The 112,197-nt window shown below is 63.9% G+C and carries 104 protein-coding genes and 2 tRNA genes (2 of these 106 only partly in view); 62 read left to right on the forward strand and 44 right to left on the reverse strand.

Going from position 1 to position 112,197, the window contains the following annotated elements; translation table 11 throughout:
- The 3 genes in view from zwf to eda are tightly spaced (at most 3 nt apart) and all read left to right on the forward strand, a layout consistent with a single transcriptional unit that may run on beyond the window.
- Positions 1 to 650, forward strand: partial view of a glucose-6-phosphate dehydrogenase gene (zwf, locus tag AVO45_RS08140; protein WP_068345770.1) — the end only. The gene continues 793 nt to the left of window position 1, outside the view; the window shows 650 of its 1,443 coding nt (coding positions 794-1,443); its start codon lies beyond the left edge, outside the window; it ends in the stop codon at positions 648 to 650.
- A gap of 1 nt (position 651) precedes the next feature.
- Positions 652 to 2,457: a phosphogluconate dehydratase gene (gene edd / locus AVO45_RS08145; RefSeq protein WP_068345772.1), complete on the forward strand. Its 1,806-nt coding sequence runs from the start codon at positions 652 to 654 to the stop codon at positions 2,455 to 2,457.
- Between the two features lie 3 nt (positions 2,458 to 2,460).
- A complete protein-coding gene (gene eda / locus AVO45_RS08150) occupies positions 2,461 to 3,117 on the forward strand; it encodes a bifunctional 4-hydroxy-2-oxoglutarate aldolase/2-dehydro-3-deoxy-phosphogluconate aldolase (protein WP_068345774.1) in 657 nt (218 codons plus the stop codon).
- A gap of 6 nt (positions 3,118 to 3,123) precedes the next feature.
- Here eda and AVO45_RS08155 read toward each other — a convergent pair whose 3' ends face one another.
- The gene (locus AVO45_RS08155) at positions 3,124 to 4,989 is read right to left on the reverse strand and encodes an ABC transporter ATP-binding protein (protein ID WP_068345776.1); all 1,866 of its coding nucleotides are present in this window, start codon (positions 4,987 to 4,989) and stop codon (positions 3,124 to 3,126) included.
- 170 nt (positions 4,990 to 5,159) lie between these two features.
- Between AVO45_RS08155 and speB the strand changes: the two genes are divergently transcribed.
- Both speB and AVO45_RS08165 read left to right on the forward strand, forming a co-directional pair.
- On the forward strand, positions 5,160 to 6,137 hold the full coding sequence (gene speB / locus AVO45_RS08160; RefSeq protein ID WP_068345778.1) for an agmatinase: 978 nt from the start codon (positions 5,160 to 5,162) through the stop codon (positions 6,135 to 6,137).
- A 51-nt stretch (positions 6,138 to 6,188) separates the two neighbouring features.
- Positions 6,189 to 7,400, forward strand: a complete 1,212-nt coding sequence (locus AVO45_RS08165; protein WP_068345780.1) for a pyridoxal-phosphate-dependent aminotransferase family protein — start codon at positions 6,189 to 6,191, stop codon at positions 7,398 to 7,400.
- Between the two features lie 9 nt (positions 7,401 to 7,409).
- Here the strand turns inward: AVO45_RS08165 and AVO45_RS08170 are convergent, their stop codons facing one another.
- Both AVO45_RS08170 and AVO45_RS08175 read right to left on the reverse strand, forming a co-directional pair.
- The gene (locus AVO45_RS08170; protein WP_068345782.1) at positions 7,410 to 7,589 is read right to left on the reverse strand and encodes a hypothetical protein; all 180 of its coding nucleotides are present in this window, start codon (positions 7,587 to 7,589) and stop codon (positions 7,410 to 7,412) included.
- Positions 7,590 to 7,657: 68 nt separating this feature from the next.
- On the reverse strand, positions 7,658 to 8,764 hold the full coding sequence (locus tag AVO45_RS08175) for a pyridoxal phosphate-dependent aminotransferase (RefSeq protein ID WP_068345784.1): 1,107 nt from the start codon (positions 8,762 to 8,764) through the stop codon (positions 7,658 to 7,660).
- Between the two features lie 162 nt (positions 8,765 to 8,926).
- Between AVO45_RS08175 and AVO45_RS08180 the strand changes: the two genes are divergently transcribed.
- Complete coding sequence (locus AVO45_RS08180; RefSeq protein ID WP_068345786.1) at positions 8,927 to 9,709, forward strand: crotonase/enoyl-CoA hydratase family protein; 783 nt, start codon at positions 8,927 to 8,929, stop codon at positions 9,707 to 9,709.
- An 85-nt stretch (positions 9,710 to 9,794) separates the two neighbouring features.
- Here AVO45_RS08180 and AVO45_RS08185 read toward each other — a convergent pair whose 3' ends face one another.
- Positions 9,795 to 12,884 carry a valine--tRNA ligase gene (locus AVO45_RS08185; RefSeq protein WP_068345788.1) on the reverse strand — a complete coding sequence of 1,030 codons (3,090 nt, stop codon included), beginning with the start codon at positions 12,882 to 12,884 and terminating at the stop codon, positions 9,795 to 9,797.
- 172 nt (positions 12,885 to 13,056) lie between these two features.
- On the opposite strand from AVO45_RS08185, the gene AVO45_RS08190 reads away from it, so the two are divergent.
- Both AVO45_RS08190 and AVO45_RS08195 read left to right on the forward strand, forming a co-directional pair.
- Positions 13,057 to 15,348, forward strand: a complete 2,292-nt coding sequence (locus tag AVO45_RS08190; RefSeq protein ID WP_068345789.1) for a xanthine dehydrogenase family protein molybdopterin-binding subunit — start codon at positions 13,057 to 13,059, stop codon at positions 15,346 to 15,348.
- Positions 15,326 to 16,402, forward strand: coding sequence for a DUF2235 domain-containing protein (locus AVO45_RS08195; RefSeq protein WP_068346670.1), 1,077 nt, complete (start codon positions 15,326 to 15,328; stop codon positions 16,400 to 16,402). Before AVO45_RS08190 ends, AVO45_RS08195 begins: the two co-directional genes overlap by 23 nt.
- Positions 16,403 to 16,406: 4 nt before the next feature.
- Here the strand turns inward: AVO45_RS08195 and AVO45_RS08200 are convergent, their stop codons facing one another.
- On the reverse strand, positions 16,407 to 16,892 hold the full coding sequence (locus AVO45_RS08200; protein ID WP_068345791.1) for a PaaI family thioesterase: 486 nt from the start codon (positions 16,890 to 16,892) through the stop codon (positions 16,407 to 16,409).
- 59 nt (positions 16,893 to 16,951) lie between these two features.
- Positions 16,952 to 17,818 carry a methylenetetrahydrofolate reductase [NAD(P)H] gene (gene metF, locus AVO45_RS08205; RefSeq protein WP_068345793.1) on the reverse strand — a complete coding sequence of 289 codons (867 nt, stop codon included), beginning with the start codon at positions 17,816 to 17,818 and terminating at the stop codon, positions 16,952 to 16,954.
- Positions 17,819 to 17,915: 97 nt separating this feature from the next.
- On the opposite strand from metF, the gene AVO45_RS08210 reads away from it, so the two are divergent.
- Positions 17,916 to 18,821, forward strand: a complete 906-nt coding sequence (locus AVO45_RS08210) for a LysR family transcriptional regulator (RefSeq protein ID WP_068345795.1) — start codon at positions 17,916 to 17,918, stop codon at positions 18,819 to 18,821.
- A 109-nt stretch (positions 18,822 to 18,930) separates the two neighbouring features.
- Positions 18,931 to 19,716 (forward strand): inositol monophosphatase family protein, encoded by a 786-nt coding sequence (locus AVO45_RS08215; RefSeq protein WP_068345797.1) that lies wholly within the window; start codon positions 18,931 to 18,933, stop codon positions 19,714 to 19,716.
- A 109-nt stretch (positions 19,717 to 19,825) separates the two neighbouring features.
- Here the strand turns inward: AVO45_RS08215 and AVO45_RS08220 are convergent, their stop codons facing one another.
- The gene (locus AVO45_RS08220) at positions 19,826 to 20,569 is read right to left on the reverse strand and encodes a rhomboid family intramembrane serine protease (protein ID WP_068345805.1); all 744 of its coding nucleotides are present in this window, start codon (positions 20,567 to 20,569) and stop codon (positions 19,826 to 19,828) included.
- Between the two features lie 41 nt (positions 20,570 to 20,610).
- Positions 20,611 to 24,012 (reverse strand): bifunctional proline dehydrogenase/L-glutamate gamma-semialdehyde dehydrogenase PutA, encoded by a 3,402-nt coding sequence (putA, locus tag AVO45_RS08225; RefSeq protein WP_068345807.1) that lies wholly within the window; start codon positions 24,010 to 24,012, stop codon positions 20,611 to 20,613.
- 103 nt (positions 24,013 to 24,115) lie between these two features.
- On the opposite strand from putA, the gene AVO45_RS08230 reads away from it, so the two are divergent.
- Both AVO45_RS08230 and AVO45_RS08235 read left to right on the forward strand, forming a co-directional pair.
- A complete protein-coding gene (locus tag AVO45_RS08230; RefSeq protein ID WP_068345809.1) occupies positions 24,116 to 24,604 on the forward strand; it encodes an Lrp/AsnC family transcriptional regulator in 489 nt (162 codons plus the stop codon).
- A 30-nt stretch (positions 24,605 to 24,634) separates the two neighbouring features.
- Positions 24,635 to 25,201, forward strand: a complete 567-nt coding sequence (locus AVO45_RS08235) for a tetratricopeptide repeat protein (protein WP_068345811.1) — start codon at positions 24,635 to 24,637, stop codon at positions 25,199 to 25,201.
- A gap of 64 nt (positions 25,202 to 25,265) precedes the next feature.
- Here the strand turns inward: AVO45_RS08235 and AVO45_RS08240 are convergent, their stop codons facing one another.
- Positions 25,266 to 27,155 (reverse strand): PhoX family protein, encoded by a 1,890-nt coding sequence (locus tag AVO45_RS08240; RefSeq protein ID WP_068345813.1) that lies wholly within the window; start codon positions 27,153 to 27,155, stop codon positions 25,266 to 25,268.
- A 195-nt stretch (positions 27,156 to 27,350) separates the two neighbouring features.
- Here AVO45_RS08240 and AVO45_RS20120 point away from each other — a divergent pair, with 195 nt between their 5' ends.
- The 5 genes from AVO45_RS20120 to AVO45_RS08260 all read left to right on the forward strand — a co-directional run bounded on the left by AVO45_RS20120 (position 27,351) and on the right by AVO45_RS08260 (position 31,523).
- Entirely contained in the window at positions 27,351 to 27,479 is a 129-nt protein-coding gene (locus AVO45_RS20120; RefSeq protein WP_276202399.1) for a hypothetical protein, read from the forward strand.
- A 163-nt stretch (positions 27,480 to 27,642) separates the two neighbouring features.
- Complete coding sequence (locus AVO45_RS08245; protein WP_068346675.1) at positions 27,643 to 28,278, forward strand: paraquat-inducible protein A; 636 nt, start codon at positions 27,643 to 27,645, stop codon at positions 28,276 to 28,278.
- Entirely contained in the window at positions 28,245 to 28,880 is a 636-nt protein-coding gene (locus AVO45_RS08250) for a paraquat-inducible protein A (protein WP_082688723.1), read from the forward strand. The genes AVO45_RS08245 and AVO45_RS08250 overlap by 34 nt, the downstream gene beginning before the upstream one ends.
- A complete protein-coding gene (locus AVO45_RS08255) occupies positions 28,877 to 30,961 on the forward strand; it encodes an MlaD family protein (protein ID WP_240482099.1) in 2,085 nt (694 codons plus the stop codon). The genes AVO45_RS08250 and AVO45_RS08255 overlap by 4 nt, the downstream gene beginning before the upstream one ends.
- Before the next feature lies 1 nt (position 30,962).
- Positions 30,963 to 31,523, forward strand: a complete 561-nt coding sequence (locus AVO45_RS08260; RefSeq protein WP_068345816.1) for a PqiC family protein — start codon at positions 30,963 to 30,965, stop codon at positions 31,521 to 31,523.
- Between the two features lie 93 nt (positions 31,524 to 31,616).
- Here AVO45_RS08260 and AVO45_RS08265 read toward each other — a convergent pair whose 3' ends face one another.
- The 4 genes from AVO45_RS08265 to AVO45_RS08280 form a co-directional block, all read right to left on the reverse strand.
- On the reverse strand, positions 31,617 to 32,705 hold the full coding sequence (locus tag AVO45_RS08265) for a YeeE/YedE family protein (RefSeq protein ID WP_068345819.1): 1,089 nt from the start codon (positions 32,703 to 32,705) through the stop codon (positions 31,617 to 31,619).
- A 129-nt stretch (positions 32,706 to 32,834) separates the two neighbouring features.
- The gene (locus AVO45_RS08270; RefSeq protein WP_068345821.1) at positions 32,835 to 33,044 is read right to left on the reverse strand and encodes a DUF6967 family protein; all 210 of its coding nucleotides are present in this window, start codon (positions 33,042 to 33,044) and stop codon (positions 32,835 to 32,837) included.
- Positions 33,034 to 33,234, reverse strand: a complete 201-nt coding sequence (locus AVO45_RS08275; RefSeq protein ID WP_068345823.1) for a hypothetical protein — start codon at positions 33,232 to 33,234, stop codon at positions 33,034 to 33,036. Before AVO45_RS08275 ends, AVO45_RS08270 begins: the two co-directional genes overlap by 11 nt.
- On the reverse strand, positions 33,231 to 34,028 hold the full coding sequence (locus tag AVO45_RS08280; protein WP_157770128.1) for a TauD/TfdA family dioxygenase: 798 nt from the start codon (positions 34,026 to 34,028) through the stop codon (positions 33,231 to 33,233). The genes AVO45_RS08275 and AVO45_RS08280 overlap by 4 nt, the downstream gene beginning before the upstream one ends.
- 387 nt (positions 34,029 to 34,415) lie before the next feature.
- Here AVO45_RS08280 and dsrA point away from each other — a divergent pair, with 387 nt between their 5' ends.
- From dsrA to AVO45_RS08350, 14 genes are all read left to right on the forward strand, one after another.
- On the forward strand, positions 34,416 to 35,723 hold the full coding sequence (dsrA, locus tag AVO45_RS08285; protein ID WP_068345834.1) for a dissimilatory-type sulfite reductase subunit alpha: 1,308 nt from the start codon (positions 34,416 to 34,418) through the stop codon (positions 35,721 to 35,723).
- A gap of 23 nt (positions 35,724 to 35,746) precedes the next feature.
- Positions 35,747 to 36,829 (forward strand): dissimilatory-type sulfite reductase subunit beta, encoded by a 1,083-nt coding sequence (dsrB, locus tag AVO45_RS08290; RefSeq protein WP_068345836.1) that lies wholly within the window; start codon positions 35,747 to 35,749, stop codon positions 36,827 to 36,829.
- A gap of 12 nt (positions 36,830 to 36,841) precedes the next feature.
- Complete coding sequence (gene tusD, locus AVO45_RS08295; protein ID WP_068345838.1) at positions 36,842 to 37,234, forward strand: sulfurtransferase complex subunit TusD; 393 nt, start codon at positions 36,842 to 36,844, stop codon at positions 37,232 to 37,234.
- A gap of 9 nt (positions 37,235 to 37,243) precedes the next feature.
- Positions 37,244 to 37,651, forward strand: coding sequence for a sulfurtransferase complex subunit TusC (gene tusC / locus AVO45_RS08300; RefSeq protein WP_068345840.1), 408 nt, complete (start codon positions 37,244 to 37,246; stop codon positions 37,649 to 37,651).
- 10 nt (positions 37,652 to 37,661) lie between these two features.
- Positions 37,662 to 37,970, forward strand: a complete 309-nt coding sequence (gene tusB, locus AVO45_RS08305) for a sulfurtransferase complex subunit TusB (RefSeq protein ID WP_068345842.1) — start codon at positions 37,662 to 37,664, stop codon at positions 37,968 to 37,970.
- Between the two features lie 36 nt (positions 37,971 to 38,006).
- Positions 38,007 to 38,339, forward strand: a complete 333-nt coding sequence (locus AVO45_RS08310) for a TusE/DsrC/DsvC family sulfur relay protein (RefSeq protein WP_068345844.1) — start codon at positions 38,007 to 38,009, stop codon at positions 38,337 to 38,339.
- 132 nt (positions 38,340 to 38,471) lie between these two features.
- Positions 38,472 to 39,194: a respiratory nitrate reductase subunit gamma gene (locus tag AVO45_RS08315; RefSeq protein WP_205627867.1), complete on the forward strand. Its 723-nt coding sequence runs from the start codon at positions 38,472 to 38,474 to the stop codon at positions 39,192 to 39,194.
- 3 nt (positions 39,195 to 39,197) lie between these two features.
- Positions 39,198 to 40,703, forward strand: a complete 1,506-nt coding sequence (dsrK, locus tag AVO45_RS08320) for a sulfate reduction electron transfer complex DsrMKJOP subunit DsrK (RefSeq protein ID WP_068345846.1) — start codon at positions 39,198 to 39,200, stop codon at positions 40,701 to 40,703.
- 31 nt (positions 40,704 to 40,734) lie between these two features.
- Entirely contained in the window at positions 40,735 to 42,684 is a 1,950-nt protein-coding gene (locus tag AVO45_RS08325; RefSeq protein ID WP_099045720.1) for an NAD(P)-binding protein, read from the forward strand.
- Between the two features lie 2 nt (positions 42,685 to 42,686).
- Entirely contained in the window at positions 42,687 to 43,163 is a 477-nt protein-coding gene (locus AVO45_RS08330) for a hypothetical protein (protein WP_068345850.1), read from the forward strand.
- Complete coding sequence (gene dsrO / locus AVO45_RS08335; protein ID WP_068345851.1) at positions 43,160 to 43,906, forward strand: sulfate reduction electron transfer complex DsrMKJOP subunit DsrO; 747 nt, start codon at positions 43,160 to 43,162, stop codon at positions 43,904 to 43,906. Before AVO45_RS08330 ends, dsrO begins: the two co-directional genes overlap by 4 nt.
- 14 nt (positions 43,907 to 43,920) lie before the next feature.
- A complete protein-coding gene (gene nrfD / locus AVO45_RS08340) occupies positions 43,921 to 45,132 on the forward strand; it encodes an NrfD/PsrC family molybdoenzyme membrane anchor subunit (RefSeq protein WP_068345853.1) in 1,212 nt (403 codons plus the stop codon).
- A gap of 5 nt (positions 45,133 to 45,137) precedes the next feature.
- A complete protein-coding gene (locus tag AVO45_RS08345; RefSeq protein WP_068345855.1) occupies positions 45,138 to 46,148 on the forward strand; it encodes a glycosyl transferase family protein in 1,011 nt (336 codons plus the stop codon).
- Positions 46,145 to 47,524 (forward strand): cobyrinic acid a,c-diamide synthase CobB, encoded by a 1,380-nt coding sequence (locus tag AVO45_RS08350; RefSeq protein ID WP_068346680.1) that lies wholly within the window; start codon positions 46,145 to 46,147, stop codon positions 47,522 to 47,524. The genes AVO45_RS08345 and AVO45_RS08350 overlap by 4 nt, the downstream gene beginning before the upstream one ends.
- A 49-nt stretch (positions 47,525 to 47,573) precedes the next feature.
- Here AVO45_RS08350 and AVO45_RS08355 read toward each other — a convergent pair whose 3' ends face one another.
- The 3 genes from AVO45_RS08355 to apbC all read right to left on the reverse strand — a co-directional run bounded on the left by AVO45_RS08355 (position 47,574) and on the right by apbC (position 49,564).
- Positions 47,574 to 47,798 (reverse strand): sulfurtransferase TusA family protein, encoded by a 225-nt coding sequence (locus tag AVO45_RS08355; RefSeq protein WP_068345856.1) that lies wholly within the window; start codon positions 47,796 to 47,798, stop codon positions 47,574 to 47,576.
- Positions 47,799 to 47,842: 44 nt separating this feature from the next.
- A complete protein-coding gene (gene dsrE2, locus AVO45_RS08360) occupies positions 47,843 to 48,346 on the reverse strand; it encodes a sulfur carrier protein DsrE2 (protein ID WP_068346682.1) in 504 nt (167 codons plus the stop codon).
- Between the two features lie 117 nt (positions 48,347 to 48,463).
- Positions 48,464 to 49,564, reverse strand: a complete 1,101-nt coding sequence (apbC, locus tag AVO45_RS08365; protein ID WP_068345859.1) for an iron-sulfur cluster carrier protein ApbC — start codon at positions 49,562 to 49,564, stop codon at positions 48,464 to 48,466.
- Positions 49,565 to 49,857: 293 nt separating this feature from the next.
- Here apbC and AVO45_RS08370 point away from each other — a divergent pair, with 293 nt between their 5' ends.
- From AVO45_RS08370 to AVO45_RS08380, 3 genes are all read left to right on the forward strand, one after another.
- Positions 49,858 to 50,763, forward strand: coding sequence for a complex I NDUFA9 subunit family protein (locus AVO45_RS08370; RefSeq protein ID WP_068345861.1), 906 nt, complete (start codon positions 49,858 to 49,860; stop codon positions 50,761 to 50,763).
- 115 nt (positions 50,764 to 50,878) lie between these two features.
- A complete protein-coding gene (locus AVO45_RS08375) occupies positions 50,879 to 52,435 on the forward strand; it encodes a trimethylamine methyltransferase family protein (RefSeq protein WP_068345864.1) in 1,557 nt (518 codons plus the stop codon).
- Positions 52,436 to 52,590: 155 nt separating this feature from the next.
- Positions 52,591 to 53,325: an SDR family NAD(P)-dependent oxidoreductase gene (locus tag AVO45_RS08380; protein WP_068345865.1), complete on the forward strand. Its 735-nt coding sequence runs from the start codon at positions 52,591 to 52,593 to the stop codon at positions 53,323 to 53,325.
- 15 nt (positions 53,326 to 53,340) lie between these two features.
- On the opposite strand, the gene AVO45_RS08385 is transcribed toward AVO45_RS08380, so the two are convergent.
- From AVO45_RS08385 to AVO45_RS08400, 4 genes are read right to left on the reverse strand one after another with little or no spacing between them, the layout of a single operon-like run.
- Positions 53,341 to 54,681, reverse strand: a complete 1,341-nt coding sequence (locus AVO45_RS08385) for an NAD(P)/FAD-dependent oxidoreductase (RefSeq protein ID WP_068345867.1) — start codon at positions 54,679 to 54,681, stop codon at positions 53,341 to 53,343.
- Positions 54,678 to 56,174, reverse strand: a complete 1,497-nt coding sequence (locus AVO45_RS08390; protein ID WP_068345869.1) for an aldehyde dehydrogenase — start codon at positions 56,172 to 56,174, stop codon at positions 54,678 to 54,680. The genes AVO45_RS08385 and AVO45_RS08390 overlap by 4 nt, the downstream gene beginning before the upstream one ends.
- Positions 56,175 to 56,179: 5 nt before the next feature.
- A complete protein-coding gene (locus tag AVO45_RS08395; protein WP_068345871.1) occupies positions 56,180 to 57,097 on the reverse strand; it encodes a dihydrodipicolinate synthase family protein in 918 nt (305 codons plus the stop codon).
- A gap of 7 nt (positions 57,098 to 57,104) precedes the next feature.
- Positions 57,105 to 57,815 carry a GntR family transcriptional regulator gene (locus tag AVO45_RS08400; protein ID WP_068345873.1) on the reverse strand — a complete coding sequence of 237 codons (711 nt, stop codon included), beginning with the start codon at positions 57,813 to 57,815 and terminating at the stop codon, positions 57,105 to 57,107.
- Positions 57,816 to 58,140: 325 nt separating this feature from the next.
- Here AVO45_RS08400 and AVO45_RS08405 point away from each other — a divergent pair, with 325 nt between their 5' ends.
- The 3 genes from AVO45_RS08405 to AVO45_RS08415 all read left to right on the forward strand — a co-directional run bounded on the left by AVO45_RS08405 (position 58,141) and on the right by AVO45_RS08415 (position 61,299).
- Entirely contained in the window at positions 58,141 to 59,091 is a 951-nt protein-coding gene (locus tag AVO45_RS08405; protein ID WP_068345875.1) for a GlxA family transcriptional regulator, read from the forward strand.
- 256 nt (positions 59,092 to 59,347) lie between these two features.
- On the forward strand, positions 59,348 to 60,892 hold the full coding sequence (gene adh, locus AVO45_RS08410; protein ID WP_068345876.1) for an aldehyde dehydrogenase: 1,545 nt from the start codon (positions 59,348 to 59,350) through the stop codon (positions 60,890 to 60,892).
- Between the two features lie 77 nt (positions 60,893 to 60,969).
- Positions 60,970 to 61,299 carry a DUF779 domain-containing protein gene (locus tag AVO45_RS08415; RefSeq protein WP_240482100.1) on the forward strand — a complete coding sequence of 110 codons (330 nt, stop codon included), beginning with the start codon at positions 60,970 to 60,972 and terminating at the stop codon, positions 61,297 to 61,299.
- On the opposite strand, the gene AVO45_RS08420 is transcribed toward AVO45_RS08415, so the two are convergent.
- The 4 genes from AVO45_RS08420 to AVO45_RS08435 form a co-directional block, all read right to left on the reverse strand.
- On the reverse strand, positions 61,296 to 63,497 hold the full coding sequence (locus AVO45_RS08420; RefSeq protein ID WP_068345879.1) for a hybrid sensor histidine kinase/response regulator: 2,202 nt from the start codon (positions 63,495 to 63,497) through the stop codon (positions 61,296 to 61,298). The two genes, AVO45_RS08415 and AVO45_RS08420, sit on opposite strands and share 4 nt — an antisense overlap.
- 3 nt (positions 63,498 to 63,500) lie before the next feature.
- Positions 63,501 to 64,670: an FIST N-terminal domain-containing protein gene (locus AVO45_RS08425; protein WP_068345880.1), complete on the reverse strand. Its 1,170-nt coding sequence runs from the start codon at positions 64,668 to 64,670 to the stop codon at positions 63,501 to 63,503.
- Between the two features lie 31 nt (positions 64,671 to 64,701).
- A complete protein-coding gene (locus tag AVO45_RS08430; protein ID WP_068345881.1) occupies positions 64,702 to 65,400 on the reverse strand; it encodes a response regulator in 699 nt (232 codons plus the stop codon).
- A 135-nt stretch (positions 65,401 to 65,535) separates the two neighbouring features.
- Positions 65,536 to 67,302, reverse strand: coding sequence for a PQQ-dependent methanol/ethanol family dehydrogenase (locus AVO45_RS08435; protein WP_068345883.1), 1,767 nt, complete (start codon positions 67,300 to 67,302; stop codon positions 65,536 to 65,538).
- 177 nt (positions 67,303 to 67,479) lie between these two features.
- On the opposite strand from AVO45_RS08435, the gene AVO45_RS08440 reads away from it, so the two are divergent.
- Positions 67,480 to 68,034, forward strand: coding sequence for a hypothetical protein (locus AVO45_RS08440; RefSeq protein WP_068345884.1), 555 nt, complete (start codon positions 67,480 to 67,482; stop codon positions 68,032 to 68,034).
- A gap of 21 nt (positions 68,035 to 68,055) precedes the next feature.
- Here AVO45_RS08440 and AVO45_RS08445 read toward each other — a convergent pair whose 3' ends face one another.
- From AVO45_RS08445 to AVO45_RS08475, 7 genes are all read right to left on the reverse strand, one after another.
- A complete protein-coding gene (locus tag AVO45_RS08445) occupies positions 68,056 to 68,466 on the reverse strand; it encodes a c-type cytochrome (protein WP_068345885.1) in 411 nt (136 codons plus the stop codon).
- A gap of 129 nt (positions 68,467 to 68,595) precedes the next feature.
- Entirely contained in the window at positions 68,596 to 69,135 is a 540-nt protein-coding gene (locus tag AVO45_RS08450; RefSeq protein ID WP_068345887.1) for a tetratricopeptide repeat protein, read from the reverse strand.
- Positions 69,136 to 69,207: 72 nt separating this feature from the next.
- The gene (locus tag AVO45_RS08455; RefSeq protein ID WP_068345889.1) at positions 69,208 to 69,999 is read right to left on the reverse strand and encodes an ABC transporter permease; all 792 of its coding nucleotides are present in this window, start codon (positions 69,997 to 69,999) and stop codon (positions 69,208 to 69,210) included.
- Positions 69,996 to 70,715: an ABC transporter ATP-binding protein gene (locus AVO45_RS08460; RefSeq protein ID WP_068345891.1), complete on the reverse strand. Its 720-nt coding sequence runs from the start codon at positions 70,713 to 70,715 to the stop codon at positions 69,996 to 69,998. Before AVO45_RS08460 ends, AVO45_RS08455 begins: the two co-directional genes overlap by 4 nt.
- The gene (locus AVO45_RS08465) at positions 70,712 to 71,161 is read right to left on the reverse strand and encodes a hypothetical protein (protein ID WP_068345893.1); all 450 of its coding nucleotides are present in this window, start codon (positions 71,159 to 71,161) and stop codon (positions 70,712 to 70,714) included. Before AVO45_RS08465 ends, AVO45_RS08460 begins: the two co-directional genes overlap by 4 nt.
- Before the next feature lie 29 nt (positions 71,162 to 71,190).
- Positions 71,191 to 72,150 carry a YVTN family beta-propeller repeat protein gene (locus AVO45_RS08470; RefSeq protein ID WP_068345896.1) on the reverse strand — a complete coding sequence of 320 codons (960 nt, stop codon included), beginning with the start codon at positions 72,148 to 72,150 and terminating at the stop codon, positions 71,191 to 71,193.
- A gap of 21 nt (positions 72,151 to 72,171) precedes the next feature.
- Complete coding sequence (locus tag AVO45_RS08475) at positions 72,172 to 73,347, reverse strand: ABC transporter substrate-binding protein (RefSeq protein ID WP_068345898.1); 1,176 nt, start codon at positions 73,345 to 73,347, stop codon at positions 72,172 to 72,174.
- A 160-nt stretch (positions 73,348 to 73,507) separates the two neighbouring features.
- Here AVO45_RS08475 and pedF point away from each other — a divergent pair, with 160 nt between their 5' ends.
- Positions 73,508 to 74,185, forward strand: a complete 678-nt coding sequence (pedF, locus tag AVO45_RS08480) for a cytochrome c-550 PedF (RefSeq protein WP_068345900.1) — start codon at positions 73,508 to 73,510, stop codon at positions 74,183 to 74,185.
- Positions 74,186 to 74,203: 18 nt separating this feature from the next.
- Positions 74,204 to 75,106: a substrate-binding periplasmic protein gene (locus AVO45_RS08485; RefSeq protein WP_068345902.1), complete on the forward strand. Its 903-nt coding sequence runs from the start codon at positions 74,204 to 74,206 to the stop codon at positions 75,104 to 75,106.
- 36 nt (positions 75,107 to 75,142) lie between these two features.
- On the opposite strand, the gene AVO45_RS08490 is transcribed toward AVO45_RS08485, so the two are convergent.
- Complete coding sequence (locus tag AVO45_RS08490) at positions 75,143 to 77,218, reverse strand: 4Fe-4S binding protein (RefSeq protein ID WP_068345904.1); 2,076 nt, start codon at positions 77,216 to 77,218, stop codon at positions 75,143 to 75,145.
- 139 nt (positions 77,219 to 77,357) lie between these two features.
- Between AVO45_RS08490 and pqqA the strand changes: the two genes are divergently transcribed.
- The 10 genes from pqqA to AVO45_RS08540 all read left to right on the forward strand — a co-directional run bounded on the left by pqqA (position 77,358) and on the right by AVO45_RS08540 (position 87,307).
- Positions 77,358 to 77,465, forward strand: coding sequence for a pyrroloquinoline quinone precursor peptide PqqA (pqqA, locus tag AVO45_RS08495; RefSeq protein WP_068345907.1), 108 nt, complete (start codon positions 77,358 to 77,360; stop codon positions 77,463 to 77,465).
- Between the two features lie 24 nt (positions 77,466 to 77,489).
- Positions 77,490 to 78,377, forward strand: coding sequence for a pyrroloquinoline quinone biosynthesis protein PqqB (pqqB, locus tag AVO45_RS08500; protein ID WP_068345908.1), 888 nt, complete (start codon positions 77,490 to 77,492; stop codon positions 78,375 to 78,377).
- A complete protein-coding gene (gene pqqC / locus AVO45_RS08505) occupies positions 78,374 to 79,117 on the forward strand; it encodes a pyrroloquinoline-quinone synthase PqqC (protein WP_068345910.1) in 744 nt (247 codons plus the stop codon). Before pqqB ends, pqqC begins: the two co-directional genes overlap by 4 nt.
- A complete protein-coding gene (pqqD, locus tag AVO45_RS08510; protein ID WP_068345912.1) occupies positions 79,114 to 79,401 on the forward strand; it encodes a pyrroloquinoline quinone biosynthesis peptide chaperone PqqD in 288 nt (95 codons plus the stop codon). Before pqqC ends, pqqD begins: the two co-directional genes overlap by 4 nt.
- Positions 79,398 to 80,510: a pyrroloquinoline quinone biosynthesis protein PqqE gene (pqqE, locus tag AVO45_RS08515; RefSeq protein ID WP_082688726.1), complete on the forward strand. Its 1,113-nt coding sequence runs from the start codon at positions 79,398 to 79,400 to the stop codon at positions 80,508 to 80,510. Before pqqD ends, pqqE begins: the two co-directional genes overlap by 4 nt.
- Before the next feature lie 227 nt (positions 80,511 to 80,737).
- Positions 80,738 to 81,535 carry a DeoR/GlpR family DNA-binding transcription regulator gene (locus tag AVO45_RS08520; protein WP_338055965.1) on the forward strand — a complete coding sequence of 266 codons (798 nt, stop codon included), beginning with the start codon at positions 80,738 to 80,740 and terminating at the stop codon, positions 81,533 to 81,535.
- Between the two features lie 144 nt (positions 81,536 to 81,679).
- Positions 81,680 to 83,377, forward strand: a complete 1,698-nt coding sequence (locus AVO45_RS08525) for a Na/Pi cotransporter family protein (protein ID WP_068345916.1) — start codon at positions 81,680 to 81,682, stop codon at positions 83,375 to 83,377.
- 105 nt (positions 83,378 to 83,482) lie between these two features.
- Positions 83,483 to 84,835, forward strand: a complete 1,353-nt coding sequence (locus AVO45_RS08530) for a glutamine synthetase family protein (RefSeq protein ID WP_068345918.1) — start codon at positions 83,483 to 83,485, stop codon at positions 84,833 to 84,835.
- 33 nt (positions 84,836 to 84,868) lie between these two features.
- Positions 84,869 to 86,014, forward strand: coding sequence for an iron-containing alcohol dehydrogenase (locus AVO45_RS08535; protein WP_068345920.1), 1,146 nt, complete (start codon positions 84,869 to 84,871; stop codon positions 86,012 to 86,014).
- A gap of 168 nt (positions 86,015 to 86,182) precedes the next feature.
- Complete coding sequence (locus AVO45_RS08540; RefSeq protein WP_068345922.1) at positions 86,183 to 87,307, forward strand: extracellular solute-binding protein; 1,125 nt, start codon at positions 86,183 to 86,185, stop codon at positions 87,305 to 87,307.
- Positions 87,308 to 87,423: 116 nt separating this feature from the next.
- Here AVO45_RS08540 and AVO45_RS08545 read toward each other — a convergent pair whose 3' ends face one another.
- Entirely contained in the window at positions 87,424 to 88,095 is a 672-nt protein-coding gene (locus tag AVO45_RS08545) for a TetR family transcriptional regulator C-terminal domain-containing protein (RefSeq protein WP_068345924.1), read from the reverse strand.
- Positions 88,096 to 88,222: 127 nt separating this feature from the next.
- Here AVO45_RS08545 and AVO45_RS08550 point away from each other — a divergent pair, with 127 nt between their 5' ends.
- The 3 genes from AVO45_RS08550 to aguB are packed head-to-tail and all read left to right on the forward strand — an operon-like array spanning position 88,223 to position 91,555.
- Positions 88,223 to 89,611: an aminotransferase gene (locus AVO45_RS08550; RefSeq protein ID WP_068345926.1), complete on the forward strand. Its 1,389-nt coding sequence runs from the start codon at positions 88,223 to 88,225 to the stop codon at positions 89,609 to 89,611.
- Positions 89,608 to 90,651 (forward strand): agmatine deiminase family protein, encoded by a 1,044-nt coding sequence (locus tag AVO45_RS08555; RefSeq protein WP_068345934.1) that lies wholly within the window; start codon positions 89,608 to 89,610, stop codon positions 90,649 to 90,651. The genes AVO45_RS08550 and AVO45_RS08555 overlap by 4 nt, the downstream gene beginning before the upstream one ends.
- Positions 90,644 to 91,555: an N-carbamoylputrescine amidase gene (aguB, locus tag AVO45_RS08560; RefSeq protein ID WP_068345935.1), complete on the forward strand. Its 912-nt coding sequence runs from the start codon at positions 90,644 to 90,646 to the stop codon at positions 91,553 to 91,555. The genes AVO45_RS08555 and aguB overlap by 8 nt, the downstream gene beginning before the upstream one ends.
- 39 nt (positions 91,556 to 91,594) lie before the next feature.
- Here aguB and AVO45_RS08565 read toward each other — a convergent pair.
- The 6 genes from AVO45_RS08565 to AVO45_RS08590 form a co-directional block, all read right to left on the reverse strand.
- Positions 91,595 to 91,669: transfer RNA gene (locus AVO45_RS08565), tRNA-Glu, on the reverse strand.
- A 14-nt stretch (positions 91,670 to 91,683) separates the two neighbouring features.
- Positions 91,684 to 91,758, reverse strand: a tRNA-Glu gene (locus AVO45_RS08570).
- Between the two features lie 109 nt (positions 91,759 to 91,867).
- Positions 91,868 to 93,610, reverse strand: a complete 1,743-nt coding sequence (gene recJ, locus AVO45_RS08575) for a single-stranded-DNA-specific exonuclease RecJ (protein WP_068345938.1) — start codon at positions 93,608 to 93,610, stop codon at positions 91,868 to 91,870.
- 111 nt (positions 93,611 to 93,721) lie between these two features.
- Positions 93,722 to 94,687, reverse strand: coding sequence for a class II fructose-bisphosphatase (gene glpX, locus AVO45_RS08580; protein ID WP_068345940.1), 966 nt, complete (start codon positions 94,685 to 94,687; stop codon positions 93,722 to 93,724).
- Positions 94,688 to 94,766: 79 nt separating this feature from the next.
- Positions 94,767 to 96,053, reverse strand: a complete 1,287-nt coding sequence (locus tag AVO45_RS08585; RefSeq protein WP_068345942.1) for a homoserine dehydrogenase — start codon at positions 96,051 to 96,053, stop codon at positions 94,767 to 94,769.
- A 139-nt stretch (positions 96,054 to 96,192) separates the two neighbouring features.
- Positions 96,193 to 96,438: a hypothetical protein gene (locus AVO45_RS08590; protein ID WP_068345944.1), complete on the reverse strand. Its 246-nt coding sequence runs from the start codon at positions 96,436 to 96,438 to the stop codon at positions 96,193 to 96,195.
- Between the two features lie 99 nt (positions 96,439 to 96,537).
- Between AVO45_RS08590 and AVO45_RS08595 the strand changes: the two genes are divergently transcribed.
- Positions 96,538 to 97,125 carry a TetR/AcrR family transcriptional regulator gene (locus AVO45_RS08595; protein WP_068345945.1) on the forward strand — a complete coding sequence of 196 codons (588 nt, stop codon included), beginning with the start codon at positions 96,538 to 96,540 and terminating at the stop codon, positions 97,123 to 97,125.
- 41 nt (positions 97,126 to 97,166) lie between these two features.
- On the opposite strand, the gene AVO45_RS08600 is transcribed toward AVO45_RS08595, so the two are convergent.
- Positions 97,167 to 98,078, reverse strand: a complete 912-nt coding sequence (locus AVO45_RS08600) for a pirin family protein (protein ID WP_068345947.1) — start codon at positions 98,076 to 98,078, stop codon at positions 97,167 to 97,169.
- A gap of 168 nt (positions 98,079 to 98,246) precedes the next feature.
- Here AVO45_RS08600 and AVO45_RS08605 point away from each other — a divergent pair, with 168 nt between their 5' ends.
- Positions 98,247 to 98,717 carry a hypothetical protein gene (locus tag AVO45_RS08605; RefSeq protein ID WP_068345950.1) on the forward strand — a complete coding sequence of 157 codons (471 nt, stop codon included), beginning with the start codon at positions 98,247 to 98,249 and terminating at the stop codon, positions 98,715 to 98,717.
- On the opposite strand, the gene AVO45_RS08610 is transcribed toward AVO45_RS08605, so the two are convergent.
- From AVO45_RS08610 to AVO45_RS08620, 3 genes are read right to left on the reverse strand one after another with little or no spacing between them, the layout of a single operon-like run.
- Positions 98,714 to 99,262 (reverse strand): TadE/TadG family type IV pilus assembly protein, encoded by a 549-nt coding sequence (locus tag AVO45_RS08610; RefSeq protein ID WP_157770129.1) that lies wholly within the window; start codon positions 99,260 to 99,262, stop codon positions 98,714 to 98,716. The genes AVO45_RS08605 and AVO45_RS08610 overlap by 4 nt on opposite strands.
- Positions 99,263 to 99,269: 7 nt before the next feature.
- Positions 99,270 to 99,803, reverse strand: coding sequence for a TadE/TadG family type IV pilus assembly protein (locus AVO45_RS08615; protein ID WP_068345953.1), 534 nt, complete (start codon positions 99,801 to 99,803; stop codon positions 99,270 to 99,272).
- Positions 99,800 to 101,455: a pilus assembly protein TadG-related protein gene (locus AVO45_RS08620; RefSeq protein ID WP_082688747.1), complete on the reverse strand. Its 1,656-nt coding sequence runs from the start codon at positions 101,453 to 101,455 to the stop codon at positions 99,800 to 99,802. The genes AVO45_RS08615 and AVO45_RS08620 overlap by 4 nt, the downstream gene beginning before the upstream one ends.
- A gap of 462 nt (positions 101,456 to 101,917) precedes the next feature.
- Here AVO45_RS08620 and AVO45_RS08625 point away from each other — a divergent pair, with 462 nt between their 5' ends.
- The 7 genes from AVO45_RS08625 (at position 101,918) to rpoD (ending at position 111,423) form a co-directional block, all read left to right on the forward strand.
- Positions 101,918 to 103,171, forward strand: coding sequence for a sarcosine oxidase subunit beta family protein (locus AVO45_RS08625; RefSeq protein ID WP_068345958.1), 1,254 nt, complete (start codon positions 101,918 to 101,920; stop codon positions 103,169 to 103,171).
- A 60-nt stretch (positions 103,172 to 103,231) separates the two neighbouring features.
- Positions 103,232 to 103,495 (forward strand): sarcosine oxidase subunit delta, encoded by a 264-nt coding sequence (locus tag AVO45_RS08630; protein WP_068345961.1) that lies wholly within the window; start codon positions 103,232 to 103,234, stop codon positions 103,493 to 103,495.
- Entirely contained in the window at positions 103,492 to 106,425 is a 2,934-nt protein-coding gene (locus tag AVO45_RS08635; protein ID WP_068345963.1) for a sarcosine oxidase subunit alpha family protein, read from the forward strand. Before AVO45_RS08630 ends, AVO45_RS08635 begins: the two co-directional genes overlap by 4 nt.
- Positions 106,418 to 106,963 carry a sarcosine oxidase subunit gamma gene (locus AVO45_RS08640; RefSeq protein ID WP_068345965.1) on the forward strand — a complete coding sequence of 182 codons (546 nt, stop codon included), beginning with the start codon at positions 106,418 to 106,420 and terminating at the stop codon, positions 106,961 to 106,963. Before AVO45_RS08635 ends, AVO45_RS08640 begins: the two co-directional genes overlap by 8 nt.
- A 38-nt stretch (positions 106,964 to 107,001) precedes the next feature.
- Entirely contained in the window at positions 107,002 to 107,298 is a 297-nt protein-coding gene (locus tag AVO45_RS08645; RefSeq protein ID WP_068345967.1) for a hypothetical protein, read from the forward strand.
- A gap of 79 nt (positions 107,299 to 107,377) precedes the next feature.
- Positions 107,378 to 109,327 (forward strand): DNA primase, encoded by a 1,950-nt coding sequence (dnaG, locus tag AVO45_RS08650; protein WP_068345969.1) that lies wholly within the window; start codon positions 107,378 to 107,380, stop codon positions 109,325 to 109,327.
- A 113-nt stretch (positions 109,328 to 109,440) separates the two neighbouring features.
- On the forward strand, positions 109,441 to 111,423 hold the full coding sequence (gene rpoD / locus AVO45_RS08655) for an RNA polymerase sigma factor RpoD (protein WP_068345972.1): 1,983 nt from the start codon (positions 109,441 to 109,443) through the stop codon (positions 111,421 to 111,423).
- Between the two features lie 185 nt (positions 111,424 to 111,608).
- On the opposite strand, the gene AVO45_RS08660 is transcribed toward rpoD, so the two are convergent.
- Positions 111,609 to 112,197, reverse strand: the 3' portion of a protein-coding gene (locus AVO45_RS08660; protein WP_068345980.1) for a helix-turn-helix domain-containing protein. 431 nt of this gene lie beyond the right edge of the window; 589 of the gene's 1,020 nt are visible here — the last part of the coding sequence; its start codon lies beyond the right edge, outside the window; its stop codon occupies positions 111,609 to 111,611.

Raw genomic sequence — 112,197 nt, forward strand, 5'->3', positions numbered from 1 at the left:
TGATCGAGGCGCTGGAGCCGGTCGAACCCGGCGACATCGCGCGTGGACAATACCGCCCGGAAAAGGGTGGCGACGGCTATCTCGATCACGTCGGCAACCCCGACAGCCGCACCGAAAGCTTCGTGGCTCTCAAGGTGCACGTCGCCAATTGGCGATGGGCGGGGGTGCCTTTCTATCTGCGCACGGGCAAGCGGCTGCGCGCGCGCGAATCCGAGATTGTCGTGGTGTTTCGCGATCCGCCGCATACGATCTTTCCCAATGTCGGCCATCTGCACGGAAATGTTCTGGTGATCCGCCTCCAGCCGGACGAAGGGATCACCCTGAGCACCACAATCAAGGACCCTGGCCCGGGCGGTTTCCGACTGGCCGATGTGGCGCTGGACATGAGTTTTGCCGAGGCTCTGGGCGGTAATGTCCGGGCGCAGGATGCCTATGAGCGACTGGTGATGGATGTAATTCGCGGGGACCAGACCCTGTTCATGCGTGGCGACGAGGTCGAGGCCGCCTGGGCCTGGGTCGATCCGATCGTGCATGCCTGGGAAGATAGCCGCGATCGCCCGTCACCCTATGATCCGGGCAGTTCCGGCCCCGAAGAGGCATTGATGCTGATGCATCGCGACGGCCGCCGCTGGCGCCAGATCGGAGGTTGATATGGTCCATTCCGTCATATCCGAGGTTACCGAGCGGATCATCGAGCGCAGTTCGCCAACACGGAAAGCGCATCTTGAACGCATGGAACAGGCACGTTCCGACGGGCCTGCGCGGGCGCATCTGGCCTGCAGCGGACAGGCCCATGCCTATGCCGCCGCCGGACCGGACCAACCGGCGCTTGCCAAAGGGCATGCCGGCAATCTGGCGATCGTGACCGCTTACAATGACATGCTCTCGGCACATCAGCCGTTCGAACGCTTTCCCGAGCTGATCCGGCAGGCGGCGCGCTCGGCCGGGGGAACGGCCCAGGTGGCGGGCGGGGTTCCGGCGATGTGCGACGGGGTCACGCAAGGGGCGGCGGGGATGGAGCTGTCTCTGTTTTCCCGTGATGTCATCGCGCTGTCGGCGGCGGTGGCGCTCAGCCACAACACTTTTGACGCCGCCGTGTTCCTTGGTGTGTGCGACAAGATCGTTCCGGGCCTCGTCATCGCCGCGCAGAGCTTTGGCCACCTTCCGGCGGTTTTCCTGCCTGCCGGGCCCATGACCAGCGGCCTGTCCAATGAGGAAAAGGCAAAGGTGCGCCAGAAATTCGCCGCCGGCGAAGCCACGCGCGAAGAACTGATGGCTGCCGAGATGGCCGCCTATCACGGCCCCGGCACCTGTACCTTCTACGGCACCGCCAACACCAACCAGATGCTGATGGAGTTCATGGGCCTGCACCTGCCGGGCGCCAGCTTTGTCAATCCGAACACGCCGTTGCGCGATGCATTGACCGAGGAAGGCGCCCGCCGCGCCCTGTCGCTCAGCGCGCTGGGCAACAATTACACGCCCGTCTGCCAGATCCTCGATGAGCGGGCCTTCGTGAACGGGATCGTGGGGCTGATGGCCACCGGCGGTTCCACCAACCTGCTGATCCACCTGCTCGCCATGGCGCGCGCGGGGGGCATCGTGCTGGATTGGCAGGACTTTTCCGACATCTCGGGCGTCGTGCCGCTGATTGCCCGCGTCTATCCGAACGGTCTGGCCGACGTGAACCACTTTCACGCGGCGGGGGGCTTGGGCTTTGCCATCGGCACCCTGCTGGATGAGGGGCTTCTGCACCCCGACACCCTGACCGTGGCGGGGCGCGGGCTGCACCGCTACACGCAGGAACCCAGGCTGATCGACGGCGGACTGGTCTGGCAGGACGGCGCTCGTCGCAGCCTCAATGACAAGATCCTGCGCCCGGCGACCGACCCGTTCCAGCCGACCGGCGGGCTGTCGCGCCTGACCGGATCTTTGGGCACGGCTGTCATGAAGGTGTCCGCCGTCGCGCCCGAGCATCAGGTGGTCGAGGCGCCCGTGCGGGTGTTCGACGATCAGGAAGCGGTCAAGGACGCCTTCAAGGCCGGCGAATTCACCGGCGACGTGGTCGTGGTGGTCCGCTTTCAGGGACCCAAGGCCAACGGGATGCCCGAGTTGCACTCGCTCACGCCGATCCTGTCGGTCTTGCAGGGGCGGGGGCAGAAGGTGGCCCTGGTCACCGATGGCCGCATGTCGGGCGCGTCGGGCAAGGTGCCCGCGGCGATCCATGTCTGCCCCGAGGCGCTCGAGGGCGGCCCGATCGCCCGCCTGCGCGACGGTGATCTGGTCCGGGTCGACGCCGTGGCCGGCAGGCTGGAGATCCTGACCCAAGGCGTATCGGATCGCCCGCCGGTGCGGGCGGACCTGTCAGGCAACCAGTTCGGGGTCGGGCGCGAACTCTTTGCGGCCTTCCGCTCCGCCGTGGGATCGGCGGACACCGGCGCAAGCGTGTTTCGAGGCTGAGCCATGACGTCCAAATCGCTCCGCATCCGAGAAGTCTGCTCGATGGCTCCGATCCTGCCGGTTCTGGTGGTCGAGGACGCGGCAAATGCCAGGCCGCTGGCCGAGGCTCTTGTCGCGGGCGGATTGCCCGCCCTGGAGGTCACCCTGCGCACCCCGGCGGCGCTGGACGTGATCCGGGCGATGGCCGACCTGCCCGGAAGCGTGGTCGGCGCCGGAACGCTGGTGATGCCCGAGGACGTGCGCGCGGCCAAAGACGCCGGGGCGCAGTTCGGCGTGTCGCCCGGCGCGACGGATGCGCTGATCGCGGCCTGCGAGGCCGAGGGGCTACCGCTTCTGCCCGGCGCCGTCACCGCGTCCGAGGCAATGCGTCTGCTGGAAAAGGGCTATGACATCCTCAAGTTCTTTCCGGCCGAGGCCGCTGGCGGGGTTCCCGTGCTCAAGGCCCTCGCCGCACCCCTGCCGCAGATTAGCTTTTGCCCCACTGGCGGCATTTCAAACGCGAATGCGCGGGAATACCTGTCATTGCCCAACGTCATTTGCGCCGGCGGCAGCTGGGTCGCCCCGGTCAAGATGGTGCAAGGGCGGGACTGGGCCGGGATCGAGGCGCTGGCAAGGCAAGCCGCTATGCTTTCGGCCAACTCTGCCTCGTCGGCAGGCTGACCCCTTTCAAGCTCCCCGCCCGAGGAAACTGGACAGCAGTCTCTGCAGCCAGCCCTGAGGCGGTTCCACGCCATTTTTCGCCTTGGGCGTCAGCGCCGCCACCCCTTCGGGGTCCACCGCGGTAAGACCATCCTCGAATTGCAGGCGGTAGAGGTCGGCATACAGCCCGCCTCGGGCAAGCAACTCGTCATGCGTCCCCTCGTCCACGACCCGCCCGCGATCCATGACGACGATCTTGTCGGCATTGCGGATGGTGGACAGGCGGTGCGCGATGACGATGGTGGTGCGCCCTGCGGACAGCCGATCCAGCGCCGCCTGCACGACCCGCTCGGACTGCGCATCGAGCGCCGAGGTGGCCTCGTCCAGCAACAGGATCGGCGTGTTCCGCAACAAGGCCCGCGCGATCACAACCCGCTGCCTCTGCCCCCCGGACAGCGCCGACCCGCGCGGGCCGACCTGCGTGTCCAGACCGTTTTCGAGCTTGGGCAGGAAATCCGACACATGGGCGGCGTCGAGAACCTTCTGCAATTCCTCGTCCGAGACGTCTTGGCGCCCCAGGACGATGTTCTCCCGCAGCGTGTCGTCGAACAAAAGCGCGTCCTGCGACACCACCGAATAGAGGTTGCGCAGATCGTCCAGCGCCATGCGGTTCACGGGGACATCACCGACCTTGATGGTGCCGTCCTGCGGGTCCACCAGACGGGTGAGAAGGTTGAAAATCGTCGATTTCCCCGCACCCGACGCGCCCACGATGGCGGTCGTCCTGCCCGCTTCGGCGGCAAAGTCGAGGCCGCGCAGCACCTGCGCGTCCCCGTAGGCCAGCTTCACGCCCTGCATCCGCACGTCCGGCAGACCGGTCGGCGCAGGAACCGGGTTTTCCGGGGATTTCAGGAGGATCGGGGCGTCGAGCAGTTCCTTGACCCGCTCCATCGAGGCCGCCGCCGCCTGCCAGGTGCCCGAAACCGAGGCAAGCCGGCGCATCGGGTCAAAGGCAAGGCCGATCGCGGTGAAGAAGCTCATGAACTGGCCGACGGATTTTTCGCCCGCGATGATCTCGGACCCGCCATAGAGCAGGACGCCCATGAACCCCAGCCCGGCCATGATGTCGATCAGCCCGGTGATGGAGGCCGTTCCCAGCGCCGCACGGGTTTCCGAGCGCACGAACCCCTTTTGCTGAGAGGTATAGCGGTTGACCTGGTATCTTTCGAGAATGTTGAGCTTGATCGGAACGATGCCGTGAAAGATCTCGTCCAGCCGGGTTGAAAGAACGGCGCCCAGATCACGGGCGCTGGCCGCCTTTTTCCGCACATATCTCTGCGCGGCGGCGATCGGCAACAGGACCAGCGGAATGCCGATCATCATGACGGCCGTCCAGATGGCATCCACGTTGATCGCGACGCCCAGCAGCACCACCAATGAGACCAGATCCTTGCCGGCGCCGGTGATGACCGCCCGCCAGACCAGGTTGATCGCCTGAACGTCGCCATTCACCCGCTGCAGCAGATAGCCCGGCGGGTGGGTCTGGTGAAAGGACGTGTCCTGCCGGATCAACCGGTTCAGCAGGTCGGTCCTGAGTTGCGCCCCGGTTTGCAGGGAAATCCGTGTCAGAAGCGTTTTCTGAACGACGCCCGCCAGACCCCGCACCGTGAAGATCAGGAAGAAGATCGCGCTGACCCAGCCCAACGCGCCTGAATTGCCCTTGACGAAGATCTCGTCGAACATGGGCTGCATCATGTAACTGAGCGCGCCGACCATCGAGCCTTCGAGGAACATGAAGATCAGGGCCACGCCCAGCAACCACATGCGGTTGCGCAGGTAGTGACGCCAGAGCCAGCCAAGCAGTTCGGCTGACGACATGGGTTTGTCGCGCATCGATTTTTCTTTCCTGTCAGGGAATTGCTGCGGGGCTTGGCTCATGGCGGCCACATTTAAGCAGGCCCGCCTTCAGGCGCAAGCGTCGGTATTTTCTTTCGACCGTCTTGATCTTGCCCGTCAAGCGGCCACTGTGGCGACTGACGGCAAGACGACAGAGAGGATGACTCATGGGCAACACTGACGGATTTCAACCGGTTTCGGGCTTTGACCTGCCGCGCTTTGCGGGTGTGCCGACCTTCATGCGCCTGCCGCTGATGGGTCTCTCCGATCCGCGCCTCGCACAGGTCGACGTGGGGTTTCTGGGCCTGCCTTGGGACGCCGGCACGACCAACCGCCCCGGTCCGCGGCACGGTCCGCGCCAGGTGCGCGACCTTTCGACGATGATCCGGGCGCAGCACGGGGTGTCGGGGGTGCGCCCCTTCGATCTGGTCAACTGCGCCGACCTTGGCGATGTGCCGCCCAACCCGGCGGATCTGCAGGACAGCATGAGCCGGATCACCGCAGCCGTTTCGCAGGTGCGTCAGGCCAGAGTGCTGCCGGTCGCGGTCGGCGGGGACCACCTGTGCTCGCTGCCGGTTCTCCGGGCCGTGGCGACCGACGGCCCCGTCGGGCTGGTGCATTTCGACAGTCATACCGACCTGTTCCACTCGTATTTCGGCGGGTCGCTCTACACCCACGGCACCCCGTTCCGGCGGGCCATCGAGGAAGGCCTGCTTGACCCCGCGCGCATGGTCCAGATCGGCATTCGCGGCACGGCATATGACTCCGAGGACAGGGAGTTCGCGGCAGATCAGGGCGTGCGCATCATCACGATCGAGGAGTTTTTCGACCGTGGCGTTGCCGATGTGATGGCCGAGGCCCGCCGCATCGTCGGGCAGGGTCCGACCTATGTCACTTATGACATCGACTTCGTGGATCCCGCCTTTGCCCCCGGAACCGGCACCCCCGAGGTCGGTGGCCCGACCTCGTTCCAGGCCTTGCAGGTGGTGCGCGAACTGCGCGGGGTCAACATCGTCGGCGCTGACCTTGTTGAAGTGTCCCCACCCTTCGACAACGCGGGCGGAACGGCGTTTCTGGCGGCTTCGATCCTGTTCGAGATGCTCTGCGTGATCGCCCCGCGCCTGGCCGCGGCCAAGGCGGATTGACGGAAAGCGCTGCGCGGCTAGTGTGGGTCGACGATTTTTCAGGCGGGTTCCATGAAGAAAGACATCTCACTGGCGCAGGGGCGCGGGTATCTGGCCATTCCGGGCCCTTCGGTCATGCCCGAGGCGGTCCTGCGGGCCATGCACCGCGCCGCCCCCAATATCTATACCGGCGAAATGGTCGATATGGTGCCCGCGCTGATCGAGGACCTGCGCCGCGTCGCGCGGACCCGGCACGATGTGGCGATCTATATCGCCAACGGGCACGGCGCGTGGGAGGCGGCCCTGTCCAACGTGATCGCACCGGGGGAAACCGTTCTGGCGCCTGCTTCGGGGCTGTTCGCGCATGGCTGGGCCGAGATGGCGCGCGGGATCGGGGCCGAGGTCGAGTTGATTGACTTCGGCAAGGCCGCGCCTTGGGACATGGAGCGCATCGCCCAGGCTCTGCGTGCCGATACTGCCCACCGGATCAAGGCGGTTCTGGCGGTGCATGTGGACACCTCAAGCTCTGTGCGCAACGACATCCCAGCACTGCGGACAGTGCTGGACGAGTTGGACCACCCGGCGCTGCTGATGGCCGATTGCATTGCCTCGCTGGGCTGCGACCGGTTCGAGATGGACGACTGGGGCGTGGATGTCATGGTTTCCGCCAGCCAGAAGGGGCTGATGGTCCCGCCCGGGGCGGGGTTCGTCTTTTTCAACGACAAGGCGCAGGCCAAACGGAACGCCATGCCGCGCGTTTCAAAATACTGGGACTGGGTGCCGCGCGCGAACCCCGAAATATTCTACCAGTATTTCGGCGGCACGGCGCCCACGCATCACCTGTATGGCCTGCGAACGGCTCTGGGCATGATCCACGAGGAAGGGATCGAGAATGTCTGGGCGCGGCACGAGCGGCTGGCGCAGGCCATCTGGGCGGCATGTGAGGTCTGGGCCCAGGGCGGGGCGCTGGAATTGAACGTGTCTGATCGGAATGCTCGCAGCCATGCGGTAACGGCATTGCGTCTGTCGGACGGCAAGGCAGCGGCGTTGCGCGAATGGACCGAGGCGAACCTGGGCCTGACACTCGGTATCGGGCTGGGCATGGCCGCCCCAGACGGGAGCGGGCGCGACGACCATTTCCGGTTGGGGCACATGGGGCATCTCAACGGCCACATGGTGATGGGCATGCTGGGCGGGATCGAGGCAGGCCTGTCCGCGCTGGGCGTGCCACGCGGCTCGGGTGCTCTGGAGGCCGCGGCCGCCGTGATTGCCGGCAACGATTGAGGCTTGGTTTCAGCGCGGGCGGCGCGACAGCAGGGTAATGCCGTGATTCAGCGCCAGGGCCAGCGCCAGCGCCGCCAGAAATCCCCAAATCGCCCAGATCATGACGAAGATCCACATCAGGTTCACGCCCAGCATCGTCAGGGCGGGGACGGTGTAGTCCGGTGCTCTGCCGATGTTGTCTCCACGCATGGGGGCCTCCCGTCTCTGCGGGAATATCCTAGCAATTCTGCGCAGGTTGTCAGGTAAATCTGCCGCGATCAGCCGCGCGCCGCCGCCAGGGCCTTTGGCAGAGCGTCGGTAAAGGCAGCCAGATCGTCCTCGGTGCCACAGCTGACGCGGATGCAGCGGTTTTGCGGGGCAGCAAAGGGCATGCGCACGAAAATCCCCTGTTCGACCAGCGACTCGAGCACCGCCTTGGCAAAGGCGCCGTCCTGTCCGCAATCAATCGCGACGAAATTGGTGGCCGAGGGCAACGGGACCAGCCCGTTGTCTTTTGCGATCTCGCCGATCCGGGTCCGTGCCTTGCTGATCCGTGTCTGAACGGTCGCCAGCCAGTCCTGGTCGCGCAGGGCCGCAAGTGCGCCGGCCTGGGCCGCCCGGTTCATGCCGAAATGGTTGCGGACCTTGTTGAAGGCCGCAATCAGCCCCGGCGCACCGATGGCATAGCCGACCCTTGCCCCCGCCATGCCATAGACCTTCGAGAAGGTCCGCATGCGGATCAGTCGGGGGTCATCGGCGCTGACCGGTGCGGCGGTTCCTTCGGGGGCGCATTCCACATAGGCCTCGTCAAGAACCAGCAACGTGCCCTCAGGCAGAGCGTCCATCGCTGCGACGATATCCGCTCCGCTATGCCAGCTTCCCATCGGGTTGTCCGGGTTGGCGAGGTAGACCAGTTTCGCATTCACCTCGGCGGCCTTGGCGAACAGCGCGGCAGGATCTTCGCGGTCGTCCTTGTAGGGCACCTTGTGCAGCTCACCGCCATATCCCGCGACGTGGTAGTTGAAGGTGGGATAGGCGCCTTCCGAGGTCACCACGGTATCGCCGGGGCCGACCATCAGCCGCACCAGATAGCCCAGCAGCCCGTCGATGCCTTCTCCGACAACGATGTTGTCCGGGGTGGTGCCGTGATGCTCGGCCAGCGCATCGCGCAGGTCGTGGTTTTCCGGGTCGCCGTACATCCAGATGTCGCTGCTTGCCCTGGCCATGGCCTCGATCGCTTTCGGCGACGGGCCGAAAACGCTTTCATTGGCGCCCAGCCGCGCGACGAAGGGCGCGCCGCGCTGCCGCTCCTGCGTCTCGGGGCCGACGAAAGGCACGGTGGCGGGCAGGGATCGGGCAAGCGGGGTGTAGCGCGGTTCACTCATGCCGGCAGATAAGCGAAAGTGGCGGCACTCGGCAAGAGCGCCCCTGCGCCGAACGGGCTGCGGATCGTTTCGCCCGGTAGATCGCATATTTGCCCCGACGTAGCTGTGGAAGCCGACGGGCGTTCCGGGCAAACTGGGGGAAACAAAAGCTGGGAGGCCCGCATGGCGCGCGTATCTGTCGAATACAAGGATCATATCGCTCACGTCACTCTGACCCGCGGCGACAAGCTCAATGCGCTGGATGACGCGATGGTCAAGGCGATCATCGCGGCTGGCGAGGAGGTCGCCGCCTCGGACGCCCGCGCGGTTGTCCTGTCGGGCGAGGGCAAAAGCTTCTGCGCCGGGCTCGATCTGGCCAGCTTTGCGAAGATGGGGCAGGTCGATCCGACCGAGTGGCTGCTGTCGCGGTCGCATGGCGACACCAACGAGATGCAGGAACTGGTCATGATCTGGCGCCGCGTGCCGGTGCCTGTGATCTGCGCCGTTCAGGGGGTGGCCTATGGCGGCGGTCTGCAACTGGCGTTGGGGGCGGACGTGCGCATCGCGCATCCCGAGTCGAAATGGTCGGTGATGGAGATGAAATGGGGCATCGTGCCCGATCTGGGCGGGATGGTTCTGCTGCCCAGGCTGGTGCGCTCGGACGTGCTGCGCCTGCTGACCTACACCGCCCGCCCGATCACCGCCCATCAGGCGGCCGAGTGGGGGCTGGTGACGCAGCTGTCGGATGACCCGCTGACCGAAGCGATGGCGTTGGCCGAAGAGATCGCGGGCAAGAGCCCGTCGGCCATTCGCGCGGCCAAGCGCCTGATCGAGGTTGCCGAAACCAAGGACCGTGAAGAGGTGCTGATGGCGGAATCCAGCGAACAGGTGCAATTGATCGGCAAGCCGGACCAGATGGAGGTCATCGCCGCCCAGATGCAGGGCCGCAAGCCGGTGTTCAAGTAATCGCTTTTCAAGGCCCGACGCAAAACCCCGCCGCAGGTGAGTGCGGCGGGGTTGCTTTTTGAGTATTTGAAAAAAGGTGAAGCGGTCAGGCGATCTCGGCCAGGCGGGCGAGCGCCTCGTTGATCCGGGCCTCTTCCTCTTCGCGGGCGGCGAGGTTCGCCCGGGCCTCTTCCACGACCTCTTCGGGGGCCGAGGCCACGAATTTGGGGTTGTTGAGGCGACCGCGCAGGCCGCCCAGTTCCTTGGCGAGCTTGCCCTTGGCCTTTTCCAGGCGTTCCTTCTCGGCGCCGATGTCGATGATGTCGGCCAGCGGCAGCCCGAACGAGGCGCCGGGGGCCGAGATCGAGATCGTGCCCTTGGGCAGGGCATCCACCTTGGTCAGGCTTTCGATCCGCGCCAGCCGCTTGATCAGAGCCTCGTTGCGGTCCCATGCGGCCTGTCCGTGGGCGTCGATCTCGGTCACCAGCATGGGCACGTAAAGCCCTGCGGGCACACGCATTTGCGCGCGCGCCGAGCGGGTGTTCTCGATCACCGAAATCACCCAGTTCATCTCGCGATCCGCGTCGGAATCGATGAGATCCGCCGCCTTGTAGTCCGGCCAGTCGGCGTGGATCAGCATCTTGGGCCGCTCGGCGGTCAGGCCCCACAGCTCTTCGGTGATGAAGGGCATGATCGGGTGCAGCAGGATCAGGCACTGGTCCATCACCCAGCGCATGGTGGCCTGGGTTTCTGCCTTGGCGTCAGCGTCTTCGCCCTGCAGCAGGGGTTTGGAGAGTTCCACGTACCAGTCGCAGACCTTGCCCCAGACGAAGGCGTAAAGCGCGTTCGCCGCATCGTTGAAGCGGTAGCTGTCCAGCGCGGCGTCGACCTCTTCGCGGACGCGGGCGGTTTCGCCGATGATCCAGCGGTTCACCGCGTTTGTTGCGTTTTGTACCTGTGCCAGATCGCCGATCGTCCGTTTTGTACCATCGTAGACACCGTTCATCTCGGCAAAGCGGACCGCGTTCCACAGCTTGGTGCCGAAGTTGCGATAGCCGGTGATGCGTTCCTTGGAGAGTTTCAGCACCCCGCCGATCGCCGCCATCGAGGCGTTGGTGAAGCGCAGCGCGTCGGCGCCGAACTCGTCCACGATCTCCAGCGGGTCGATGACGTTGCCGGTGGTCTTGGACATCTTCTTGCCCTTCTCGTCGCGGACGAGCTGGTGCAGGTAGACGGTGTGGAACGGAACCTCGTTCACCACCGCGAGCTGCATCATCATCATCCGGGCGACCCAGAAGAACAGGATGTCGAAGCCGGTGATCAGGACATCGGTCGGGAAGTATTTCCGAAGCTCTTCGGTCTGCTCGGGCCAGCCCAGCGTGCCGATGGGCCAGAGGCCCGACGAGAACCAGGTGTCCAGCACGTCGGGGTCGCGCCAGACCGGGTAGACCAGTTTCGTCGGATCCTGGTCGATCGCGTATTGCGCCAGGCTCTCGGCGAAGGTGTGGATGGCCTCGTGCTTGTCGGCCACCTCGATCACGGTGGCGTGGCTGAGCGGGCTGGGCAGGTCGGCGTTGTCGTCCACGAAACGCTCGGTCACCTCTTCGAAGGAGGCGGCGCAGTGCAGGACGTGGCCGCGGTGCAGCATGCCGCCTTCGTTCAGCAGGCGGCCCAGTTCGACCAGGTCCAGGGCACCGTCGTTTTCGTCGTCGCGGAATTCCTCGGCCGACAGGTCCAGCCCATACCAGACCGGGATCTGGTGGCCCCACCAGAGCTGGCGCGAGATGCACCACGGTTCGATGTTCTCGAGCCAGTGGAAATAGGTCTTTTCACCGCTTTCGGGGATGATCTTGACCTCGCCCGAGCGCACCGCCTCGAGCGCGGGGCCGACGATCTGTTCGGCATCCACGAACCACTGGTCGGTCAGCATTGGCTCGATCACCACCTTCGAGCGGTCGCCGAAGGGTTGCATGATCGGCTTGTCCTCGACCTGGATCATCAGGCCCTCGGCGTCGATGTCGGCGACGACCTTGCGGCGGCATTCGAAGCGGCTGAGGCCGCGATATTCGTCCGGCACCAGGTTGATGGCATCGACCTGGCCTTCGGTGAAGTCGGTCCTGCCGAACAGGTCCTGCGCCTTGGCGGCTTCCTGGGCATAGGGCGCGCCGTCGTCGCGCATGTGGCCGCGCGTGTCCATCAGGCGGTAGCAGGGAATGTTGTTGCGCTTGGCGACGTCATAGTCGTTGAAGTCATGCGCGCCGGTGATCTTGACCGCGCCCGAGCCGAAATCGGGGTCGGGATATTCGTCGGTGATGATCGGGATCAGGCGGCGGTGCTCTTTCGGGCCGACCGGGATTTCGCAGAGCTTGCCGACGATGAGCGCATAGCGTTCGTCCGACGGATGCACCGCCACCGCGCCGTCGCCCAGCATCGTCTCGGGGCGGGTGGTGGCGATGGAGATGTAGTCGCGCTCTTCCTCGAGGATGACGTTCCCGTCCTCGTCCTTTTCGACATAGGTATAGGTCTCGCCCCCGGCCAGCGGGTATTTGAAGTGCCACATGTGGCCCGACACCTCGATGTTCTCGACTTCGAGGTCCGAGATCGCGGTTTCGAAATGCGGGTCCCAGTTCACCAGCCGCTTGCCGCGGTAGATGTAGCCTTTTTGATACATGTCCACGAAGACCTTGATGACGGCGTCGTGGAAATTGGGGCTGTTCTCGTGCCCGGTGCGCGGGTCACCCGGCGCGCCGGCCATGGTGAAGGCGTTGCGCGACCAGTCGCAGGAGGAGCCGAGCCGCTTGAGCTGCTCGACGATGGTGCCGCCGTATTGGCCCTTCCACTCCCAGACCTTTTCGAGGAAGGCTTCGCGGCCCAGTTCGCGGCGGCCGGGCTGGTCGGTCGCGGCCAGCATCTTTTCCACCTGCAACTGGGTGGCGATACCGGCGTGGTCCTGTCCCGGCTGCCACAGCGTGTCGAAGCCGCGCATCCGGTGCCAGCGGATCAGGATGTCCTGCAGGGTGTTGTTGAAGGCGTGGCCCACATGCAGCGCGCCGGTCACGTTCGGCGGCGGGATCATGATGGTGAAGGTTTCGTCGCGCGACTTGTTCGCGCCTGCCTTGAAGGCGCCGGCCTCTTCCCAGGCCTTGTAGATGCGGGCCTCGGCTTGGGCCGCGTTGAACGTCTTTTCCATCGCCATGGGGCACTTCCTGCGTGATCTGGTTCGGAGTCGATGCCTGCAATAACGAAAGGGCGCGGGAAGGGAAAGGCTTTGCACGACATGGGCGGCCCTTGCGAGGCCCCTGCGTCGCTCTGGACATCGGAAAGCGGTGGGCTAGGCTGAGCTTTCGTGGCAGCAGAGGGGGCGGGAAATGGAGAAGTTCGGCAAGAGCCAGCCGGTCAAGCGGGTCGAGGATGTAAGGTTCCTGACGGGGCAGGGGCATTACATGGACGATGACGTGCCGGGCGATGCCCTGTTCGCCGCGTTCCTGCGCAGCCCGGTTGCCCATGCGCGGATCGTGGCGCTGGACCTGGAGGCCGCGCGAGAGGCGGAGGGGGTGCGGCTGGTGCTGACCCATGACGATCTGCGCGCGGCCGGTGTCGATACGGTCATGAGCGCCACGGTGGTTCCCAACCGAGACGGTTCCAAGGGCGCGGCGCCCGAGCGGCACATGCTGGCGCGCGACCGTGTCCGCTTTGTCGGAGAGCCGGTCGCGGTGGTCATCGCCGACACGATGGAACAGGCGCGGGATGCGCTGGAGCTGATCGATCTGGAGACCGAGGATCTGCCGGCCAAGATGGACGTGGCCCCCGGTGGCGAGACGATCCACCCCGAGGCGCCGGACAACCGCGCCTTTGACTGGGGCGTGGGGGACGAGGAGGCGACGCGGGTCGCCTTCGAGGCGGCGGCGCATGTGGTATCGCTCAGCGTGCATGACAACCGGGTCATCGCCAATTCGCTGGAGCCGCGCGGCTGCCGGGCCGAGTGGCGCGACGGGCGGTTGCATTTCGCCTATGGCGGGCAGGGCGTCTGGGGGATGAAGGCGCAGCTGGCCGAAAAGCTGGGGCTGGAGCCCGACGCCGTCCACGTCACCACGCCCGACGTGGGCGGGGGCTTCGGCATGAAGGCCATGCCGTATCCCGAGTATTTTCCCGTTGCGGTGGCGGCCAGGATCACCGGACGCCCCGTCCATTGGATGTCGGACCGGACCGAGGCGATGCTGACCGACAATCACGGCCGCGACCTGACCTCGGTGGCCGAGCTGGCCTTTGACGCGGAGTGCAGGATCACCGCCTACCGGGTGCGGACGCGCTGCAACCTGGGGGCCTACAACAGCCATTTCGGGCAGGCGATCCAGACCAACCTGTTCAGCCGGGTTCTGACCGGCGTCTACGACATCCAGACGGTCTGGCTGCAGGTCGAGGGGTTCTACACCAACACCACGCAGGTCGATGCCTATCGCGGGGCGGGCCGGCCCGAGGCGATCTATGTGCTGGAGCGGGTCATGGACCGGGCCGCGCGCGAGCTGGGGGTCGATCCGTGGGAGCTGCGGCGGCGCAATTTCATCCGGCCCGAGGCATTCCCCTATCGCAGCGCGACGGGCGAGACCTATGACGTGGGCGCGTTCGACAGGATCTTGTCCCGCGTGCAGGAGCAGACGGCAGGGTTTGCCGAGCGCAAGGCGGCGGATGCCGCGCGTGGCCTGCTGAGGGGGCAGGGGCTGTGTTACTATATCGAAAGCATTCTGGGCGACCCTACCGAAGGCGCAAAGGTGGAATTCTGCGAGGACGGGACGGTGAACCTCTATGTCGGGACGCAATCGAACGGGCAGGGGCATGAAACGGTCTATGCCCGGTTCCTGTCGGACCAGACGGGTATTCCGGCCGAGATGATCCGGGTGGTGCAGGGCGACAGCGACCGCATGGCGCAGGGCGGCGGCACCGGCGGGTCGCGCTCGGTCACCACGCAGAGCCATGCCACGCTGGCCACGGTGGACAGCATGGTCGCCGCATTCACGCCATATCTGGCTGATAAGATGGGCGTGGAGGCGAGTGACGTGAGTTTTGACCACGAGACCTTTCGCGCGCCGGGCTCGAACCTGACGCCCACCTTGCTGGAAGCGGCCGAAATGGCGCGCGCGGACGGCCGCAGCGATCTGCTGCGACACGAGGCACGGGCCAGGCTGCCGGGGCGCAGCTATCCCAACGGGGCGCATGTTGCCGAAATCGTGATCGACCCGGAAACCGGATTCACCCATGTCAACCGCTATACAGTGGTCGATGATTTTGGTAACCTCATCAACCCGATGCTTGCCGAGGGACAAGTTCACGGAGGCGTAGCACAAGGCATCGGACAGGCGCTGTGCGAGCATGTCGTTCACGACGAGGACGGGCAACTGCTCACGGCGTCGTTCATGGACTACGCCTTGCCGCGCGCCGCGGAAATACCCATGTTTGAATTTACCTCGGTGCCGGTTCCGTCAACGGCCAACCCGATGGGCATGAAAGGCTGTGGCGAGGCCGGAACGGTGGGCGCGCTGGCCGCCGTGGCGAACGCGGTGCAGGACGCTCTTTGGGGGTGCGGGGTGAGACAGGCCGACATGCCGTTCACACCCCGAAAGGTTTGGGAAATGGTGCAACATGGTTCTGTCGAGGCTGAGTAGGAAGATATTGGGATGGCTCGGACGCCCGCTGAGCTCCGAACATTCCGCGGAAACGAAACACCGAGAGGCGATCACCCATGTGATCATTCTGGACGGCACGATGTCCACGCTGGAGCCCGGGTGCGAAACCAACGCGGGCCGGACATACCGGCTGTTGCAGGAAATGGGCGGGCAGGTTTCGGTTTTCTACGAAGCCGGCGTTCAGTGGACGAACTGGAAAACCACGCCCGACGTGATGATGGGGCGCGGGATCAACCGGCAGATCCGCCGGGCCTATGGATACCTGGCCTCTCGTTACAAGCCCGGCGACAGGATTTTCCTGATGGGATATTCACGGGGCGCCTTCGGGGTGCGCAGCCTTGCCGGGGTCATCGAGAAGGTGGGGCTGCTCAGGGCGGAACATGCCACCGAGCGCAACATCCGGCAGGCCTATCGCCATTATGAGAGAGATCCTCACAGTGAGTATGCCGCCGCCTTTCGCCGGCAGTTCTGCCATGACGACGTGCCCATCGAGATGGTCGGCGTCTGGGACACGGTCAAGGCGCTGGGGCTGAGGCTGCCCCTGCTGTGGCGGCTGGCCGAAGAGCGGCATGCGTTCCACAACCACCAGCTGGGCCCGAGTGTCCGGCATGGCTATCACGCGCTGGCCTTGCACGAAACGCGCGGGGTGTTCGAGCCGGTGTTGTGGGACAGTTCGCTGGACACGACGGGGCATGTGGAACAGGTCTGGTTCCGCGGCACGCATGGCGATGTCGGTGGCCAGCTTGGCGGTTTCGAGGAGGCCCGGCCGCTGGCGAATGTCTCGCTGATCTGGATGCTGGAACGGGCGGAACGGCACGGGTTGCCGCTGCCCGCGGACTGGCGCAGCCGGTTCCCCGCCGATCCGGATGCGCCCTCGGTCGGCACATGGCGCGGATGGGGAAAGATCTTTCTGTTTCGCAGCCATCGCACGGTCGGCAAGGACCGGTCAGAGCGTCTGCACGAGTCGGTCAGGCCCGAGGCTCTGCCCGACTGGGTGCCGGTGCCCGAATTGCAGTCGCACCCGGCGCAGTGACGGATCAGCCGCGCGGCAGGTTCAAAACGATGCAGGTGGTCGAGCCGGTGGCGTAAAGCCTGCCATCCTCGACGCCGCGAATCTCGCCATGCGCGACGCCGGTCGAGCGCCCGACATGGTCGGCGACCCCGACGCATTCGACCTCGGTGCCGATGGGAATGCCCCGGATGATGTTGATCTTGTATTCCAGCGTCGTGTAGGCCGCACCGCGCGGCACGCCGGTCTGGACCGCGCAGGCCATCGCGCTGTCCAGCAGCGTGCCATACCAGCCGCCATGCACCGAACCCAGCGGGTTGCAGACATCGAAGGTCGGTGTGCCGCGAAAGGCCACGCGCCCCTCTTCCACCGAGTGCAGATGATAGCCCAGAACCTTGGAGATCGGCGGGGCGGGCAGTCGTCCGTCCAGAATGCCCTGCATGAATTCCAACCCCGACATGTTGGCCATGTCGGCAGGCCGCAGCAGTTCTTCGACGGATTTGGCGTGATGCATCTGGCGCGTTCCCTTGTAGATCGAGGGAACGCTACCAGCCACGGAATTTCCGGCAAGTTTTACGCCACGTTCTGCAGCGACACCTTCGGCGCGACACCCAGGGCGTGACAGACGTCGCGGGTCAGTTCCGGGCGGTTGAGCGTGTAGAAATGCAGCTTGTCCACGCCGCCCTCGATCAGCTCCGAGCAGAGCTCGGTGCAGATCGCGGTGGCGAGCAGGTCCTGACGGTCGTCGCGCACGGCCTTTTCGAAGGCCTGTTCCACCCAGGCCGGGATCCGGGTGCCGCAGCGTTTGGCGAAGTTGCGGGCGCCCTTCCAGTTCTCGATCGGCAGGATGCCGGGGGTGATCGGCTTGTCGATGCCGGCCTTGGCGCAGGCGTCGCGGAAGCGGAAGAAGGTCTCGGCCTCGAAAAAGAACTGGGTCAGCGCCTCGTCCGCGCCGGCGTCCAGCTTGGCCTTGAGCCAGTCGATATCCGCGGCGGCGCTGGCGGCCTCGGGGTGGATGTCGGGATAGGCGCCGACGCGGATCGAGAATTTGCCGGTATCGGCCAGCGCCTCGATCAGTTCGACCGAGTTGGCAAAGCCGCCGGGATGCGGCCGGAACCGGCCTTCGCCCTTGGGCGGGTCGCCGCGCAGGGCGACGATGTCGGTGACGCCGGCCTGGGCAAACTCGTCCGCGATGGCCAGGGTTTCCTCGCGCGTCGCGCGCACGCAGGTCAGGTGGGCGGCAACGTTGAGGCCGGAATGGTCGTGCAGCGTGGCCACCGCCTCGCGCGTCAGTTCGCGGGTGGTGCCGCCCGCGCCGTAGGTGACCGAGACGAACCGCGGGGCCAGCGGCGCCAGCGCCTGCACCGTGTCCCACAGGCGAAACGAGGCCTCGAGGGATTGAGGCGGAAAGAACTCGAAGGAAATCTCGGGCGCGGTCATGATGGGTCTCAACTATGTTGGCTTGGCCTCTTGTGGCACAGGCCGACCTGTGAAACAAACTCATATTGTTCAACAACAACATGAGGCGTCTTTGGGGATGCACATCGAGTTTCGTCATCTGCGCACCATCAAGGCGATCCACGACTGCGGCGGGCTGGCCCGCGCGGCGGACCAGCTGAACATCACGCAGTCGGCTTTGAGCCATCAGATCAAGGGGTTGGAGGAGCAGGCCGGGGTCGAGCTGTTCCTGCGCCGGTCGAAGCCGATGAAGCTGTCGGCGGCCGGGCTGCGCCTGTTGCGGCTGGCCGAGCAGATCCTGCCGCAGGTCGAGGCGATGCAGGCCGAGTTCTCGTCGCTGCGGGACGGGCGGGCCGGGCGGATGCATATCGCCATCGAGTGCCATGCCTGTTTCGAGTGGCTGTTTCCCGTGCTCGAGGCCTTCCGCAAGTCGTGGCCGGATGTCGATGTGGACATCCGCCCGGGTCTGGCCTTTGACGCGCTGCCCGCGTTGCAGAAGGAAGAGGTGGATCTGGTGGTGTCCTCGGACCCCGAAGACCTGCCGGGCGTCGAGTTCGTGGAGCTGTTCGACTACAACCCCGTGTTCGTCGCGGCGGCCTCTCACCCCCTGGCGCAGAAGGATTACATCGAGGCCGAGGATTTCCGGGGGCAGACCCTGATCACCTATCCGGTCGAGCGCACGCGGCTGGACGTGTTCAGCCAGCTGCTGATCCCGGCAAGGGTCGAGCCGGCGGTGATCCGGCAGGTGGAACTGACTGCGGTGATCCTGCTGCTGGTCGCCTCGAACCGGGGCGTGTCGGTCCTGCCCGACTGGGTGGTGCGCGAGGTGAAGTACAACTCGGATTACGTCACCCGCCCGCTGACGAAAGAGGGGATAACCCGCAGGCTTTATGCCGCGGTGCGCTCGGAAGACCTGGAGAAACCCTATGTTCAGGAGCTGGTGGCGCTGGCGCGCAGAGAGGCCCGCAAGCTGCAGGCGCAGTAGGCGGAGAGCCCCGCCACGATCGTCGGGGCTGCTATGCGCATCAAGCCTCTTGGCAAGCCCCGCTTGCGACAGTATACGCGCGGTTTGACCGGACAGGAGCCCCAGGACAATGATTGGCAGTGCAAATCTCAACATCATGATCAAGGCCGCGCGCAAGGCGGGGCGGTCTCTGGTCAAGGATTTCCGCGAAGTCGAGAACCTGCAGGTGTCCATGAAGGGGGCGGGGGATTTCGTTTCGAAGGCGGATATCGCTGCCGAGAAGATCCTCAAGGAAGAGCTGATGGGCGCGCGCCCGACCTATGGCTGGCTGGCCGAGGAAGGCGGAGAGATCGAGGGCGAAGACCCGACCCGCCGCTGGATCGTCGATCCGCTGGACGGGACCACGAATTTCCTGCACGGTCTGCCGCACTGGGCGATTTCCATCGCGCTGGAACACAAGGGCAAGATCGTCGCCGGGGTGATCTATGACGCCGCCAAGGACGAGATGTTCTTTGCCGAGAAGGGTGAGGGCGCGTGGATGAACGAGAGCCGCATCCGGGTGTCCGGCCGCCATCGGATGATCGAATCGATCTTTGCGACCGGTCTGCCTTTTGGCGGGCGTTCGGATCTGCCCGCGACCCTGCAGGATCTGGCGCGTCTGATGCCGGTCTGCGCCGGCGTGCGGCGCTGGGGCTCGGCGGCGCTGGACATGGCCTATGTGGCCGCCGGCCGCTATGAGGGGTTCTGGGAGCGCCGTCTGAACGCTTGGGATATGGCCGCCGGAATCATCATCGTGAAAGAGGCCGGGGGGCTGGTGCAGCCGCTGGATCCCGAGGGCAGCATCCTGTCCGACGGTGAGGTGATCTGCGCCAACGAGCCGATCTTTGACGGTTTCGCCAAGGTGATCCGGGGCTGACGCCCCGGTTCCGGCGCCGGGCGCCGGAGCCTCCGGCGGGAGTATTTGCGAAAAGATGAAGACTTGCGCGCCAAGGTGCGAAGCGCTGGCGTGTGCGTGGTCAGGACGCTCAGCGGCGCGGCACCTTGGGGATGCGCGAGGGGGAGAGTTTGTATTTGTGTTCCGGGTGCGGCGGATGGCCGTGCGTGCGGCTCCAGTAATTCGGTCCGCCGCGCCTGAGCCAGAGCGGAACGCTCAGCACAAGGCCGACGATGAACCCTCCGGTATGCGCCCAATAGGCGACCCCGCCCTGATCCGGGTCGCTGCCGATGCCGCCCAGGAACTGCATGCCCAGCCAGACCCCGAGCATCACGAAGGCCGGGATCGAAAAGACGCGGATGTAGATGACGATGATCAGCAGGATGTCCACGCGGGCCTTGGGAAACAGCAGGAGATAGCCGCCCATGACCCCCGCAACCGCCCCCGAGGCGCCGATCGTCGGCACGGCCGAGGTCGGGGCCGCGACAACATGCATCAGCCCGGCGCCGATGCCGCAGACGAGATAGAAGATCAGGAAGGGGAGATGCCCCATTTCATCTTCGAGGTTGTCGCCGAAGATCCACAGAAACAGCATGTTGCCCGCAAGGTGCATCAGGCCGCCATGCAGGAACATCGAGGTGACCAGCGTGTGAAGGCCGTACCCGTCGGTGATCCGGGCCGGGATGACCGCGTAGTCGAAGAAGATGCGGTTGATCAGTCGCGGGTCATCCATCGCCCCCACGTAGCTCAGGAAGACCAGGATGTTGGCCGCCATGAGCGTGTAGACGACGAAAGGCGTGCGCCCGGACGGGTTGTGGTCGCGGATGGGTATCATGCGGTGACGCTGGGCCTTTCGCGGCCCAGCGTCAAGAGCGCTCAGGCAGCGCCGCCCAGCAGCGCGGCGTTGCCGCCCGCGGCGGTCGTATCGACGCAGACATGGCGTTCGCCCAGAACGCGGGCGCGGTCGGGCTCACCGGGGATCAGGGGGATGATCGGCCCGTCGCGGCGCGAGAGGTGCAGTTCGATCTCGCGGGCGGTTTCTTCGTCGCCCCACCACAGAACGCCCGAGATGCCCTCGAGGCTCTCCAGCACGCTCGGATCCAGCCGGCCGGTGGCGCAGATCGTCGTGCCGCCCAGGGCGTGAACGCTTTCGGCCTGTTTGCGGACGGTCTCCTTTCCCGGGCCGAAGCACAGGAGCGGCGCGCGGGGGATCTCGCTCAGGCGGTTCGATTCGCCGGTCGGGCCGGGCAGGGTGCGAGTCAGGACCGGCGAGGGCGTTCCCGTCGGTTCGGGCAGTTCGGTCATCGCCTCGGTCCAGCTTTCATCGGAGTGCTGGCGGTTCGGGGCCAGAAAGCGCGGCATGTAGTTCGGTCCGCCCGCCTTGGGGCCGGTGCCGGACAGGCCTTCGCCGCCGAAGGGTTGCGAGCCGACGATCGCGCCGATCTGGTTGCGGTTGACATAGATGTTGCCCGCGTGGATCGCCTCGGTGACGTGCTGCACGCGGTCGTCGATGCGGGTATGCAGGCCGAAGGTCAGGCCGTAGCCGGTGGCGTTGATGTCGGCGATCACCTGATCGATCTCCTGCGCCTTGAAGCGGGCGACGTGCAGGACCGGGCCGAAGATCTCGCGTTCCAGCGCGCCGATGCCGGGCACCTCGATCAGGGTCGGGGCGATGAAGATGCCCTCGGGCGGGATGGGCAGTTCCTTGAGCACGCGGTTCTCGGTGCGGGCCCTGGCGACGTGGTCGGCGATGCCCTGACGGGCCTGTTCGTCGATCACCGGGCCGCAATCGGTCGAGAGCAGCCACGGATCGCCCACCGACAGCGCGTCCATCGCGCCCTTGAGCATGGTCAGCACGTCATCGGCGATGTCGTCCTGCAGATACAGGCAGCGCAGGGCGGAACAGCGCTGGCCCGCCGACTGGAAGGCGCTTTCGATGATCGACTGCACGGCCTGTTCGGGCAGGGCGGTGCTGTCCACGATCATCGCGTTCAGCCCGCCGGTTTCCGCGATCAGCGGTGTGCCGGGTTTGAGGTTCTGGGCCATGGCGGCGCGGATTTTCAGGGCCGTCGCGGTCGAGCCGGTGAAGGCCACGCCCGAGACGCGCGGGTCAGAGGTCAGCGCGGCGCCGACCGACGGCCCGCCCGGCAAGAGTTGCAGGGCATCGCGCGGCACGCCGGCCTCGTGCAGCAGTTGAACGGCCCGGTGGGCGATCAGCGGGGTCTGCGGCGCGGGCTTGGCCAGCACGGCGTTGCCGGTGGCCAAGGCCGCCGCGATCTGGCCGGTGAAGATGGCCAGCGGGAAGTTCCACGGGCTGATGCAGGTGAAGGTGCCCGCGGGCTCGCCCTCGGGGATGTTGGCGGCGTAGTAGCGCAGGAAATCCACCGCCTCGCGCAGTTCGGCCACCGCGTCCAGCAGCGATTTGCCGGCCTCGCGCGCCAGCAGGGCGAAGATTTCGCCATAGTTGGCCTCGTAGAGATCCGCGGCGGCGTTGAGGATCCGTTTCCGTTCGTCGGCATCGGTGCGCCACGGGGATGCGGCGGCGAGTGCCAACTCGACATCCGAGGCGCTGGCCGGGGCGACGGTGCCGGGGCGGTCCTGCGGGTGGGCGGGGTTGGTGACCACCTCGTCGGCCTCGGGCGAGGCCTCGTCGGCCAGAAGCGGGCGGGCATACCAGTGATGGGCGCGGAACGCGTCGCGCGCCGCGTCGATCGCATCCAGCGTCGGCGTATGGGCCAGGTCGAACCCGCGCGAGTTCGGGCGCTCGGGCAGGAACAGCTCGGGGCCGGTGGGCAGGTGTTTCGCGGGCTCTCGAACCGCCTCGAACGGGTCGGCGGCGACCTCTTCGGGGGGGACGTTCTCGTCGACGATCTGGTTGACGAAGGAACTGTTGGCGCCGTTTTCCAGCAGGCGCCGCACCAGATAGGCCAGCAGGTCGCGATGCGCCCCGACCGGCGCGTAGATGCGGCAGCGGGTGTTCTGGCGCTCCATCACCAGCCGGTGCAGGGTTTCGCCCATGCCGTGCAGGCGCTGGAACTCGAAGGGCTGGTCCTCGGCCATGTGCAGGATCGCGGCGACGGTGTGGGCGTTGTGGGTGGCGAATTGCGGATAGATCCGGTCGGTCATGCCCAGCAGCTTGCGAGCATTGGCGATGTAGGAGATGTCGGTCGCCGCCTTCTGGGTGAAGACCGGGAAGCCGTCGACGCCCTCGACCTGCGCGCGCTTGATCTCGGTATCCCAGTAGGCGCCCTTGACGAGCCGCACCATCAGCTTGCGGTCATGACGTTCGGCCATGTCATAGAGCGTATCCAGCACCAGCCCCGCGCGCGGGCCGTAGGCCTGCACCACGATGCCGAACCCGTCCCAGCCCGCAAGCGCCGGTTCGGCCATCACCGCCTCGATCACCTGCAGCGACAGCGACAGGCGGTCGGCCTCTTCGGCGTCCACGTTCAGGCCCATGCCGGCCGCCTTGGCCAGCAGCGCCAAGGCCCGCAGGCGCGGCACCAGTTCGTGCATCACGCGCTCTTCCTGGGCCACCTCGTAGCGGGGATGCAGGGCCGACAGCTTGACCGAGATGCCGGGGTTGGCGCGGATGTCGTCATGCGTGCAGGCCTCGGCAATCGCGGCGATGGCGCGGGAATAGGCAAGGTGATAGCGCGCCGCGTCCGCCTCGGTGCGGGCGGCCTCGCCCAGCATGTCGTAGGAATAGGTATAGCCCTTGGCCTCCATCCCGGCGGCGCGTTTCATGGCGGACTGGATGGTTTCGCCCAGAACGAACTGCCGGCCCATCTCCTTCATCGCGCGCCCGACGGCGGTGCGGATCACCGGCTCTCCCAGACGCTTGATGGCGCCGCGCAGGGCGCTGACCGGCGAGGCCTTGCCCTCGTCCAGAACCTTGCCTGTCAGCATCAGCGCCCAGGTCGAGGCGTTGACCAGCGACGAAGAGGAGTGGCCAAGGTGCTTGCCCCAGTCCGAGGGGGCGATCTTGTCCTCGATCAGCGCGTCGATCGTGTCGGCGTCGGGCACGCGCAGCAGTGCCTCGGCCAGGCACATCAGCGCGATGCCTTCGTCGGTGGACAGGCCGTATTCGGCCAGGAACACCTCCATCAGCCCCGGCGCGGTGCTGGAGCGGATGTCGCGCACCAGTTGCGCGGCCGCCTCGCAGATGGCGGTGCGGTCGGCTTGGGTCAGGGCGGCCTGCTTGGTCAGGGCGGCCAGAATGGCGGATTGATCGGCATAGGTCTGGCTGTCGATCAGGGTGCGAAGGGCGTGTGTCATGGTCTCTCCGGGCTTTTTGCCGATTATATACCCCTGAGGGCGGGACAATCGCCTGAAATTCTGTTACCAGAAGCCGATTGTCCCGAATTTCTGGTGGAAAACAATGCAAGCGAACTTTCCCGGTCTGGACCGCTTCGACCAGGCGATCCTCAAGGTTCTGTCCGAGGACGGGCGGATGTCGATTGCCGACCTTGCCCGGCGGATCGGCCTGTCGAAATCGCCGACGCAGGCCCGTCTGAAACGGCTTGAGGCCGAGGGGATCATCACCGGCTACCGCGCGCTCGTCGATCCGATCCGGCTGGGGCTGGACCATGTGGCCTTTGTCGAGGTGCGTCTGACCGATACCCGCGAAAAGGCGCTGGCCGAGTTCAACGCCGCCGTCCGCAAGGTGGGTGAAATCGAGCAAGCCCATATGATCGCGAGCAATTTCGACTATCTGCTCAAGGTGCGCACGCATTCGATGTCGGAATACCGCGCGGTTCTGGCCGAGAAGATCTCGTCGCTGCCGCATGTCTCGAGCACCTCGACCTTCGTGGCGATGGAGGCGGTCAAGGAAACCGGACTGTTCGGTCCGCTCGAAAACGTGAGTTGACCGAAGGACGCAATCGGTCAGCATTGGTGCATGAGACGGTTAGCCTTTTTCCTTTCGTTGTCCGCAATCGCGGGCAGTCCCGCCGTGGCCGAAACCTGCCCTGCGGCCCCCGACCATTCGGAAAGCCTGAATGCCTTGATCGAGCAGGTTAAGCGGGCAGAGACCGAGCGGGATGCGCGCCTGATTTCAAACCAGATGTGGGAATACTGGGCCGATGCGCCGAACGAGCAATCCCAGGCGATTCTGGATCGCGGCATGAGGCGTCGGCAGGCTTGGGACCTGCTGGGGGCGCTGGAGGATTTCGACAAGCTGGTCGAATACTGCCCCGAATATGCCGAGGGCTACAACCAGCGGGCTTTCGTCAATTTCCTGCGGCAGGATTTCCGGACGGCTTTGGAGGATCTCGATCGCGCGCTGGAACTGTCGCCGCGCCATATCGGGGCGATGAGCGGGCGGGCGCTGTCGCTGATGGCCCTGCAGCGGATCGACGAGGCGAGCAGGGCGCTGGCCGAGGCGCTTGAACTGAACCCGTGGCTGCCCGAACGCGGCCTTGCCGCCCCCGGCGGTCCTTTGGAATTGAAGGAAAAGGACATCTAGGGGACGGTTTGCCCGGGGTCGGGCGGCGACGGGGCCGGAGGATGCGCTCCGGCCCCGGTTGCACTCAGCCGATCAGCCCGTTGTCCTTGCGTTTGATCGCGATCACCGACGAGCGCGGCGTGCCGCCGTCGGGCCAGTTCTTGCCCGGGTGCTGGATGCCGACGAACATCGTGCGCCGATCGGCCGACCATGTCAGGCCGGTCACTTCGCAGCCGGTCGGGCCGGTCATGAAACGCACGATCTCGCGGGTGACCGGGTCGCCGACCAGCATTTGGTTGTTGCCGTGCCCGGCGAAATCGCCGTCGTTGTCGTCGTTGCCGTCGGTCTGGATCCAGACCAGCCCGGTCGAGTCGATCGCCATGCCGTCGGGCGAGTTGAACAGGTTGCCCTCGTTGATGTTTTCGGACCCGGCATAGGCGTCCTTGTGGACCGTCGGGTTGCCCGCCATCACGTAGAGATCCCAGTCGAAGCCAGCCTCGGCATGGTCCTCGTTCGCCGGGCGCCAGCGCACGATCTGGCCGTATTTGTTGGCCTCGCGCGGGTTGGGGCCGTTGACCGAAGTGTCGTCGCCGCCCGCGTTCGGCTTGACGCCGCGGTTCTTGTTGTTGGTCAGGCAGCAATAGGCTTCGGCCGCGACCGGGCTGGTGGCCACCCATTCGGGGCGGTCCATGGTGGTGCCGCCGGCCTTCGAGGCCGCCATGCGGGTGAAGATCAGGATCTCGGCCGGGTCCATGCCGGTGGTTTCCGGGGTCAGGGGCAGCCACTGGCCGGTCCCGTCGTCGTTGAACCTGGCCACATACAGCGTGCCGTCATCCAGCAGCCCCTCGGTTTCGCCGCCGGGCGTGTAGATGCCGTTCGAGACGAACTTGTAGAGGTATTCGCCGCGCTCGTCATCGCCCATGTAAACCACCACGCGGCCATCCCTGGCCAGCTCCACCGCCGCGTTTTCATGCTTGAAACGCCCCAGCCCGGTATGCTTGACCGGCGTGCTTTCGGGATCCGTCGGGTCGATCTCGACGATCCAGCCGGCCCGGTGCGGCTCGTTGGGGTTCTTCGACGTGTCAAAGCGCGGATCGAACAGCTCGTATCCGTTCCAGCCCTGGGCCTTGATGCCATAGCGTTTGTAGCCGTCGGCGACCTTGGGGTCGTAGCTGGCGGTCTCGTCGCTGGAGCCGAAATAGCCGTTGAAGTTTTCCTCGCAGGTCAGGTAGGTGCCCCAGGGCGTCTTGCCCGCGCCGCAGTTGTTCAGGGTGCCCAGGGACAGGGTGCCGGACGGGTCGGCCTCGGTCTTGAGCAGATCGTGCCCGGCGGCGGGGCCTGCGATCTTCATGGGCGTGTTGTGGTGGATGCGGCGGTTGAACGGGCTGTCCTTGACCACGGCCCAGCCGTCGGGGCCTTCGGCGATCTCCATCACGGTCACGCCCTGGATGTTCTGCAATTTGCGCACGTCATCGGCGCTGGCCGGTTTGCCTTTCTGCGCTGCGGGCAGGTTGATCTTGCGGTTGGGATATTCGTGGTTGATGGCGATCAGCTGGTGCCCCCGATAGGAAAAGGCCTCCATCCCGTCGGTGTTCTCGCCGAATACCCTGTCCGAGTTTTCGACCGGCCCGCCATCGGTGACGTCATAGCCGTCGGCGTCCGAGAACAGCGGGTCGCCCCAGCGCGCCAGAATCTTCCATTCGTATCCTTCGGGGACATGGACGGTGCCGTCGGTCTGGGCGGCGATCGGGGTGAAGGCAAAGCGCGACGCGGCCTGGGCCTGCGCCGAGGTCGAGCCCAGCAAACCGGCGCCCATGGCTGCGGCGCCCGAGCCGAAGGCCAGAACGCCGCCCAGGAATCCGCGGCGCGAGATGGCGCTTTCGACGACGCGGTCGAAGTCGTTTTCTTCCGGTCGGGGGAAATTCAGCTCGTCCCATTCGTCGGCTGTAAGCGTGGTGGGGTCAATGTCTCGCATGGCGGTTTCTCGCTAATGGCTGGTTGCATATGGCGCGGGGTCTAGGCCGAGAATGTTACAACTGTTTGACAGTGTTTCAGCGGCGAGCTTTGAAACATGTTACTGATTTTGGATCAAAGTGCGAAGAAATCCATCCGGCCGTGATCCCGCCGCCGGATGCCTCTCGTGCTTTCCGGCGCATTCGGAGGGAAGCCCATGGGGATCGGTGGAGCTTTGCAGAAGCCATCCCGGAAGGTTCCATTGCGGCGCGGGCTGGTCGAAGAGGACACGACCGCTCTGCCGCTGGTTCTGCGCGAGAAAAGGCAAATTCCGTTCGAGATTTGAAATTTGCTTTGTTGCGAGGGCGTCAACGCTATATTCAATCGTTTCAGGGGCGAAAAGGAGGCCCTGACGAGGCCATCATGGCTTGATGGCATCTTGGAAAACCCACATGGCAACGCAGGACGGAAAAGGGGAAATGCCCGGGCTTGCCCGGGCCAGGAGTGAAATGAGCGGCCAGACGACGATCGATCCCGGCGAACTGATCGCCTGCCCGGTCTGCGATGCGTTGCATCGGGATCAGACGGTGCCGCCGCACAGCACCGCGCGATGCGTGCGCTGTGGCACCGTTCTGGCGGCGCCGCGGAAAGGGGCCATGACCCAGATCACCATGCTGGCGGCGACGGCGCTTATTCTGATGGTGGCCGCAGTGGTGTTTCCGTTTCTCGAGCTTCAGGCGCGCAGCCTTTCTCAGAAAGCCTCGGTACTCGACGCGGTTCTGGCATTTTCACAGGGTCTCATGGCGCCGCTTTCCCTGGCGGTCGCATTCCTGATCGTCCTGCTGCCTGCGGCCCGTTATCTGGCCCTGATCTACGCGCTCGCACCGATGGCGCTGGGCTGGCACCCCGCCCGACATGCCAAGGCCGTGTTCGGTTGGGCAGAGCGGATCAAACCCTGGGCAATGGCCGAAATCTTCATCATCGGCGTCGCCGTTGCCCTTGTGAAAGTGGCCGGGCTGGCGCGCGTCGAACTGGGCCCGGCCTTCTGGGCCTTTTCCGCGCTGGTCGTGGTCACGATCATACAGGACAACTACATTTGCAGGCTCACCGTATGGAAAACGCTGGAAGAACGCAGCCGGTTCTGACGGCGCAGGCCGCGGGGCTTGTCGGGTGCAGAGCGTGCGGGCGCGTCAACCCGCAGAGGGCGAAAGTTTGCGCCCGCTGCGGCGGCGAGCTTTGCCCGAATGACCCGGCTGCACTCCAAAGGGTCTGGGCCTGGCTGGCCGCCGGTTTGATCGCCTATGTGCCAGCCAACATCTACCCGATGCTGCGCACCTCAACGCTTGGCCGCACATCGGAAAACACCCTGATCGGCGGCGTGGTGGAGTTGTTCAGCCATGGCGCATATGGCGTCGGTTTGATCGTTTTCGTCGCCAGCATCGTCATACCCGTCGCGAAATTCATCGCCATAGCCTATCTGGCTGTTTCGGTTCGCAGGCCCTCGGTCCCGGGAGACCATAAACGACTGGTTCTGTTTGAAGTCGTCGAATTCATCGGGCGATGGTCGATGATCGACGTGTTCGTCGTTGCCATCCTGTCGGCTCTGGTCCAGTTGGACTTTGCCGCCTCGATCAATCCCGGCGCGGCCGCGGTCAGTTTTGCACTCTCGGTTGCATTTACCATGCTGGCGGCGCAGAGCTTCGACCCGCGCCTAATCTGGAATGCCAACGAGCGAGTACACGCATGACACAACCCGAACCCGCCGAGATGAAAGTGTCCGGTCCCCGGCCGTCCATGTGGCGGAACCTGTCGCTCGTCTGGCTGGTTCCGGTACTGGCGCTCGCCGTGTCGCTGGGAGTGGCGTGGAAGGCTTACAGGGATCGCGGCGTATTGATCAACATCACCTTTGCCAATGCCGCCGGGATCGTGGAGGGCGAAACCACGGTCCGTTTTCGTGACGTGGTGGTTGGCCATGTCGAGAATGTGGGTTTTGGCAGGGATCTTTCGCAGGTTGTGGTGTCGGCCCGGATCGACAAGGAAATCGCGCCCTATCTGGATGAAGACGCCAGCTTCTGGGTGGTCCGCCCCGAGGTCAGCGCACGCGGCATCTCGGGCCTCAGCACGGTTCTGTCCGGCGTTTATATCGAGGGCGCCTGGGACCAGCAGGCCGGAACACCGCGCAGCGAATTCGAGGGCGCCGACCGGCCGCCGCTGGTTCAGCCGGGGCGTGCCGGGCGCCGGATAACGCTGCGAACCGACGACGGCAGCATGATTTCCGAAGGCGCACCGGTGCTCTATCGCGGCATCGAGGTCGGGCGGCTCGAGCAGCCGCGCCTCACCCTCACCGGCAGCAATATCGTGGTGGATGCCTTCATCGAGGCACCGCATGACCGGCGCATCAACTCGGCCACCCGGTTCTGGGATACCTCCGGTTTCTCCGTTTCCATCGGGGCGGGGGGGCTGTCTCTCGACGTCGACAGTCTCGCGTCTCTTGTGGCCGGCGGTATCGAATTCGACACCATCTTCGATGGTGGCCGTCCGGTCAGCTCTGGTGCGGTATTCGACATCTACCCCGATGAGGCGACAGCACGGCGCACCGCCTTTGCCCGCACGCTGTCAGGCGGCGTTGCCGTTTCCGTGGCCTTCGACGAATCCGTGGCCGGGCTTACGAATGGCGCGGCGGTTCAATATGGCGGTATCCGGGTCGGCGAGGTCAGCAGCCTGAACGCCTTGGTGCAGAATGAGACGGGCGCCCCCGAAGTTCGGCTGGTTGCCAATCTGTTGCTGGATCCGGTCTTGCTGGGGCTGCCGGCAGGGGCCGGCGAAGCCGAGGTGCTGGATTTCCTGGAGCAGGCCGTCGCGAACGGGTTGCGTGCGCGGCTCGCAGCCGCGGGACTGTTCAGTTCGGATCTGATCGTGGAACTGGTCAGTCTGGAAGACGCAGCCCCGGCGTCTTTCGACCGGGACGCCGAGCCATATCCGAGCCTGCCCAGCGCGCCATCGGACCTGCCCGATTTCACCGCGACGGCCGAAGGTGTTCTGGAGCGCATCAACGAACTGCCCGTCGAAGAGCTTCTCGATCAGGCAATCCGCACGATGGCCAGCATCGAAAACCTGGCTTCGGATGAAAGCACCCGCAAGACGCCCGCGGCCGCCGTGGCGCTGCTGGAAGAAACACGCGCGTTGGTGGCCGATCCGGCCATACAGGCCCTGCCTGCAGAATTGCGGGCCGTCATCGCCGACCTGCAAGCCACCATCGCCGAGCTGCGCGAAGGCAGGGCAATGGCGAACCTTGCCGAGGCGCTGGACCAGGTCAATGCGGCAGCCAGCAACATCGCCACCGCGTCCGAGGATGTTCCGGCGCTGATCGAGGAGATCCGGGCCGTGACGGCCAAGGTCAATTCGCTGGAAGCCGAGGAAATGGTGCGGACCGCAAACCGCCTGATGAACAGTTTTGACGCCCTCGTCGGAACCGAGGACGCCCGAGCCCTGCCCGAGGCTTTGACAGGGGCCCTGGGTGAGGTCCGGACCACGTTGACGGATCTGCGCCAGGGCGGGCTGGTGGAGAACGCGAATGCCACCATGGCATCGGCGCGCGAAGCGGCCGAAGCCGTGGCTGCCGCAACCGAAGGTCTGCCCGAGCTGTCGGCGCGGCTCGAACAGCTGGTTGTTCAGTCGGAGGCTCTGATTGCGGCTTACGGCGACAGTTCCGACTTCAACGCCGAAACGCTGGATGCCCTGCGCGAGGTCAAGACCGCGGCCCGGGCCGTTTCCCAGCTTGCCCGGCTGATCGAGCGAAATCCGAACTCAATTGTTTTTGGAAAGTGACATGAAAAAGTTTCTGTTTCCCCTGATGTTGCTGGCGGTTCTGCCCGCCTGCGGAACGTCCAATGACGCTCATTTCCTGATCGCCCCTGCGCCCGCGGAGCCGAGTGTTCGCCTGCAGGCGCAAACGATCGAAATGAGGATGGTTTCGCTCCCCGCCTATGCCGCGGCCTCGGAAATCTTCGCGCAATCTCCGGATGGCGCGCTTTATGCGCAGGGCAACGCGCTCTGGGCCGACGACCCGGTGCGCGGGATCACCGCGGCCCTTGCTCGGGGTCTGAGCGAGCGCACGCGTTCCTCGGTCACGATGGAACCCTGGCCGCTGAACAACGGTCCGGATGCCCGGATCGACGTGCGCGTGGATCAGATCTATGCCCGCGCCGATGGCAGTTTCGAGATGTCGGGGCAGTTCGCCGTTTCCTCGCCGGGTGGGACGACCAGAGAATTCGTGCGGCGGTTCGACATCAGGACCCCGGTTTCGGGCGAGGGACCTGCCGCAATCTCGGGGGCGCTGGCGACTGCCCTGTCCCGGCTGTCTGGCGAGATAGCGGCTGCCATGAGCTAGGCCCGCCAAAACCGGCGGACAGGGGCGAGGGCCACCGTGAACTGGCCCTTTCCAGGAATTTCCGCGCCGGGATCCGCCGTTCTCGGCTGCCCGTCAGGCGAGGTTTTCCATCGTCTTCACGCCGATGGCGCCGCCGATCACGATGAAGACGAACGTGATCACCGACCCGATCGCCAGGGTGGAAACCCCGGTCAGCGCCTGACCCACGGTGCATCCCAGAGCGAGAACGCCGCCTATGCCCATGAGAGCCGCGCCGAACATGTTCCGGATGGAATCGCTCTTGTCGGCAAAGGTCGTCAGGTGCAGACGGCCCATCGAAACAGCGCCCAGAAAGCCCCCGAGCAATGCGCCGGCCACGGTGACCACGCCAAAGCCGGGCGCGCCCAGAGCGGTGTAGCGCATCAGGTAGTCGATGGTATCGCCCGCCGGCCGGACATAGCTGAGCGAGATCAGCGTCGGGTTGTCGGCGAATTCGTCATAGGTGATGCCCGTCAGGAACCAGCCCGCGACGACGCACAGGCCGATCCCCACCCCCGCCGCGATGTTGCGGCCGGAGCTCCGGAAAGAGGCGCTGGAGAAGCAATAGGCCAGAAGCGCCGCCACCAGAAGCACGACGCTGATCGCGGTGCCGGTTTCAATGGACATCCCGGACATGGCGGAAAGCGCCGCGCCGATGCTCTGATCTTCCATGCCGACGGCTTCGAGGTCCGAGGTCATCGGCGTGAAAAGCGAAACGCGCAGGGGCCCGAGCAGCCCGCCCATCGTCATGTAGCCGAAAATCCCGGTGATCAGCAGCACCACGACCGATCGCAGGTCACCGCCGCCGGCCCGGACGAGATTGCGGCTGATGCAGCCGCCGGAAAACACCATGCCAAAACCGAAGATCAGCCCCCCGATCACGTTGCCGCCCCAAGGCAAGGCCGTGGTCTGATACATCGACATCGACATGTCCGCGACACCTGCCATTTCTATCGCCGCGACGCCCAGTATCGCCACGGCCACGGCCAGCAGCCATGCCCGGAAGCGGTTGTAGTCCCCGAATGACAGGATGTCGGATATCGACCCCATGGTGCAGAAATTGGTTCGATACACGATAAAGCCGAACACGATTCCGATCAGTAGCCCTCCCCACGCGATATAGAATACCGCGGACTCGATGGCTGCCTCCCTCAAAGCTTCCATTTTCTCCTCCCCGAAATCTGAAACTTTCTTGCGCGCCGCCTTTGGTTTCAGAAATTAAAGTATGCGCATATTAAGATGCGAAGTGCTGTCCTGTCTACTGAGGAGAGGAGGGGGCGTGTATCGCTTGGGTTAAGCAGACCCGTCGGCAGCGGATACCAGGGCCGCGGCGAGAGTCCGGGCGGTGTCTTCGTCAAGGTCGACCTGAGTGATCCGTTTGCCTTCGCGCAGCACCAGGCGGACCATCCTCAGGCCGCTTGCAAAGCTGACTTCGCGGATCATGGCCCGGCGCCCGAAGGGCAGTTCAAGCTCCGCGAGGTCCTTCAGCGTCTCATCCGCCATAGCCGGTCCCTCGCGTAAAAGCGGCTTCGAGCGCCCATTCCCATTTCCGCGGCGTGTCCCTGAAATCGGGCTTGATGTCGAATTCAAGGAACATGTGGCCTTCTTCGGCGGCGTGCTCCACCAGCTTTTCGAGCGCCTGAAAGCTCTGCACGTCCGGGTTCGATATGATCAGGTCGCTGAGTTTGGTCATTGCGGCTTCCTCCCAATTCGGTTCAGGAACCGGACGCGGAAGATCAGGCGGTTTGAGCGCTCCCCATCTTCCGGGCCGAATGCGGTTCTGTTGTGCAGGACGTTGTTGTTCAAAATTCCCTGTCCAGCGGAAAGTCGAACTTCGTGAGCCAGCGGGTCGCCCTTTTCCAGAAGATCACGCAGGAATTCCGCGGCTTCAAGAGTGGCGGGGTCGTCGCGCCAGTGGATGCTGCGCGTGCGGGCAGTGTAACGCATCTGCAGCCGGCCGGTTTCGGCGTCCGGGTAAAAGACGGGCCCAACCGAGGCCGGCCGGATGCTGCCGTCGTTTTCGCGGTTCTCGGGGATCGTCATCGCCTCGGGATGCATCAGGGCCTTCAGATAGGCGGGGTCGGCGTCGCGCAGCCGGATATAGGCGATCTCGGGGTCCAGGATCTGGTTGGTGCCGCCGCTGCCCGCCTGACGGACGCAGTGCAGGACAAAGGCCGAAATCAGGTGGTCCGGCGCGTTGTAGTAGCCGTCCGTGTGCCAGTTCATGGCGCGGGTCGAGTAGGGGATGTATCCGCGTTTGCCCGGTTCCTGCGAGGGCTGCAGCGCCACGATACCGGCCTCGCCCGCGGATCGGTGCCTTTCGGCGATTCGCAATCCGAAAGCCGAGGCGAAACTCCTTAGTTTTCCACGGATTTCATCGGGATCCGAGCCGGAGTCCTGCCAGTGGTAATGGGCAAAATTGGTGTCTTCACAGCGGCGCAGCAGTTCTTCGCGCTCGGTCCGAGTGGGGTTTTCGAGGTTTTTCACCTCGACCGGAGGCAAAGTGAGCGAATTTTCCGCAGCCTGCAATCGGGCGGCTCTCCAGGCATCGTAACCATCTGCGGAGTCGACGTTAAGCCATTTGAAATTTGCGGTTTTTTCCGTGGCGATCATCGTTCCATCCGACATTTTGTGCGGGCTGATCCCCGCATGGCTCGAAAAAATCCTATCCGTTCGGGCGGGCTTTGTACGAGTTTTCGTTGATTATTACATTCGGTTATTGCAATGTATAGATGCAAGCGTTGGAGGAGAACGCTGGCAGATAAGCAAACGCGCGCGCTCTGCGCATCGGGTCAGGCGGAACCTCTGCCTGCGAGGCCCCAAGAAGAAAGAGCCGGAAAACGGCCCATATCGGAACTTGCTTGGGAGGAAGCAATGACGGACCGAAAGCCTACGGATGGAAAGCCGGAAGGTGGCAGCGAGGGCCATCATCCGACGCCGCACCTCGACCAACTGGAAGACGGCCCCTGGCCCAGCTTCGTGACCGGCCTGAAACGGCTGCGCGACGAAGGATCGCCGGGCAACCGGAAGATGATGAACGACCTTCTGGGCCAGCTGAACCATTCCTATGAAAACCGGCTGGGCTACTGGAAGGGGGGCACCGTCTCGGTCTTTGGCTATGGCGGCGGGATCATTCCGCGCTTTTCCGAAGTTGCCGACAAGTTTCCCGAGTCCAAGGAATTCCACACCCTGCGCGTGATGCCGCCGGCGGGGTATCACTATACGACGGATGTGCTGCGCAAGATGTGCGACATCTGGGAAGAGCATGGCTCGGGCCTGATCGCGTTCCACGGTCAGTCGGGTGACATCATGTTCCAGGGCTGCACCACCGAAAACACGCAAAAGGCTTTCGACGCTCTGAACGAGATCGGGTTCGACCTCGGCGGCGCCGGCCCCGCGCTGCGCACCGCGATGAGCTGCGTCGGACATGCCCGCTGTGAACAGTCTTGCTATGACGAGGTTCGCGCGCACCGGACGATCATCAACTCGCTGCTGGACGAGATGCACCGCCCGGCTCTGCCCTACAAGTTCAAGTTCAAGTTCTCGGGTTGCGCCAATGACTGCGTGAATGCCATCCACCGGGCGGACTTTGCCGTGATCGGCACCTGGCGGGACGACATCAAGATCGACCAGGAGAAGGTCAAGGAGCACGTCGCCGAAAAGGGCCGCAAATACACCATCGACACGGTCGTTTCGATGTGCCCGACCCGGGCGATCAGCCTCAATGACGACGACACGCTGGAGATCGACAACAAGTCCTGCGTGCGCTGCATGCACTGCATCAACGTGATGACCAAGGCGCTCAGCCCCGGCGACGATCGCGGGGTGTCGATCCTGATCGGCGGCAAGCGGGCGCTCAAGATCGGCGACCTGATGGGCATCATGGTCGTGCCGTTCATGAAGCTCGAGACCGACGAGGATTTCGAGAAGCTCGAGGAGTTCGCCGAAAACGTCGTGGAGTTCTTCGCCGACAACGCGCTCGAGCATGAGCGGATCGGGGAAACCATCGACCGGATCGGCCTGCCGGCCTTCCTCGAGGCGATGGACATCGATCCTGACCCGAACATGGTCAACCACCCGCGCACGTCCTGCTACGTGCGGACGGACGACTTCGACGACGAAGCGGCCAAGTGGTTCGAGCGCAAGGCCCGCGAAGCCGGGCTGCAGATCAGCGCAGAGTGACGGCAGGCGAGGGAGGAGACACCATGACAGACCAGGCTCAAAAACCACGCATGCCGGACGAAGTGGGTGTGCCGGATCCGTTTCAGTACATGCACCCGGTGCTCAAGGCCAATTATGGCAACTGGGACTGGCACGACCGCCCGCGTCCGGGCGTTCTGCGCCACGTATCCAAATCCGGTGACGTGATCTATACCGTCCGCGCCGGCACCCAGCGCCAGATGGACGTGTTCACGATCCGCAAGCTGGCGGATATCGGCGACAAATACGCCGACGGCCACATCCGTTTCACCACGCGTTCGAACATCGAATACATGGTCGCGGACGAGGCCAAGGTCGCCCCGCTGATCGAGGCGCTGGAGAGCGAAGGCTTCCCGGTGGGGGGCACCGGCGCTTCGGTGTCGATGATCAGCCACACCCAGGGCTGGCTGCATTGCGACATTCCCGGCACCGATGCCTCGGGCGTCGTGAAGGGGCTGATGGACATGCTGCACAAGGAATTCGTGCAGGAGAAGATGCCCAACCGGCTGCGGATCACCACGAGCTGCTGCCAGATCAACTGTGGCGGCCAGGGCGATATCGCGGTGAACGTGCAATACACCAAGCCGCCCAAGATCAACCACGACCTGGTGGCCAATGTCTGCGAACGCCCGGCGGTGGTGGCGCGTTGCCCGGTGGCCGCGATCCGGCCCGCCATGGTGAACGGCAAGCCGTCGCTGGAAGTGGACGAAAAGAAATGCGTCTGCTGCGGCGCCTGCTATCCGCCGTGCCCGCCGATGCAGATCAACGGAGACGACTCGACCAAGATCGCGGTCTGGGTCGGGGGCAAGCATTCGAACGCGCGGTCGAAGCCGACCTTCCACAAGCTCGCGGTGGCCAACCTGCCCAACAACGCGCCCCACTGGCCCGAGGTCAAGGAGGTCGTGCGCCGGATCGTCGAGGCCTACAAGGCCGACGCCAAGCACTGGGAGCGGATGGGTGAATGGATCGAGCGGATCGGCTGGAACCGGTTCTTTGAAATGACCGATCTGGCCTTCACCAAGCACCATCTCGACACCTGGACCGGCGCCCGCAAGTCCATGAACATGTCGGCGCATCTGCATTTCTGAGGCGAGGAAGTCGTGAAGTTCGGAGTAGTCATAAGCGAAGGGCCGTACACGCACGAGGCGGCGGATACGGCCTATCATTTCGTGAAGGCGGCGATCGCCAAGGGGCACGAGGTGCCGCGGGTGTTCTTCTATCACGACGGGGTCAACGTCTCGACGCGCCTCAGCGTGCCGCCGCAGGACGAGCGCCACATCCAGAACAACTGGACGGCGCTGGCCAAGGAGCACGACATCGACCTTGTCGTGTGCATCGCGGCGGCGCAGCGCCGCGGCCTGCTCGACCAGAACGAGGCCGAGCGGCAGGGCAAGGACGCCAACAACATCGCCGAGGGGTTCCGGATTTCGGGGTTGGGGCAGCTGATCGAAATGGGCATCCAGACCGACCGTCTGGTGATGTTCGGGGACTGAGGGGGAGCCATGCCGGACGTGAAGAAATTCCTCTACGTGAACCGCAAGGCGCCCTACGGCACGATCTATGCGCTCGAAAGCCTCGAAGTGGTGCTGATCGGCGCCGCGTTCGAGCAGGACGTGAGCCTTGCCTTTCTCGATGACGGCGTGTTCCAGCTGACCAAGGGGCAGAACACCGAAGGGATCGGGGTCAAGAACTTCTCGCCCACCTTCCGGGCGCTGGGCGATTACGAGGTGACCAAGCTTTTCGTCGAACGCGAGTCCCTCGAAGAAAGGGGGCTGACCGAAGCCGACCTGCAGGAGATCACCTATGAGGATGAGGACGACGACTGGGCCGAAAAGCCGTCGATCCGCGTGGTCAGCCGGGCAGAGATGGCCGAGATCATGGCGGATCAGGACGTGGTGCTGAGTTTCTGAGGAGGAGCGGATGTCGACTTTGCACACAGTGAACAAATCGCCCTTCGCGACCAACTCGTTGACGAGCTGCCTGAACCATTGCCGGGAGGGCGATGCCGTTCTGATGATCGAGGACGGGGTCTATGGCGGCCTGAGCGGAACGGCCGTGGCCGAACAGGTGGCGGCAAAGGCCGGATCGGTTTCGATCTATGTCCTGCGCCCGGATGCCGATGCGCGCGGGCTGGCGCAAGAGCGGATGCTCGAAGGGATCGAGGGCGTGGACTACGCCGGTTTTGTGGACCTGGCGGCGGCGCATGACCGCACCCAGGCGTGGCTTTAGGGAAACGGCCCCCAAGGGGCATCGAAGGAGGACGAAATGTCATATCAAGTCAATGGCCATACCATCGAGCATGACGAGGAAGGGTACATCACGAACCTCTCCGACTGGAGCATCGAGCTGGCCAACGAGATCGCGCGGACCGAAAACATCGAGATGACCGATGAGCACTGGGAAGTGGTGAACTTTCTGCGCCAATACTACGAGGAATACCAGATCGCGCCGGCCGTTCGGGTTCTGATCAAGGCGATCAAAAAGTCCATGGGGCCTGAAAAGGGCAACAACAAGTACATGTACGAGCTGTTCCCCTATGGCCCCGCCAAGCAGGCCTGCAAGATCGCCGGTTTGCCCAAGCCGACCGGCTGCGTCTGATCCATTGCCAGCCGGGCCCTTGGCTGCCCGATCCGAGACTTGAGGAGGAGTTCGGAGGGGCAACGCAACAGCCCGCCCGGCTGCGACGGCATTTTCCCGGGGCCGTCCGGGAAGCGAAGGGGAGGAGTTTGCGTGCTGTCAGTGATTTATGCGCTGCTGTTCTGGGTCGCCACGATCATTATGGTCGTGGGCGTCGCCCTCAGGATTCGCAAATACGCGCGCACTCCCGCCCCGCTCAAGATCCCGACCACCCCGGCGCCGGTCACGACCGGCGGCGTTGTGATGCGCATGGCGCGCGAGGTGATCCTGTTTGAAAGCCTGTTCAAGTCGAACAAGTGGATCTGGCTGTTCGGCTGGACGTTCCACATGGGGATGTGGCTGGTTCTGATCCGTCACCTCCGTTATTTCACGACCGATGTCTGGTGGTGGGTCGCTGTCGCGCAACCCTTTGGCACCTATGCAGGTTTCGCGATGCTGCTGGGGCTGCTGGGCCTCTGGGCGCGGCGGTTCCTGGTCGAGCGTATCCGCTACATCACCAACCCGTCCGATCACCTGATGCTGGCCCTGCTGGTGGCGATCGCCGGCAGCGGGCTGATGATGCGCTTCGTGGTTCATACCGACATCGTGGCGGTCAAGGTGTTCATGCTGGGGCTTTTGCGGCTGCGGATCGAGACCCTGCCGTCGGACCCGATCCTGCTGCTGCATCTGGGCTGCGTGGCGGCTTTGATGATCGTCTTTCCGATCTCGAAACTGCTGCACGCGCCGGGGGTGTTTTTCAGCCCGACCCGCAACCAGGTCGACAACCCGCGCGAACAGCGCCACCTCGCCCCCTGGGCGGCCAAGCTGGAGGGCTGAGGCATGGCTGACGGCGACGACCTGCCCAAGATGGAACATCCTCTGGAAATCCCCCGGCTGAAATGCGGCGCGATGGAGGGGCTGCAGCCCTTTGTCGCCGCGCCGGAACATCAGGACAAGCTGGGTTTTCCGGGTGAATTGCTGCCCGACTGGAAGGAGCGCGCGCTCGAGAAGATGGCCGAACTGGCCGAGAAGAACCGCGCCTTTCAGGTCTATCTGGATGCCTGCGTGAAATGCGGCGCCTGCACCGACAAGTGTCATTATTTCCTGGGCACGGGCGACCCCAAGAACATGCCGGTGGCGCGGCAGGATCTGCTGCGCTCGGTCTATCGCCGCTATTTCACCTTTGCGGGCAAGTATTTCCCGAAACTTGTGGGCGCGCGGGACCTGACCGAAGAGGTGCTGGACGAGTGGTATTCCTATTACCACCAGTGCTCGGAATGCCGCCGCTGCTCGGTCTTCTGCCCCTATGGCATCGACACCGCCGAGATCACAATGGCTGCGCGCGAGATCATGGACAGCGTCGGCCGGGGCCAGAAATACAGCAACGAGATCATCGGCAAGGTAAAGGATATCGGCAACAACCTCGGCCTGAACCCCAAGGCGCTTCGGGCGACGCTGGAGGATCTGGAAGAGGACATCGAGGACGATACCGGCATCTCCGTCCGCCTGCCGCTGGACGAGAAAGGCGCTGACATCCTGCTGGTCACGCCCTCGGCCGATTTCTTCGCCGAGCCGCATATCGACGGGTTGATCGGCTATGCCAAGGTGTTCCACGAGGCCGGGGTCAGCTGGACGCTGTCGTCCTATGCCTCCGAGGCGGCGAATTTCGGCCTGTTCATAGGCTCTTACGAGAACATGCGCGAGATCGCCCTGCGCATCCGAAAGGCGGCGCAGGAGCTGGGTGTCAAGCGGATCATCTTTGGCGAATGTGGCCACGCTTGGCGGGTGGCCTACAGCTTTCTCAATACGCTGGCGGGGCCGTGGGATTTCCTCGACCCGAACTATCCCGTGCCGCAGCATATTCTCGAGTTCACCTGGGGCGAGATCCAGAAAGGCACGCTCAAGCTGGACAAGTCGCGCAACGACCACATCCGGCTGACCTATCACGACAGCTGCAACGTGGCGCGGGCGTCGCGGATGGGGGATGAGCCGGGCGGCCAGTTCGAGATTCCGCGCAACGTGATCCGGGCGGTCTGCAATCATTATTACGACATGCCGGACGAGACCATCCGCGAGGCGACGCTGTGTTGCGGCGGTGGCGGCGGCCTGCTGACGGATGACCTGATGGATCTGCGCAAGAAGGGCGCGAGCCCGCGCATGACCGCGCTGCAGCAGACGACCGAAGAGCATGGCGTCACCCACATGGCGGCGATCTGCGCGATCTGCAAGACGCAGTTTTCCAAGGTCATGCCCGCCTATGGATATGAAATGGACTCGGTCGTTTCGGTGCACCAGCTGGTGTCGAACGCGATCATTCTGACGGGTCAGGAAGCGGACGAGGGCTAAGCCGAGTAAAGCCAATCGGGGAGGGATGGCAATGAACGAGATGAGCAATCAAAAGGCGCACACCTTCCGGCGGTTCAAGGAAGGCGAGACGGCGGCCGACTGGGATCTGGAAGAGAAGATCTTTCAGGCAGACCATTCCTACAAATGCCCGACATATGTGCACAAGACGCCGCCGTGCCAGGGGTCGTGCCCATCCGGCCACGAAATCCGCGGCTGGCTGGCGATTGCGCGCGGCATGGACAAGCCGCCGGTCGAGGACATGCCCTGGCAGGAATACGCCTTTCAGCGCATGGCCGCGGCCAACCCGTTCCCCGCGACGATGGGCCGTGTCTGCCCCGCACCCTGCGAAGCCGGGTGCAACCGCAACGAGGTGGACGACTATGTCGGCATCAACGCGGTCGAGCAATATGTCGGCGACTGGGCCAACGAGAACGGCGTCAAGCTGCCCGAGGCGGGCGCGGATACTGGAAAGAAGGTTGCGATCGTCGGTGGAGGCCCGGCCGGTCTTTCAGCGGCCTATTTCCTGCGGCTGGATGGCCATGCCGTCACGATCTTTGAAGCCCATGAGGAACTGGGCGGCATGATGCGCTATGGCATCCCGGGCTATCGCACCCCGCGCAGCATGCTGGACACCGAAATCGGGCGGATCATCGATCTGGGTGTCGAGGTGCGGACCGGAACCCGTGTCGGAACCGACGTGACGGTCGAGGAACTGGAGGCGAACTACGACGCGATCTACTGGGCGATGGGCGCCCAGAATGGCCGCCCGCTGCCCATTCCCGGCTGGGAAGGCACCGACAACTGCATCAACGGCATCGAGTTTCTGGACGCCTTCAACCAGGGTTACGTGCTGGGCACGGCGCAGAAGGTCGTGGTCGTGGGCGGGGGCGATACGTCGGTGGACGTGGCCTCGGTGGCGCGGCGGCTGGGCCATATCACCCAGGTGCGCCAGCCCGAACATCCTGACGGCACCCTGATCGACTTCACCGGGCATGACGTGGCATCGTCGCTGACCCGCGAGGGAATGAAGGCCACGCTGACCTCGCTGTTCCCGGTCGAGCAGATGACGGCGGCCGAGCGCGAACGCGAGGACGCGATGCGCGAGGGGATCGAGATCAAGGGCGGGGTGATGCCTCTTGAGGTGATCAAGGGGGAAGACGGCAAGGCCATCGCCTTGAGGATGTGCGAATGCGACATGGACGGGATGACCCCGGTTCCGCGCGAAGGCACCGAGTTCGAGATCGAATGCGACATCATCATCGCGGCCATCGGTCAGATGGGCAATTTCGACGGTCTGGAAGAACTTGACGGCGGCCGGGGGTTCATCGACGCCGGTGCGACCTATCAGGTCAAGGGCCGCGACAAGCACTTTGCGGGCGGGGACATCATCAGGCCGCATCTGCTGACGACTGCCATCGGGCACGGGCGCGTCGGCGCGGATGTGATCAGCGACTACCTGGATGATGGCGACATTCACAGGCGTCCGAAGGTGGACGTGCATCATTTCAACCTGCTGCGTGAACTGCATCAGCGCGGAAAGGACCCGGCCGAATACGACCACCAGCAGAAACGCGGCACCTCGTCGGCGGACTGGGCCATTCACAATTACGAGGACCGTTCGGCCAGCCAGATCATTCCGCATGACGAGCTGTTCAAGGGGCATTTCGAATTCGTCCCGCGTGAGCAGCGCAAGGAAGTCCATATCGAGGGCGATGAGGTTCTCGGCAATTTCGAAGAGCGCATCATCGGCCTGACCGAGGAGCAGGCCCGCACGGAAGGCGAGCGCTGCATGTCCTGCGGCATGTGCTTTGAATGTGACAACTGCGTGATCTACTGCCCGCAGGACGCCGTTCACCGGGTGAAAAAGGCCGACCGGACCGTCGGGCGCTATGTCTACACCGACTACAACGCCTGCGTGGGCTGCCACATCTGCATGGATGTCTGTCCGACCGGCTACATCAAGATGGGGCTTGGGGAGTGAACATGATCCGGGTGGTTCTTGCTTTGCTGCTGTTGGCCTGGTCATCCGGCGCGATGGCCGAAGAGCGGTCTTCGCTGTGGCCGGATGTTCCGGCCGCAACCGGTGAGCCGCATCCGGAAGGCAATGAATACTGGCGCAAGAACCACATGGCGCTGATGAAGCATGACCGGGATCTGACGATGCACCTGGGCGATCGCGAGATCGGCGCCAGCCTGAAAGGCTGTTTCGAGTGTCACACGACGACGAACGCATCCGGGAAAATTCTGACCTATGCGGATGAGGGGCATTTCTGCCGGACCTGCCATGATTTCGCGGCGGTGAAGGTGGATTGCTTTTCCTGCCATCGTTCGACACCCGAAGGCGTGGAGGAAGATGCGCAACACGCTGCCATCCGGCCGGAGGTGCCCGGTGGCGAAGACGGAAGAAATGAAATCCTGGCTTATCTGCAACGAGCCGCGGGGAAGGAGGCAGAGAAATGAGCCGGGAGAAACTGTCAGGCGCAGAACTGAACCGGCGGGATTTCCTGCGCAGCGGCGCGGCCGTCGCAACCGCGACCTTGGCGCCGGGCGTGACGTTGATGGCCTTTGGCGGCTCGGAAGCCGAGGCCGCGGCCGATGCCGGAAAGCGCTGGGGGTTGCTGATCGACGTGGGCAAGTGTGCCCCGGACTGCGACGCCTGCGTTTCGGCCTGTGCAGACGAGAATGGCTGGAAAGGGCAGGGCAACCCGGAAACCGACGCTCAGTGGATCCGCAAGGTGACGTTGAAGAACAAGGCGACGGGGCATGAGGCCTCGATGCCGGTGATGTGCCAGCATTGCGAGCAACCGCCCTGCGTCGATGTCTGCCCGACGGGCGCGTCGTTCAAGCGCGAGGACGGGATCGTTCTGGTCGACAAGCATATCTGCATCGGCTGCCGCTATTGCATGATGGCGTGTCCGTTCAAGGCGCGCTCTTTCGTGCATGAGCCGGTCGTCAACCAGAAGACCCACGCGCCGCGCGGGCAGGGAACCGTGGAAAGCTGCACCCTGTGCGTGCACCGGGTGGATGCGGGCGGCGTGCCGGCCTGCGTCGAGGCCTGCGCGGCCACCGGCAACGGCGCCATCATCTTTGGCGACCTGCGCGACCCCGAGAGCGAAATTTCCAAGCGCTTGGCGGAATACCCGTCGGTGGCCCTGCGCCCCGATCTCGATCTGAACCCGGGCGTCCGCTACGCGGAACTTTGAAAGGCGGTCTGGCGATGGAACGGACGATCTACAGGGAACTCAAACCGACCCCGCAGCTTTGGTTCGTGGCATTCGGGCTGGTGGTTGTCGTGGTGGCAGCACTGGCATCCGTCATTCATGTCGAGCATCGCGGCCACATCGCGACCGGCATGACCAACCAGATCGTCTGGGGCCTGCCGCATGTCTTTGCCATTTTCCTGATCGTGGCGGCGTCAGGTGCGCTGAACGTGGCCTCCATGGCCTCGGTGTTCGACAAGACGCAATACAAGCCGCTGTCGCGGCTGTCTGGCCTGCTGGCGATGGCGCTGCTGGTCGGCGGTCTTGCGGTTCTGGTCCTGGACCTCGGCCGGCCCGACCGCCTGATCGTGGCGATGACCACTTACAATTTCAGCTCGATTTTCGCCTGGAACATCTTTCTTTACACGGGATTCCTGGCAATCGTCGCCATCTACCTGTTCGCGCAGATGTCGCGTGGAGTGACCAGCGAGGTCGTCAAGCGTGTCGGCCTGGTTGCCTTTCTGTGGCGGCTGGCGCTGACCACCGGCACGGGGTCGATCTTTGGCTGGCTGGTGGCGCGGCCCGGATATGATGCCGCGATCATGGCGCCCCTGTTCATCGCGATGAGCTTTTCCTTTGGGCTTGCGGTTTTCATCCTCGTTCTGGTCGCGCTGTTCCGCCTGTCGGAGCGGCCTCTGAGTGACCAGTTGCTATACAGCTTCGGCCGGCTGCTGGCGATTTTCGCGGCGGTGGTGCTGTATTTCTCGGCCGTGCGCCACCTGACCAACCTATATGCGGCGGAACATGCGGGGTTCGAGGCGTTCATTCTGGCCGAGGGTGGGTTCCAAACCGTGCTATTCTGGGGCGGCCAGGTCCTGTTGGGCGGGGTCGTTCCCATCGCGATGATCTTTCACCCGACCTTTGGCAAAACGCGGCAGGCAGTGCTTCTGGCCTCGGTGCTTATCATTCTTGGTGGCTTTGCGCATATCTACCAGATCGTGATCGGCGGGCAGGCTTACCCGATGCCCCTGTTCCCCGGCTACGAAGTCTCAAGCGGGTTCGGCGATGGCGCAGTGGCGCAATACAGCCCGCGATGGCCCGAGCTTGTGCTTGGCCTTGGGGGCGTCGCGATCGCGCTGATCGCGACCGGGCTGGGGGCGAAGGTGCTGAGGATTTTGCCCACGAACCTGTCTGATGCGAATATGGAAAGGCAAGGCGGAAACGGATAATTCGGATGCATCACGAACCCCATCCCTTCGCGAAATTCGTGGCGATCCTTGCCCGGGGCAAGACCAAGCAGCGCCACTTGACGCTTGAGGAGTCCGAAGAGGCGATCGGGATGATCCTGCGCGGCGAGGCGTTGCCGGAACAGATCGGTGCTTTCCTGATGCTTCTGCGCCTGAAAGAGGAGGCGCCTGAAGAGATCGCAGGCTTCACGCTGGGCACGCGCGCCACGATGGATATTCCATCCGACCTGCCGCCGGTGGATATCGACTGGTCGTCCTATGCAGGAAAGCGGATTCAGCTGCCTTGGTATATCCTGAGCGTTCTGGCCCTGGTGAACGCGGGATATTCGGTGTTCATGCACGGGACCGAGGGCCATACCCCCGGCCGGGTCTATACGCGTGAAGTTCTGGAGCGGCTGGGCTTTCCGGTCGCGGGAAGTCTTGAAGAGGCCGCTTCGCAAATCCGGGCCCGCCGGTTCGCCTATGTCCCGCTGGAGGTTCTGAGCCCGACCCTGCGCCACCTGATCGAGCTGCGCCCGATCTTCGGGCTGCGCTCGCCGGTGCATTCCTTCTCGCGCATGCTGAACCCGTTCACCGCGGAAACCATGATGCTGGGAATTTTCCATCGCGGCTTCATGGACATTCACGCAGGCGCGGCGCGCCTGTTGAACCAGCCGCGCATGGCCGTGTTCCGGGGCGAGGGCGGAGAGATCGAGCGCCGCCCCAACAAGCCCACGCAGGTCTGGATGACCCAAGGGGATGCCGAGCCGGTTGTCGAAAACTGGCCCGCACTGTTGCCTGATCCCCGTCAGCCCGCTGACGAGGTGATGGATATCGGCGGGCTCGAACGCTTTTGGCACGGGGATCTGGAGGATGCCTATGCCGAGGCCTCCGTCGTCGGCACGATCGCGGTGACGCTGCGGGCCATGGGCAAGGCGGCATCCATTGAGGAGGCGGAAACGAAGGCGCGTGACCTGTGGGCGGCGCGCGACCCTCGTTTCCTGTCGGCTGCGGCATGAGCGGCTATCCCAGATTCATGATCGCCGGGGCGCACAAGTCGTCGGGCAAGACGGTTGTCTCGACCGGGCTGGCCGCGGCGTTGCGCGGGGCCGGGGAGGACGTGCAGACCTTCAAGAAGGGGCCTGACTACATCGACCCGATGTGGCTGGCAGCGGCCTCGGGTCGGCCTTGCTACAATCTGGATTTCAACGCGATGGAACGCGACATCATCGCGCCGTTCTTTGCGTCGCGGGCCGGGGCACTGTCGCTTGTCGAGGCCAACAAGGGGCTTTACGACGGGATGAACCCGGATGGTGAGGACTCGAATGCCGAGCTGGCCAAGCTGCTGAACCTGCCGGTCGTGCTGGTCATCGACACGCGGGGGATGACGCGGGGAATTGCGCCGCTGCTGGTGGGCTATCGCACCTTCGATCCCGACGTTCGCATTGCCGGGCTGATCCTGAACCAGGTGGGCGGGCAGCGGCACGAGAGCAAGCTGCGCCGCGCGGTCGAGACCTATACCGACATCCCCGTCGTGGGCAGCATCTGGCGCAACCCTGAGCTTGAGATCGGCGAGCGCCACCTCGGGCTGACCACGCCGGCCGAGTCCGGGCGGCTGGACGAGATCATCGCGACTTTCGCGGATGTCGTCGGCAGCTCGGTGGAACTGGAGCGGATACGCGCAATCGCCCGCGAGGCGCCGGGCCTCGACCCCGCTCCGATGCCGCGCACAGCGCCCGAGCCGGTCGGGTTCGGGCTGCGCATCGGTCTGATCCGGGATGCGGCGTTCGGGTTCTATTACCCCGACGATCTGGAGGCCTTTGAAGCCGCCGGAGCGACGTTGGTGCCCATCGACGCGATGAAGGACCAGCATCTGCCGGATATCGACGGCCTGTTCATCGGCGGCGGGTTCCCCGAAATGCACATGCAGGCCCTGTCATCCAATGAAAAACTGCGAAAGGCGCTGGCCAGGGCCTTGTCGGCCGGTCTGCCCTGCTATGCCGAATGCGGGGGGCTGATGTATCTGTGCGAAAGCCTGAGCTGGAGAGGGCAGACCCGTGACATGGTGGGCCTGATCCCCGGCAGGGCGGTCATGCACGAACGGCCACAGGGGCGTGGCTACGTGGCTTTCGAAAGCCTCGCTGCCCATCCATGGGCCTTGTCGGGAGAGCCCGTGACCGCGCATGAGTTCCACTATGCCCGTATCGAAGGCCTGCCCCCGGATACGGTATTCACCCGCAGGATGACCCGCGGAACGGGCATTTCGGGGGGCATGGATGGAATAAGAGTGGCAAATACCGTCGCCGGTTTCTGCCACCTGCGGAATACCTGCTGCATTCCCTGGGTGACGGAATTCCTGTCCTTCGTCAGGCGCTGCAAATCAGTGGCAGCATGAAAAAAACCCGCCCTGACGGACGGGTCGAAACCTTGATCGTGAAGCCCGATCAGGTGCGCTTGATCTCGAACTTGTAGACGTCGCCCTCGGTGCTCGAACTCAGCAGTTCGTTGCCCGTCTGCTTGCAGAAGGCGGCGAAGTCGGCAACCGATCCGGGGTCGGTCGCGCGCACCTCGAGCACTTCGCCAGCGGCGAGGCTCTTGAGCATTTTCTTTGCCTTGATGATCGGCAGCGGGCAGTTCAGCCCTTCGGCGTTCAGTACATGGTCAGCCACGTTTTCAGCTCCTCTCCAAAAATTCTCTGTCTGGCCGTGTGGGTTCAGATGAACAGGTTGATGTCGGATTTCAGCGCCTTTTCCATGTAGGTCGCCGCGCCGCCCAACTCGATCCCGTCGATCATGTCGTCGGTGGAATATTCGAACAGGTCCATCGTCATCTGGCAGGCGATCAGCTTGACATCACTTTCGACGGCGACCTCGCGCAGTTCCTCGATCGTGGCGACGCCCTTCTTTTTCATGAGATTTTTCATCATGCCGCCGGCCATGTGGCCCACACCCGGCAACATCGCCATCATGTTCGGCATGGCGATGTGACCGCCCATCATCGGCATCTCCATCGCGGCGTTGCCAAGGGGCGTGAATTTCAGGTTCAGGTCCTTTTTCAGGAGCGGCAGACCGTAGAACGTGAAGAACATCGTCACGTCCACATCCATCGCCGCCGCGGTGGTCCCCAGGATGAACGGCGGATATGCCCAGTCAAGTGACCCCTTGGTCACGATGATCGACATGCTCTTGGCATTTTCCAGTTCCGTATTGTCCAGCATCATCGTCCCTCCCAGCTGATGAAATGCTGCTTTTGTTATATAAGGATTTTTGAATAAAAGATAGTCCTCATACCGGATATCCGTTCATTCAACATGCCTTTTGGGCTTTGTCCCGTTTCAGTCTTCGTCCTCTTCGGGGAACAGGCGCGAGGCGATGTTCAGGGCGATCTTGCGATAGGCGGCGGCGTGCGGGCTGTCCGGGTTCGCAACCACCACCGGGGTGCCTTCATCCGAGGTTTCGCGGATCTCCATGTGCAGAGGAATCGCGCCAAGGAAAGGGACACCAAGCTTGCGCGCATCTGCTTCGGCCCCGCCATGGCCAAAGATGTTCGAGGGCTTGCCGCAATGCGGGCAGATGAATACCGACATGTTCTCGATGATGCCAAAGATCGGCACGTCAACATTCTTGAACATTTTCAGCCCCTTGCGGGCGTCGATCAGGGCCAGGTCCTGCGGTGTCGAGACGATCACGGCGCCCTGAAGCGGCACCTGCTGCGCCATGGTCAGCTGCGCGTCCCCGGTGCCGGGCGGCATGTCGAGCACCAGCACGTCCAGCTCGCCCCAGTCCACCTCGCGGGACATCTGCATCAGGGCGGTGACGATCATCGGCCCGCGCCAGATCACCGGGTTGTCCTCTTCCATGAGAAAGCCCATGGACATGGTCTTGATGCCGTATTTCTCGATCGGGATGACCCGGTCGTCGCGGATTTCCGGCCGGTCGGTGATGTTGAGAAGACGCGGCAAGGAGGGGCCGTAGATATCGGCATCCAGCAAGCCGGTTTTCAGGCCAAGCGACCGCAGCGCGAGGGCGAGGTTCACCGCCGTGGTCGATTTGCCCACGCCGCCCTTGCCCGAGGCGACGGCGATGATCGTCTTGATGCCCGGAATGGCCGCGCTCATCGGGCGCATGTCGCGTCCCGGCGCCTCGGTCGGGCGCTTCTTGAGCCTTGGCGGTTCCGGCGGAGGCGGGGAAGGGCGCTCGGCTGTCATCACCACCAGCAGATTTTCGATCTCGTCGAGCCCGCTCAGGCGCTCTTCGATCTGGCCCTTCAGATCGTCCAGGTCCGTTTCCAGCCTTTCCGGCAGGTTGACCGAGACCACGACACGACCGCCGTCAATGGCGATGTCGTTTTCGGTGACCATGCCCGAAGATACGAGATCCATTCGAGCGCCTTGCGGCACGATCGTGGACAGCCGCGCCAGTATGATCTTTTTCATGTCGAAACCTGCCTTCTCCAAACCCATTCAGAAATCTTAATGTGACTTGGGCGGAACTCCAAGAGGGGATAGTGGGGGCACGCCTTTTCGGGGCCTGCAAAACGCAAAGCCCGGTATTTTCCGAGCCCGGCATCGCGCTAGATTTTCGGCAAGGTCCTCGGAGCGTCGTCGAGCGAATGACCGTGCGGGCGCTGCTTGCAGCACGCCAGGTACCAGCGGACCGTCTGCCGCTCGTTCGTCCGACGTCGGTATGGCAGCATGAGAATAGACTGGCCGAAAGGAGCGTAAAGAGCGTGAGCAAGCCGGAAACCGACAGGAGGGTGATCGTTCTGGGTGGAACCGGATTTCTTGGCAGCCGGGTCGTGAAGGAACTGCGAAGTCGGGGGTTTCCCGTCCGTATCGCGACACGGTTTCCGGAAAAATTGTCCCGCGAGGTCAGCGAGCTGGGCGAAGATGTCGGTGTTGTCAGGAGCGACCTGCGGGACCCGGACGTTCTGAAGCGTGCCTTTGAGGATGCCAGCGCCGTGGTCAACTGCGTCGGTCTCTATGTCGAAACCCGCACGGACAGTTTCCGCGACGTCCACGTGGACGGGGCGCGCGCCGTCGCCGAAGCAGCGGGAACCCTGGGCGTCAGCAACCTGATCCAGATTTCCGGCATCGCGGCAGAGCCGGAGTCGCCGTCATCCTATGTGCGTGCGCGGGCCGAAGGCGAGGATGCGGTACGCCGTGCCTTTCCCGCCGCGACCATTCTGCGCCCCAGCGCCATGTTCAGCCGGAGCGGCGCCTTTTTCGGCGATCTGGACGCAATCGTCCGGTCTCTGCCGGTCGTTCCGCTTTTCGGCGATGGAAGCACCCGGTTGCAGCCGGTCCATGTCGGGGACGTGGCCAAGGCGGTGGCGGTGACATCGGGACGGGCCGGCCGCGGCGAGGTGTTCGAACTGGGCGGGCCCGATATCTTTACCTACAAGGAGATTTTGCAGCGGCTGGCCCGGCGGGCCGGCAGGCGGAGGGTCTTTCTGCCGGTGCCATTCTGGCTGTGGTGGTCGCTTGCCCGTGCGATGAGCGTGTTGCCGAACCCGCCCGTCACGCCGGCACAAGTCGCCCTCATGCAACGGGACAACGTGGTCGGAGACGACGTGGCGACCTTTTCCGATCTCTCGATCACACCCCAATCGGCCATTGCGTTGGGGCTTGTCTGATTGGGGGCGACCGACCGAATGGCCGCCATGTCGCTTCCTGCAAGCCGATTTCGGTTTCCTGCAAGTGAACCTCCTGCCGGACGGGAAGAATTGTTCCGAAAAGGAGATCACAGACATGCCCCAGCAAGCCACCGCTACCCGATCCCGTTCCGGCGGCCGCGCCGCGCGGCGCGCGGTTCGCACCGCGCCCGTGTTCGAGATGTTGCCCGGCCTGACCCGCAACATCCCGCTGTGCGAAGTGATGGACGGCAGTCAGGTCGAACGTATCGACAACGCCTCGATGGACATTCTGGAGAATGTCGGCGTTCAGTTCCGCGACCCCATCGCGCTGGAGGACTGGAAAAGGGCAGGGGCCAAGGTCGAGGGCGAGCTGGTCTATCTGGACCGCGGCCTGGTGCGCGAGCTGATCGCCACCATCCCGTCGGATTTCACCTATCACGCCCGCGACCCGAAAAAGAACGTGCGGCTGGGCGGGCCGCACGCGATCTTCGTGCCGATGACCGGGGCACCGTTTTTGCGCGATCTGGATGACGTGCGGCGCAACCCGACGCTGGACGACCTTGCGATGTTCCACAAGCTCAGCCACATGATGCCGGCGCTGCATTCCAGTGCCCATCACATCGTCGAGCCCTACGATCACCCGATCAGCCAGCGGCATCTGCGCATCACCTATTCGTCGATGAAACATTCGGACAAGACCTTCATGGGCATGACCACCTCGCCCAGAAACGCCGAGGACGTGATGGAGATGTGCGCCATCCTCTTCGGCGAGGCGTTCATGGAGGATCACCCGGTCACCACCGGCAACTGCAACGGCAACTCGCCGCTGGTCTGGGACGAGACCATGCTGGGGGCGATGCGCGCCTTCTGCCGCCGCAACCAGCCGGTGCTGTGCTCGCCCTTCGTGCTGGGCGGGGCCAACACGCCCGCCAGCGTTCCCGCCACCGTCGCCCAGTTGAACGCCGAGGCGCTGAGCGCGCTGGCCTATACGCAGGTGATCCGGCGCGGCTGTCCGGCGATCTATGGGCATTACCTGTCGACCGTCAGCATGAAATCCGGCGCGCCGATGGCGGGCACGCCCGAGATCAGCCTGATGAACTTCATGATCGGCCAGATGGCGCGGCACTATGGTGTGCCCTGGCGCAGCTCAAACACGCTGGGTGGGGCCAAGACCTTCGACGCGCAGGCGGGATACGAATCCGCCACCACGCTGTCGGCGGTGATCCATGCCGGGGCCAACTACATCTGGCATTCGGCGGGCTGGAACGAGGCCGGGATGCATTGTTCGGTCGCCAAGTTCGTGGTCGATGCCGAGCAATGCGCCATGGCCCATCGCATGGCCGAGGGGCCGAAATGGGACGATTTCGATCAGGCCGTCGCGGCGGTGTCGGATATCGGCCCGGGCGGGCATTACCTGGGCCATCCACACACGCAGGACAATTTCCAAGAGGCGTTCTTCATGCCGGAACTGTTCGACAACAACTCGATCGAGCAATGGGTGGCAGAGGGCGAGGTGGAAATCACCGAGCGCGCGCTACGCCATGCCAAAAAGCTGCTGTCGGACTACGAAGAACCCAGGCTGGACCCGGCCAAGGACGAGGCGCTGCGCGACTATATCGCCCGCCGCGAACGGGAGATCCCGGCAGCCGACGAGTTGAACCAGAGTTACTGACACTCCCCCCCTGGCTCGCCCGAAAACGGGCGAGCCATTTTTTTGCCGGCAAGCCAGCCAAGAAAAATGACCGATGTGGTGATTTTTCTGGCCTCTGACACGGCGCGCCATATCTGTGGTATACTGGTCGAGGTCAACGGAGGCAAACCGGTGTCATGAGACGGTTCGACGGCAAGGTTGCTTTGGTTACCGGTGGCCGTTCGGGGATTGGACGGGCCATCGCCCGCCGCTTGCGTGACGAAGGGGCCCGTGTCTTCTCAGCCCAGCGTGGCGCGGATGCCGAATTTCCCAGCATCGCTGCCGATTTCGCCGATCCCGAAAGCCCCGCGCATGTGGTCGGCGAGTTGATGGCGCGGGCGGGGCGTCTGGACGTTCTGGTCAACAATGCCGGCATGATGCAGGAGGCCCGGGTCGAGGACATGTCGGTCGAGGACTGGCAGCGCAACCTGACCGTCAACCTGACCACGCCCTTCCTGATGATCCGGGCCGCGCTGCCGCATCTGCGGGAAACAAGGGGCTGTATCGTCAATACCGGCTCGATCGAAGGGCTGAGTGCGAGTCCCGGTCGCGCCGCCTATTGCGCGACGAAGGCGGGGCTGCACGCCCTGACCCGCGCGGTGGCGGTGGATCACGGCCCCGAAGGCATCCGTTGCAACGCGGTGGCGCCGGGCTGGATCGACACCGAGCTCAATCTCGAGCGTATCAAGAACATGCCCGACCCCGAAACCTTCCGCGGCAATATCGGCCGTATCCACCCGACGGGCCGGACCGGCACGCCCGAAGAGGTCGCGGCCGTCGTGGCCTTTCTGGCCTCGGAGGATGCGGAATTCGTCACGGGGCAGGTCTATGTGGTCGATGGCGGGCGCATGGCCAAGCTGAGCCTGCCCTGAGCGGCGGCGCGCGGTTCATTCCTGGCGCGCGCGCCATTCCTTCCAGCGCAGCACCGCGTTTGCGCCGATCTGCCGGAACGGCTGCGGCGGCAGACGGCGGGGGCGGTCTTCGGCGGTGAAATGGCGGGTGATCGCCGAGGTCTCGCCGCAGGCCAGTTCCGCCGCGCCGATGCCGGTCAGCGTGCCCCGGGCGGTGCCCAGCCCGTTCTGGACGCAGCCGGAGAACACACCATCGTCGATCTGCCGCATCACCGCGACGCCGTTGAGGCTGAGGCAGAGGTGGCCGGCCCAGGCATATTGCATCTTCATCCCCGCCAGTTGCGGGAAACGCTGATCGAACTTGCGCTGCATCACCCGCGCGGCCCGGTCCAGACCGGATTGCGAAGGGGTCATTCCGGGAATGAGCTCGGCACAGGTGCGGGTGATGATCCGGTTGCCGCCCTGACCGCCGTCGATCCGGCGCATGGTGGTGCCCATCGGGTCGGATGGCGTGATGCCCCAGCGCGATTGACCGCCCAGCCGGCGCAGCGCCTCGGCATCCAGTTCGGGCGTCATCGTGGCAAAGAGGAACAGCTGCATCAGCCTGCCGCGCTCGACGCCGAAGCTTTCCAGGTGGCCGTTCGTCGTGACGATGATGCGGTCGGTGCTCACGCGGCCCTGCGGGGTGGAGACCTGCCAGCCGCCGCCCTGCCGGTGGAATTCGGTGACGGGGCTGTTTTCATAGATTTCGACTCCGCTGTCGCGCAGCCCCCGGCCCAGCCCGCGGACATAGCCCGCCGGTTGCAGCATCACGGTGCCCGGCGTGTAGAGGCCGGAGATGTAGTGCGAACTGCCGGTCAGATCCCGCATCTGCTGCCGGTCCAGCAGTTCCGACGCCTCGCCGAGGCTGTCGAGATGGCGGGCATAACTCAGATTGTGGGCATGGGCCCTGTCGCTGGCCGCACCGTTTACCTTTCCGACAGGGTCGAAGAAGTTCCGGTCTATGCCATAGTCCTCGACCGCCGCGCGGGCAAAGGCGATGGCCTGGCGGTTCAGGCCGATCAGCGCCCGGTCGTCCCCGGCCCCGGCATAGTCGTCCGAGGCCAGGTCATGCGGCAGGTCGATCATGAAACCCGAATTGCGCCCCGAGGCGCCTTGGGCCAGCGCCCCGGCCTCGAGCACCACGATGCGGGCGGTGGGCTGCAACTGGCGCAACCGGCGCGCCGCCGACAGGCCGGCGAACCCGGCCCCGATCACGGTGAAATCGGCGGTCAGGTCGCCGCTCAGCGCCGGGCCGGGCGTGTAGGGGCCGAGGATCTCGGCCCATCCCGCCGCGCCGCGATGCACCGGCAGGCGTTTGGCGGCATAGCTGGTCACTCCACGGCCTCGTCCGCGTCGTCGCTCAGGTCGATCCAGATGGTCTTGAGCTGGGTGTACTGGTCATGCGCATGTACCGAGTTGTCACGCCCGCCGAAACCCGACTGCTTGTAGCCGCCGAAGGGCGTGGTGATGTCGCCCTCGCCAAAGCTGTTGACCGTCACGGTCCCGGCGCGCAGGGCGCGGGCGCCGCGGATCGCGCGTTTCGCGTTGGCGGTGAAGATCGAAGCGCAGAGCCCGTATTCGGTATCGTTCGCGATGCGGATCGCCTCGTCGAAGCCGCCGACCTCGATCACCGAGAGCACCGGGCCGAAGATCTCTTCGCGTGCCAGGCGGTGATCGTTGCCGGGCAGTTCGACCACGGTGGCCTCGACGAACCCGTCCCTGGCGGTGCCGCCCAGGACGATGTTTTCGGCATCCTCCAGATAGCCGCAGACCTTGTCGAAATGCGCCTTGCTGACCAGCGCGCCCATGCGGGTCTCGGGGTCGAGCGGGTCGCCGACGTTCCACTGGCGGGCATGGGCGGCGACGCGGTCCAGCAGCTCGGCCTTGATGGCGCGATGCACGATCAGGCGCGAGCTGGCCGAGCAATTCTCGCCCATGTTCCAGAAAGCGCCGTTGACGATGTGCTGCGCCACGCGGTCGAGGTTTTCCGCGTCATCCATGACGATGGCCGGGTTCTTGCCGCCCATCTCCAGCACCACTTCCTTGGCGTTGCTCTCGGCTGCGTAGGTGAGGAAACGCTTGCCGGTCACGGTCGAGCCGGTGAAAGAGACCATGTCGATATCCATGTGCCGCCCGATCGGTTCGCCCACCTCGGCGCCGCCGCCGGGCACCACGTTCAGCACGCCGCGGGGCAGGCCGGCCTCCATTGCCAGTTCCGCCACCCGCAGGGCGGTCAGCGTGGTCTCGGCGGCCGGTTTCACCACCACCGAGCAGCCCGCCGCCAGTGCCGGGCCGATCTTCCACGCCAGCATCAGCAGGGGGAAGTTCCACGGCAGCACCAGCCCCACGACGCCGATCGGTTCGCGCACCACCATCGCGATGTGGTCGTCCGAGGCGGGCGAGACCTGATCGTAGATCTTGTCGATCGCCTCGGCATGCCATTTCAGGCAGTGGATGGTTTCCGGCACGTCCACGGTTTCGCAGTCGAAGATGGGCTTGCCGCTGTCGAGGCTCTCCATCACCGCCAGTTCGCGGGCGTTGCGCTTCATCAGCTTGGCCAGCCGGATCAGAACGTCCTTGCGGTCGGACGGGTGCATCCGCGACCAGCGGCCATCCTCGAAGGCCTCGCGCGCCTTGGCGACGGCGAAATCCACGTCCTCGGATCCGCAGGCGGCGATCTCGGCCAGTTTCTCGCCCGTGGCCGGGTTGACGCTGGTGAAGGTCCTGCCCGAGGCGGCCGGGCGGAAGCTGCCGTCGATGAAGGCGTTGACCGGCAGGGTCAGGTTGGCCGCGATGGCGCGGTATTCGTCTTGTGTCAGCAGATCCATTGCCCTTACCCCTCTGCCTGAATGTCCGAGATGGTGCGTTTGAGCACCCCGATCACCTGTTCCAGCGCCCGTTTGTCATCCTTGTTCAACCCTTTCAGCGGCGGGCGCATCGGGCCGGCGTCGATGCCGTTCAGGGTGACGCCGTGCTTGATGCACTGGATGAACTTGCCGCCCTGCTCCAGCACCCGCATCAGGGGCATCATCGCCGACATGATGCGGCGGCCCTTGTCGAAATCGCCTTCGACCGCGCAGGCGGTGTAGAGCGCGATATGTTCCGCGGGCAGGAAGTTCGAGCCTCCGCAGACCCAGCTGCGCGCGCCCCAGGCGAAGAATTCCAGCGCCTGGTCGTCCATGCCGCAGGACATCTGGATATGCGGATAGTCGCGCGCCAGCAGGTGCACCCGGTTGATGTCGCCCGAGCTTTCCTTGATGGCGCAGATGTTGCGCGAGCGGCCGACGCGGTCGAGGAATTCCTCGCCCATGTGCACGCCCATCCGGCCCGGGTAGTTGTAAAGCATCACCGGCAGGCTCGCCGCCTTGTCGATGGCCAGCGCGTTCAGCGCGTTTTCGCGCTCGGTCGGCACCGAATAGGGCGGGGTGGCCAGCAGGATCGCATCGGCGCCCAGATCCCGCGCGCCGGTGGCCAGCGCGATGGAATCGGGGGTCATCATGGCGCCGGTGCCGACGACAAGCGGCACCCGCCCCTTGGCCTGCTGGCGGGTGAACTTCGCGACTTCCAGCCGTTCGCCGACCGTCTGGGCATAGTTCTCGCCCGTCGAGCCGCCCGAGATCAGGCCGTGGACGCCGGCGCCGATGAGATATTCGATCTGGTCGGCCAGCGCGTCCCAATTGACGCTTCCGTCGTCGTGAAAGGGCGTCACGACCGGGGTGTAGATCCCTTCGAACTGGAAAATCGGGGTCATCTCTTCCTCATGCTGGGGTTTTTCGCGATATCGACCCAAGCTGCATGTCCAGCCCGGCGGGCATGACGAACAGCTCGATCTGGTCGCGCGAGAGGTTCCAATGGTCGATGGCCAGTTGCGCCGCCGCAGCTTCGTCGCCCGCCTCGATGGCGGCGATGATCGCGTCATGCTGCTGGCTGGCCTCGGCCACGTTTTCCGCCATTTGCGCGTCCCGCGGGCGATAGAAGGTCATGCTGATGCGGGCGTGGTCGATCAGCAGGCGCTGGAACGAGGGCGCAAGATAGATGTTGTCGGCCATCTCTCCGGTGATCTCGTGAAAACGGTTGTTGGCCAGCGCCCTGTCGGCGCCCGAGCCCGAGCGCAGCGCCGCCTTGAAGTCCTCTTGGGCGGCATTGAGCGCCTCGATCTGTTCCGGGCGGGCGTTCTGTGCCGCCAGCTTCATGACCGCGCCATACACCATCGGGGCGGCAAGGAAGAAATCGCGCAGGGTGGTGTGCGACATCTCGCTGACGCGCGCGCCGCGGTTTTCCCGCAGATCGACATAGCCTTCGCCGGCCAGCTGCCGCAGAACCTCGCGCAGCGGGGTGCGGGACAGGGAAAACTCCTCGGAAAGCCTCGATTCGTCGAGGTCGTCGCCGGGGCGCAGTTCCAGCGTCATGATCGCCGTCTTCAGGTGACCATACAGCTCTGACTTCCTGCTTTTCGAGGTGTCTTTCATTCGTTTCTCCAATCGTTGCAGCCGAACATTCCGGGGCAGGGTGCCATTGGGGGAATGCGCGGCGCAACAGGTTTGCGCAATTTGTGTTATATGAAAATACAAATTGTGCACAAGAAAAAAATATGCAGTATGCGAAAAAAGTTCCGGTAGGAAGGGGTTGGTCAATGAGACGAATGAACCGGGCGTTTGCCGACTGCGCCGCCCATGGCGGCCGGCTTGACGGTGCCCCGGGCCGCGGCCGAAAAATTTTGGATAGCCCAACGCCGGGGGCTTGCACGGCATTGCCCGCGCAGTTCACCTCGGGCCAGAGCGCAGTGAGCCAGCCATGACGGATACCCAGCACTTCGTCTTTGTTCTGATCGAGGAGTTTTCGCACCTCGCCTTTTCCTGCGCGGTCGAGCCGCTGCGCATCGCCAATCTGGTCAGCGGGCAGGACCTGTACAAATGGTCCTTCGTTTCGGAAAACGGCGAGACGGCGGTCTGCTCGAACGGGTCGGTGACGCTGGTGCATGGCGGTCTGGACGAGATCCCGAAATGCGACCAGATATTCGCGCTGTCGGGCATCCACATGCGCAACCATGTCACCAGGCCACTCCTGGCCGCGCTGCGGCGCGAGAGGGCGCGCGGCACGCCGGTCGGGGCGCTGTGTTCGGGGGCCTGGGTGCTGGCCGAGGCCGGTTTCCTGGACGGGATGCAGGCGGCGATCCACTGGGAATACCACGACAGTTTCATGGAGAACTTCCCCGAAGTGAACCTGGTGCGCAGCGTCTTCGTGGCCGATGAAAAGCACATGACCGCCTCGGGCGGGACGGCCACGGCGGACCTGATGCTGCACCTGATCGAACGCGATCACGGCTATGACCTGTCGGTCGCGGTGGCCGACCAGATGGTCTATAACGCGGTCCGCAACGCAACCGCCGAGCAGCGGGTGTCATTGCAGTCGCGCAACGGGATGCGCAATCCGCATATGGCCAAGGCGATCCAGCGGATGCACGACACGATCGAAAACCCGGTCTCGCCCGCTGAAATCGCCGCCGAGATCGGCATTTCCACGCGCCAGCTGGAACGGTTGTTCGGGAAATACCTGAACACCTCGCCCAAGAAATACTTCATGGAAATGCGTCTGGAGCGCGCCCGCAACCTGCTGATCCAGACCGAAGCCTCGGTGACGGACGTGGCCATGGCCTGCGGTTTTGAAAGCCCCGGCCATTTCACCCGCGTCTATCGCGCGAGTTTCGGCGTGACACCGGCCTTGCAGCGCAGCCGGATCACCTGAGAGCCGGCCTGCAAGCCTCGGAATTTTATGCTTTTTGCCTGTTTGAAAAATGGCGCCGGGCAAAACGCTTGCAAAGATTTCAGGGCACTCTTCTTTGCGTGAGAGGCAGACTTTGGTCGAACAGACCAAGGTCCAATACACGCGTTCAGACCGCCCTCATATGGTGAGCCCAGCACCGGCCCCAAGGCCTGAACAAAGGGATTAGGACCATGGGGCTCGCTACGTTTTTTGATCTCTTATCAAGGGGAGGAATGGCATGAACATTCAGAATTCCGTGCAGGTCAGCGCCGCACTGGACACGTCACATCTGGGCGTCGAGTTCCCGTTCAAGGCGCGCTATGGCAACTTCATCAACGGCCAGTTCGTCGAGCCGAAATCGGGTCAGTATTTCGAGAACACCACGCCCATCACCGGCGAAGTGATCTGCGAGGTTGCCCGCTCGAACGCCGACGACATCGAGGCGGCGCTGGACGCGGCCCATGCGGCATTCCCGGCATGGGGCAAGACCTCGACCACCGAGCGCGCCAACCTGCTGCTGAAGATCGCCGACATCATGGAGGCCAACACCCAGTTGCTCGCCGCGGCCGAGACGCTGGACAACGGCAAGCCGATCCGCGAATCCATCGCCGCCGACCTGGCGCTGTGCGTCGATCACTGGCGTTACTTCGCTGGCTGCATCCGCGCCGAAGAGGGGCATATCTCGGAAATCGACGCCGACACCTATGCCTATCACATTCCCGAGCCGCTGGGCGTGGTGGGGCAGATCATCCCGTGGAACTTCCCGCTGCTGATGGCGGTGTGGAAACTGGCGCCGGCGCTGGCGGCCGGCAACTGCGTCGTGCTGAAGCCGGCCGAGCAGACCCCGGCCTCGATCATGGTCCTGGCCGAGCTGATCGCCGACGTGCTGCCTGCAGGCGTTCTCAACATCGTCAACGGGTTCGGCCTTGAGGCGGGTAAGCCGCTGGCTTCGTCGAACCGCATCGCCAAGATCGCCTTTACCGGTGAAACCACCACCGGCCGGCTGATCATGCAATATGCCAGCCAGAACCTGATCCCGGTGACGCTGGAACTGGGCGGCAAGTCGCCGAACATCTTCTTCGAAGACGTGATGAATGCCGACGACGCCTATTTCGACAAGTGTCTGGAAGGCTTCACCATGTTCGCGCTGAACCAGGGCGAGGTCTGCACCTGCCCCAGCCGGGCGCTGATCCAGGAATCGATCTATGACGATTTCATCGCCCGTGCGCTCGAGCGGGTGAAGGCCGTCAAGCAGGGCAACCCGCTGGCGATGGAGACCATGATCGGCGCGCAGGCCTCGACCGAGCAGAAGGAAAAGATCGCCTCGTACCTGCAACTGGGCAAGGACGAAGGCGCCGAGCTGCTGACGGGCGGGAACGTGTCTGAACTGAGCGGTCTGGAGGGCGGCAACTATATCGAGCCGACCGTGTTCAAGGGCCACAACAAGATGCGCATCTTCCAGGAAGAGATCTTTGGCCCGGTCCTGTCGGTCACGACCTTCAAGGACGATGCCGAGGCGCTGGAGATCGCCAACGACACGCTTTACGGCCTTGGCGCCGGGGTCTGGACCCGCGACACCAACCGCGCCTTCCGTTTCGGCCGCGAGATTCAGGCCGGACGGGTCTGGACCAACTGCTATCACGCCTATCCGGCCCACGCGGCCTTTGGCGGCTACAAGCAGTCGGGCATCGGCCGTGAGACGCACAAGATGATGCTGGATCATTATCGCCAGACCAAGAACCTGCTGGTCAGCTACAGCCCGAACGCGCTGGGCTTCTTCTGAGGCAGCAATGGCAGACGGCCCCGTTCTCCTCCGGGGCCGTCACTTTTCCCGCAGAGGCAACACCGATGTCAGACACCATGACCGTCACTGCCACCCAGGCGGCGCTGGACCTGATCGAAGAGCTGAAGGGCCGGTTCGGGCCGGACCTGCTGTTCCACCAGTCCGGTGGATGTTGCGACGGCTCGGCGCCGATGTGTTTCCAGCAGGGCGACTACATCGTCGGGGACAGCGACGTGCAGGTAGGCGAAATCGGCGGCGTGCCTTTCTACATGAACGCCGACCAGTACGCGCGTTGGCGGCACACCGACCTGATCATCGACGCGATCGAGGGCATCGGCGGGATGTTCTCGCTGGAAAATGGCAGCGGGCGGCGGTTCCTGACCCGTTCGGATGTCTGCATCCGCTAGCCAGCCAGGGCGCCTTCGATGAAGCTGCGCAGTTCGGCAGGGTCAATGGGCTTGTGGATCAGGGACGTGCCCTGTTTTTCGCAGGCTCCCTGCAGATCCGGCGACCGGTTCGCCGTGACAAGACAAGCCGGGATCGGGCCGTGGTCGTTGCGCAAGGCGGTGATGACATCGGTGCCCAACACGCCTTCGTCCAGCTGGTAATCCGCGATGATGACATCGGGCGCGATGTCGACCTCGCGCAGAATGTCCTCGGCTTCGGACTGGTTGGCGCAGGGCAGCACGTCCAGACCCCAGTTCTCCATCGTGATCGTCATGGCGGATCGCAACGCTTCGTCATTTTCGACCAGAAGCGCGATATGGTGTTCGAGCGGAACCCCGTTGGTTGTCGCGCCGTCGCGCGGCTTGCGCAGTGGCACGACGTTGCTGCGCGGCAATTCGATGGCGAAACAGGTGCCACGGCCCGGCTGCGAGGAAAGATGCAGCGGGTGTTTCAGCAGGCGGCAGGCGCGCTCGACGATCGCGAGACCCAGCCCCAGCCCTTCGTTCGGGGTCGCCGAGGCGCTCAGGCGCTGGAACTCTTCGAAAACCCTTTCCTGCTGGTCCTCGGGGATGCCGGGGCCGGTGTCCCAGATCTCGACCCGAACATAGGATTTCCGGTGCCGCACCCCGACCAGAACCTTGCCGCTGTCGGTATAGCGGATCGCGTTCGAGGCGAGGTTCTGCAGGATGCGGCGCAGGTATGACGCGTCGCTTTCGACATGGGCATCGCAGCAGACCATTCGGAAATCCAGGCCTTTCTTGAGGGCCAGCGGCTTCAGCTCGTCATTGAGCTGATTGAGCATGTCCTTGAGAGAGATCGAGGACAGGTCCACCGTGGCGCGCCCGGAATCCAGTTTCGAGATGTCGAGAAGGGCGCCGAGGATCTTCTCGACGCTGACGAGGGCATTTCCCGCCTTCGACAGGCGCTCGGCCAGTTCCGGATCTTCCAGATCGTTTTCCAGCGACGCCACGAAAAGTTTCGCCGCCGACAGGGGCTGCAGCAGGTCGTGGCTGGCTGCCGCGACGAAGCGGGATTTCGAGGCATTGGCCCGTTCCGCTTCGGCCAGCGCGTCCTCGAGTTCCAGCGTGCGTTCGGCGACGCGCTGTTCCAGCGTTTCATTGGCCTGGCTGATGGTGCGTACCGCCGCGCGTTCCGCCGAGACATCGGTAAAGCTGATCACGAAGCCGCGGTCCGGCATCTGCTGGGCAAAGGCCGCCAGCGTGCGGTCCACGCCGATTTCGATTTCGAAGGACAAGGGCGCGCGCTTGGCCTTGCTGGCCACCCAGGCCTCGACATCTTCGGGGCCGGTATCGCCGCGGAACCGCACATTGTCGCGCACGCGATCGTAGAGCGACAGGAACGGCGTGCCCAGCCGGAAATGGTTGGCCTGAATCGACAGCAGCTCGCCGGCGCGCCGGTTCCAGCCGACCAGCCGGTTCTGGTCGTCGAAGATGCAGACCCCCTGGTTGAGATGTTCCAGCGTGGCCCGGATCAGCCGGGCCTGATCGTCCAGAAGCCGCTCGCGCTCCTGCCGTTCCAGCCGCATCATGTCGGTGATGTCGGTCTGCAGGATCACGGTGCCGCCGTCGGGTGTGCGGTGCTCGCTGACCTGGAGCCAGTGGCGGCCTGCGATGCGGGCATTGAACACCGCGTGATTGTCCTTGTGCCGCGCCATGCGGAAGGCGGCCCAGGCCTCGGGCGTTTCCCCGTCGGGCAGGGTCAGGTAGGGGCTGGTGGACACCAGATGGACGTAATCCTCGAACCGAAGACCCGGTTTGAACTGGTGGTAGATGTCCAGCATGTGCTTGCAGAACCGGCTGTTGCACATGACCAGCCTGTCCTGCGCGTCGAACAGGGCAAACCCCTCCTGCACGGTTTCGATCGCGTTGGTCAGGTTCGAGCGGGCGGCTTCGGTCTCGGCATTGGCCTGCGCCAGCTTGGCGTTGGATTCATTGAGCAGGTCCAGCGCCTTTTCCAGCGCCGCCGTCCGCGCCCGAACCTCTTCTTCGAGCATCACGGCGCGCTGGAACTGGGCATATGCCGCCCCCGACGCCTCGGTGCCCTGTTCGGCCCGGCGCATCAGGGTATCGGCGATCTTCAACAGTTTTTCGTTCTGCCGCTCAAGCGTGTCCCGCGGGTCGATGAGTTCGTGGGGCATGGCTCAGCCCTCGGCCGGAGGATAGATCGCGACGCCGGTCAGGGTCTGGTTGACATGCATCGAATTGATCTGTTCGCCATAGGTCGAAAACCCGATCACCCGGTTCTGAGTCAGGATGCGCGAGATGTCTCCGGTCTGCTGTTTCTGTTGTGCTTCCAACCGGCGCAGGATGCAGTCGCAGGCTAGAATGACCTCGGGTTGCTCGGGTTGGGCCAGATTGTGCATCTCGCGCGTCAGGTGCGAGACCATGTTTTCCGGCTCGGCCAAGGTCAGGACCACGCCCTCGTCGATGGCCGAGAAGAACACGAGGTCTCCGTTCTCGGCGACCCGCTGGATGGCGCGCACATGGTGCTGGTCGCCTATGCGGACCACGACAGGGTGCGCGGCGAAGGTAAAGCCGGTCAGTTGCTCGGGATCCTTGCCCAGCACGCGGGCATATTCACGGGCGGCAGGCTCGGCGTTGATCTCGTGGACGATGCGCCGGGCCGGGTCCGCGCCTGTCACCACCATGCGCTTTTCGGCCGGAACGAGGTGGTCGGTCTTGAATACCTTGATCGGGCACTTGGTCCGAACCTGGATGAGAACGGCGGCGTTGGAATGGGCGCGCCCCCCGTGAAGGACATAGGTCGTTCCGAAATCGGTGCCGTCCCCGGCGGAGCCACCGAAGAAGGGCACCGGCCCCAGTCCGGCCGAGAGCTGCGAGGTCAGCAGATCCTCTTTGGTGGAAAGCCCGTCGATCAGCAGGAAGGTGAAATCGGATATCCATCCGGGCGTTTCCGCCGCCATGTGATTGCGGTTGCGGATCATCCGTTCGATCAGCCCATAGGGCTCGAACGCATCGAGATCGTCGATCAGGATCGTCCGGGTGTGAAAGTGCGACACCGGAAAGCCCACGGCGACGATCTGCCCTTCGACATAGCCGGTTTCACCGATTTCACCGGCGGTGGTGCATCCGACCACCTGGGCCGGCGCAAAGGTGCGCTGGGCCTCGTCGATCAGCCGTGACACATCCGTTTGCGGGGACAGGAACAGAACCACCAGAGACAGATCGCCCGGTTTCAGAGCCCCGGCAAGTTGCGTCACCGCATCTTCCGCCTGGCAATCAACACTGCCCGACCGCACCAGATGCGCGGTCTCGATTGCTTCGCCGGACGGACCACGGAAATGGTCCATCGCAAAATCCTCCCTTTCGTCCCCCGCGAGATTACGCGGGTGGCGTCTTGTCGTGCAATACGTTTGCGAAACTTGTCTGCTTGGCGATCAGCACCGCCTGCGTGCGGCTTTGCACGCCGAGTTTGCGCATGATCGCCGTGACATGCGCCTTTACGGTGGTTTCCGCAATCGACAGGTCATAGGCGATCTGCTTGTTGAGTTTCCCCTCGCAGATCAGTTGCAGGATGCGGGCCTGCTGGTTGGTCAGGGTGCCAAGCCGCATGAGGGCGTCATCCTTGTCCTCGGTCTCGGCCTCTTCCAGCAGAACATAGCCGGTCGGGATGAAGGTTTCGCCCCTCTGCAACACCTCCAGCGCCTTGTGGAACACGTCGCGCTGGCTGTGTTTGGGAATGAACCCTGACGCCCCGGCGTGGATGGCCGAGCTGATGATGCGGTTGTCGGCCATCGACGACACGACGATGATCGGGCTTTTCGTGGCGTTGCGCAGCCGCAGCAGACCGTCGAGCCCGTTCACGTCCGGCAGGTTCAGATCCAGCACCACCAGGTCGATCGGCGCCCCTTGGGCGATCAGGTCCAGCGCGTCCTGCAGGGTCGGCGCCGTGTGCATGCTGTTGATGGAAGAAACCGCCTGCAACGTCATCGACAGGGCGTCGCAAAACAGGGGGTGATCGTCGACGATCAGCGCCGACTGGAACTTGGTGTCATGCGGCATGTCCGTCACAGGGCGCATTCATGGTCCGTTCTGTTGCCTCTGTCATCCAGCCTAGCAAAACCGGCGACACGCGGCATATACGCCTATAGTCGTATAGCAGAAAACGCGCGCCCCGAAAGACGCGCGTTTCACGATGTTCAGGCGATGCGCCGATCAGTCGGCCGAGGCCAGCTGCTTGGGCAGTTTGAAGGTCCAGAGCGTGCCGCCCTGGTTCAGATAGTTGACCTTCTTGGCCACTTCGCCGCCCCAGAGCGGAACCGCGCCGCCCCAGCCGGAAATGATCGAGATATATTGCTCGCCGTCCATTTCCCAGGTGATCGGCTGGCCCACGATGCCCGAACCGGTCTGGAACGACCACAGGACTTCGCCGGTCTCGTCGTCAAAGGCGATGAACTTGCCTTCGGGCGTACCGGTGAACACGAGGCCGCCGGCGGTGGTCATCACGCCGCCCCAGAGCGGTGCGTCGTTCTTGTATTCCCACTTGATCTCGCCGGTATCCGGATCGATCGCCTTGAGGCTGCCGATGTGGTCTTCGTAGTTGGGCTTGATGGTGAAGCCCGCACCCAGATAGGCCGCGCCCTTCTTGTAGGTGATCGGCTCGTTCCAGATGTCCATGCCCCATTCGTTGGAAGGCACGTAGAAGTTGCCGGTGCGCTGGCTGAAGGCCATCGGCATCCAGTTCTTGCCGCCAAGGAACGAGGGCGAGGCAAAGATGACTTCACCCTTCTTGCCGTCTGCCGCATCCGCCGGGTTGCCGGGGCGGTTTTCCTCGACAAAGATCGGGCGGCCGTTCTCGTCAATGCCCTCGGCCCAGGAGATGTCCTTGACGAAGGGGGTGGCCGAGACGAATGCGCCGTCTTCGCGGTTCAGCACGTAGAAGAAGCCGTTTCGGTCGGCCGTGGCGAAGCGCTTGTTGCCCTCGCGGTCGGTATAGGCCACGACCTCGTTCACGCCGTCATAGTCCCAGCCCTCGCGCGGGGTGGTCTGGAAGTGCCACTTGATCTCGCCGTTCTCGGGGTCGATGCCGAGGCGGCTGGCCGCATAGAGGTTGTCGCCGGCGTTGCCTTCGGTCGGGGTGCCGGCATTGCGCAGATGGCTGTTCCACGGCGCGGGGTTGCCGGCGCCAAAGACCAGCGTATCGGTTTCGACGTCATACGAGCCGCCGAGCCAGGTAGCGCCGCCGCCGGTCTTCCACATGTCGCCCGGCCAGGTCGCGTTCAGCGTGCCGGTCATGGTCGACTCTTCGCCCTTGTAGGTGCCCATGTGGCCTTCGATGACGGGGCGGGTCCAGACCAGTTCGCCGGTCTCGGCGTCACGCGCCTGCACCTCGCCGACGATGCCGAACTCGCCGCCCGAATTGCCGGTGATGACAAGCCCGTTCACGATCAGCGGCGCGGCCGTGTAGGAGTAGCCGGCCTTGTAATCGGCGATCTTCTTGTTCCAGACCACGTCGCCGGTCTTGCGGTTCAGCGCCACGATACGGGCGTCCAGCGTTCCGAAATAGATGTTGTCGCCGTAAAGCGCGGCGCCACGGTTGATCACGTCGCAGCAGGGCAGGATGCCTTCGGGCAGGCGGGCGTCATACTGCCAGAGCTCTTCGCCGGTCTTCACGTCGATCGCATAGAGGCGCGAATACGAGCCGGTGATATACATCACCCCGTCATAGACCAGCGGCTGGGTTTCCTGGCCGCGCTGCTTTTCGCCGCCCAGCGAGAAGGCCCAGGCCGGCACCAGGTTCTTGACGTTGTCCTTGTTGAGAATGTCCAGCGGGCTGTAGCGTTGGAGATGTCGCCCCATGCCGTTGGTGACCACCTGGTTGGTGATGGTTTGATCGTTTTTCAGGTCATCTTCGGTCACGCCGGCGTAGCTTGCGCCAGCCACCATGACGCCTGCGACGACCGCACTAATGAAGCGATTCATGTGGGCTCCTCCCATCAGTCACTGTTATCATGCCAGGGCCCGTTCGTTCGGGTTACCGGCCGAGCGTATTATCGGAAACCGGTGCCTGCGGCGGTATTGCACAATGGTCGTAGGTTGAAAGCCGGGCCTGGGAGCTACTGTTTTTCGCAGAGCGCGCATCCGGAAAAGGGAAAGAACATGGCCAACCTGCTGAAAACAATGGCGACCGCCGGTGCCCTGTGGTCTTCGACCTTGTGGGCCGATCCTCTGGCGGGAACGAAAACGGTCTGGTTGGTCGATGGCGAGGGGCGGCGCACCGAGATCGCGACGGTGACTTTCTCGCCCGGCGGCGAGGAGACAGGCTATGCGATCGACTGGAACGAAGATGTTTTTTCGGATCACTTTCTGTCGATGCGGCCGTTCAAATGCCTGGAAGGCCCTGACAAGCACTGGTGCCATGTGCCTTACCCCTACGACATCCGGCGCCAGGTCAGCCCCGATGACCTGACCGATCTGGAATACGATTTCCTGTTTCTGTGGAAGGGCGCCTCGGAATACGGCATCAACATGTGGAACGGGGTCTATTACAGGCTGGAAGCCAGCGGCGACCGTTTGACCGGGCGGCTGCACGAGCTTGACATGGACCTGCTGTCGGCGCCGCCCGCGCCGGGGACTCTGCGGCCGCTTTCCGAGGGCGACCTGCACGAGGCAGACCCCGACAGCCATTGGCTGCCGAGGCTGCTGATCGAGTAAGCCGGGGAGATGGGGAATTGCTTACTCGGAAACCTTTGAGCCGTCGCGCGTGGTGATCGAGGCCAGGTAGGCGAGGATGAAATCCTGCACGGTGCGGTCGGTGATGCCGACATGGCGCATCTTGGTGCCGGGCATGAAACCGTCATTGTCCTCCATCCAGGCGCGCAGCGCGGCCGGCGTCCAGACGATGCCCGAGGCCTCGAGCGCGACGGAATAGTCATAGTTCGGATAGCTGCCCGCGGCGCGGCCGACGATGTTTTCGAGCGGAGGCCCATAGCTGGGATCGGTCGAGTCGTCGGCGTGGCAGCGGCGGCACTTTGCGTCGTAAAGGGTCTGGCCCGCGTCCACCTTGATGTTTTCGTAGATGCTCTCGCTGGCGGCCGGAAGGGCCGGGCCCAGGGCGAGGAAGATGGCAGCGATGATCCGATTCATGTCGTCCTCCGGTTTTCAGTTGGAAGGGAGTTTACGACAGAAGGACACGTGGTTCATTGAAATAATGAACAAAAACAACAGGTTCACCATAGACTTTAGTCGCATTCGGGGGCTGGAAACGCTGTTTTTCTAGAACAAAGGTGCATATTTCCAGTTGTCTGCATCCGGTGTCACCTCGTCCAGGTCGTAACCGGCCCTCTGCAGCCTGCGGGCGATTTTCAGCCCTTCGCGGGCGGCCTTGTCCACCAGGGCGCGGCCGCGGGCCTCGTCGCGGGCGACGCCGTGGCCGCGCATCAGGTCGAGCCCATAGTTGAACTTGCCCACCGGATCACCGGCTTCGGCGGCGCGCCGGTCCCATTCCGCGGCGGCCTCGGGGTTGTACTCGCCGCCAAGCCCGTTGTTGTCGAGCTGGCTCATCCAGGTCATCGCGCCGGTATATCCGGCCTCGGCGCAGGTCTCGAACACTTCGCGGGCCATTCCGTGCCGGCCGCTCTTGGTGATGAAATAGCCCGACGCGCAGGTGGTCATGTCGGTATGTCCGCGCCGGATGTTGTCCATCACCCGTCCCAGGGTCATTTCCTCGGGGTTCAGGGTTCCCAGTTCGGCCTGGTCTTCGGCCAGCGCCGGGGTGGCCGCCATCAGGGCCAGGATGGTGAGTTTGTGGAACATCGCGCGTCCTCCCGCCGGCAAGCATAGCATCCCTGGCCCGATCGTGCATCTCTGCGGTGGTCGTAGAAAGGGTCAGCTCTTGCGACGGATCATGCCGCGCGCCGGGTCATAGCCCCAGATCGCCAGCGCCAGCAGGACGAGGCCGGCCAGGCATGTCCACAGCAGTGCCGTTCCGTTGAACTGGGCATAGAGCGCGAACCGGATCAGCTCGACCGCGTGGGTGAAGGGGTTGAGGGCGCAGATGTCGTGCAGCAGTTCCGAGCTTTCGGCCATCTTCCACAGCGGATAGAGCGCGGTGGACAGGAAGAACATCGGGAAGATCACGAAGTTCATCACCCCCGCAAAGTTTTCGAGCTGCCGGATGGTCGAGGACAGCGCCAGCCCCAGCGCGCCGAGCATCAGGCCCGCAACCACCAGCGCCGGCAGGATCGCGACATAGCCGGCGGGGCTGAAACGGATGCCGTAGAGCGCGGTGATCGCGAGGAACGCATAGACCTGAAGGATGGAAATGGTGGTGCTGGCCAGCAGGCGGCACAGCAGCAGCCACCAGCGGGGCAGGGGGCTGGTCAAGAGCAGCCGCATTGAGCCCATCTCGCGGTCATAGACCAGCGACAGCGAGCTTTGCATGCCGTTGAACAGCAGGATCATCCCGCACAGCCCGGGCACGATGTAGACCTCGTATGTGGTGTAGGTCTGGTAGGGCGGCGTGATCGACAGGCCGAGTGCGGCGCGAAACCCGGCCGCAAAGACGATCAGCCACAAGAGCGGGCGCACCAGTGCCGCGACGAAGCGGCTGCGCTGGCCGATGAAGCGCAGGGCTTCGCGGGCGATGATCGCCCTGAGTGCGACGAGGGCGGCGATCATGCCGCCTCTCCGGTCAGGGACAGGAAGTGGGTGGCAAGCGGCGTGGCACCACGCAGGGCGCCGGCCTCTCCGTTTTCCAGCAACCGCCCGCGGTGCAGGATCAGCAGCTGGTCGCGGTCGCGGATCTCGTCCGTCAGGTGGGTGGCCCACAGCACCGTCAGGCCCCCGGTTTCGGACAGGTCGTGGACATGGTCGGTGATGGCCTGGCGGGTTGCGGCATCCAGGCCCACCGTGGGCTCATCCAGCAGCAGCACCCTGGGGTGGTGGCACAGGCTGCGGGCGATCTCGAGTCGGCGGCGGTGGCCGCCGTTGAGGGTGCGCACGAGTTCCGACGCCCGATCCCGCATCCCGAGCCGATCCAGCGCCTCGTCGATCCGGGCGCGGGCGGTGCGGCCGGACAGCCCGTGGAGCGCCGCGAAATAGTCGAGGTTGCGCCGAACCGTCAGGTCGAGGTCCAGCGTGGGCTGCTGGAACACCACGCCCATCTGCCTGAGCGCGGCGCGCGGTTCGCGGGCCATGTCATGCCCGGCGATCTCGATTGTGCCGTCCGGCGTGGTGAACAGCCGGGTGAGAAGGGCGAACAGGGTGGATTTCCCGGCCCCGTTCGGCCCCAACAGTGCGCAGAACCTGCCGGGGGCGACTTCGAAACTCACGTCGCTCAGGGCAGTTTTGGCCCCATAGGAAAAGCTCAGGTTCTGAACGCGCAGTCCGGTCACTCGATGACGATCTCAAGCCGCTGTGTTTCGCCGGTCGAGCCGGGCACCTTAAGGTAGTAGCTTCCCGGTTTCAGGGCAATGAAGCCGATCTCCATCTCGCCGGCCTCGTCAAACTCCACGCTGTCCAGACCCAGCGGGCGGATTTCCAGACCTTCGACGACGATCTCGTCGATCCAGATGGCACGGAAGAATTCGGGCCCGACCAGCGCCAGTTCCTGGCTGCCGTCGCCCTGAATCTCGAACTCGTAATAGGTTCCGGATTTCAGCCGCCACGGCGCCTCGGCCAGCGGCATTCCGGCCGAAAGGGTGATGGGCGGCAGGTCTTGCTTGTTTGAGGCTGACAGCAGACCGGCAAGGCCCATGCCCGGCTTGTCGTCGTCATCGTCTGCCAAGGCCAGAGTGGGCAGGGTCAGGGCCGCCACGAGGGCGAGGGCAGGTTTGAACATCGGGTCGTCTCCTGTTTCGTGTTTCCGGATCAGGGGCGCAGCGCCGCGCCCCAGGGGAAGCGGCCGACCTTGATCGACTTGATGGCTTCGCGCTTGGCGACGTCGATCACGGTGACATCGCCCGAAACGCCGTTGGTGGTGAAGAGCAGCGATTTGTCGGGGGAAAAGGCCATGTGCCAGACACGGCGGCCGACGAGGATGTAGTCCTCGACTTCCAAGGTTTCGGCATTGACCACGGCAACGTGGTTCGAGGGGCCGAGTGCGACGAAGGCGGTTTTTTCGTCGGTGGTGAATTCGAAGCCGACGGGCTGAACCCGGTCGGGATGCACGCCCTTGACCTCGAACTCGATCTTGCCCTTCTCGGTCTGCGTGGCGGTGTCAAAGACGGTGATGGTGCCGCCGATTTCCGAGCTGACCCACAGCTCGGACCCACCGGCGGTGAACTCGGCATGGCGGGGGCGTGCATCGACCAAGGTGTTGGCGAAGAGCTCGCGCGTTTCGGTGTCGATCCAATGGGCCATGTTGGTGGTCTCGGAGGTGGTGATGGCGATCTTGCCATCCGGGGAAACGGCCATGCCCTCGGGTTCGATGCCGACATTGATCTGGGCGATCACCTTGCGGGTTTCGGTATCGACCACCGTGGTGACGGCGTCATCTTCGTTGGCGATGTAGAGGTGGCGGTCGTTGGGATGCAGCACGAACTGCTCGGGATCTTCGCCCGACGGCAGGTCATGCAGGATTTCCCCGGTTTCCGGGTCCATCACCTGCACCGTGTCGCTGTCCGAGGCGCAGATATAGACGCGCGAGTGATCCTTGGAAAAGGTGATCCCGCGTGGGCGTTCTCCGGTGGGGATGGTGCGCACCACTTCCAGCGTTCCGATATCGATCACGCTGATCGTGTCGTCCTTTTCGTTGGTCACCCAGATTTCGGCAGCCAGCGCTGGGCCGGACAGGGAAAGCGCCGAGAGGAGGGGGATCAGACGGTGCATGAGATGTCTCCGTTGCATTGGTTACCGGAAGGCGGCGCAGGCGCTTTCCGGCGCGTCGAGGCCGAGCGTGTCCAGTTCCGTGCGCTGGTGCAGGTAGCCTTCCAGCGGCGCCTGGGCGACCAGCGCGCGCGGGGTGACGAGTGGAATGGGCTGGCGCAGCTGGCCGTTCCAGTTTCGATAGCTCAGCGGGCGGCCCTTGAACCCGGCCAGTTCGAACCCGTCCGACAGCATGAAGGCGCGCAGCGTGGCGGGGTCGGCGGAGGTGGTGCGGGTCACGGCCTCGCCGATGCTGCGCATCGCGGCCCAGGCGGCGTAGTCCCGCGGGCGCATCGCGCGGTTCGCGAGGTCCTGAAAGCGCGACTGCAGCTGCGCCGCGCCCCATTGCTCGACCACCGGAGCCCATGCGGTGGGCACCAGCCCCTCGGACCCGGCAACCGGGCGCGGATACCAGGTGTTGTAGGCGATGTAACGGCCGAAATCCTGCGCCTCATCGGCGATCAGCATAAGGTCGTATTTGCCGAGATCCTGCGTGAACAGCGGCACCTCCTGCGCGGCGTTGCGGCGCATGTCGGCATCAAAAGCCCATGTCTTTTCGGCAGCGATCTTCATGCCGAACTTGGCCGCGCTGTTGCGCAGCGCATCGGCAAAGGCCATGTCGTCCGGCCTGCTGCCGGCGATCAGCGTCAACGCGTCCCAGCGTTTCGTGCGGGCAAACTGCATCAGGGCATCACTGCGCATCTGGTATGACGGCAGGGTATGCAGCAGGTTGGCCCGGCAATCCTTGTCCCGCAGGGCGTTGTCGGCGCTGGATGCGTTGAACAGAAGCGCCGATTGCGCTTCGGGAAGGTCGGCGATCCGGGTCTGATCCGAGGCTGGCGCATCCAGGATCAGGAAGGGTGATTGCGCCAGCGCCGAACGCGCGGCCTCCAGAAGGTCTCCGCCGACCGGCACCGATATTGTATCCAACTCGTAGGTCTGCCCCAGAAAGGAGCCGGTCGTCATGTTGTCGGCCAGCCCAAGGCGCGCGCCCATCTCTCCCAGATCGTCGGGGATCGGATCGAGGTTGGAAAGGGTCGGGGGGCGGTCCACCTCTTGCCTGAGATACACCACAGGCACGTTGAGGTCGGCGAATGCCGCCTGAGCGGTCAGGGCCAACCCGGCGATGAACAGCCCGAGACGATGCACGTTTCCTCCCATGAATATGCATGTTTTTTCCAACCTAGTGGCCGGTTCGTGGCATCCGCCATTGGACCAAGGTAGTATGGCGAAAAGGAGGATTTCAAACTTAAGTCTCGTATGAACCAATAGGTGGGTTCCGGTAGATACTTGTCCAGACACTCACCACCGGGAGGACATTATGTTCAGATTGCCCCTGGCCTCGCTTGGCCTGATCGTTGCAACCTCGATGGCACACGCGCATGGCGACGTGGCCCCGCAGCCGATGAATACCGACGCGCTGCCGGATGTGGGTGAGGAATGGCTGATCGAGAACCCCTATCGCAACCAGGGCGAAGAGGTCTGGAAAGCGGCGATCGAGATCGGTGACAGCGGTTACAACCAGAACTGCGCGCGGTGTCATGGTCTGGGCGCGGTGTCGGGCGGTCTGGCGCCTGATCTGCGTTATCTCGAAGCGGAAGAATATGGCGACGAATGGTATGTCGAACGGTTCCGCAGCGGGTACACCCAGAACGGCATCACCAAGATGCCGGCATTCGGGGAGCTGCTGGGCCAGAAGGCCGCCTGGGCAATTCGCACTTATATCGAAACGCGCCCCGACGATGGTGAACTGGATGACGTGACACCGCGCCTGTTGCAGATCCGCGATGAACTGCAGGCAATGGCCGGAGGCGCCTCGGGCGATGCGGCGGCCCTGCAGGCCGAGCTTGCGCAGATCGCGGAAGGGGTGTCGACCGGTTCGGGCGCGCCAGTTGCCGACAGCGTCGCGTTTCGCGCGGCCAACCTGATTTCCGGCGACAACCCCGATTTCGAAGCCGCAGCCGAGGCGCTGACGATCGGCCTGTCGGCCGCCAACTGAGAATTTGATCGGAGGCACATGACCCAAACACTTCCCGGTCTGGTTCTGTCGCTGGCGATGCTCGGGGCATCGGCGCAACTTGCCACGGCCCGGTGCGAGGATCATGTGCCCCAGGCCAAGCCCCAGAACGTTTCACGCGATCAGGTTGGGCAGGATCTCGACACGATACAGGAGCGCGGCTTCATCACCTTTGCGGCCTACGAGGATTTTCCGCCCTGGTCCTATGAGGAGGGTGGGGAAATCAAGGGCGTGGATATCGAGATCGGTCGGCTCATTGCCGAGGAACTGGGCGTGGAACCCAGGTTCACCCTGGTCGCGGCGGGCGAGGAATTGCAGGCCGATCTGCGCAACTGGGTCTGGAGGGGGCCGGTGGTCGGTGGCAGCGTGGCCAACGTGATGCTGCATGTTCCCTATGACAGCGAGTTTGCCTGCCGGGTCGAACAGGTGGTTTTCACCGGCCAGTATCACGTCGAGGAAATCGCGATCGCCTATCGCGAAGACGCCTATCCCGACGATCCGCCGGTTCCGGCCTATTTCCGGTTCGACACGGTTGCGGTCGAGAATGACTCGATCGCGGATTTCTACCTGTCCGCCTTTCCCGGCGGGCAGCTGAGCGGCAACACGCATCGCTATCCCACCGCGAAAGCGGCGATGGAGGCGCTGGCCAGGGGCGAGACCAAGGCGGCGATGGGGCCGCTGGCGCAGCTCGAGGCGGGGCGCGTGGAGGGCATCTCGATACATACCCCTCCGCTGCCGGGCTTTGGCGTCAGCACATGGACAGCCGGTGTCGCCGTGCATTTCGCCTATCGTCCGCTGGCCTATGCGGTCGAAGACGCGATTTTCGCCGGCATCCAGGACGGGCGCATCGCGGAAATATTCGCCGTATACGGCTTGAGTTTCCGGCCGCCGGAACTGCGCTAGGAGACATTCACAAGGCTTGTGGCTCGAACAGGGGGCTTATTCCGCAGCCTGTTGCCTGGCGCCCCGGCGCGCCGCGAGGATGCGGGGCACGCAGCGGGTGTCATCGTTGTGGATGGACACGCAGTCCAGGCATCCGAAGCATTCCGAATAGTCTATCTCGCCGGTTTTCTTGATGGCATGATAGTTGCACTTCACCCGGCAGAGCTGGCACGGGCTGCCACATTCGACGCGCCGCGCGATCCACGAACGGCCGCGCAGAAGCCCCCCGATCGCCATCACCGCGCCCAGCGGGCAGACATAGCGGCAGAACCCCTTGAACAGGGTCAGCCCTGCAACCAGCCAGAACGCCGCGTAGGCCACGAAATACCATTCGCGGGCGAAATGGGTGGTGATGGCGGTCTTGAAGGGTTCGACCTCGGCGGCCTTGTCCACTTGGTCGGGCGAAACGAAGACGACCGCGACGAGACCGGCCAGGAGACCATATTTCAGCCATTTCAGCCGGGTGTCCCATTTCGGCGAGGGTTCGATCTGCGGCAGGCGCAGCCCCCGGCCGACATGGCTGGCGAATTCCTGCAAGGCTCCGAACGGGCACAGCCAACCGCAGAAATAACCTCGGCCCCAAAGAACGAAACCGAGAATGGCAAAGCCCCAGATCAGCAGAGAGAACGGGTCATAGACCAGAAAGGCAAAGCTACCGCCCTCGGCCGCGGTGCGGATCACGCCCAGCACCGTCACGATGGACAGTTGGCCCTGTCCCCACCAGCCGATGAAAACGGTCACGAAGGCAAGGATCAGCAGACGCAGCGGGGTGAAGGCGCGGCTGTCGGCCAGCGGGTTCTGGGCGAACAGCAGGCCGCCCGTCAGCCCCAGCAAGAAGATGGACAGCACGATCATGTCGCCCTGTCGCGCCCGCAGCGCCTCTTGCCATGGCGGCACGGGCTCCACCACGCCCGGCCGGGTAAAAAATCTCTCGTCGGTGGAGTGTTCTGCGCTGAGGGTGACCGAGCCGCTTTCGGGCTGGAACATGCCATGTTCGCGCACCGCCGCGACGTTCAGCACCCACGGTCGGGCCGGGTCGAACCCAAGCCGGCGATCGGTGCGCAGGATCATCGCCGTTCCCTGGTGCAACGCCTCCGGCAGGTCCGGCGACAGCTCGACGAACAGGTCACTGTCACGCAGGGCGACCGGCAGCCCGTCCTGCTCGGCCGACAGCCAGTCGGGCGAGGTGTTGCGCACGAAGTCGGGGCTGACAAGGCCGTGCCGGGCGGTTTCGATGACAAGGATCGGCTCGTCATCCGGCGAGATGGTCAGGAACTCCTGCAACTCGGCATAGCCGTCTTCCGACAGAACCGCACGCGCGATCGAGGGCGGGCCAAGGTCGGCGATCCACAGGTCGAGATAGGGCGCATCCGGGTTTTCCCTGGCCTCCGGGTCGTCGTCCTCCCAAAGGGTTCCGGCAAAGGCGGCATCGACTTCGGCGTTGCTGACCGTCTTGTGGGTGACAAGCCCCTGTTCCAGCAGATCCGACCATGACAGCGCCTCGTCATGCTCGGGGTTCGGATGGGCCGGCGGGCTGGTCGCGATTCCCTGCATCTTTTCGCGCGCCACCGCCAGGGCCGCGGCCATCACCGATTCGTGGGCGATGCGGACCGAGGCCGTGGCCTTGGAGACGCCGTCGAGATAGACCAGAGAACCGCCCGCGCTGCCGTCGCCATAGGGCGTGCCGACCACGATGGACGACGATATCGACAGGCCGGCATATTGCTCGAAAAACTTGTGGAAGGGGGCTTCGCCCAGGCCCGACACGAAGATCGGCTCGTTGTGTTCGATCAGCCGGACGTCGAGAAACTTGCCCTCGAGGTCGAGCACGACCAGCGCGTTGATCGGGGCACCGGAAAAGCCCGGCAGGGGCGCAAGCGGTTCGGTTTCAAAGACATAGCCGGCCTCGGCGCCACCAGAGTTCAGCAGGCTGTAGACACCCTTGTCGTTGAGAGGCTCTCCCAGCGAAAAGGGCGGCATGATAAGCTGGGCCAAGGCGTCGCGTTCCAGCGGCGCGGCCTGTGCCAGCGCGGCGAAGAGCCAGAAAACAACCATTGAAATGAGCGCGCGCATGGGGCGAGACTAAACGCCTGTGGCGTTTCGGTCCTATTCGACCTTGGTCGCAGCGTGACTCTACGACCAAAGACCTATTCGCACGAGGGGGGCGCGTTGTTAGACTGCCACCACCCAAACTAGCCAGCGGAGGATGAAAATGGCCTGGGCAGCACCGAAACTGAAGGAAGTGAACTGCGGCATGGAAATCAACATGTACGCACCGTCCGAGGACGAAGGCCGCGAGTACGAGCGCGACCTGTTCTGATCCGCGACTTGAGGGGTCGCGGCCATGCGATTTCTGGTTCTTGGCGCTGCGGCTGGTGGTGGACTGCCGCAGTGGAATTGTGGCTGTCCCAACTGCAGGGACGCGCGCAGCGGCAAGATCGCATCGGCGAGCCAGTCATCGCTGGCCGTGTCATTGGACGGGAACGCATGGGCCGTCCTGAACGCCTCTCCTGACATCAGGGCGCAGTTGACGGCCTGCCCGTCGATGCATCCAAGGGAACTGCGCGACACGCCGATTGCATCGGTTCTGTTGACGAACGGGGACATCGACCACATCGCGGGGTTGCTGTCGCTGCGCGAGCAGACGCCGTTCACTCTGATTGCGACGTCCGAGATACTTGGCGTTCTGTCTGAAAACCGGGTGTTCGATGCGGTGAGCGCCGAAATGGTGCCGCGCGAGCGCATCATGCTCGAGCGTGCTTTCCAACTGCTTCCGGGGCTCGAGGCCGAGGTTTTCCCGGTTCCGGGCAAGGTGCCGCTTTTCATGGAGGGCGAGGAGGTTCAGACCGATCTGGTCGGAGAGCAGACCGTCGGCGTGCGCCTGAGCGACGGGGACAAGGTGGCCTATTACATTCCCGGCTGTGCTGACGCGACGGACGACCTTCTGGCCACCCTGGCGGATGCGGACCAGATCTTTTTCGACGGCACGTTGTGGAGCGATGACGAGATGATCCGCTCGGGCACCGGGGTCAAGACCGGCAGGCGCATGGGGCATATCTCGATCAGCGGGCCGGATGGGTCGATTGCCCGGCTGGCCGGTCTCAAGGCGAACAAGACGTTCATTCACATAAACAACACCAACCCGGTCTGGCAGCCCGACAGCCCCGAGCGCGCGTATGTCCATGCGCATGGCTGGACGGTGGCCGCCGACGGAATGGAGATCGCGACATGAATGCGCACGACCCGAAGGCAGGATCGCTGGAACAGAGGCTGCGCGCGATCGGCGCCGAGCGGTATCACGACAAGCACCCCTTTCACGACATGCTGCACAACGGGCGCTGCACCCCGGACCAGGTGCGGGCCTGGGTGATCAACCGCTGGGCCTATCAGGCAGCCATCCCGATGAAGGATGCGGCCTTTCTGTCGCGTTGCGACGATCCGCAGATGCGGCGCGAATGGCGCAGCCGCATCGAAGACCATGATGGCGGAGTTGACGAGGGCGGCGGTATCCGGCGCTGGCTGAAACTGGCCGAGGCGGTGGGGCTGGATCCCGACTATGTGGCCAGCGGCCGCGGCGTTTTGCCGGCGACGCAATTCGCGGTGGACGCCTATGTGCGTTACGTCCGCGACATGCCGTTGTTGCAGGCGGTGGCCTCGTCGCTGACCGAGCTGTTTGCGCCTTCGATCCACGAACGCCGCATCGAGGGGATGCTGAAGCACTACGATTTCGCCAATACCGAAAGCCTGTCCTATTTCCGCAAGCGTCTGACCGAGGCGCCGAAGGACGTGAAATTCGGGCTGGCCTGGGTGTTGGAACATGCCGACACGCCCGAGAAGGAGGACGCGGCCTGCGAGGCGCTGATCTTCAAGACCAACGTGCTGTGGGCGCAACTGGATGCGCTGTGGGGCGCCTATGTCGAGCCGGGGCGCATTCCGCCGGGGGCGTGGCGACCGGGCGAGGGGATGGCATGAACCTTGTCCTTGCTCCAACCGATCGTCCCTATCTTCCGCGCGGCGTGCGCGTGGTCGAGGACAGGGTCAGGGGCGGCAGGGTGTTGCTGGCACCGGAAAAGGCCATCGCGCTGGATGCCATCGGGGACGCGATCCTCGGCCGGGTGACGGGGGCGGCCAGTTTCGCCGAGATCGTGGCCGATCTGGCAGCGACCTATGACGCGCCCGAGGCGCAGATTTCCGAGGATGTCCAACGCTTCATGGTCGGGCTGAGGGCGCGGATGTTTCTGGGGGTGAAGCCGTGACCGTCCCACCGCCCATCGCCATGCTGGCGGAACTGACCCACCGCTGCCCTCTGGCCTGCCCATACTGCTCGAACCCGACCGAGCTGCTGGGGCGGGCAGACGAACTGGAGACCGAGGTTTGGGCCGACCTGTTCCGGCAGGCCGCCGATCTGGGCGTCTTGCAGTTGCACCTGTCGGGGGGGGAGCCGGCCTCGCGCACGGATATCGTCGAACTGGTGCGGGCCGCGCGGGATGCCGGGCTTTACACCAACCTGATAACCAGCGGGATCGGGCTGACGCCGCGGCGTCTGGATGCGCTCGAAGCGGCGGGGATGGATCACATCCAGTTGTCGCTGCAGGGAACGAATGCCGGTCTGGCTGACTGGATCGGCGGCTACAAGGGCGGGTTCGACCGCAAGATGCAGGTGGCCGCCGAGATCAAGGAACGCGGGATTCCCCTGACACTGAACGCGGTGATGCACCGGCACAATCTGGATGACCTGGAGCAGACCATCGACTTGGCCGTGGAACTCGGTGCCCGGCGGCTCGAGGTTGCCTGCGTGCAGTTTCATGGCTGGGCGACACGCAACCGGGCGCAGCTGCTGCCGACCCGCGAGCAGACCGAGACCGCCAAGCGGATCGTGGCCGAGGCCGAAGCCCGGCTGCGTGGTATTCTGGCCTTCGATTTCGTGCCGCCGGACTACTACGCGGATTATCCCAAGGCCTGCATGGGCGGCTGGGGTTCGGCCGGGCTGAACGTGACGCCGAATGGAACCGTGCTGCCCTGCCACGCGGCCGAGAGCATTCCGCACCTGACCTTCGACAACGTCCGCGAACGCAGGCTGGCCGAGATCTGGTATGACAGCGCCGCGTTCAATGCATATCGCGGCACTGACTGGTTGCCCGAACCTTGTCAGAGTTGCGACCGCAAGGAAATCGACTTCGGCGGCTGCCGCTGTCAGGCGATGGCCTTGGTTGGAGACGCAGGAGTGACCGACCCGGTGTGCCGAAAATCGCCCCAACACTCGGTCGTGCAGGGCATTCTGGACTCCGTGGCGCCCGGCGATGCCCCAGAATTTCTGTTCAGAGGCAAGAAGCCGGCCGAAGCGCGCCGCAAGGAGCCGACCTGAAGAACCTGTGCGGGGCAGAGCATCCGACGGTGTTGTCCCGAACTCGGCGATGGTCTTCTCTCGTCGGAGCGCTGGCTGTCCGGTCTTTCGCGAAAGGCTCCGTCGAACGGCGAAAAAAAAGGTTCCAACTCCCGCGTGATCCGGTCGAGGCCACGCCTCTGGATCGCAAAAGCCCTTGATTTTTGACCGGAATATGCGCCTATTTGTGGGAGTATTTGGGAATTTCGGTGGAATTTGTGGAAAACCGGTCATCGCGCACGCATCGTGAGCTGGAACTTCTGGATGTCCTGCGCAGGCTGGGCGGGACCGCACGCAATTCGGATCTTGCAAAGGCGCTGGATGTTTCCGAGGAAACCGTTCGCCGGACCATCAAGGCGCTGTCGAAATCGGGTGCGGTCGAACGGGTGCATGGCGGGGCTTATCTGGCCGGCACGCAGAGCGGCCCCAGCTTTTTCAGGCGTATCTCGCAGCATTCAGAGCAAAAGCGTCTCATCGCGGGGTCGGTGGGTCGGAAGGTGCGGGACGGCATGTCGATATTTCTGGACGCGGGATCGACCACCGCGTTCGTCGCCGAAGAGTTGCGGCAACACGGCAACCTGACGGTCGTGACCAACTCGATCGGGGTCGCGCAGATATTGGCGGGCGTCAACGGCAACCGGGTGCATCTGTTGGGCGGCGAAATGCAGGGCGACGAACGTGGAACCTTTGGCCATGTCGCCCACCGGCAGGCGCAGCGATATGTTTTCGATCTTGCGATTCTGAGCACTGACGCGATTTCGGCCCGCAGGGGGTTTCTGTATCTGAGCGAGGCAGAGGCGGACCTCGCGTCGGTTGTGGTGGAAAGTGCCGATCGGGTGCTGGTTGCAGCAGTGCATTTCAAGTTCGGAGAGACCGCGCCATATCACGGGCCGGATCCCCGGCGGGTTCATGATCTGGTTACTGACAGGAAACCCAAGGGTGCATTGGCGGATTCTCTCAAGAAATGGGGGATCAAGACAAATCTGGCGACTGGGGAGGAACGCTGAGATGCCCACGACTGATTGCCCCGTCCCTGCGTCCGGCCGTCCGCGGCTTGTGACGATGATATTGCCGGGACGCGAGGGGGAGGGACTCGTCAGCGCCATGGCGTCTCGGCAGACAGGTGTCGGTTCCTGTGCGAGGGTGGTGGCATGGTGATCATCAGCTTTCTTGTCAGCCTGGCCGGGGCGACCATGTTGCTGCTTTATGCCGTGCGCATGGTGCGCACCGGGATCGAGCGGAGCTATGGCGCATCGTTCCAAAGGGTGATGACCGGGCAGCGCAGCCATGCGCGGGCATCGGCGGTCGGTGTCGCCATGGCGATCGTGCTGCAAAGCTCGGCCGCGGTGGCTCTGCTGACGTCGGGTTTCGCCGCCAGCGGGATGCTGGGCTTCCCGACCGGTCTGGCAATCGTCCTGGGAGGCGATCTGGGATCGGCCCTGATCATTCAGATCCTGTCCTTCAGGCTGGACTGGCTGGTCCCGGTGCTGCTTGCCGTGGGCGGCTATCTGTTCGTCAAGACAGATGCAAAGAAGACCCGGCAGCTTGGCCGCATTCTGATGGGGGTGGCGTTCATCCTCATCTCGCTGCGTTTTCTGCGCGAAGCGATGGACCCGATCCGCGACAGCGCATTTCTGCCGGCGATAGCGGACTATCTGGCGCGGGACTATGTGACCGCCTTTCTGGTGGGCGGCGCGCTTGCCTTCGTGATGCACTCTTCGGTCGCAGCGATCCTGATGTGCGTGACGCTGGTTCAGATCGGGGCAATCCCGTTTGCCGCCGGGTTGTCTCTGGTGCTGGGGGCCAATTGCGGGTCTGCATTCATCCCGGTCTGGCTGACGCGAGGGATGGATGTGTCCGCGCGGCGCATTCCCTATGCCAACCTGGCATTGCGTGGCGCCTGGGCGGTGATCGTTCTGTTTGCCGCGAACGCGGCGTTGACCTCGGGGTGGTTGGGCGACCTCCAAGGGGGGCAGATGCTGGTCAACGCGCATCTTGCGTTCAATGCGTCCCTGCTGATCCTTGCGCTTCCGTTCTGTGGCCGGCTGCAGGCCCCGTTCGAACGGCTCTTGCCGGATGCGGCAGGAGAGGCGGCGGCCCGGCCCGACCGCCCGGCGAGCGCTCTGGATGCGCGCAATATCGGAAGCCCCAGCCAGGCGTTGTCGAGCCTCAAGCGTGAGCTGCTCAGGATGAGCGATCTGGTCGAGAGCATGTTCCGCCCGTCGCTGGAGCTGTATCGAAGCGGCGACAAGGCTCAGATCAGGGCGGTGCAGGCCATGGATGAGGACGTGAATTCCTGTCTGGCCGGCGTAAGGGAGTTCGTTGCCGCCATCCCGACCGAGGAGTTCGGCAAGGAAAACTGCCGGATCGCACGCGACATGATGGAATACGCCATTCGTCTGGAGACGGCAGGCGACGTCGTGGCCAAGCGGCTGACGGTTCTGGCCCAAGAGATGCGCAGGAAGGGTTTGTCGTTCTCCAGGGAAGGTTGGGCAGAGCTGGTCCAAATGCATGAAAGCATTCTGGCCAATATGAGGCTGGCCGCGAATGTGCTGATTTCCGACGACCTGGAGAGCGCGCGCCTTTTGAGCCTGGAAAAGACCGAGATCAAGCGGGCCGAGCGGGACAGCCGCAAGCGGCATCTCAAGCGGCTGCAACGTGGCTCTGCGGAAAGCCTGGAGACGAGCGATATCCACTTGGAAACGCTGCGCGCCTTCCGCGAGTTCAACAGCCATATTGCCTCTGTGGCCTATCCCATCCTTTATCGGAATGGCCAGTTGCTTGAGACCAGGCTGATCGAGGATCTGCCGGAAATGCGCGACCGCCATGAAGAGGAGGCGAGGCATTGAGCCTTTCGCAACGGGCAGCAGAGGTGGAAACGGCGCCAAGGTCAGACGCAGGTTTGCGATGCCGCGAACGGTGTCGGGAACAGGGAGGGAAAAATCGTGAGTGCAGTGCTGAGTTTCGAGCAGCTCAAGAAACAGGTGGCCGCAGGCGAGGTGGACACGGTCCTGGTTTGCCTCGTGGACATGCAGGGGCGTCTGATGGGCAAGCGGTTCCACGCCGGTCATTTCGTGGCGGAGGCATGGAACGAAACCCATTGCTGCAACTACCTGTTGGCGACCGATCTGGAGATGGGCACGCCGGACGGGTTCGCCGCGACCAGTTGGGAACGCGGTTATGGCGACTACGTGATGAAACCCGATCTCGAAACGCTGCGTCCGGTTCCCTGGCTGGATGGCACGGTGATGGTGCTGTGCGATGTGTTGGACCACCACACCCACCAGGAAGTTCCGCACTCGCCCCGCGCCATCCTGAAGAAGCAGGTCGCCCGGCTTGCGGCGATGGGTTTTGAGGCGATGGTCGCGACCGAGCTGGAATTCTTCCTGTTCGAAAAGAGCTTCGACCAGATTCGCGGGGAAGGGTTCCGTGATCTGACGCCGATCTCGGGCTACAATCAGGACTATCACATCCTGCAGACCACCAAGGAAGAACATGTGATGCGCCCGGTGCGCAACCATCTGTGGAATGCGGGGATTCCGGTGGAAAACACCAAGGGCGAGGCCGAGACCGGGCAGGAAGAGCTGAACATCAGATATGCTCCGGCGCTGGACACGGCGGATTTTCACACCATCGCGAAGAACGCCATCAAGGAGATCGCGTGGCAGAACGGGCACGCGGTGACCTTTCTTTCCAAGTGGCATCACGACAAGGTCGGCAGTTCCTGCCACGTCCATCAGTCACTGTGGAAAGATGGCGCGCCCGCTTTCCACGACGCACGGGACGATCTGGGCATGTCGGCGCTGATGAAAAGCTATGTCGCGGGGCTGTTGAAATATGCCGCCGACTATACCTGTTTCCTGGCGCCCTACATCAACAGCTACAAGCGGTTCATGAAAGGCACTTTCGCGCCGACGCGGGTCGTCTGGTCGGTGGACAACCGCACCGCGGGCTTCCGTCTGTGTGGCGAGGGGACCAGTGCGGTGCGGATCGAATGCCGCATACCCGGATCGGACATGAACCCCTATCTGGCCACCGCCGCCATGCTGGCCGCCGGGATCGCCGGAATCGAAGAGGCGCTGGAGTTGCCGCCCCCCGCCACCGGCGATGTCTATCGGGGCGAGACAGGGCAAATTCCGGGCACGCTGAAAGACGCGCGGGACGCGCTCCACGGCTCGGAGATGCTGCGCACGGCCTTGGGTGACGGCGTGGTTGACCACTATGTTCGCGCCGCCGAGGTCGAGATCGAGGAGTTCGAGCGCATTGTCACCGATTGGGAAATCGCCCGTGGATTCGAGCGGGCCTGATCCGGCGTCATCCGTCAGTCGAGAGGTTGAAACATGAGTTTGGTTGGAAACTGGTCTTACCCGACCGCGATCAAGTTTGGCGCGGGCCGGGTCAGGGAATTGCCCGAGGCCTGCGCGGCAGCAGGGATCAAGCGACCGTTGCTGGTGACCGACCGCGGCCTGGCCGGCCTGCCGATAACGGCGCAGGCATTGGAAATCATGGAGGCTGCCGGGCTGGGCCGGGGGGTGTTCAGCGACGTGGACCCCAACCCGAACGAAACGAACCTCGAAGCCGGCGTGGCCGCCTACAAGGCGGGCGATCATGACGGGGTGATCGCCTTTGGCGGCGGCTCGGGGCTGGATCTGGGCAAGATGGTCGCTTTCATGGCCGGGCAGACACGGCCGGTCTGGGATTTCGAGGATATCGGCGACTGGTGGACCCGCGCGGACGCCGACGCCATCGCGCCGATCGTCGCCGTGCCGACGACGGCCGGAACCGGCTCGGAAGTGGGGCGCGCCAGCGTCATCACCAATTCGGAAACCCACGCCAAGAAGATCATCTTTCACCCCAAGGTACTGCCGGCCGTGGTGATCTGCGACCCCGAACTGACCGTGGGCATGCCGAAATTCATCACCGCCGGTACCGGCCTGGATGCCTTTGCGCATTGCGTCGAGGCCTTTTCCAGCCCGCATTACCACCCGATGAGCCAGGGCATCGCGTTGGAGGGAATGCGGCTGGTCAAGGAGTATCTGCCGCGTGCCTATGCGGACGGCTCCGATATCGAGGCCCGCGCCCAGATGATGAGCGCGGCAATGATGGGGGCCACCGCGTTCCAGAAGGGGTTGGGCGCCATCCATGCCATGAGCCATCCGATCGGCGCGGTGTTCAACACCCATCACGGCACGACCAATGCCGTCTGCATGCCCGCGGTTCTGGAGTTCAACGCCCCCGCGATCGCCGACCGGCTCGAAGCTGCCGCAGCCTATCTGGGCATTTCGGGCGGGTTCGACGGGTTCCGGGCCTTCGTGCAGGAGTTCAACGATTCCCTTGGGATTCCGCGCAAGCTGTCCGATCTGGGCGTGACCAAGGAGGCAATCCCCGAACTGGTCAAAGGCGCAATCGTCGATCCGTCCTGCGGTGGAAATCCGATCGAACTGACCGAGGACAACCTGGCCGGCCTTTTCGAGGCCGCGCTCTGACCGGCGCCGGATTTGCGGGCCGCGCTGCATTGCTCCACCGCGCAAACCGGTCTCGCGAAACTGGAGCCGCAATTCTTCAAAACTGCCGCTTCAGGAGAACCAACCTCGCCGCAAGGCTTCACCTCCAGGAGCAAAAGAGCGTACACTTGGCCCATCCGGGAGAAGAAAATGTCTGAAAAACCAGTGCTTGACAGGCGTTCTGTGCTCAAGGGCGCGGGGGCTGCCGTTCTGGCGTCGCCGCTGTATTCGCGCGGCGCTCTGGCATCATCGGGAGAGATCAACATTCTGATGTGGTCCGATTACCTGCCGTCTTCGTTCATTCAAGCCTTCGAAAGCGAAACCGGCATCAAGGTGAACCACACCGGAGTCGGCTCGAACGAAGATATCATCGACACGATGAAGGCTGCCAAGGGGCAGGGCTTTGACATCGTGTCGCCGACCCACATGCGGTCCCAGCAGTGGGAGCAGTTGGAACTGTTGCAGCCCTTTGACATGGACCGGGTGCCGGTCGACAGGGTCAACCCGGCCATGGTCAAGATCGGGACCGACGCCTGGAATTTCGGTCGCAACGGTACCCACTGGCTGCCCCACATCTGGGGCACCGAGGGCATCGCCTATCGCACCGACCTGTGGCTGCCTGCCGGCGATGCCCCGTCCTACGGAGATGTCTGGTCCGAAGAGAATGCAGGAAAGACCATGGGGCGCGCGCATTCGATGATGCTGGCGGCCGGCCTGTACATGGAAGCCTCGGGCGAGATGGAACCGGGCTCGATCTGGGCCGCTTACGATGACGAGGAAACCATGCGCAAGGTCTGGGGGCAGGTGGCCGACTGGTGCATCGCGCGCAAGGATCGCATCAAGCTGATCTGGAACGACGCCGACACCCAGAAGAACGGTCTGCTGAACCAGGGCATCGTCGTCGGGCAGACCTGGGACGGACCACCGCTGGCGCTGAAATCGGCGGGCGAGCCGGTGCATTACCAAGCCCCGGTCGAAGGGGCGCTGGCCTGGGTCGACGGCATGGCCATCCCGGTCGGCGCCGAGAATATCGACCAGATCTACGCCTTCATCGATTTCGCGTTCCGCGCCGAGCCCGCGGGCAAGGCGAGCGCCGAGCATGGCTACAACTCGGCCGTTCTGGGCGCCGAGGACCATTCCGGCGACCTGTTCAGAAAGAACTTTGCCGAAGCCTATCCGGGCGACTCGCTGGCCAACCTCAATCCTTGGCCGGCCGAGCCGCCCTGGTACGCAGAGGCTCGCACGGAGTTCGTCAACAGGTTCATGAGCGCCTGACTGCAGCCTGATCGTGCCTCTGCGCCATCGCAGCGGCCGTTGGACCCCGCTTCGTCGCGCCGGTCCTGATCCCGGTGTGGTTCAGGGTATCCCGACGCAGGTCTTTTGGGGCAAGATCAATTGGCCTTTGTCGGGTCAGGGCCGGCGAGGGACGCCGAATGCCCGGGGAAAAGGCACTGCGCGACTTTCAGGCAGGTTGCCAGAGCCTCTTCCCTGTCGAAACTGTCGGGGTTGAGATGGAAATCGGTCCACATCCCTTCGAGTATCGCGGTCAGGGCGCTGGTGGCCACATTCGCATCGACGCAGGCGCTGCCATCCGTGTCGGCCAGCGCGCGGCAACATTGCAGCAGCGACTCGCGAAACTCTGATTCGCGGGTGTCGATGAAGGGGCGGTATTCGGGGTGTGATTTGCTCTCGGCCCGGAATGCGAACCAGATCGCCATGTTCCTGGCGTTCAGAACCTCGGGGGCGAAATCTGCGGCGATGATCGACTTCAGGCGGGCTGCCGGATCGCTGTCCGTGCTGCGGGCTGCGTTGCGCCAGTTTTCGGTGTAGTCCCGCGCCAGTCTCTCGGCGACAGCCTGCAACAGGTTTTCCTTTGACTGGAAGTGCAGGTTGATCATGCCCCGGGAAAGGCCTGAAATCTCTTGAATTTTATTGATGGTCGCACCGCGCACGCCATAGCGGAAAACTGCTTCGGCGGCGGCCTCCAGCAGCTTTTTGCGGTGGCGTTCCTTACTGATCTCGCGCGCCTTGGGTTGCTCGTCCGAGGGTATTGACCGGTTCATGGTTCAGCCTGCGTTCCTGTGCTGCATCTGTCGCATGAAAGGCGGGGTGAAACAACCTTGACTGTGAATGAACGTTTATACATTTTGTGATTATCTGAAATAATTCCAGGTTGGAGCGGGTGTCGAGATGCAGAGGCGGGATGCGGGTTTTCAGTCGGTCCGGGAATGGGACAATGCCAATTTCCTTCATCCCTGGGAGGGAATGGAAACGCTCGGTCAGAACGACCGCACGTTCACCGAGAGCGGCGAGGGGATCTATGTCACGACCGAAACCGGCAGGCGTCTGATCGACGGCCCCGGTGGGATGTGGTGCGTGCAACTTGGATACGGCAATGCCGAGATCGCGGACGCGATGGCACGGCAGGCGCGCGAGATGGCCTATTTCTCGCCCTTCAACAATGCCTCTTCGGTCAGCGCGCGGTTGGCGCATGAAATCGCGCAGCGCAGTCCGGGCGACCTCAACCACGTCTTTTTCACGACGGGCGGTTCGACCGCGGTGGACTCGGCCCTTAGGTTCGTCCACTTTCGCAACAACGTCCTTGGCCGCCCCGAAAAGAAGATCGTGATCTCGCGGCACAAGGCCTATCACGGATCGACCTATCTTGCGGCCAGCGTGAGCGGCAAGGAGCGCGACAAGAGCTGGCTGGATCAGGCACCCGGCCTCGCGCATTTCCTGCCGGATGTGAATCCCTATCGCCGGCCTGCGGGCATGAGCATCGATGCCTTTCTCGACGAAAAGGTGGCCGATCTTGAAAACGCGATCCGGGCAATCGGGGCGGACAAGGTCGCGGCCTTCATCGCCGAGCCGATCCTGGCCTCGGGCGGCGTGATCGTTCCGCCGAAGGGGTATCACAGACGTTGCCTCGAGGTCTGCAGAAAGCATGACGTGCTCTATATTTCCGACGAGGTCGTCACCGGCTTTGGCCGGCTCGGGCACTGGTTCGCGTCAGAGGAGGTGTTCGACATCGTCCCCGATATCATTACCTGCGCCAAGGGGATGACCTCGGGATACGTTCCGATGGGGGCCTGTATCATCTCTGATCGCCTGATTGCCGATGTCGCCGGCGGGAACGCGAAAGGGGCGACATTCTCGAACGGCTACACTTATTCCGGACACCCGGTCAGTGCCGCAGCCGCGCTCAAGACCATCGAGATCATCGAGCGAGAGGGCATTTTGGAACATGTTCGCAAGGTGACGCCGCTGTTTCAGGAACGGATGCACGCCATGCGCAGCCTGCCGATCGTCGGGGATACCCGGGGCATGGGCTTGGTGGGCTGCATCGAATGCGTCACGGAGACGGCCGGCACCGACCCGCTTGCAACGGACAGGGCGCTTGGGGCGCTGATCGACACGCGATGCCAGGAACTGGGGCTGATCCTGCGCCCGATCATCAACATGTGTGTCTTTTCGCCGCCGCTGGTGATCTCGGAAAGCGAGATCGAGCAGATGTTTGACATCATGGAGCAGGGTATACGACTGGCCGCCGACGATTTCGCGCGCGAGGGGGCGGCATGAAACCCGGGGAAAAGGCAAATGCGGCCGGTTTCCGGATGATCGCGGAATGGCGTCCGCATGCCGCCTGCTGGATCGCCTGGCCGAAATCCGAACCGACCTTCGGGGATACGCTCGGCGAGGCGCGCAGGGAGTGCGCGGATGTCGTGCGTGCGATTGCTCGGTTCGAGCCGGTTTGCCTGCTCCATGATCCGGACAGCCATGACGGGATCGAAGTGCTGCGCGAAGTGGACGGGGTCGAACTGATCGCCTGCCCGCTCGACGACAGCTGGTTGCGGGACAGCGGGCCGACCTTCGTCAGCAGGCCCGACGGTGCAATCGCCGGGATAGATTGGACTTTCGATGGCTGGGGGGGCCTCTATCCCCACGAGCGCGACGACAATGTGGCCCGTTTCATCATCGAACGGGCGGGTGCCGCCCGGTTCCGCAGCGAGATGGTGTTCGAGGGCGGGGCGCTCAGCGTGGACGACTGCGGCACCGTCCTGATAACGCAACAGTGCTTTGAGCACCGCACCCGAAATGGCGGACCGGACAGGGCCGAGTTCGAAGCGGAACTGGCGCAACAACTCGGGGCGCGCAAGGTGATCTGGCTGAAGCGGTCGCTCGAGGGAGACAGCACCAACGGCCATGTCGATGTCGTGGCCGCCTTTTCCGCACCGGGCGAGGTCGTCGTTCAGACCAGCGATGACCCGTCTGATCCGGACTACGGGAACCTGCTGGAAAACAAGGCTATTCTCGAATCCGAAACAGACGCGGACGGACGGCCCCTGAGGGTTTGCACGGTGACGTCCCCTCCGGTTCGTCGCAAACCCGACGGCGCGCGCCGGATGATGTCGTACATCAACTTCTACATTGCCAATGGCGGCGTTGTGGTGCCGCAATACGGGTTTGACGACGCTGACGCTGCCGCCCTTGCCCGGCTCAGAGGGGCCTTCCCCGATCGCGAGGTCGTCGGCGTGTTGACCCCACGAATTGCCGACGCCGGGGGCAACATCCACTGCATAACCCAGCAGCAACCGCTACCGGAGACACCCGATGCGTAACGTGACACTTGCCGCGACCCAGATGAGCTGCGGTTCGGACCGGGAGGAAAACATCGCCAAGGCCGAAGCGATGGTCCGCAGCGCCGCCGATGCGGGCGCCAATGTCATACTTTTGCAAGAGCTGTTCGAAACACCGTATTTCTGCATCGAGCAGAGCCACAAGTATTTTGCCCTGGCGACGGAAGCCTCGCAGAACCCTGCCGTGCAGAGGTTTTCGACCCTTGCGAAAGAGCTTGGCGTGGTGCTGCCGGTGTCGTTCTTCGAAAAGGCGGGGCAGACCTGTTTCAATTCCCTGGCAATGATCGACGCTGATGGGACCGTCCTGGGCATCTATCGCAAGAGTCATATCCCCAATGATGTCGGCTATCAGGAAAAGCAGTTCTTCTCGCCCGGCGATACCGGTTTCAAGGTGTGGGATACGGCCTTTGGACGCATCGGCGCCGGTATTTGCTGGGATCAGTGGTTTCCCGAGGCCGCACGCTGCATGGTCCTGCGTGGAGCCGAGATCCTTCTTTATCCGACGGCAATCGGATCCGAGCCCACAAAGCCCGGAGCGAACTGCATACCGCATTGGCAGACCGTGATGCAGGGCCATGCCGGGGCCAACCTGGTGCCGCTGGTGGCCAGCAATCGGGTGGGCCGGGAATTTTCCACCGAAAACCCTGCACTGCAGCTGGACTTTTTCGGGTCGTCTTTCATCGCCGATCAGTTCGGGCAGAAGGTCGCCGAGGCTGGGGTGGAAGACGGCCAAGTTCTGACGGCTACGTTCGATCTGGACGAGGTTGCCGAGACCCTTCGTTACTGGGGGGTGTTCCGCGACCGGCGACCGGATCTCTACGGCGCGATCATGTCGCTCGACGGAACAGAGGTTTCCGGCCTTCGGCAATCCAGCCGCAAGGCATAGCTGTCGTTGCGACCTTGCCCGGATGTCAGGGGGGGGGAATGGCAGCCCGTAGGGGAATCGAACCCCTCTTTCCAGGTTGAAAACCTGGCGTCCTAACCGATAGACGAACGGGCCACGACAAGCACAAGTGGCAGCCCGTAGGGGAATCGAACCCCTCTTTCCAGGTTGAAAACCTGGCGTCCTAACCGATAGACGAACGGGCCACGCTGGCTTGTGGAGGGCCTTTTACGGATTACCTCGATGCCCCGCAAGACGAAAAATGAGGGGATGAGCAACTTTTTTTCGTCCCGGCGAACCGCTTGAATTTGGCGGTCAACGGGCCTCTGCCGCGTCCTCGATCCGCAACTGAACGCTCTGGCGCCCGCCCCAGGAATTGACCTCCAGCCGGCCCGCAAAATGGAACCGCGCGCCGCCGTGATTGGCCAGGCGTTCGCCCATGGGTCCGTCAAAGGCGCCAAAGGCGATGGCGTCCACTCCGCCGCTCATCCCGTCGGAGAGTGACAGTTTCAGATGGCTCTCGCCGACCCGTTTGGCAAAGCGGACCTGCAGGTCGGGCAGGGCATAGCGCGGGGCGGGGGCCCCGGCACCGAACGGGCCTGCCAGTTCGATCTGCTCCACCAGCTCGACGGTCGCGGCGCCCGGCATCAGGGTTCCGTCCAGTTTCAGGTCGGCCGGTCCCCCCTGACCCGCCCCCTGTCTGGCCAGCAGTTCCGTGAGCCGTTCCATCGCCTGTTCCAACTGGTCCCGCATCACGGTCAGGCCGGCAGCCATCTTGTGGCCGCCGCCCTTCACCAGCAGCCCTTCGGTCGCCAGCCGCTGGATCGAGGCCCCAAGATCGACGCCCGAAACCGACCGGCCCGAGCCCTTGCCCTCGTCACCGTCGAAACCGATGACGATGGCGGGGCGGTTCGTGGCCTCCTTGAGGCGCGAGGCGACGATTCCCACGACGCCGGGATGCCAGCCCTCTCCGGCGGCCCAGACCAGCGGCCCCTCAAGCCCGCGCGCCTCGGCCTGCTCCAACGCTGCGGCGCGCACGGTGTTCTCGATCTCGCGCCGTTCACTGTTCAACGCATCCAGGCGCTGCGACAGGGCCTCGGCCTCGGTTCTGGAGTCCGTTGCCAGCAGGCGCGCCCCTAGGTCGGCCTGTCCGATGCGTCCGCCCGCATTGACGCGCGGCCCCAACAGAAAACCAAGGTGGTACGTGTTGGGCGGCGCATCCATGCGCGCGACATCCGACAGCGCGACCAGGCCGGGGCGTTGCCGCTGTGCCATCACCTTGAGTCCCTGCCGCACCAGCGCCCGGTTGGCCCCGATCAGCGGCGCCACGTCGGCCACGGTGGCCAGCGCCACCAGGTCGAGCAGACCCATCAGGTCCGGCCCCCTGGCTCCGGCCTCACGCAACTGACGCCCGGCCTCGACCAGCATCAGGAACACCACGCCGGCGGCGCAGAGATAGCCCAGATCGCCACTTTCATCCTGCCGGTTGGGGTTCACCACCGCCACGCAGTCCGGCAGTGTCTCGCCGCCCAGGTGGTGGTCCAGCACGATCACGTCGGCCCCTTCGGCTGCGGCGATCGGCTCGTGGCTCAGCGTGCCGCAGTCGACGCAGATGATCAGATCGTGATCCGCCGCCAGTTTTCGCATCGCCGGAACGTTTGGCCCGTAACCTTCGTCGATCCGGTCCGGCACATAGAGCGTCGCACTCAGCCCCATCTGCCGCAGCCAATCCAGCAACAACGCCGCCGAACTGCCACCATCCACATCATAGTCGGCGAAGATCGCAATCTTCTGCCGTCCCCGGACCGCCTCCAGAAACCGCGCGGCCGCCGTCTCCATGTCCTTCAGGCTCCGCGGGTCGGGCAGCAATTCCTTGAGTTTCGGATCGAGAAACCCCCGCGCTTCGATCAAGGGCACGCCCCGCCGTGCCAGCACCTGACATACGGCGCGAGGCAGATCCGTCTGCTGCGCCATCATCTCCGAGGCGCGTTCCACCTCGATGGAAGGCCCGACCCAGCGCCGCCCCGTCAGCGACCGTTCAACCCCAAGAAAGCTCAATATCCTGCCTCATGCGTCAAGGCCGGACCCAATCCGGACCCGGCCTCTTCATCTTTTCACAAATACTCCCGCCGGAGGCTGCGGCGCAAGCCGCATTCCGGCGCCACCGGGTCACACAGGCGTGCGATAGGTCATCCGGCGCACCGATCCGGTCTTGGACCGCATCAGCAGCGTGGTGGTCTCGACCCAGCCCGGCTCACGCTTGATGCGCGGCAGAAGCGACCCGCCGGTCACGCCGGTCGCGGCAAAGATCACGTCCGCCGTCACCATCTCGTCGCGCGAATAGACGCGGTCCAGATCGGTGATGCCCGCCTTGGCGGCGCGGCCACGCTCGTCGTCGTTGCGGAACAACAGACGGCCATAGATCTGCCCGCCCATGCATTTCAGAGCCGCAGCGGCCAGAACGCCCTCGGGGGCGCCACCCTGGCCCATATACATGTCGATGCCGGTCACCTCGCTTTCGGCGCAATGCATGACGCCGGCCACGTCGCCATCGGTGATCAGGCGGATCGCCGCACCAGTCTCGCGCACCTCGGCGATCATCGCCTCATGGCGCGGACGCTCCAGAATGCACACGGTGATGTCTTCGGTCGAGCAGCCCTTGGCCTTGGCCAGCGCCTCGACACGCTCGCGCGGGCTCATGTCCAGTGACACCACGCCCTGCGGCAGGCCCGGGCCAACCGCCAGCTTGTTCATGTAGACATCCGGCGCGTGCAGCATCGAGCCGCGCGGCCCCATGGCAATCACGGTCAGTGCGTTGGGCATGTCCTTGGCGGTCAGCGTCGTGCCTTCCAGCGGGTCCAGCGCGATGTCCACGCCGGGGCCGTTGCCGGTGCCGACCTCTTCGCCGATATACAGCATCGGCGCCTCGTCGCGTTCGCCTTCGCCGATCACCACGACGCCTGCAATGTCCAGCAGGTTGAGCTGTTCGCGCATGGCGTTCACAGCAGCCTGATCGGCCGCTTTTTCATCGCCGCGCCCCACCAGCGAGGCCGAGGCCAAAGCGGCCTGTTCCGCCACGCGTGCCAGTCCCAGCGACAGCATGCGGTCGTTGAAGTCGATCTTGGCTGCGTTCATTTTCCGATTATCCCTTGGTCAAGAAGACGTTTGATTTGGCATAGCCCGGCCTTGGCCGGGGTCGCAAGAGGCGAGGCCGTCAGACCTGTTCGATCCGCAGGGCCACCGGCTCTCCGGCGACGACGTCGGTTGCTCTGAAACCGTCGAGCGCCACATCCAGCGCGGCCCGGGTCGTTTTGTGCGTGACGATCAGCACCGGCGCGGTGCTTTCCGTGTGTCCGTATTGGCGCATCCGGTCGATCGAAACGCCCGCGTCCCCGAGAATCGCGGCGATCTTGGCCAGCGCGCCGGGCTTGTCTAGCAGCGACAGCCGCAGGTAGTAGGGCGCGGGCAGGCCGACCCGGGCAGCGGGCAGTTTCTTCAGCGTCGTCGCCGGCTGGCCGAAGGTCGGGATGCGCAGACCGCGTGCAAGGTCGCAGATGTCGCCCAGGACCGCGCTGGCGGTGGGGCCTTCGCCCGCGCCGGGGCCGCGCAGCACGATCTGCTCGACCGCGTCGCCTTCGATGACGACCATGTTGGTGCCGCCCTCGAGCTGGCCCAGGGGCGAGTCGCTTGGCACCAGGCAGGGCTGCATCCGTTGCACCAAGCCACGGGCGCTGCGTTGCGCCACGCCCAACAGTTTGATCCGATATCCCATGTCGGCGGCCTGATGGATGTCGTCGAGGCTGATATGTTCGATGCCTTCGATCTCGATGCCCTTGAAATTCGGCTTGGTGCCAAAGGCGATCGCCGCCAGCAGGGCCAGTTTGTGCGCGGCGTCGATGCCGCCCACGTCCAGGTTGGGGTCGGCTTCGAGATAACCCAGCTGGGCGCATTCCTCGAACAGGGCATTGTAGCCCAGCCCCTCGGACTGCATCCGGGTCAGGATGTAGTTGCAGGTGCCGTTCATCACGCCCATGACGCGGGTGATCTCGTTGCCCGCAAGCCCTTCGGTCAGCGCCTTGATGACGGGGATGCCACCGGCCACGGCGGCCTCGAAACGGATCACGCGGCCGGCTGCCTCGGCCTGCTCGGCCAAGGCCTGCCCGTGAATCGCCAGCAGGGCCTTGTTCGCTGTGACGACATCCTTTCCAGTGGCCAGAGCGGTCTCGACAGCAGCCTTTGCCGGGCCGTTTTCGCCGCCCATCAACTCGACGAACACGTCGATGTCATCGCGCCGGGCCAGAGCGACAGGGTCGGTTTCCCATTCATATCCCGACAGGTTCACCCCGCGGTCCTTGCCCTGATCACGGGCCGATACGGCAACGATCTGGAGGGGGCGCCCGGTGCGCAATTCCAGCAGTTCAGCCTGTCGGCGAATGATCTTGACGACGCCGACACCGACGGTTCCCAAACCGGCAATTCCCAACCGCAGCGCCTGTGTCATCCTGTCTGTCCCTTTCCGCTCGCATACGGGCCGTTGACGGCACGTCCTTTGCCCGGTGCCTTATCCGGTTCGGCGCAGCGGCGCAATCCACCTGATGTCACTGAGTGGCCGAACGTGTGACAGAGGCTTGCGGTCAACCTCAGTCGATGTCGCGGGCATTCAGGGCCTTGGCCCGTTTGTCGAGCGTTTCACTCCGCCGGGCCAGCTCCTCTTCGACCTCCTTGGCCTCGTCCTTGGGGCTGACGGGCGGGCCAAGAGTTTCCTGCAAAGGCGTCAGAGCCGGGTATTTCGCCCTCAGAAGCGCCGGCGTTTCCTGCTCGTCGAGTTCGGGGATCTGAGTACACCCGGCAGCGGCGACAAGCAGGATCAATGGCAGGTGCTTCATTTCTGTCCCTTCGGGTGCGTGCAGTCTGGTTGTTGCACTTTTTGCCCAGGTGGTTCAAGCGGGGTTCTATTTGAACATATGTTCATATAACGTGACGCCATGGCACGTACCCAAGGTTCCCATTCCGATATCACCGGCCCGCGCATCCGGAAGGCGGCGTTGAAATTGTTTGCTCAGCACGGCTATGCGGCGGTTTCCATGCGGCAGATTGCTGGTGAAGTCGGGGTGCAGGCCGGGGCGCTGTACAACTACACGCCGGACAAGCAAAGCCTGCTGTTCGGCCTGATGCACGCGCATATGGACGAGTTGTTGTCGGCGCGCGCGGCGCTGCCGCCTGTGGACGGCCCGCTGGAAGAACTCAAACAGTTCGTGGGGTTTCACATCCGGTTCCACCTTGAACGCCCGGATGAGGTTTTCATCGCCTATATGGAGTTGCGCAACCTGACGCCGGAAAATTTCGCCATGATCGAGGCGCTGCGCCGGACATACGAGGACGATCTGGAAGGCATCTTGCGCGAAGGTGTGGCCCAGGGCGTGTTTGCCGTGCCGGATACCAAGATTGCGACGCTGGCGGTGATTGCCATGCTCAACGGTGTCAACACCTGGTATCGCAGCGGAGGTCGCCTGTCGCTGGATGAGGTCGAGACCATCTACTGGGACATGGTGCGCAAGGCGGTCGCGCGGTAATCAGGCTGCGTCCCGCGTCAGATTGCAATACCATCTACCGATCAATGCGCAGGCCGGATGAAGGTGCCGTTGCGCAGCTCTTTGAAAGCCTGCCGCAGCTCGTCTTGGGTGTTCATCACGATCGGCCCGTGCCACGCCACCGGCTCGGCGATCGGTGCACCCGAGATCAGCAGAAAGCGCACGCCTTCCGGGCCGGCCTGCACGGTGATTTCGTCTCCGGTGCCAAAACGCACCAGCGTGCGGTCGCCGGACATGTCGCGGATGTTCAACTCTTGCCCGGCCACTTCCTTTTCCAGCAGCACGCCGGTCGGGGCCGAGGCATCGGCAAAGGCGCCTTGCCCTTCGAACACATAGGCGAAGGCGCGGCGGTAAGTGTCTATGCGGAAGGTCTTTTTGACGCCTGCAGGCACGAAGACATCCAAGTATTGCGGGTCGGCGGCGATGCCGTCCACCGGCCCGGTCTTGCCCCAGAACTCGCCCACGATGACCCGGACACGGGTTCCGTCATCGTCGATGACCTCGGGAATGTCGCGGCTGCTGACGTCCTGGTAGCGTGGCGCGGTCATCTTTTGGCTCGAGGGCAGGTTGCCCCAGAGCTGGAAGCCATGCATCTGCCCGGTGGCGTTTCCCCTGGGCATTTCCTGATGCAGGATGCCGGAACCCGCCGTCATCCATTGCACGTCGCCTGCGCCCAGCGTTCCCGAGTTGCCCAGCGAGTCGCTGTGCTCGACGGTTCCGGCCAGAACGTAGGTGATCGTTTCGATGCCGCGATGCGGATGCCACGGGAACCCGCGCATGTAGTCCGCTGGGTGTTCGTTGCGGAAATCGTCGAACAGCAGGAACGGGTCCAACTCGGTCGGGTCCTGAAACCCGAAGGCGCGGTGCAGCCTGACGCCCGCACCTTCGATTGCCGGGGTTGCCTTGCGTGTTTCCAGTATCGGTCGAATGGACATGAGACCTCCTTCGTGTTGTCTGCCAATCTAGATCCTGAGGTCATGCAATCAATTCGCACCGCAGCACCGGTGCTGTGCGGATTTGCAGATGGACCGGTTCGAAAGGTTCCCCTGTTGCACGGCGCGAATTCAGAGTAAGGGAGGCAGAAAGTCTGACCGGAGGTATGGATGCAGGACGAGGTTCTGGCGGTGGTCGAAGCATCGGCGCCGCGGCGCTGGATGGGGGTGGGGATGCTCGTTGTCGTGGGGGCTCTGCTGATCTACGTGGCTTTGGCCACGCCTCCCGCGCCGGGTTGGCAGTTGTTCCTGATCGTGACCGGCGGTCTGGCCCTGTGGCTGGCGCAGCGGTTGTATCAGGCGACCCTCCACCGGATCGAGCTGACCGAACGCGAACTGCGCTGCAGCAGCGGAGTGGTCATCGCGAGGGTCGAGGATGTCGAGGCGATGGACCGCGGCGTTTTCGCATTCAAGCCGTCAAACGGGTTTCTTGTGCGCACCCGGGAACCGGGTGAGCGGGCGTGGGCGCCGGGGCTTTGGTGGCGCGTGGGACGGCGCGTGGGCATTGGCGGCGTCGTCGCCGCCTCTCAGACCAAGTTCATGTCCGAAGTGCTTGCCGCCCTGATCGCGCAGCGCGACTAGACGTTCGCCTTGATGTTGTTGGCGAAACGCGGCCGGGTGAAGACAAAGTTCTTCAACTCGATATTGTCGAGACCAACCCGGAACGGCGGGACGAACGTATTCGAGGTTTCAACGAGAATCAGCGTGCCCTGATCCGACATCGGCGGCAGAAGATCCTTGTATTCAGGCATGTCCGCATCCGTCAGCTTTTCGGTATAGCCGCCGCGAATGGCGGACCAGCTGACGGTGTGGCGGTCTGTGTCCGCGTCATACAGGACAAGGGAGATCCGCATTTTCAGGTTGGACTGGTTGCGGACCATCAGGGCAAACATATCCTCCATCGAGTCCATGTAGACGCTGTTGAGTTCCCGGGTCTCCCGGGAAATCAGGTCGCCGATCGTGTAGGCGGCCTTTACGTTCGAGGCGCTCTGCCGGTAGCCCTCGAAAAAGGTATAGCCGGCCAGGATCGCCCAGAACAGGATCGGGACGATGATCAATGCTTCGAGGACGATGGAGCCCTCTTCTTGTGCCGCAAAGCGTTTCATTCGATGGGTCAGAAGTTTCATCATGGCGTCAAATCGGCTCTTGAACGAAGACTGTCGTTGCAGTCAGGGCGTATTGACCCTCGGCATTGGCCAGAGCCTTGCCCATTGCTGACGTGGGGAAGACGGGGTTGATCTTGGCGCAGGCGCGCAGGACCATCAGCTCGTTTTCCTGCCCGTTGTGGAACGCCCGGACCGGGCGGACCTCTTCGGACAGATCGGTGCAGTCCGGTTCCGCTGGGATCGTGACCTGGGCAAAGGGATCCTGCCGAACCATTTCCAGCCTCATGTTTGCCGAGCAGTCGCTGATGAAAGTAGCTCGGTCGCAGATGAACCGCTTGATATCGTCATGCTGCATGTTTGCGCCGGTGTTCAGGCGGATGTCGCGGACGGTCAGGTCGACCGCGCGCTCAAGCTGCGCATGTTTCAGCGTCATGAGCGCAAGTTCGACCCCCGACAGCACCAGGAACATGAAAGCCGGAAAGACGATCACGAACTCGATCGTGGCGGTGCCGTTTTCCCGGCGACGGAACCGTTGCAGGTTGGAAATCAGACCTTTGATCATTGTGTCAGCCTCAACATACGGACAGCGGATGCGATCGAAGTGAATGCGTTTGCAAGCTCGGGCGCGGATGCGTCGTAATAGTGGCTGGGCGAGCTGGCGCAGTTTTGCAGAACGTCCCTGCCGGCATTCGGTGCGCTGACGCCGACGCCGAACACGATGACACCCTCATCCTTGGCGGCCTTGCAGACATGCTTGGTGCGCTGGTCCTTGGCAACCGCACTCTTCTTTGAGAAAGCCTTGCTTTCCCACTGGCCATAGGCACTGGGCGAGTGGGTGAAGATGTTGTGTTCGATATAGTCCAGCGATACCAGGTTCAGCAGTTCGACATAAGACAACTGCTTGGATGTTCCGGTTTCGACCTCGGCCTTCTGCTCGATACATTCCTGCTGGCCGCCTTTGCCCTTGCAGTACTTCCCGCCATTGCCATACGGGTGGTCCTGCCAGGAATTGTCATGCGGCCACCAGTATTCGGGGTTTCCGCTCGACTGATAGACCGCGAACGTGTTGGCTTCTTCGTTGTACCAGATGTCCGACATGGTGGTGCGCATCGACGGGTTGAGCATGAACTGGTCGGTATTGTCCCCGTCGGACACCAGGATCAGGACCTTCAGCACGTCGCTGTTGTAGTCCACCGGGCGGTTGGCAAACTCATCCGGAACGATATTTTCGTTCATCGCCAGCCCGTTGATGACCGGCCTTGTGCTCGGATCAAGCAGGATGAGCCCCCAGTTCGCGCCATTGTCGATGCCCGAGTCCTCGTCGGCCACCGGATTGCTCAGCACGGTCAGACCGTCGATATAGTTGTGCAGCACTTTTTCGTCATTTTGGAACGGCAGGATCGCCGACCCCGCCCGGGTCGGGCAAACAGGATGCTCGATAGGCTCCCGCGTCTCAGTGTACGGATCGAAATGCGCGGTTTGTTCCAGCAGGGTGGTCGTCGACAGATCGGGCTTGCTGAACTCGTTGTCGATGAAGTTCACGCAGTGCGAATGCGGGTGAAAACGGTCCAGGTTATAGTATTTTATCAGGTCCGCGCCGGCATTCACCTGGCTGGAATAGGGGATCAGAGAGAAGGAGACCTCCTTGTTCCATTCGCCATTCTTGTCACCGATCTCTGTCACGATGGTTTTCGCGGCGTTTTTCAGATAGGTCAGATTGGGTTCCTTCATCGAGGTGGAAATGTCCAGAACGATGGAGACTTCGACCGCGCCGACGCTTTCCTCGGCGGTGCTCGCCGCCGGTGCGCTCAGCGTATCGACGCCGGACAGGTGCATGAACTGGGTCGGGAACGTGGACTGTGCGGTTGCCGAGACCTCGCGATAACCGGTGCTGTTCGTCACCGTGATGCCGGTCACGTGTTCCAGAAGGCCGGCCTTGTCGAGATAGGATTTGACCACCGTCTCAGGGTCGACCTTTTGGTCAAGGTCCGCCGCAGCCAGAACGCCCCGGTCCAGAGTGTATTGCAGCGAGGCCCGGTCTCGCTCGAAACGCATCATGTCAATGCCGATACCGACAACCGCGACAAGGGCCAGAAACAGAAACAGCGCGAGGATGGTGATGGAACCACTCTCGTCGGCGGCAAACCGTTTGGCGTCGAAACGTGCACGAACCAAGGATTTGTCGTGGGCGCCGAAGGAATTCTCGAAACGCATGCGCATGGCAGGAACCTCTCTTGGCCGGGCAGAACGGCCACAAGACAAATTTGACCAAGAAAAGGTAAATTTCGAACGTGGCGTTATTTGGGCGAAATTGCCGCTTTGTTGCTACGTTTTTTGGGGCCTTGAGGACATTCTGGCAAGACTCGGCGGTTCGTTTCCCTGTCGCGAACAATTTCGCAAGAGGGGCACATTTGCGGCGACTCGCCGTAGGGCCTGGTGGAAATGGTCCATTTCCTTGCGCCGCTGCGGTAGTGCAGGATGCGGCCAAGGCTCTGGCAACCCGAGAAACGTCTGGAGCGGCGATCCGCGAAATCCGTTGCCCGGCAAATCGCAAGCGACGCATTTGGTCGCGCGCGGGACAGTATTTGTCGAAAAGCGCCATGGCCCGCGGGGGATCGCATTGATAGATGTTTGTCCCAAGGGGCGAGCGTTCCCCGAAAATGGAGGGAGGAGATCATGCGGTTTTCAGGCCTGCGCGTCCTGAAGGAAGGGTTGACCGGCAACAAGGGCTGGACACCGCATTGGCGCGACCCCGAACCCAGGCCCGAATACGACATCGTCATCATCGGCGGCGGCGGCCACGGCCTCAGCACGGCCTACTATCTGGCCAAGGAGCACGGGCTGACCAATGTCGCCGTTCTGGAAAAGGGCTATATCGGCGGCGGGAACGTGGGGCGGAATACCACCATCGTGCGCGCCAACTACTTTCTGCAGGGAAATTCCGAGTTCTACTCGCATTCGCTGAAATTGTGGGAAGGGCTGGAAGAGGACCTGAACTACAACGTGATGCATTCGCAGCGCGGCATCATCAACCTGTTCCATTCGGACGGGCAGCGCGACGCGGCGGCGCGGCGCGGGAACATGATGATCAGCCAGGGGGACGACGCGATCCTGCTGAGCCGGGACGAGTTGCGCAAGATGCTGCCCTATCTGAACTACGATGACCTGCGCTTTCCGATATATGGCGGTCTCTACCACCCGCGCGGGGGCACCGCGCGGCATGATGCCGTGGCCTGGGGTTATGCACGCGGTGCGGATCAGCGCGGGGTGGATCTGATCCAGAATTGCGAAGTGACCGGCATCGACATCAAGAATGGCGCGGTCCGGGGCGTCCAGACGACGCGCGGGCCGATCCGGGCCAGGAAGGTGGCGATGGTCGTCGCGGGGCGGTCCAGCCAGGTCGCGGCGATGGCGGGCATGCGTCTGCCGATCGAGAGCCATGTCTTGCAGGCTTTCGTGACCGAGGGGCTGAAGCCGGTCATCGACCATGTGGTCACCTTCGGCATGGGGCATTTCTATATCAGCCAGTCGGACAAGGGCGGGCTGGTGTTCGGCGGCGATCTGGACTTCTACGCCTCTTACGCGGCGCGGGGAAACCTGCCGACGGTGGAAAACGTGATGGAGGCGGGTATGGCGCTGATGCCGATGATCGGCAAGGCCCGGGTTCTGCGCAGCTGGGGCGGAATCATGGACATGTCGCCGGACGGCTCTCCGATCATCGACCGCACCCATATCGACGGGCTGTATCTGAATTGCGGCTGGAACTACGGCGGGTTCAAGGCGGTGCCCGGATCGGGCCACGTCTTTGCCCATCTGATCGCCACCGACCGCCATCACGAGAATGCCACGAAGTTCCGTCTGGACCGGTTCCGCACCGGGCGCGGTGTCATGGATGAAGAGGGCAAGGGCTCTCAGCACAATCTGCACTAGGGGCGCGTGGCGGATGTTGCATTTGAGTATTTTTGAAAAGGTGAAGCGAGGGGCGCGGCCATGAGGATCACCTGTCCGTATTGCGGCGAGCGGGATCGCCGCGAGTTCTACTATCGCGGTGCGGCGACCGATCTGGACCGCCCCGCCCCCGACGCCGGCGAGGAGGCGTGGGAGAATTTCGTCTTTCTGCGCGAGAACCCGGCGGGGGTGACGCGCGATCTCTGGTATCACGAGGGCGGCTGCGGCGCCTGGGTCGTGGTGACGCGCAACACCGTGACGCACGAGGTTCTCGAGACGCGGCTGGCGTCGGAGGCGCGCTCATGAGGATCAAGGGCAAGGGGCTCATCGACCGCTCCAGGTCGATCCCGTTCATGTTCGACGGGGTGCGCTATTCGGGCTTTGAGGGAGACACGCTGGCGTCGGCCTTGCTGGCCAATGGCGTGCGCCTGATGGGGCGGTCGTTCAAGTATCACCGCCCGCGCGGGGTGCTGACGGCGGGCAGCGAGGAGCCGAACGCGCTGGTGACCGTCGGGTCCGGCGCCTCGCAGGAGCCGAACGTGCGGGCAACCGTGCAGGAGATCTATGCGGGCCTTGAGGCGTGCAGCCAGAACCGCTGGCCATCGCTGAATTTCGACCTGCTGGCGGCCAATGATCTGGCGGCGCCGTTCCTGGGCGCCGGGTTCTACTACAAGACCTTCATGTGGCCCAAAAGCTTCTGGGAGAAGGTCTATGAGCCGATCATCCGCCGCGCGGCGGGTCTGGGCGCGCTTTCCGGCCAGGACAACGTGGACAAGTATGAGCGCGCCTGGGCGTTTTGTGACCTGCTGGTGATCGGGGCCGGCCCTGCGGGGCTGATGGCGGCGCTGGTCGCGGGCCGGGCCGGGGCCGACGTGATCCTGGCCGATGAGGGCAGCCGGATGGGCGGCCGTCTGCTGGCCGAGACGTATGAGATCGACGGCAAGCCGGGGCATGTCTGGGTCGACGAGGTTCAGGCCGAGTTGGAAGCGATGGACAATGTGCGCCTGATGACGCGCACGAGTGTTGCCGGTGTCTATGATCAGGGCACCTATGCGGCGTTGGAGCGTGTCCATCACCATGATGGGCGGCATCCGCATGGCGCGCCGCTCGAGACCTTCTGGCGAATCGTGGCCAAGCGTTCGGTGCTGGCGGCCGGGGCGCTGGAGCGGCCGGTGGCCTTCCGCGACAATGACCGCCCGGGCATCATGACCGCCGGTGCCGTGCGGGCCTATCTCAACCGCTGGGGCGTCAGCGCCGGCAAGAACGTCACGGTTTTCGGCAATACCGACGACATCCACCGCACTGCACGCGATCTGCTGGCGGCGGGGGTGCATGTGGCGGCGGTGATCGACAGCCGTCATGACGCACCCTTGTCCGACGACTATCCGGTTCTGCGCGGGGCGCAGGTCTGCGGCAGTTCCGGGCGCAAGGGGCTGGAGGCGATCACCGTGCGCCGGCCAAGCGGCGAGGAGCGGATCCAGACGGACTGCCTGGCCATGACGGGTGGCTGGAACCCCTCGGTGCATCTGACCTGCCACATGAACGGCCGGCCGACATGGCGGCGCGACATCGCCGCCTTCGTGCCGACGCCGGGGGCCGTCCCGGGAATGGTCCCGGCCGGGGCCTGCAACGGCTCGTTCTCGACCGCGGCCTGCCTGCGCGAGGGCATCGCCGCCGCGGGCGAGGCGCTGGCCGATCTCGGGGTGAAGCTGCCGGAGGTCGCGGTGCCCGAGGCCGAGGATACGCCCTATGAGATCGCCCAGCTCTGGGCGGTACCCGGCAAGGGGCGGGCCTGGCTGGATTTCCAGAACGACGTCACCGTCAAGGATGTGAAACAGGCGGCGGTGGAAAACTTCCGCTCGGTCGAGCATATGAAGCGCTACACCACGCAAGGCATGGCGACCGATCAGGGCAAGAATTCGAACGTGGCGGCCCTGGCGGTGCTGGCCGATGCGACCGGGCGGGGGATTTCCGAGACCGGGACCACCACTTTCCGCCCGCCATACGCGCCCGTTTCCATCGCCGCGATTGCGGCCGGGGCCGAGGGCAGGGGCTTCAGGCCTCAGCGGTTCACCACTTCGCACAAGGCGTCCGTCGCGCGTGGCGCGCCGATGATCGAGGCCGGGCTGTGGTATCGCCCCAGCTATTTCCCGAAACCCGGCGAGACCACCTGGCGGCAGTCCTGCGACCGCGAGGTGCGGATGGTGCGCGAAGCAGTCGGCGTCTGCGATGTCTCGACGCTGGGCAAGATCGACATTCAGGGGCCGGATGCGGGGGCGTTTCTGGATTTCGTCTATACCAACATGTTCTCGACGCTGAAGGTGGGCCGCGTGCGTTACGGCCTGATGCTGCGCGAGGATGGCTATGTGATGGATGACGGCACCACGGCGCGGTTGGGCCAGCATCACTACCTGATGACCACCACCACGGCCGCCGCGGGCGACGTGATGAAGCATCTGGAATTCGTGCATCAGGGGCTGCGGCCGGAGTTGGACGTGTGCTTTGCCTCGGTGACCGAGCAATGGGCGCAGTTTGCCGTGGCCGGCCCCAAGTCGCGCGATCTGCTGAACGGGCTGCTGGAGAAACCGCTTTCGGACGAGGAATGGCCCTTCATGGCCTGCGGCCCGGTCAAGGTTCTTGGGGTCGAGGGGCGGTTGTTCCGCATCTCGTTCTCGGGCGAGCACGCCTATGAGATCGCGGTGCCAGCGCGGTATGGCGCGAGCCTGTTCGATATCCTGGCCGAGCGGGCCGAGGCGCTGGGCGGCGGGCCATATGGGATGGAGGCTCTGAATGTCCTGCGGATCGAAAAGGGCCATATCACCCATGCCGAGATCCACGGGCGCACCACCGCCTTCGATATCGGCATGGGGCGGATGGTCTCGCAGAAAAAGGACTGCATCGGCAAGACCATGTCGGAACGCCCCGGTCTGGAGGAGGAAGGGCGCGAGCAACTGGTGGGGCTGAAGCCTGTCGGTGAAAGCAAGCAGTTGCTGGCGGGTGCGCATCTCTACAACGAGGGGGCCGAGCCCACCCGCGTCAACGATCAGGGCTATGTGACCTCGGTCTGCTATTCGCCGACGCTGGGCCACATGATCGGGCTGGGCTTTCTGGCCGACGGGCCGGAACGGCATGGAGAGACCGTCAAGATGGTGGACGGGCTGCGCGGCGTGACGACGCTGTGCAAAGTGGTGGACCCGGTCTTCTTTGACCCCGAGGGAGGGCGTGTGCGTGGATAAGCTGATTGCAAAAAACCCGTGCGAGGGGCTGCTGCCGCTGACCATCGGTTCGGTGACACTGACCGAGGAAGAGCCGGGGGTGATGACGGCGCTCGCGCCCTACAAGGGCAAGGAAAAGGATCTGTCAGCAGCCCTGAAGGCCGCGCATGGCATGGCCTATCCCGCGCCCAACCGCGCAACAGGCAAGGCCGGGTCGCGAGCGGTGTGGTTCGGGCATGGTCAGGCGATGCTGATGGGGCCGGCGCCGGATGCGTCGCTGGCCGAACATGCGACGGTGGTGGACCAGTCGGATGCCTGGGCCGTGGTGTGGATCGAGGGCGAGGGGGTCGAGGACGTGCTGGCGCGGCTGGTGCCGGTGGACCTGAGGCCCGCCCATTTCAAACGCGGGCACACCGTGCGCAGTTTGCTGTTCCACATGACGGCCTCGATCACCCGGGTCGGTGATCGCGCGTTTCAGATCATGGTGTTCCGCTCGATGGCCGAGACCTTGGTGCACGACCTGAAAACGGCGATGGAAGGTGTGGCCGCGCGCGGTTAGACTGCGTGCGCCACTGCAACGATTCCCGGAGACACCCAATGTTCCGTCTTGCCCTTGCCGCCCTCCTGCTGGCTTCGCCGCTGGCTGCCGCCGAGACCAAACAGCAAAGTTGCGAATACCAGGCGCAGGTGGTGGCCGCGATCCAGAAGGCGCGGCTGGACAAGGTCAAGGAGAGGGACGTGCCGCAGGCGATCGCCGAGACCAACCCGACCTGGCCTGAGAACTACAACGCGGCCATTCCGCTGATCACGCCCTGGGTCTACGAACAAAAGATGCGCGACGTGCGCAAGCATGACCTTTCGGCGGCGTGGCTCGAACTGTGCCTGCAGCAGTAATCCACCGATTTTGAAATTCACTGTGGACAACGCGCGCCGGGTGCTTGGCGCGCGTTGCCGTTTCTGTCAGGTTTAGGACATGTCACTGCCCCCGGGATTTCTGGACGAGTTGCGCTCCCGCCTGAGCCTGTCTCATGTCGTCGGGCGCAAGGTCATGTGGGATGCGCGGAAATCCAACCAGGGCAAGGGCGACATGTGGGCGCCTTGCCCCTTCCATCACGAAAAGACCGCGTCTTTCCACGTCGATGATCGCAAGGGCTTCTATTACTGCTTTGGCTGTCACGCCAAGGGCGACGCGATTTCCTTCGTGAAGGAAACCGAGAACGTCTCGTTCATCGAGGCTGTCGAGATACTTGCGCGAGAGGCCGGCATGACCATGCCTGCCCGCGATCCGAAGGCGCAGGAAAAGCAGGACCGCCGCGCGCAACTGGCCGAGGTGATGGAACAGGCGGTGCAGTTCTTTCGCCTGCAACTCAATACGGGTGCAGGGGCGGGAGCGCGTGATTACCTGACCCGCCGTGGCCTTGCAGGGCAGGCGCTGGAGCGTTGGGAGATCGGCCTTGCACCCGATGGATGGCAGGGGCTGTGGGATCACCTGCGTGGCAAGGGCGTGGCCGAGGACCTGATTCTGGGCGCGGGGCTGGCAAAACCTTCGACCAAGGGCAAGAACCCCTATGACACGTTCCGCAACCGCATCATGTTCCCGATCCGGGACGTGCGCGGGCGCTGCATCGCCTTTGGCGGTCGGGCGATGGACCCGAACGACAACGCGAAATACCTGAACTCGCCGGAAACCGAACTGTTCGACAAGGGGCGCAGCCTGTACAACCACGGGCCCGCGCGTCAGGCGGCAGGGCAGGGGCAGCAGCTGATCGTGGCCGAAGGCTATATGGACGTGATCGCGCTGTCCGAGGCGGGATTCGGCGCGGCCGTTGCGCCGCTGGGCACCGCCATCACCGAGCATCAGCTGCAACTGATGTGGCGGATCGCCGACGAGCCGATCATCGCGCTTGACGGCGACACAGCCGGGCTGCGGGCGGCGATGCGGTTGATCGATCTGGCCCTGCCGCTGCTGGAAGCGGGCAAATCGGTGCGCTTTGCCCTGATGCCCGAAGGCAAGGACCCCGATGACCTGATCCGCGCCAGCGGCGCCAAGGCCGTGCAGGCGGTGCTGGATGAGGCAATGCCCATGGTTCGGTTGCTCTGGCAGCGTGAAACCGAGGGCAAGGTCTTTGACAGCCCGGAACGCAGGGCGGCGCTGGACAAGGCGCTGCGTGAAAAGATCCAGCTGATCCGCGACCCGTCGATCCGCGCCCATTACGGGCAGGAGATCAAGGACCTGCGCTGGCAGCTTTTCCGCCCGCAGCGGAAGTCCGGCAACCGCAGCTGGCAGCCGCGTGGCAAATGGCAGCCCGAGCGGGTGGCTCCGACGCCGGGCGCGCGCGCGTCCTTTCTGGCTTCGACGGAAAATGCCGAGATCCGTCTGCGCGAGGCCGCGATCCTGGCAATCGCCATCCTGAACCCCAAGGTGGTGGTCCAGTTCGAGACCGACTTGGAAGAGATGGAGTGCCTGGACCCCGAACTGTCGGACCTGCGCGATGTCATCCTGCGCCATGCGATCGACGACCCGGACAACCTCAAGGATCATATTGTTGAAACTTTGGGGGCTGCTCCTCTTGAAAACCTGCTGGGCCTTCGCCATGTCGCAGTGATCCCCTGTGTGCACAAACCGGGCGACGTCGAAAAGGCCGAGATGACGCTGGCCGAGGAACTCGCAAAAATCAAGGCGCTCCGGGGGTTGGATGCCGAGATTGCCGAGGCCGAGGAGGAGGTTTCCGACTTGGCCGACGAGGCGTTGACATGGCGGCTGGCGCAGGCCGCCGAGCAACGGAACCGGGTCACGCGAAGCCAGAATGAGGACAAGGCCATTTTCGATATCGCCGACAACGGGGCCCGGATCAACCGCGATGAACGCGAGGCCTTCGAGGCGATCATGTCCGGCATCAACTTTGAGCGGAAGCGCCGGTGAGCGGCGTTTTCCTGAGGAACATCGGAAGAAAAATGGGTAAACGGGTGGCCGAATCAATTCTTCGCGCTAATGATTCGGTTCCAACGAATCACCCATCCCTGCAGGAGCACTGAATGGCCGCCAAGGACACGACCGAGGAACGCAAATCCGACGAGCAGGATCAGGAAATCTCGCTGGACATGAGCCAGGCCCAGGTCAAGAAGATGATCGCAGAGGCCCGCGAGAAGGGATACATCACCTACGATCAGCTCAACCAGGTATTGCCGCCGGATCAGGTCAGCTCGGAACAGATCGAGGACGTGATGTCGATGCTCAGCGAAATGGGCATCAACATCATCGAGGATGAGGAAGCCGAGGAGGAAGAGCAGAAAGGCTCGACCGATCTCGTGACCACCGACAGCAACCGCGAGGTTGCGGTCGCGGGCACGCAAACCGAAAAACTGGACCGGACGGATGATCCGGTGCGCATGTATCTGCGCGAGATGGGCAGTGTCGAACTGCTGAGCCGCGAAGGCGAGATCGCCATCGCCAAGCGGATCGAGGCAGGCCGGAACACCATGATCGCGGGCCTGTGCGAAAGCCCATTGACGTTCCAGGCGATCTCGATCTGGCATGACGAACTTCTGTCCGAGGACATCCTGCTGCGCGATGTCATCGACCTTGAGGCGACGTTCGGCAACCAGTTGGACGAGGACGAAGAAGAACCGGTCGTCGACACCTCGACGGTGCAGGCGGCCAAGCCGGCCAAGGACACCGGTCCGGAACTGGATGCCGACGGCAACCCGATCCAGAGCGACGATGACGATGACGAGGACGATCAGGCCAACATGTCGCTGGCCGCGATGGAGGCCGCGCTCAAGGACCGCGTGCTGAACACGCTCGAACGCATCTCGACCGATTTCGCGCAACTCAGTGAAATGCAGGACAGCCGGATCTCGGCCACGCTGAACGAGGATGAGTCCTTCTCGGACAAGGACGAGGCGACCTATCAGAAGCTGCGCGCCGAGATCGTGGAACTTGTGAACGGGCTGCATCTGCACAACAACCGGATCGAGGCCCTGATCGACCAGCTCTACGGCATCAACCAGCGCGTGATGTCTCTGGACAGTGCGATGGTCAAACTGGCCGACCAGGCCCGCATCAACCGGCGCGAATTCATCGAGGCCTATCGTGGTCGCGAACTCGACCCCACCTGGCTCGAGGACATGGCCAAGAAACCGGGGCGCGGCTGGCAGATGTTCATCGAACGCTCGTCCGACAAGGTCGAGGAACTGCGCAACGACATGGCGCAGGTCGGCCAGTATGTCGGCCTGGACATCAGCGAATTCCGCCGCATCGTCCAGCAGGTGCAGAAGGGCGAGAAAGAGGCGCGTCAGGCCAAGAAGGAAATGGTCGAGGCCAACCTGCGCCTAGTGATCTCGATCGCCAAGAAATACACGAACCGCGGCCTGCAATTCCTTGATCTCATTCAGGAAGGCAACATCGGCCTGATGAAGGCGGTGGACAAGTTCGAATACCGCCGCGGCTACAAGTTCTCGACCTATGCGACCTGGTGGATCCGTCAGGCGATCACGCGTTCGATCGCGGATCAGGCGCGCACCATCCGTATCCCGGTGCACATGATCGAGACGATCAACAAGCTGGTGCGCACGGGCCGCCAGATGCTGCACGAGATCGGCCGCGAGCCGACGCCCGAGGAACTGGCCGAAAAGCTGCAGATGCCGCTGGAAAAGGTTCGCAAGGTGATGAAGATCGCCAAGGAGCCGATTTCTCTGGAAACCCCGATCGGCGACGAGGAAGATAGCCAGCTGGGCGATTTCATCGAGGACAAGAATGCGGTGCTGCCGCTGGACAGCGCCATTCAGGAAAACCTCAAGGAAACCACCACGCGCGTGCTGGCCTCGCTTACCCCGCGCGAGGAACGGGTTCTGCGGATGCGTTTCGGTATCGGCATGAACACCGATCACACGCTGGAAGAGGTCGGCCAGCAGTTCAGCGTGACCCGCGAACGGATCCGCCAGATCGAGGCCAAGGCGCTGCGCAAGCTGAAACATCCCAGCCGCAGCCGCAAATTGCGGTCGTTCCTGGATCAGTGATTTCAAAGGCGCCTCGGTCGAGGCGCCTTTTTCATGACAACGGTCCTGAAACCCCCCATTGTCTGAACGCGAAATCAAACTGGCGGAAATTCACAAGGCACGACGCCGCCGGTGCCTTACATCGCGGGTATCCACTCATGGACGGCCGGGGCGAGGTGGCAACGCTGATGACCCCCGGCCACGGTTCATGTTCTGACTGGGCGCTCCACCCGGATTCTGAAGGCGCTGGGCGCCTGACCGGTCCATCTTTTGAAAGCGGTCGAAAACGCGGCTTGGTCGGCATAGCCCAGCGAGTAGGCGATCTCGGCCAGCGCCATGTCGTTCTTCAGGAACGTCTGGGCAAGGTCGCATCGCAGATCATCGACGATTTCGCGATAGCTGGTTCCCTCTTCGTTCAGCCGCCGGGCGAATGTGCGCGCGCTCATGCCCAGATTCCTCGCGGCATCCTCGGCCCCGATGACGGTGCCGGGCAACGAGCGCGTGATCAGCCCCTCGACGCGCGCGCGAAGGGTCTGGCGGAACTCGTTGCTTTCCGCCATCAACCGCTCGCCATAATCCAACAGGTGTTCGCGCAGGCGCGGGTCGTAGGTCGGCACAGGCATGTCCAGAGCTGACAGCGGCAGGATGATTTCGAGCTTTTCGGCGCCGAAGATCACCGGGAAACCCGCTGCCCGGGAAAAATCGCCTTCTCGGTGCCCTGCTTGATGTTGAAGTCGCAGCTCGATTGGATTGAAGCGCCTTCTGGTCAAGGCCCGTATTCTGGAAACGACCGCG

The sequence above is a fragment of the Ruegeria marisrubri genome (assembly GCF_001507595.1).
In the GTDB taxonomy this organism is placed as follows: domain Bacteria; phylum Pseudomonadota; class Alphaproteobacteria; order Rhodobacterales; family Rhodobacteraceae; genus Ruegeria; species Ruegeria marisrubri.

What these genes read in the sequence shown, in the direction of transcription:
- AVO45_RS08425 (WP_068345880.1), bottom strand. Translation starts at nt 64,670, where the DNA reads ATGGACCATTTCCGTGGTCCGTCCGGCGAAGCAATCGAGACCGCGCAT.
- AVO45_RS08200 (WP_068345791.1), bottom strand. Translation starts at nt 16,892, where the DNA reads ATGCATCACGCCAAATCCGTCGAAGAACTGCTGCGGCCTGCCGACATG.
- AVO45_RS08430 (WP_068345881.1), bottom strand. Translation starts at nt 65,400, where the DNA reads ATGCGCCCTGTGACGGACATGCCGCATGACACCAAGTTCCAGTCGGCG.
- AVO45_RS08555 (WP_068345934.1), top strand. Translation starts at nt 89,608, where the DNA reads ATGAAACCCGGGGAAAAGGCAAATGCGGCCGGTTTCCGGATGATCGCG.
- AVO45_RS08415 (WP_240482100.1), top strand. Translation starts at nt 60,970, where the DNA reads ATGACCGTCACTGCCACCCAGGCGGCGCTGGACCTGATCGAAGAGCTG.
- AVO45_RS08545 (WP_068345924.1), bottom strand. Translation starts at nt 88,095, where the DNA reads ATGAACCGGTCAATACCCTCGGACGAGCAACCCAAGGCGCGCGAGATC.
- AVO45_RS08525 (WP_068345916.1), top strand. Translation starts at nt 81,680, where the DNA reads ATGGTGATCATCAGCTTTCTTGTCAGCCTGGCCGGGGCGACCATGTTG.
- dsrO (WP_068345851.1), top strand. Translation starts at nt 43,160, where the DNA reads ATGAGCCGGGAGAAACTGTCAGGCGCAGAACTGAACCGGCGGGATTTC.
- AVO45_RS08630 (WP_068345961.1), top strand. Translation starts at nt 103,232, where the DNA reads ATGAGGATCACCTGTCCGTATTGCGGCGAGCGGGATCGCCGCGAGTTC.
- AVO45_RS08185 (WP_068345788.1), bottom strand. Translation starts at nt 12,884, where the DNA reads ATGGCGATGGAAAAGACGTTCAACGCGGCCCAAGCCGAGGCCCGCATC.
- AVO45_RS08310 (WP_068345844.1), top strand. Translation starts at nt 38,007, where the DNA reads ATGTCATATCAAGTCAATGGCCATACCATCGAGCATGACGAGGAAGGG.
- metF (WP_068345793.1), bottom strand. Translation starts at nt 17,818, where the DNA reads ATGACCGCGCCCGAGATTTCCTTCGAGTTCTTTCCGCCTCAATCCCTC.
- glpX (WP_068345940.1), bottom strand. Translation starts at nt 94,687, where the DNA reads ATGAACGCAGCCAAGATCGACTTCAACGACCGCATGCTGTCGCTGGGA.
- AVO45_RS08255 (WP_240482099.1), top strand. Translation starts at nt 28,877, where the DNA reads ATGACACAACCCGAACCCGCCGAGATGAAAGTGTCCGGTCCCCGGCCG.
- tusB (WP_068345842.1), top strand. Translation starts at nt 37,662, where the DNA reads ATGTCGACTTTGCACACAGTGAACAAATCGCCCTTCGCGACCAACTCG.
- AVO45_RS08380 (WP_068345865.1), top strand. Translation starts at nt 52,591, where the DNA reads ATGAGACGGTTCGACGGCAAGGTTGCTTTGGTTACCGGTGGCCGTTCG.
- dsrE2 (WP_068346682.1), bottom strand. Translation starts at nt 48,346, where the DNA reads ATGCTGGACAATACGGAACTGGAAAATGCCAAGAGCATGTCGATCATC.
- AVO45_RS08165 (WP_068345780.1), top strand. Translation starts at nt 6,189, where the DNA reads ATGAAGAAAGACATCTCACTGGCGCAGGGGCGCGGGTATCTGGCCATT.
- AVO45_RS08475 (WP_068345898.1), bottom strand. Translation starts at nt 73,347, where the DNA reads ATGGGAGGAAACGTGCATCGTCTCGGGCTGTTCATCGCCGGGTTGGCC.
- AVO45_RS08215 (WP_068345797.1), top strand. Translation starts at nt 18,931, where the DNA reads ATGATTGGCAGTGCAAATCTCAACATCATGATCAAGGCCGCGCGCAAG.
- AVO45_RS08155 (WP_068345776.1), bottom strand. Translation starts at nt 4,989, where the DNA reads ATGCGCGACAAACCCATGTCGTCAGCCGAACTGCTTGGCTGGCTCTGG.
- AVO45_RS08395 (WP_068345871.1), bottom strand. Translation starts at nt 57,097, where the DNA reads ATGACCCCGATTTTCCAGTTCGAAGGGATCTACACCCCGGTCGTGACG.
- AVO45_RS08170 (WP_068345782.1), bottom strand. Translation starts at nt 7,589, where the DNA reads ATGCGTGGAGACAACATCGGCAGAGCACCGGACTACACCGTCCCCGCC.
- AVO45_RS08490 (WP_068345904.1), bottom strand. Translation starts at nt 77,218, where the DNA reads ATGCGCGCGCTCATTTCAATGGTTGTTTTCTGGCTCTTCGCCGCGCTG.
- AVO45_RS08245 (WP_068346675.1), top strand. Translation starts at nt 27,643, where the DNA reads ATGAGCGGCCAGACGACGATCGATCCCGGCGAACTGATCGCCTGCCCG.
- AVO45_RS08190 (WP_068345789.1), top strand. Translation starts at nt 13,057, where the DNA reads ATGGAGAAGTTCGGCAAGAGCCAGCCGGTCAAGCGGGTCGAGGATGTA.
- apbC (WP_068345859.1), bottom strand. Translation starts at nt 49,564, where the DNA reads ATGAAAAAGATCATACTGGCGCGGCTGTCCACGATCGTGCCGCAAGGC.
- AVO45_RS08605 (WP_068345950.1), top strand. Translation starts at nt 98,247, where the DNA reads ATGCAGGACGAGGTTCTGGCGGTGGTCGAAGCATCGGCGCCGCGGCGC.
- AVO45_RS08330 (WP_068345850.1), top strand. Translation starts at nt 42,687, where the DNA reads ATGATCCGGGTGGTTCTTGCTTTGCTGCTGTTGGCCTGGTCATCCGGC.
- AVO45_RS08595 (WP_068345945.1), top strand. Translation starts at nt 96,538, where the DNA reads ATGGCACGTACCCAAGGTTCCCATTCCGATATCACCGGCCCGCGCATC.
- aguB (WP_068345935.1), top strand. Translation starts at nt 90,644, where the DNA reads ATGCGTAACGTGACACTTGCCGCGACCCAGATGAGCTGCGGTTCGGAC.
- dsrK (WP_068345846.1), top strand. Translation starts at nt 39,198, where the DNA reads ATGGCTGACGGCGACGACCTGCCCAAGATGGAACATCCTCTGGAAATC.
- pqqB (WP_068345908.1), top strand. Translation starts at nt 77,490, where the DNA reads ATGCGATTTCTGGTTCTTGGCGCTGCGGCTGGTGGTGGACTGCCGCAG.
- AVO45_RS08240 (WP_068345813.1), bottom strand. Translation starts at nt 27,155, where the DNA reads ATGCGAGACATTGACCCCACCACGCTTACAGCCGACGAATGGGACGAG.
- AVO45_RS08600 (WP_068345947.1), bottom strand. Translation starts at nt 98,078, where the DNA reads ATGTCCATTCGACCGATACTGGAAACACGCAAGGCAACCCCGGCAATC.
- AVO45_RS08550 (WP_068345926.1), top strand. Translation starts at nt 88,223, where the DNA reads ATGCAGAGGCGGGATGCGGGTTTTCAGTCGGTCCGGGAATGGGACAAT.
- AVO45_RS08590 (WP_068345944.1), bottom strand. Translation starts at nt 96,438, where the DNA reads ATGAAGCACCTGCCATTGATCCTGCTTGTCGCCGCTGCCGGGTGTACT.
- AVO45_RS08625 (WP_068345958.1), top strand. Translation starts at nt 101,918, where the DNA reads ATGCGGTTTTCAGGCCTGCGCGTCCTGAAGGAAGGGTTGACCGGCAAC.
- dsrB (WP_068345836.1), top strand. Translation starts at nt 35,747, where the DNA reads ATGACAGACCAGGCTCAAAAACCACGCATGCCGGACGAAGTGGGTGTG.
- AVO45_RS08420 (WP_068345879.1), bottom strand. Translation starts at nt 63,497, where the DNA reads ATGCCCCACGAACTCATCGACCCGCGGGACACGCTTGAGCGGCAGAAC.
- AVO45_RS08620 (WP_082688747.1), bottom strand. Translation starts at nt 101,455, where the DNA reads ATGCGTTTCGAGAATTCCTTCGGCGCCCACGACAAATCCTTGGTTCGT.
- nrfD (WP_068345853.1), top strand. Translation starts at nt 43,921, where the DNA reads ATGGAACGGACGATCTACAGGGAACTCAAACCGACCCCGCAGCTTTGG.
- AVO45_RS08535 (WP_068345920.1), top strand. Translation starts at nt 84,869, where the DNA reads ATGAGTTTGGTTGGAAACTGGTCTTACCCGACCGCGATCAAGTTTGGC.
- edd (WP_068345772.1), top strand. Translation starts at nt 652, where the DNA reads ATGGTCCATTCCGTCATATCCGAGGTTACCGAGCGGATCATCGAGCGC.
- tusC (WP_068345840.1), top strand. Translation starts at nt 37,244, where the DNA reads ATGCCGGACGTGAAGAAATTCCTCTACGTGAACCGCAAGGCGCCCTAC.
- AVO45_RS08400 (WP_068345873.1), bottom strand. Translation starts at nt 57,815, where the DNA reads ATGAAAGACACCTCGAAAAGCAGGAAGTCAGAGCTGTATGGTCACCTG.
- AVO45_RS08175 (WP_068345784.1), bottom strand. Translation starts at nt 8,764, where the DNA reads ATGAGTGAACCGCGCTACACCCCGCTTGCCCGATCCCTGCCCGCCACC.
- AVO45_RS08265 (WP_068345819.1), bottom strand. Translation starts at nt 32,705, where the DNA reads ATGGAAGCTTTGAGGGAGGCAGCCATCGAGTCCGCGGTATTCTATATC.
- AVO45_RS08250 (WP_082688723.1), top strand. Translation starts at nt 28,245, where the DNA reads ATGGAAAACGCTGGAAGAACGCAGCCGGTTCTGACGGCGCAGGCCGCG.
- AVO45_RS08455 (WP_068345889.1), bottom strand. Translation starts at nt 69,999, where the DNA reads ATGATCGCCGCCCTCGTCGCACTCAGGGCGATCATCGCCCGCGAAGCC.
- dsrA (WP_068345834.1), top strand. Translation starts at nt 34,416, where the DNA reads ATGACGGACCGAAAGCCTACGGATGGAAAGCCGGAAGGTGGCAGCGAG.
- AVO45_RS20120 (WP_276202399.1), top strand. Translation starts at nt 27,351, where the DNA reads ATGGGGATCGGTGGAGCTTTGCAGAAGCCATCCCGGAAGGTTCCATTG.
- AVO45_RS08260 (WP_068345816.1), top strand. Translation starts at nt 30,963, where the DNA reads ATGAAAAAGTTTCTGTTTCCCCTGATGTTGCTGGCGGTTCTGCCCGCC.
- AVO45_RS08610 (WP_157770129.1), bottom strand. Translation starts at nt 99,262, where the DNA reads ATGAAACTTCTGACCCATCGAATGAAACGCTTTGCGGCACAAGAAGAG.
- pqqA (WP_068345907.1), top strand. Translation starts at nt 77,358, where the DNA reads ATGGCCTGGGCAGCACCGAAACTGAAGGAAGTGAACTGCGGCATGGAA.
- eda (WP_068345774.1), top strand. Translation starts at nt 2,461, where the DNA reads ATGACGTCCAAATCGCTCCGCATCCGAGAAGTCTGCTCGATGGCTCCG.
- AVO45_RS08375 (WP_068345864.1), top strand. Translation starts at nt 50,879, where the DNA reads ATGCCCCAGCAAGCCACCGCTACCCGATCCCGTTCCGGCGGCCGCGCC.
- pqqC (WP_068345910.1), top strand. Translation starts at nt 78,374, where the DNA reads ATGAATGCGCACGACCCGAAGGCAGGATCGCTGGAACAGAGGCTGCGC.
- AVO45_RS08275 (WP_068345823.1), bottom strand. Translation starts at nt 33,234, where the DNA reads ATGACCAAACTCAGCGACCTGATCATATCGAACCCGGACGTGCAGAGC.
- AVO45_RS08195 (WP_068346670.1), top strand. Translation starts at nt 15,326, where the DNA reads ATGGTTCTGTCGAGGCTGAGTAGGAAGATATTGGGATGGCTCGGACGC.
- pqqD (WP_068345912.1), top strand. Translation starts at nt 79,114, where the DNA reads ATGAACCTTGTCCTTGCTCCAACCGATCGTCCCTATCTTCCGCGCGGC.
- AVO45_RS08325 (WP_099045720.1), top strand. Translation starts at nt 40,735, where the DNA reads ATGAACGAGATGAGCAATCAAAAGGCGCACACCTTCCGGCGGTTCAAG.
- AVO45_RS08435 (WP_068345883.1), bottom strand. Translation starts at nt 67,302, where the DNA reads ATGAATCGCTTCATTAGTGCGGTCGTCGCAGGCGTCATGGTGGCTGGC.
- AVO45_RS08465 (WP_068345893.1), bottom strand. Translation starts at nt 71,161, where the DNA reads ATGTTCAAACCTGCCCTCGCCCTCGTGGCGGCCCTGACCCTGCCCACT.
- AVO45_RS08540 (WP_068345922.1), top strand. Translation starts at nt 86,183, where the DNA reads ATGTCTGAAAAACCAGTGCTTGACAGGCGTTCTGTGCTCAAGGGCGCG.
- putA (WP_068345807.1), bottom strand. Translation starts at nt 24,012, where the DNA reads ATGACACACGCCCTTCGCACCCTGATCGACAGCCAGACCTATGCCGAT.
- dnaG (WP_068345969.1), top strand. Translation starts at nt 107,378, where the DNA reads ATGTCACTGCCCCCGGGATTTCTGGACGAGTTGCGCTCCCGCCTGAGC.
- pedF (WP_068345900.1), top strand. Translation starts at nt 73,508, where the DNA reads ATGTTCAGATTGCCCCTGGCCTCGCTTGGCCTGATCGTTGCAACCTCG.
- AVO45_RS08635 (WP_068345963.1), top strand. Translation starts at nt 103,492, where the DNA reads ATGAGGATCAAGGGCAAGGGGCTCATCGACCGCTCCAGGTCGATCCCG.
- AVO45_RS08220 (WP_068345805.1), bottom strand. Translation starts at nt 20,569, where the DNA reads ATGATACCCATCCGCGACCACAACCCGTCCGGGCGCACGCCTTTCGTC.
- AVO45_RS08470 (WP_068345896.1), bottom strand. Translation starts at nt 72,150, where the DNA reads ATGCACCGTCTGATCCCCCTCCTCTCGGCGCTTTCCCTGTCCGGCCCA.
- AVO45_RS08350 (WP_068346680.1), top strand. Translation starts at nt 46,145, where the DNA reads ATGAGCGGCTATCCCAGATTCATGATCGCCGGGGCGCACAAGTCGTCG.
- AVO45_RS08210 (WP_068345795.1), top strand. Translation starts at nt 17,916, where the DNA reads ATGCACATCGAGTTTCGTCATCTGCGCACCATCAAGGCGATCCACGAC.
- AVO45_RS08440 (WP_068345884.1), top strand. Translation starts at nt 67,480, where the DNA reads ATGGCCAACCTGCTGAAAACAATGGCGACCGCCGGTGCCCTGTGGTCT.
- AVO45_RS08235 (WP_068345811.1), top strand. Translation starts at nt 24,635, where the DNA reads ATGAGACGGTTAGCCTTTTTCCTTTCGTTGTCCGCAATCGCGGGCAGT.
- AVO45_RS08345 (WP_068345855.1), top strand. Translation starts at nt 45,138, where the DNA reads ATGCATCACGAACCCCATCCCTTCGCGAAATTCGTGGCGATCCTTGCC.
- AVO45_RS08615 (WP_068345953.1), bottom strand. Translation starts at nt 99,803, where the DNA reads ATGATCAAAGGTCTGATTTCCAACCTGCAACGGTTCCGTCGCCGGGAA.
- rpoD (WP_068345972.1), top strand. Translation starts at nt 109,441, where the DNA reads ATGGCCGCCAAGGACACGACCGAGGAACGCAAATCCGACGAGCAGGAT.
- AVO45_RS08390 (WP_068345869.1), bottom strand. Translation starts at nt 56,174, where the DNA reads ATGGATCTGCTGACACAAGACGAATACCGCGCCATCGCGGCCAACCTG.
- AVO45_RS08230 (WP_068345809.1), top strand. Translation starts at nt 24,116, where the DNA reads ATGCAAGCGAACTTTCCCGGTCTGGACCGCTTCGACCAGGCGATCCTC.
- AVO45_RS08585 (WP_068345942.1), bottom strand. Translation starts at nt 96,053, where the DNA reads ATGACACAGGCGCTGCGGTTGGGAATTGCCGGTTTGGGAACCGTCGGT.
- AVO45_RS08270 (WP_068345821.1), bottom strand. Translation starts at nt 33,044, where the DNA reads ATGGCGGATGAGACGCTGAAGGACCTCGCGGAGCTTGAACTGCCCTTC.
- AVO45_RS08445 (WP_068345885.1), bottom strand. Translation starts at nt 68,466, where the DNA reads ATGAATCGGATCATCGCTGCCATCTTCCTCGCCCTGGGCCCGGCCCTT.
- AVO45_RS08180 (WP_068345786.1), top strand. Translation starts at nt 8,927, where the DNA reads ATGGCGCGCGTATCTGTCGAATACAAGGATCATATCGCTCACGTCACT.
- AVO45_RS08450 (WP_068345887.1), bottom strand. Translation starts at nt 69,135, where the DNA reads ATGTTCCACAAACTCACCATCCTGGCCCTGATGGCGGCCACCCCGGCG.
- AVO45_RS08645 (WP_068345967.1), top strand. Translation starts at nt 107,002, where the DNA reads ATGTTCCGTCTTGCCCTTGCCGCCCTCCTGCTGGCTTCGCCGCTGGCT.
- AVO45_RS08485 (WP_068345902.1), top strand. Translation starts at nt 74,204, where the DNA reads ATGACCCAAACACTTCCCGGTCTGGTTCTGTCGCTGGCGATGCTCGGG.
- adh (WP_068345876.1), top strand. Translation starts at nt 59,348, where the DNA reads ATGAACATTCAGAATTCCGTGCAGGTCAGCGCCGCACTGGACACGTCA.
- speB (WP_068345778.1), top strand. Translation starts at nt 5,160, where the DNA reads ATGGGCAACACTGACGGATTTCAACCGGTTTCGGGCTTTGACCTGCCG.
- AVO45_RS08405 (WP_068345875.1), top strand. Translation starts at nt 58,141, where the DNA reads ATGACGGATACCCAGCACTTCGTCTTTGTTCTGATCGAGGAGTTTTCG.